100 protein-coding genes (1 of these 100 cut by a window edge) are annotated in these 115,343 nt (G+C 70.0%); 70 read left to right on the top strand and 30 right to left on the bottom strand.

The genetic code is table 11. The features are described from left to right. Positions 1–207 precede the first annotated feature (207 nt). The gene (locus ASF40_RS17845) at positions 208–822 is read left to right on the top strand and encodes a hypothetical protein (RefSeq protein WP_056371423.1); all 615 of its coding nucleotides are present in this window, start codon (positions 208–210) and stop codon (positions 820–822) included. A gap of 1 nt (position 823) precedes the next feature. Here the strand turns inward: ASF40_RS17845 and ASF40_RS17840 are convergent, their stop codons facing one another. Next, a complete protein-coding gene (locus ASF40_RS17840) occupies positions 824–1,477 on the bottom strand; it encodes a hypothetical protein (protein WP_235560273.1) in 654 nt (217 codons plus the stop codon). 113 nt (positions 1,478–1,590) lie between these two features. On the opposite strand from ASF40_RS17840, the gene ASF40_RS17835 reads away from it, so the two are divergent. The 49 genes from ASF40_RS17835 (at position 1,591) to rplQ (ending at position 62,660) form a co-directional block, all read left to right on the top strand. After that, a complete protein-coding gene (locus tag ASF40_RS17835) occupies positions 1,591–2,559 on the top strand; it encodes a hypothetical protein (protein WP_056371419.1) in 969 nt (322 codons plus the stop codon). A gap of 40 nt (positions 2,560–2,599) precedes the next feature. Beyond that, positions 2,600–3,172, top strand: coding sequence for a hypothetical protein (locus ASF40_RS17830; RefSeq protein WP_056371417.1), 573 nt, complete (start codon positions 2,600–2,602; stop codon positions 3,170–3,172). Between the two features lie 263 nt (positions 3,173–3,435). Beyond that, on the top strand, positions 3,436–4,104 hold the full coding sequence (locus ASF40_RS17825; protein ID WP_056371415.1) for a hypothetical protein: 669 nt from the start codon (positions 3,436–3,438) through the stop codon (positions 4,102–4,104). 174 nt (positions 4,105–4,278) lie between these two features. Then, positions 4,279–5,418, top strand: a complete 1,140-nt coding sequence (locus ASF40_RS17820; protein ID WP_056371640.1) for a serine/threonine-protein kinase — start codon at positions 4,279–4,281, stop codon at positions 5,416–5,418. Next, positions 5,418–11,387, top strand: a complete 5,970-nt coding sequence (locus ASF40_RS17815; RefSeq protein ID WP_056371414.1) for an Ig-like domain-containing protein — start codon at positions 5,418–5,420, stop codon at positions 11,385–11,387. Before ASF40_RS17820 ends, ASF40_RS17815 begins: the two co-directional genes overlap by 1 nt. Before the next feature lie 55 nt (positions 11,388–11,442). Next, complete coding sequence (locus ASF40_RS17810; protein WP_056371411.1) at positions 11,443–12,408, top strand: AAA family ATPase; 966 nt, start codon at positions 11,443–11,445, stop codon at positions 12,406–12,408. Next, a complete protein-coding gene (locus ASF40_RS17805; RefSeq protein ID WP_056371409.1) occupies positions 12,405–13,814 on the top strand; it encodes a DUF58 domain-containing protein in 1,410 nt (469 codons plus the stop codon). Before ASF40_RS17810 ends, ASF40_RS17805 begins: the two co-directional genes overlap by 4 nt. Then, complete coding sequence (locus ASF40_RS17800; RefSeq protein ID WP_235560272.1) at positions 13,811–16,372, top strand: transglutaminase-like domain-containing protein; 2,562 nt, start codon at positions 13,811–13,813, stop codon at positions 16,370–16,372. The genes ASF40_RS17805 and ASF40_RS17800 overlap by 4 nt, the downstream gene beginning before the upstream one ends. After that, positions 16,369–17,946: a DUF5684 domain-containing protein gene (locus ASF40_RS17795; RefSeq protein WP_056371407.1), complete on the top strand. Its 1,578-nt coding sequence runs from the start codon at positions 16,369–16,371 to the stop codon at positions 17,944–17,946. The genes ASF40_RS17800 and ASF40_RS17795 overlap by 4 nt, the downstream gene beginning before the upstream one ends. Then, complete coding sequence (locus ASF40_RS17790; protein ID WP_056371406.1) at positions 17,943–18,524, top strand: hypothetical protein; 582 nt, start codon at positions 17,943–17,945, stop codon at positions 18,522–18,524. Before ASF40_RS17795 ends, ASF40_RS17790 begins: the two co-directional genes overlap by 4 nt. A 350-nt stretch (positions 18,525–18,874) precedes the next feature. Beyond that, entirely contained in the window at positions 18,875–19,243 is a 369-nt protein-coding gene (gene rpsL / locus ASF40_RS17785; protein ID WP_018171438.1) for a 30S ribosomal protein S12, read from the top strand. A 5-nt stretch (positions 19,244–19,248) separates the two neighbouring features. After that, a complete protein-coding gene (gene rpsG / locus ASF40_RS17780; protein WP_056117669.1) occupies positions 19,249–19,719 on the top strand; it encodes a 30S ribosomal protein S7 in 471 nt (156 codons plus the stop codon). Between the two features lie 94 nt (positions 19,720–19,813). Further along, positions 19,814–21,928 carry an elongation factor G gene (gene fusA, locus ASF40_RS17775; protein WP_056371404.1) on the top strand — a complete coding sequence of 705 codons (2,115 nt, stop codon included), beginning with the start codon at positions 19,814–19,816 and terminating at the stop codon, positions 21,926–21,928. 158 nt (positions 21,929–22,086) lie between these two features. After that, positions 22,087–23,280, top strand: a complete 1,194-nt coding sequence (gene tuf / locus ASF40_RS17770; RefSeq protein ID WP_056371402.1) for an elongation factor Tu — start codon at positions 22,087–22,089, stop codon at positions 23,278–23,280. A 178-nt stretch (positions 23,281–23,458) separates the two neighbouring features. Beyond that, a complete protein-coding gene (locus ASF40_RS17765) occupies positions 23,459–23,677 on the top strand; it encodes an Rv0909 family putative TA system antitoxin (protein ID WP_056371400.1) in 219 nt (72 codons plus the stop codon). A gap of 331 nt (positions 23,678–24,008) precedes the next feature. Continuing rightward, positions 24,009–33,725 (top strand): LPXTG cell wall anchor domain-containing protein, encoded by a 9,717-nt coding sequence (locus ASF40_RS17760; protein ID WP_056371398.1) that lies wholly within the window; start codon positions 24,009–24,011, stop codon positions 33,723–33,725. Positions 33,726–34,170: 445 nt separating this feature from the next. Next, positions 34,171–40,776 (top strand): LPXTG cell wall anchor domain-containing protein, encoded by a 6,606-nt coding sequence (locus ASF40_RS17755; protein ID WP_157549768.1) that lies wholly within the window; start codon positions 34,171–34,173, stop codon positions 40,774–40,776. A 551-nt stretch (positions 40,777–41,327) separates the two neighbouring features. Further along, entirely contained in the window at positions 41,328–43,271 is a 1,944-nt protein-coding gene (locus tag ASF40_RS17750; protein WP_157549766.1) for a hypothetical protein, read from the top strand. A gap of 478 nt (positions 43,272–43,749) precedes the next feature. Then, positions 43,750–44,058 carry a 30S ribosomal protein S10 gene (rpsJ, locus tag ASF40_RS17745; protein ID WP_018171443.1) on the top strand — a complete coding sequence of 103 codons (309 nt, stop codon included), beginning with the start codon at positions 43,750–43,752 and terminating at the stop codon, positions 44,056–44,058. A gap of 8 nt (positions 44,059–44,066) precedes the next feature. Continuing rightward, complete coding sequence (gene rplC, locus ASF40_RS17740; protein WP_045301481.1) at positions 44,067–44,726, top strand: 50S ribosomal protein L3; 660 nt, start codon at positions 44,067–44,069, stop codon at positions 44,724–44,726. A gap of 4 nt (positions 44,727–44,730) precedes the next feature. After that, the gene (rplD, locus tag ASF40_RS17735) at positions 44,731–45,393 is read left to right on the top strand and encodes a 50S ribosomal protein L4 (RefSeq protein ID WP_056371392.1); all 663 of its coding nucleotides are present in this window, start codon (positions 44,731–44,733) and stop codon (positions 45,391–45,393) included. Beyond that, positions 45,390–45,689 (top strand): 50S ribosomal protein L23, encoded by a 300-nt coding sequence (gene rplW, locus ASF40_RS17730; RefSeq protein WP_045301485.1) that lies wholly within the window; start codon positions 45,390–45,392, stop codon positions 45,687–45,689. The genes rplD and rplW overlap by 4 nt, the downstream gene beginning before the upstream one ends. A gap of 24 nt (positions 45,690–45,713) precedes the next feature. Continuing rightward, positions 45,714–46,553, top strand: coding sequence for a 50S ribosomal protein L2 (gene rplB / locus ASF40_RS17725; RefSeq protein WP_045301487.1), 840 nt, complete (start codon positions 45,714–45,716; stop codon positions 46,551–46,553). Positions 46,554–46,565: 12 nt separating this feature from the next. Continuing rightward, a complete protein-coding gene (rpsS, locus tag ASF40_RS17720) occupies positions 46,566–46,847 on the top strand; it encodes a 30S ribosomal protein S19 (RefSeq protein ID WP_045275479.1) in 282 nt (93 codons plus the stop codon). Between the two features lie 22 nt (positions 46,848–46,869). After that, the gene (rplV, locus tag ASF40_RS17715) at positions 46,870–47,268 is read left to right on the top strand and encodes a 50S ribosomal protein L22 (RefSeq protein WP_045301488.1); all 399 of its coding nucleotides are present in this window, start codon (positions 46,870–46,872) and stop codon (positions 47,266–47,268) included. Then, positions 47,268–48,050, top strand: a complete 783-nt coding sequence (rpsC, locus tag ASF40_RS17710; RefSeq protein ID WP_045301490.1) for a 30S ribosomal protein S3 — start codon at positions 47,268–47,270, stop codon at positions 48,048–48,050. Before rplV ends, rpsC begins: the two co-directional genes overlap by 1 nt. Beyond that, complete coding sequence (gene rplP / locus ASF40_RS17705) at positions 48,050–48,469, top strand: 50S ribosomal protein L16 (RefSeq protein ID WP_018171451.1); 420 nt, start codon at positions 48,050–48,052, stop codon at positions 48,467–48,469. The genes rpsC and rplP overlap by 1 nt, the downstream gene beginning before the upstream one ends. Further along, entirely contained in the window at positions 48,469–48,783 is a 315-nt protein-coding gene (gene rpmC / locus ASF40_RS17700) for a 50S ribosomal protein L29 (protein WP_045301493.1), read from the top strand. The genes rplP and rpmC overlap by 1 nt, the downstream gene beginning before the upstream one ends. Continuing rightward, positions 48,783–49,097, top strand: coding sequence for a 30S ribosomal protein S17 (gene rpsQ, locus ASF40_RS17695; RefSeq protein WP_056371390.1), 315 nt, complete (start codon positions 48,783–48,785; stop codon positions 49,095–49,097). The genes rpmC and rpsQ overlap by 1 nt, the downstream gene beginning before the upstream one ends. Continuing rightward, a complete protein-coding gene (rplN, locus tag ASF40_RS17690; protein WP_056371389.1) occupies positions 49,094–49,462 on the top strand; it encodes a 50S ribosomal protein L14 in 369 nt (122 codons plus the stop codon). Before rpsQ ends, rplN begins: the two co-directional genes overlap by 4 nt. Positions 49,463–49,466: 4 nt before the next feature. After that, on the top strand, positions 49,467–49,826 hold the full coding sequence (rplX, locus tag ASF40_RS17685) for a 50S ribosomal protein L24 (protein WP_056371387.1): 360 nt from the start codon (positions 49,467–49,469) through the stop codon (positions 49,824–49,826). A gap of 2 nt (positions 49,827–49,828) precedes the next feature. After that, positions 49,829–50,419, top strand: coding sequence for a 50S ribosomal protein L5 (gene rplE / locus ASF40_RS17680; protein WP_056371384.1), 591 nt, complete (start codon positions 49,829–49,831; stop codon positions 50,417–50,419). Between the two features lie 137 nt (positions 50,420–50,556). Then, positions 50,557–50,955, top strand: a complete 399-nt coding sequence (gene rpsH, locus ASF40_RS17675) for a 30S ribosomal protein S8 (RefSeq protein WP_045301501.1) — start codon at positions 50,557–50,559, stop codon at positions 50,953–50,955. Positions 50,956–50,961: 6 nt separating this feature from the next. Next, complete coding sequence (gene rplF, locus ASF40_RS17670) at positions 50,962–51,498, top strand: 50S ribosomal protein L6 (protein WP_056371383.1); 537 nt, start codon at positions 50,962–50,964, stop codon at positions 51,496–51,498. Between the two features lie 2 nt (positions 51,499–51,500). After that, on the top strand, positions 51,501–51,860 hold the full coding sequence (gene rplR / locus ASF40_RS17665) for a 50S ribosomal protein L18 (RefSeq protein ID WP_056371381.1): 360 nt from the start codon (positions 51,501–51,503) through the stop codon (positions 51,858–51,860). After that, positions 51,857–52,549: a 30S ribosomal protein S5 gene (gene rpsE / locus ASF40_RS17660; protein WP_056371379.1), complete on the top strand. Its 693-nt coding sequence runs from the start codon at positions 51,857–51,859 to the stop codon at positions 52,547–52,549. Before rplR ends, rpsE begins: the two co-directional genes overlap by 4 nt. Beyond that, positions 52,549–52,734, top strand: a complete 186-nt coding sequence (rpmD, locus tag ASF40_RS17655) for a 50S ribosomal protein L30 (protein WP_018171461.1) — start codon at positions 52,549–52,551, stop codon at positions 52,732–52,734. The genes rpsE and rpmD overlap by 1 nt, the downstream gene beginning before the upstream one ends. After that, a complete protein-coding gene (rplO, locus tag ASF40_RS17650; RefSeq protein ID WP_082497159.1) occupies positions 52,734–53,363 on the top strand; it encodes a 50S ribosomal protein L15 in 630 nt (209 codons plus the stop codon). Before rpmD ends, rplO begins: the two co-directional genes overlap by 1 nt. Before the next feature lie 98 nt (positions 53,364–53,461). Continuing rightward, positions 53,462–54,784, top strand: a complete 1,323-nt coding sequence (secY, locus tag ASF40_RS17645) for a preprotein translocase subunit SecY (protein ID WP_056371373.1) — start codon at positions 53,462–53,464, stop codon at positions 54,782–54,784. Beyond that, entirely contained in the window at positions 54,781–55,374 is a 594-nt protein-coding gene (locus tag ASF40_RS17640) for an adenylate kinase (protein ID WP_056371371.1), read from the top strand. Before secY ends, ASF40_RS17640 begins: the two co-directional genes overlap by 4 nt. 4 nt (positions 55,375–55,378) lie before the next feature. Beyond that, the gene (gene map / locus ASF40_RS17635; RefSeq protein WP_082497158.1) at positions 55,379–56,236 is read left to right on the top strand and encodes a type I methionyl aminopeptidase; all 858 of its coding nucleotides are present in this window, start codon (positions 55,379–55,381) and stop codon (positions 56,234–56,236) included. Positions 56,237–56,246: 10 nt separating this feature from the next. After that, a complete protein-coding gene (locus ASF40_RS17630) occupies positions 56,247–56,945 on the top strand; it encodes a DsbA family protein (RefSeq protein WP_056371368.1) in 699 nt (232 codons plus the stop codon). 159 nt (positions 56,946–57,104) lie between these two features. Beyond that, positions 57,105–59,369: a choice-of-anchor A family protein gene (locus ASF40_RS17625; RefSeq protein WP_056371365.1), complete on the top strand. Its 2,265-nt coding sequence runs from the start codon at positions 57,105–57,107 to the stop codon at positions 59,367–59,369. 150 nt (positions 59,370–59,519) lie between these two features. Next, positions 59,520–59,741, top strand: a complete 222-nt coding sequence (gene infA, locus ASF40_RS17620; RefSeq protein ID WP_018171468.1) for a translation initiation factor IF-1 — start codon at positions 59,520–59,522, stop codon at positions 59,739–59,741. A gap of 64 nt (positions 59,742–59,805) precedes the next feature. Continuing rightward, on the top strand, positions 59,806–59,922 hold the full coding sequence (rpmJ, locus tag ASF40_RS17615) for a 50S ribosomal protein L36 (RefSeq protein WP_005050492.1): 117 nt from the start codon (positions 59,806–59,808) through the stop codon (positions 59,920–59,922). A 161-nt stretch (positions 59,923–60,083) separates the two neighbouring features. Next, complete coding sequence (gene rpsM, locus ASF40_RS17610; RefSeq protein WP_056371363.1) at positions 60,084–60,458, top strand: 30S ribosomal protein S13; 375 nt, start codon at positions 60,084–60,086, stop codon at positions 60,456–60,458. A gap of 34 nt (positions 60,459–60,492) precedes the next feature. Further along, positions 60,493–60,891, top strand: a complete 399-nt coding sequence (rpsK, locus tag ASF40_RS17605) for a 30S ribosomal protein S11 (protein ID WP_018171470.1) — start codon at positions 60,493–60,495, stop codon at positions 60,889–60,891. A 166-nt stretch (positions 60,892–61,057) separates the two neighbouring features. Next, positions 61,058–62,047, top strand: coding sequence for a DNA-directed RNA polymerase subunit alpha (locus ASF40_RS17600; RefSeq protein WP_056371361.1), 990 nt, complete (start codon positions 61,058–61,060; stop codon positions 62,045–62,047). A gap of 64 nt (positions 62,048–62,111) precedes the next feature. Continuing rightward, positions 62,112–62,660 carry a 50S ribosomal protein L17 gene (gene rplQ / locus ASF40_RS17595; protein ID WP_056371359.1) on the top strand — a complete coding sequence of 183 codons (549 nt, stop codon included), beginning with the start codon at positions 62,112–62,114 and terminating at the stop codon, positions 62,658–62,660. A 133-nt stretch (positions 62,661–62,793) separates the two neighbouring features. On the opposite strand, the gene ASF40_RS17590 is transcribed toward rplQ, so the two are convergent. Next, complete coding sequence (locus tag ASF40_RS17590) at positions 62,794–64,698, bottom strand: acyltransferase family protein (RefSeq protein WP_056371357.1); 1,905 nt, start codon at positions 64,696–64,698, stop codon at positions 62,794–62,796. A 196-nt stretch (positions 64,699–64,894) separates the two neighbouring features. On the opposite strand from ASF40_RS17590, the gene ASF40_RS17585 reads away from it, so the two are divergent. From ASF40_RS17585 to ASF40_RS17570, 4 genes are read left to right on the top strand one after another with little or no spacing between them, the layout of a single operon-like run. After that, a complete protein-coding gene (locus ASF40_RS17585) occupies positions 64,895–67,075 on the top strand; it encodes an adenylate/guanylate cyclase domain-containing protein (RefSeq protein ID WP_056371355.1) in 2,181 nt (726 codons plus the stop codon). Positions 67,076–67,082: 7 nt separating this feature from the next. Next, the gene (locus tag ASF40_RS17580; protein WP_056371352.1) at positions 67,083–68,516 is read left to right on the top strand and encodes a mechanosensitive ion channel domain-containing protein; all 1,434 of its coding nucleotides are present in this window, start codon (positions 67,083–67,085) and stop codon (positions 68,514–68,516) included. Positions 68,517–68,540: 24 nt separating this feature from the next. Next, positions 68,541–69,401, top strand: a complete 861-nt coding sequence (truA, locus tag ASF40_RS17575) for a tRNA pseudouridine(38-40) synthase TruA (RefSeq protein ID WP_056371350.1) — start codon at positions 68,541–68,543, stop codon at positions 69,399–69,401. Between the two features lie 51 nt (positions 69,402–69,452). Further along, positions 69,453–70,049: a hypothetical protein gene (locus ASF40_RS17570; protein ID WP_056371348.1), complete on the top strand. Its 597-nt coding sequence runs from the start codon at positions 69,453–69,455 to the stop codon at positions 70,047–70,049. On the opposite strand, the gene ASF40_RS17565 is transcribed toward ASF40_RS17570, so the two are convergent. Further along, on the bottom strand, positions 70,027–71,202 hold the full coding sequence (locus ASF40_RS17565; protein ID WP_056371346.1) for a hypothetical protein: 1,176 nt from the start codon (positions 71,200–71,202) through the stop codon (positions 70,027–70,029). The two genes, ASF40_RS17570 and ASF40_RS17565, sit on opposite strands and share 23 nt — an antisense overlap. Beyond that, positions 71,199–72,881 carry a sensor histidine kinase gene (locus ASF40_RS17560; RefSeq protein WP_056371344.1) on the bottom strand — a complete coding sequence of 561 codons (1,683 nt, stop codon included), beginning with the start codon at positions 72,879–72,881 and terminating at the stop codon, positions 71,199–71,201. The genes ASF40_RS17565 and ASF40_RS17560 overlap by 4 nt, the downstream gene beginning before the upstream one ends. Positions 72,882–73,069: 188 nt before the next feature. On the opposite strand from ASF40_RS17560, the gene ASF40_RS17555 reads away from it, so the two are divergent. Next, entirely contained in the window at positions 73,070–74,545 is a 1,476-nt protein-coding gene (locus ASF40_RS17555) for a glycosyltransferase family 2 protein (protein WP_056371342.1), read from the top strand. Positions 74,546–74,729: 184 nt separating this feature from the next. Here ASF40_RS17555 and ASF40_RS17550 read toward each other — a convergent pair whose 3' ends face one another. From ASF40_RS17550 to ASF40_RS17540, 3 genes are all read right to left on the bottom strand, one after another. Next, positions 74,730–75,635, bottom strand: coding sequence for a response regulator transcription factor (locus ASF40_RS17550; protein ID WP_056371340.1), 906 nt, complete (start codon positions 75,633–75,635; stop codon positions 74,730–74,732). Positions 75,636–75,758: 123 nt separating this feature from the next. Next, the gene (locus tag ASF40_RS17545) at positions 75,759–76,757 is read right to left on the bottom strand and encodes a glycoside hydrolase family 6 protein (protein WP_056371339.1); all 999 of its coding nucleotides are present in this window, start codon (positions 76,755–76,757) and stop codon (positions 75,759–75,761) included. A 52-nt stretch (positions 76,758–76,809) separates the two neighbouring features. Continuing rightward, positions 76,810–77,253 (bottom strand): hypothetical protein, encoded by a 444-nt coding sequence (locus ASF40_RS17540; protein ID WP_056371336.1) that lies wholly within the window; start codon positions 77,251–77,253, stop codon positions 76,810–76,812. A 148-nt stretch (positions 77,254–77,401) separates the two neighbouring features. Between ASF40_RS17540 and ASF40_RS17535 the strand changes: the two genes are divergently transcribed. Further along, positions 77,402–78,136 carry an endonuclease/exonuclease/phosphatase family protein gene (locus ASF40_RS17535; RefSeq protein WP_056371632.1) on the top strand — a complete coding sequence of 245 codons (735 nt, stop codon included), beginning with the start codon at positions 77,402–77,404 and terminating at the stop codon, positions 78,134–78,136. On the opposite strand, the gene ASF40_RS17530 is transcribed toward ASF40_RS17535, so the two are convergent. The 4 genes from ASF40_RS17530 to ASF40_RS17515 are packed head-to-tail and all read right to left on the bottom strand — an operon-like array spanning position 78,133 to position 82,816. Continuing rightward, positions 78,133–78,972, bottom strand: a complete 840-nt coding sequence (locus ASF40_RS17530; RefSeq protein ID WP_056371334.1) for a hypothetical protein — start codon at positions 78,970–78,972, stop codon at positions 78,133–78,135. The genes ASF40_RS17535 and ASF40_RS17530 overlap by 4 nt on opposite strands. 52 nt (positions 78,973–79,024) lie before the next feature. After that, on the bottom strand, positions 79,025–79,591 hold the full coding sequence (locus ASF40_RS17525; RefSeq protein WP_082497155.1) for an LPXTG cell wall anchor domain-containing protein: 567 nt from the start codon (positions 79,589–79,591) through the stop codon (positions 79,025–79,027). Positions 79,592–79,601: 10 nt separating this feature from the next. Continuing rightward, entirely contained in the window at positions 79,602–81,392 is a 1,791-nt protein-coding gene (locus tag ASF40_RS17520; protein ID WP_056371332.1) for a DUF4012 domain-containing protein, read from the bottom strand. A 41-nt stretch (positions 81,393–81,433) separates the two neighbouring features. Then, positions 81,434–82,816, bottom strand: coding sequence for a polysaccharide biosynthesis tyrosine autokinase (locus tag ASF40_RS17515; RefSeq protein ID WP_056371330.1), 1,383 nt, complete (start codon positions 82,814–82,816; stop codon positions 81,434–81,436). Between the two features lie 34 nt (positions 82,817–82,850). On the opposite strand from ASF40_RS17515, the gene ASF40_RS17510 reads away from it, so the two are divergent. Next, positions 82,851–84,221: a PqqD family peptide modification chaperone gene (locus tag ASF40_RS17510; RefSeq protein ID WP_056371328.1), complete on the top strand. Its 1,371-nt coding sequence runs from the start codon at positions 82,851–82,853 to the stop codon at positions 84,219–84,221. A gap of 25 nt (positions 84,222–84,246) precedes the next feature. Here the strand turns inward: ASF40_RS17510 and ASF40_RS17505 are convergent, their stop codons facing one another. Continuing rightward, the gene (locus ASF40_RS17505) at positions 84,247–85,185 is read right to left on the bottom strand and encodes a hypothetical protein (RefSeq protein WP_056371326.1); all 939 of its coding nucleotides are present in this window, start codon (positions 85,183–85,185) and stop codon (positions 84,247–84,249) included. A 119-nt stretch (positions 85,186–85,304) separates the two neighbouring features. Continuing rightward, positions 85,305–85,799, bottom strand: a complete 495-nt coding sequence (locus ASF40_RS21195; RefSeq protein WP_157549762.1) for a hypothetical protein — start codon at positions 85,797–85,799, stop codon at positions 85,305–85,307. 371 nt (positions 85,800–86,170) lie between these two features. Here ASF40_RS21195 and ASF40_RS17500 point away from each other — a divergent pair, with 371 nt between their 5' ends. Further along, positions 86,171–86,323 carry a hypothetical protein gene (locus tag ASF40_RS17500; protein WP_157549760.1) on the top strand — a complete coding sequence of 51 codons (153 nt, stop codon included), beginning with the start codon at positions 86,171–86,173 and terminating at the stop codon, positions 86,321–86,323. On the opposite strand, the gene ASF40_RS17495 is transcribed toward ASF40_RS17500, so the two are convergent. Together ASF40_RS17495 and ASF40_RS17490 are read right to left on the bottom strand one after the other, a co-directional pair. Beyond that, positions 86,313–87,254 (bottom strand): nucleotidyltransferase family protein, encoded by a 942-nt coding sequence (locus ASF40_RS17495; protein ID WP_056371321.1) that lies wholly within the window; start codon positions 87,252–87,254, stop codon positions 86,313–86,315. The genes ASF40_RS17500 and ASF40_RS17495 overlap by 11 nt on opposite strands. A gap of 21 nt (positions 87,255–87,275) precedes the next feature. Continuing rightward, a complete protein-coding gene (locus ASF40_RS17490) occupies positions 87,276–88,670 on the bottom strand; it encodes an HNH endonuclease (RefSeq protein ID WP_082497153.1) in 1,395 nt (464 codons plus the stop codon). Between the two features lie 450 nt (positions 88,671–89,120). Between ASF40_RS17490 and ASF40_RS17485 the strand changes: the two genes are divergently transcribed. The 3 genes from ASF40_RS17485 to ASF40_RS17470 all read left to right on the top strand — a co-directional run bounded on the left by ASF40_RS17485 (position 89,121) and on the right by ASF40_RS17470 (position 91,564). Further along, positions 89,121–89,471, top strand: coding sequence for a VanZ family protein (locus ASF40_RS17485; RefSeq protein ID WP_056371318.1), 351 nt, complete (start codon positions 89,121–89,123; stop codon positions 89,469–89,471). Between the two features lie 423 nt (positions 89,472–89,894). Continuing rightward, positions 89,895–90,758, top strand: coding sequence for a hypothetical protein (locus tag ASF40_RS17475; protein ID WP_056371314.1), 864 nt, complete (start codon positions 89,895–89,897; stop codon positions 90,756–90,758). Then, positions 90,755–91,564, top strand: a complete 810-nt coding sequence (locus ASF40_RS17470; protein WP_056371313.1) for a caspase family protein — start codon at positions 90,755–90,757, stop codon at positions 91,562–91,564. Before ASF40_RS17475 ends, ASF40_RS17470 begins: the two co-directional genes overlap by 4 nt. Before the next feature lie 80 nt (positions 91,565–91,644). Here ASF40_RS17470 and ASF40_RS17465 read toward each other — a convergent pair whose 3' ends face one another. From ASF40_RS17465 to ASF40_RS17455, 3 genes are all read right to left on the bottom strand, one after another. Next, on the bottom strand, positions 91,645–92,037 hold the full coding sequence (locus ASF40_RS17465) for a hypothetical protein (RefSeq protein ID WP_056371310.1): 393 nt from the start codon (positions 92,035–92,037) through the stop codon (positions 91,645–91,647). Then, entirely contained in the window at positions 92,034–92,657 is a 624-nt protein-coding gene (locus ASF40_RS17460; protein ID WP_056371308.1) for a nucleotidyltransferase family protein, read from the bottom strand. The genes ASF40_RS17465 and ASF40_RS17460 overlap by 4 nt, the downstream gene beginning before the upstream one ends. 87 nt (positions 92,658–92,744) lie before the next feature. Next, on the bottom strand, positions 92,745–93,107 hold the full coding sequence (locus ASF40_RS17455; protein WP_056371306.1) for a hypothetical protein: 363 nt from the start codon (positions 93,105–93,107) through the stop codon (positions 92,745–92,747). 86 nt (positions 93,108–93,193) lie between these two features. Here ASF40_RS17455 and ASF40_RS17450 point away from each other — a divergent pair, with 86 nt between their 5' ends. After that, positions 93,194–93,469, top strand: a complete 276-nt coding sequence (locus ASF40_RS17450; protein WP_056371304.1) for a hypothetical protein — start codon at positions 93,194–93,196, stop codon at positions 93,467–93,469. A gap of 3 nt (positions 93,470–93,472) precedes the next feature. Here ASF40_RS17450 and ASF40_RS17445 read toward each other — a convergent pair whose 3' ends face one another. From ASF40_RS17445 to ASF40_RS17420, 6 genes are read right to left on the bottom strand one after another with little or no spacing between them, the layout of a single operon-like run. Next, positions 93,473–94,783, bottom strand: a complete 1,311-nt coding sequence (locus ASF40_RS17445) for a UDP-glucose dehydrogenase family protein (protein ID WP_056371302.1) — start codon at positions 94,781–94,783, stop codon at positions 93,473–93,475. A 23-nt stretch (positions 94,784–94,806) separates the two neighbouring features. Continuing rightward, positions 94,807–95,502, bottom strand: a complete 696-nt coding sequence (locus tag ASF40_RS17440) for a 4'-phosphopantetheinyl transferase family protein (RefSeq protein WP_056371300.1) — start codon at positions 95,500–95,502, stop codon at positions 94,807–94,809. After that, positions 95,489–95,743: an acyl carrier protein gene (locus tag ASF40_RS17435; RefSeq protein ID WP_056371298.1), complete on the bottom strand. Its 255-nt coding sequence runs from the start codon at positions 95,741–95,743 to the stop codon at positions 95,489–95,491. The genes ASF40_RS17440 and ASF40_RS17435 overlap by 14 nt, the downstream gene beginning before the upstream one ends. An 18-nt stretch (positions 95,744–95,761) precedes the next feature. Continuing rightward, positions 95,762–96,817, bottom strand: a complete 1,056-nt coding sequence (locus ASF40_RS17430; RefSeq protein ID WP_157549756.1) for an acyl-CoA dehydrogenase family protein — start codon at positions 96,815–96,817, stop codon at positions 95,762–95,764. After that, positions 96,814–98,556 carry an acyl-CoA dehydrogenase family protein gene (locus ASF40_RS17425; protein WP_056371295.1) on the bottom strand — a complete coding sequence of 581 codons (1,743 nt, stop codon included), beginning with the start codon at positions 98,554–98,556 and terminating at the stop codon, positions 96,814–96,816. The genes ASF40_RS17430 and ASF40_RS17425 overlap by 4 nt, the downstream gene beginning before the upstream one ends. Then, positions 98,553–100,334, bottom strand: coding sequence for a fatty acyl-AMP ligase (locus ASF40_RS17420; protein ID WP_082497150.1), 1,782 nt, complete (start codon positions 100,332–100,334; stop codon positions 98,553–98,555). Before ASF40_RS17420 ends, ASF40_RS17425 begins: the two co-directional genes overlap by 4 nt. Positions 100,335–100,541: 207 nt before the next feature. Between ASF40_RS17420 and ASF40_RS17415 the strand changes: the two genes are divergently transcribed. From ASF40_RS17415 to ASF40_RS17400, 4 genes are all read left to right on the top strand, one after another. Then, on the top strand, positions 100,542–101,114 hold the full coding sequence (locus tag ASF40_RS17415) for an acyltransferase (RefSeq protein WP_157549754.1): 573 nt from the start codon (positions 100,542–100,544) through the stop codon (positions 101,112–101,114). After that, positions 101,111–102,307, top strand: a complete 1,197-nt coding sequence (locus ASF40_RS17410; protein ID WP_056371288.1) for a glycosyltransferase — start codon at positions 101,111–101,113, stop codon at positions 102,305–102,307. Before ASF40_RS17415 ends, ASF40_RS17410 begins: the two co-directional genes overlap by 4 nt. Before the next feature lie 180 nt (positions 102,308–102,487). After that, a complete protein-coding gene (locus ASF40_RS17405) occupies positions 102,488–104,011 on the top strand; it encodes a sugar transferase (RefSeq protein WP_162239873.1) in 1,524 nt (507 codons plus the stop codon). 26 nt (positions 104,012–104,037) lie between these two features. After that, positions 104,038–105,213 carry a glycosyltransferase gene (locus ASF40_RS17400; RefSeq protein WP_056371284.1) on the top strand — a complete coding sequence of 392 codons (1,176 nt, stop codon included), beginning with the start codon at positions 104,038–104,040 and terminating at the stop codon, positions 105,211–105,213. 124 nt (positions 105,214–105,337) lie between these two features. Here ASF40_RS17400 and ASF40_RS17395 read toward each other — a convergent pair whose 3' ends face one another. From ASF40_RS17395 to ASF40_RS17370, 6 genes are read right to left on the bottom strand one after another with little or no spacing between them, the layout of a single operon-like run. Further along, positions 105,338–106,309 (bottom strand): glycosyltransferase family 2 protein, encoded by a 972-nt coding sequence (locus ASF40_RS17395; RefSeq protein WP_056371281.1) that lies wholly within the window; start codon positions 106,307–106,309, stop codon positions 105,338–105,340. Positions 106,310–106,344: 35 nt separating this feature from the next. Beyond that, positions 106,345–107,289 (bottom strand): glycosyltransferase, encoded by a 945-nt coding sequence (locus ASF40_RS17390; protein ID WP_056371279.1) that lies wholly within the window; start codon positions 107,287–107,289, stop codon positions 106,345–106,347. Further along, entirely contained in the window at positions 107,286–108,149 is an 864-nt protein-coding gene (locus ASF40_RS17385; protein WP_056371277.1) for an SGNH/GDSL hydrolase family protein, read from the bottom strand. The genes ASF40_RS17390 and ASF40_RS17385 overlap by 4 nt, the downstream gene beginning before the upstream one ends. Continuing rightward, positions 108,146–108,991, bottom strand: a complete 846-nt coding sequence (locus ASF40_RS17380) for a glycosyltransferase family 2 protein (protein WP_056371276.1) — start codon at positions 108,989–108,991, stop codon at positions 108,146–108,148. Before ASF40_RS17380 ends, ASF40_RS17385 begins: the two co-directional genes overlap by 4 nt. 8 nt (positions 108,992–108,999) lie before the next feature. After that, on the bottom strand, positions 109,000–110,574 hold the full coding sequence (locus ASF40_RS17375) for an O-antigen ligase family protein (RefSeq protein ID WP_056371273.1): 1,575 nt from the start codon (positions 110,572–110,574) through the stop codon (positions 109,000–109,002). Positions 110,575–110,604: 30 nt separating this feature from the next. Next, positions 110,605–111,501 carry a hypothetical protein gene (locus ASF40_RS17370; protein ID WP_056371271.1) on the bottom strand — a complete coding sequence of 299 codons (897 nt, stop codon included), beginning with the start codon at positions 111,499–111,501 and terminating at the stop codon, positions 110,605–110,607. Between the two features lie 205 nt (positions 111,502–111,706). Here ASF40_RS17370 and ASF40_RS17365 point away from each other — a divergent pair, with 205 nt between their 5' ends. The 4 genes in view from ASF40_RS17365 to ASF40_RS17350 are tightly spaced (each overlapping or abutting the next) and all read left to right on the top strand, a layout consistent with a single transcriptional unit that may run on beyond the window. Then, entirely contained in the window at positions 111,707–112,975 is a 1,269-nt protein-coding gene (locus tag ASF40_RS17365) for a glycosyltransferase family 4 protein (protein WP_082497146.1), read from the top strand. Beyond that, entirely contained in the window at positions 112,962–113,888 is a 927-nt protein-coding gene (locus ASF40_RS17360; RefSeq protein WP_056371268.1) for a glycosyltransferase family 2 protein, read from the top strand. The genes ASF40_RS17365 and ASF40_RS17360 overlap by 14 nt, the downstream gene beginning before the upstream one ends. After that, on the top strand, positions 113,885–115,231 hold the full coding sequence (locus ASF40_RS17355; protein ID WP_056371266.1) for a wax ester/triacylglycerol synthase domain-containing protein: 1,347 nt from the start codon (positions 113,885–113,887) through the stop codon (positions 115,229–115,231). The genes ASF40_RS17360 and ASF40_RS17355 overlap by 4 nt, the downstream gene beginning before the upstream one ends. Beyond that, a protein-coding gene (locus ASF40_RS17350; protein ID WP_056371264.1) for an acyltransferase crosses the window boundary here: on the top strand, positions 115,228–115,343 show its 5' portion. Its footprint extends 460 nt past the window's final position; the window shows 116 of its 576 coding nt (coding positions 1–116); its start codon is at positions 115,228–115,230; its stop codon lies off the right edge, out of view. The genes ASF40_RS17355 and ASF40_RS17350 overlap by 4 nt, the downstream gene beginning before the upstream one ends.

The raw sequence follows: 115,343 nt of genomic DNA, 5'->3' as shown, positions 1-115,343 counted from the left end.
TCGCTGTGCCGAAACACGGGTCCGTCATCCGGCACGCCGGGCTGCAGCATCCGTTCCCGGCGTGCCGTCGTCACCGACCCGTGTTTCGGCGGCATGAACGTGCGGGGGGACGGATGCCTCGCCCCGCGGCATCCTCGCAGGCCCCGCGCGCGCCGCGGCGCAGCATCCGTCTCTCCGGCTTACCGTGGAGACGGAGGTGGGGGCCCCATGGCGAGGACCGGCGGACGCAACTCGTGGATCGCCGTGCCCGCGGGGATCCTGTGCGCCGCGGTCGTCGCCTCGCTCGTGTGGCTGGCGCTGCCGATGGTCCCGGTGGCCGTCGCGTGGGTCGGCGACACGCTGCGCAGTGCCACTGCGCCGCGGCCCGAGGCGACGCCCGCGCAGACGCCCGCCCAGACCGCGGCGGACGGCGGCGCGATCGACTGCCGCACGCTGTACTCCGACGATCTCTGGAACGAGCTCACCTGGCGGGAGGGATCGCTGCTCAACCAGTCGATGGCGGCTCCCGCGACGACGGCGACGGCGTTCGCCGACGCCGCCGCACCCGACGTGCTGGTGACGTGCACCTGGCGGTTCGACGCGGGCGGGATCGTCACCACGCTGTCGAAGGTCGACGCGGACGCCGCCACGATCGCCGAGGCCGCGCTGGCGGGCGACGGGTTCTCCTGCCGGACGGCGGACGGCGCCACCGTCTGCGATCGCACACGGGGCGCGGTGCGCGAGGAGCACACCCTCCGTGACGGACTGTGGCTCGTGAGCGTCGAGACGACGTGGCACCCCGAGGACTACGGCCCGCGGCTCGACCGCACGGTCTGGGGCTGACTCAGCCGAAGATGCTCGCGACGAGGGCCGCCGTGTAACCGGCGGGCGCGAGGTTCGAGTACTGCGTGTCGATGAGGATGTCGTCGCGCCAGAACAGCGTGCGCCCGTCGGTCACCGGGTACGTCTCGTTCGGCCAGGTCTTCTCGCAGCGCGTGCCGCCATCGGGGGTGTAGCAGGTGTAGCCCTCGTCGGTGACGAGCTTGTTGAGCATGTCGAGCGCCGGCCCGCGCGACATGTACGAGATCTTGGTGACCAGCCCGGTCGTGTCGGCGGCGGGGTCGCGCCACACGCACACCAGGCCGCCGTCGGCCTGCGGTCCCGATGCGCCGAAGGCGGGGTCGTTGAGCGGCACGCCCTCGAGTTGAGCGAGCACGTCGGCGGTCAGGATCGCGCGGCAGTCGTCGGGGATCTCCGCGCGCGCAGTCGGTGACGGCGTCGGCGTCGGCGTCGCCGATCCGGACGCCGACGTGGACGGTGTCGGCGTGAAGGTGAGTCCGCCCCCCGACGGCGCGTCGGGTGCGCACGCCGTCAAGGCGGCGAGTGCGAAGAGAATGGTCCCCGCGACCACTCCACGCCGCGCCGGCGCGCGTCGCGGAGCCTCAGGTGGCGGGGGCCCAGCCGTAGCCGCGGTGACCTGGAACGCCCGTGGTGCCATTGGCTCAGGGTAGTGGGCGGGCGCGGATTCCTCCGGCACGCCTCCGTCGTGTGCGCGGAACCGCGGGCTACTCTGCCTCTGCGGGGATGATCCCTGCGTGAGGAGTGCCTGCGATGAGTGACCCCAAGTCGTCCTACGGCGAGCCCGTCGACGAGCCCAACGGCGTCGACGACGTCGTCGGCCGTGCGAACGAAGGTCTCGCCGACGCAGAGGCCGCCAAGCGCGACGCGGTCGGCAGCGAGACTCCCGCCCCAGAGACCCCCGCCGACGAGGCGCCTGGCGCCTCCGACGCCCCCTCGACCGCCGCCGAGGCGCCCTCGACCGCCGCCGACGCGCCGGCCGCCGCCGAGCCCGACCCGTGGGAATCGCCGGAGGCGGCCTCGTTGGACTACACCTCGTCCGCGACGCCCGCTCCCGCCGCCGACGACTCGCCCACCGTCGTGGTCCCGCCGGTCGTGACCCCCAGCGAGCCCGTCGTCGCCGAACCCGCGGTCGTCGCCGCGGCCGCGGCCCCGCAGCCGATCTTCGTGCAGGCGCCCGAGGCTCCGCGTCCGCGGGGCAACCGCGCAGCCGCCGGAGCCATCGGCCTGCTCGCCGCCGTCGCGTTCGCCGTGCTCTACCTCGCAGTGTGGCTCGGCGTCGACGCGATCAAGGGCGACGTCACCGGCGCGAACGTCGGCACGACCGCCCTCGAGGCTCTGGCGACCTGGTCGCTCTGGGTGCCGGTCGTGGTGTTCTTCCTCGGGTTCTGGCTGCTCGGCGCCATCATCAACCGCGGCCGCTGGGGCCACTGGGTGGTCTTCGGCATTCTCGTGGGCGTCGCCGCGTACGCCGGACACGTCCTGGGCGCGCTGTTCCAGGCCCCGTTCTGGAACCTCACCGCCAGCGAGGGCGCCAAGCTCGTCGAGGGCGAGCTGCTGACGCCGCTCGCGATCGCGGCGTTCATCATCGGCCGCGAGCTCACGATCTGGTTCGGTGCGTGGGCCGCCGCGCGGGCGAAGCGCGTCACCGAGCTCAACATCGAGGCGCAGCGCGAGTACGAGCGCACGCTCGAGGCCGGCCCGCAGCTCGTCCGCGCGTAGGCACCGTCCGCGGCCGTGCCCGCCGACGTAGGCTGGCGGCATGGCCGCTGACGGTTCGGACGGGCCGTCGCAGGGACCCGTGCGACCGCCTGTCGCCCTGGCCTTCGCGACGATGGGCTTCGTCGCGCTCCTCATCTTCGGACTCGGCATGACCAGTCTGGCGATGGGGGAGGACGTCATCGCGAGCCCCGGGCTCGGACAGGCTCCCGGGATCACCGGCGTCGTGTGCGCGACACTCGCGTTCGCCGGCGGCCTGTGGGCCGCGATCGCACGCGCCTCGAGCCGGACGGATGCTGCGGCCCCGACGGGCGGCGCCGCACCGGCTGCCGCGGGCCCGGGGTCGATCGCCGGCGCCGGGGCGAGGCATCCGTCGTACTGGGGTGCCGCGTGGACGACCGCCGCGACCTTCCTCGCGTACCTCGGGGGAGTGTGGTTCGGCGCCGTGTTCACCGGCGCCGATCTCGGCGTCGCGACGGCGGTCGTGGGCCGCCTCGCGACCACGTGGTTCGGGTTCGTCGTCGCCTCGGCGGCGTTCGTGTCGTCGTGGGCGGGCATCGCGCTCGTGCGCACCCGTGCCCGCCGCCCGAGATGGCCGTGGGAGGACGACGAGTGATCCGGCGGCCGACGGCGCCGCGAACACCCTTCATCGCAGCATCCGATTCCGGGAAGTCCGGACTTCGCCGGACTCAGTGCTCCCCCTCACGCGATGTCCGGACTTCGCAGGTTCGCGGCGTCGGCCGGGCAACGGCGCGGTCCGGACTTCGCAGGTCTTCGCGCGGCGCGCGCTGTGAGGTCCGGACCTCACAGGAGAGGGAACAGGGCAGGCGACCGCGGAAATCCGCGCGGGCGCCGGGGCCGGGCACTAGCGTGGAACGCGTGGAGCGGTCGCTCGAGACCCAGGTCAGCCAGGCGGTGGACGCCTGGCTCGCGTGGGTGCCCCGCTGGGAGCCCGCGACGCACCACGGGCGGACCGCCCCCTGCCGCCGCTGCTTCGGGTCGCCCGTTCTCTCGGCTGCGGGCCTCGGCGCCGACGTGCCGCACGGCGTGCAGCACGGGCTGTCGACCCGCATCAAGACGATCGTCGACCGCTCGGTCGCCGAGTACACGGCGCTGAACCTGCCGATGCTGCAGGCCGAGCTCGATCAGCAGGCCGCCCGCAACCGCGCGCGCACCTACCGCCCCGGCGAAGGACTCGATCCCGAGTTCGAGGGCCTTCCGATGGACCCCGATCCGGTGCCCGGCGCCCCGTTCCTGTTCACGATCGCAGGGCTCGCCGAGGAGGCCGACGCGCATGTGCCGGCGCTCCCCCCGCTGAGCGAGGAGGCGAAGGCGGCGCTGCGCCAGGAGGTCGGGCTCGCCGACGACTACGCGAACATGGTCGGCCGCGAGGTGTGCACGGTCCTGCTGCACCATCGCCTGCGCATCCAGGCCGCAGTGACCGAGTACGTCGAACCCCAGATCGAGGCGATGCTCGCCGATCTCACGAAGTCGCTCGACGCACCGTTCGACCCCCACGACCCCGGCGAGGCTCCGCGGCTAGACTGACGCCGGCCCCGTCTCTGCGGCACGGTCCGGTACCGGCCCGCCGCACGCGCTCCACTGTCCACATCCCTGCTCGCCATGCGGGTTCTCGGGAGGCGGGTTTTGTTAGCATGACCGGGTTTGTTGTCGCTCTGGCGACATGGGTGTGACGGTGGCGGACTGCGGGGAGGTGTGCTGGTGGCTGCACGGCTTCCTTCGGCGCCTCCGATCCTTCCCGGGCTCGCCTACATCCGCCCGCTGGGCTCCGGCGGCTTCGCGGACGTCTTCCTCTACGAGCAGGACATGCCCCGCCGCAACGTCGCGGTGAAGGTCATGCCGAGCGACGTGCGCGACCCGGAGCTACGGCGCATGTTCAACGCTGAGGCCGACGTGCTCGCGCACCTGTCGGCCCATCCCTCGATCGTGACGGTCTACCAGGCGAGCATCTCGGCCGACGGCCGCCCGTACATCGTCATGGAGTACTGCCCGGGCTCGCTCGCGCAGCGGTACCGGGTCGAGCGCGTCCCCGTCGACGAGGTCCTCGCCATCGGCGTGCGCATGGCCAGCGCGCTCGAGTCCGCGCACCGCGCCGGGCTCATCCACCGCGACGTCAAGCCGAGCAACATCCTCATCACCACCTTCGGCACCCCCGTGCTCGCCGACTTCGGCATCTCGGCCTCGCTGCAGCGCAAGAGCGGCGGCGAGGTGCTCGCGATGTCGATCCCGTGGAGCGCTCCCGAGGTCGTCGCCGAACAGACGAGCGGCACCGTGACGAGCGAGGTGTGGAGCCTGGGCGCCACGGTCTACTCGCTCCTCGCGGGCCACAGCCCCTTCGAGCGCCGCGAGCGCGGGCAGAACACCAAGGAGCTGCTGCGCAAGCGGATCGCGCGCGCCACCTACGTCGAGATCACGCGGGCCGACGTCCCGGCGTCGCTGCAGGCCGTGCTGGCGACCGCGATGAGCCGCGATCCCGGTCGCCGGTACGACTCGGCCCGGGCGTTCGGCGAGGCGCTGCGCGAGGTGCAGTCAGGGCTCGGCCTCTCGCCGACACCGCTCGAGATCCCCGATGCGGAGTGGTCCCCGGCATCCGCCCCCGTCGATTTCGGGGATTCGGCGCTGCGCGGACCCGCGCGCTCGCACGTGGAGCGCGACCTCACCCGCAAGACGCGCGCCGGCACGGGCGTCGCGCAGCTCGCCCGCGACGAGGACACCGAGATCTCGGCTCCCGCCCGTCGGCGCGGTCGCGCCGCGCTGCCCTGGGCCATCGGCATCGGAGCGGGGATCGTCGCCGGCGCCGGCGCGGTCGTCGTGGCGCTGATGGCCGCGGGGGTGCTCTGATGCGACGCGGCACCATCGCCGGCATCGTCGCCGCCGGCGCGGTGGTGGCCACCGTCATCGGCATCAGCATCGTGTGGCCGGGGCTCGACGCGCAGGAGACCCCCGACGTCGACACCGCGGTCTGGGCGCTGCAGACGGGCGACGGCCGCCGCTACGCCCGGGTGAACACCTCGGTCGGCGAGCTCGACACCGTGCGCAGCATCAGCAACCCCGACCAGGTGGTGCAGACGGGGGATGCCGCGTACCTCTTCAGCGACAGCTACTCGACGCTCACGCGCATCGACGCCGCGATGCCCGCGGACCTCGACGAGGAGGCGCTGCAGTCCTCGCAGAAGACCCCGTCCGGCACGACCGAGGTCGTGACCGCCGGAGACTGGGTCGCCTACCTCACCGACTCGGGCGCCGTCTTCGCGGGCCGCCTTTCGAGCGGCACCTCGTCGCAGCTCGACCCGTTCGGCGCGGACGACGAGGACGCCCCGCAGTACACCGCCGAGGCGATCGCCGTCGACGAGCGCGGCATGCTGTTCGCGTACTCGGGCGCCGACGGTTCGGTGCTGCGCTACGACATCGGCGAGAGCCAGGTGCGCGCGCGCGACGCGTTCGACCAGAACGGCATCGACACGCCGGCCATCACGGCGGCGGGCGACACGTGGGCGGTGGTCGACACCGAGGACGGCGAGGTGTGGCTTCGCGGGCAGGATGCCGCGGCGCAGGCGCCGACGACGGGTGCGGTGGTCGTCGGCGCACCGGACGCGCAGGGCACCGCCGTCTATCTCGCCGACGAGACCGGGCTGGTGCGGGTGCCGGCCGACGGGTCGGCCATCCAGACCCCGGTCGGAGACGGTGCAGGAACGGTGCTCGGCACACCCGCGCAGCCGGTCGCGCACGGGGGCGAGACCTACGCGGCATGGCTCGGCCAGGGCGATGCGGGCGGTCTGCTGTGGCGCTCGAGCGGCGCCACCGCGCCGCTCGACTACGGTGACGAGACGATGGGCGACCAGCAGCGCCCCGTGTTCGTCTCGAGCGACTCTGCGGTCATCCTCAACGACACCCGCTCGGGGTGGGCCTGGTCGGTGCCCGACGGCGCGCTGATCCCGTCGAGCCAGGACTGGAGCCTCGACGACCGCACCGACCCCGACGCCGTTCCCAGCGAGGAGCAGCTGCAGGTCGTGCTCGATCCCAAGCCGCCGATCGCCGAGCCCGACGCGTTCGGCGTGCGGGCGGGCGCCCTCGCCTCGCTGCCGGTGCTCATGAACGACCACGACCCGAACGAGGACGTCCTCACGATCGACCCGGCGTCGATCACCGGGCTCGACCCCGCGTTCGGAACCGTGTCGGTGACCGACGACGACCAGCGCCTCGCCCTCCGGGTGCAGCCCGGCGCGACGGGATCGGCGACCTTCTCGTACGCGGTCACCGACGGCACCACCGAGAACGGCCTGAAGTCCGGCCCGACGTCGGTCACGGTGACGGTGGCGGACGCCGCCGCCGACTCGGCGCCGCAGTGGTGCGGCGTCGAGCGATGCCTCGTCGAATGGCCCGAACCCGAGGTCGCCCGGGGCGGCACGGTGACCGTGCCCGTGCTGCCGGGGTGGGTCGACCCGGAGGGCGACCCCCTGCTGCTCCTGTCGGTCGAGAACAAGAGCGGCGTCGGCAGCGTCGCGGCGACGCCCGGCGGCGACGTCGTCTATCAGCACGACGACGCCGGCGACGGCGGAGAGCAGCTCGTCGAGCTGGAGGTGACGGTCGCCGACACCCAGGGCGGCACGACCGTGAAGCCGCTCATGATCACGGTGTCGCCGCAGCCTCAGCTCGCGGCGCAGTCGTTCGCCGTGACCGACACGGTCGCCTCCGGGATCACCGTCGACGTCGCCGAGCACGTCACGGGCACCGCGGGCACCCTGTCGCTGGAATCGGTGCGGGTGCTCGACGATGCCGCGGCCACCGCGACGGCGGTCAGCGGCTCGACCTCGTTCGACTTCGCGGCGAAGAGTCCTGGCACGTTCCGCGTCGACTTCACGGTGACCGACGGCGTGAGCGAGGCGAGCGCCACGGCCCGCATCACCCTGCTGCCCGCCGACGCGCCGGCCCAGCTGGCCACGTCGCCGGTGGTCGCGTTCGTGCACCCTCAGCAGGACGCGACCCTCGAGATCTTCGACGCCGTCTCGAACCCGACACGTCGCGTGCTGCTGTTGAGCGACGTCGTCGCGCGGGCGGACGACGGCGCCACGCTGTCGGTCGACGGCGTCGGCCAGAACCACCTCCGCGTGTCGGGGACCACGGCCGACGGCGCCGCCGGACGACTCGGCACCGTCTCGTACGTGGTGAGCGACGGCACCGAGGACGCGGGCGCGAGCGTCGAGGGCGAGGCGACGGTGTACCTGCTGCCACCCGCGCCGGAGCTCGCGCCGATCGCCGTCGACGATGCCGTGGTGGTGCGCGCCGGCGCCCAGATCGACATCCCGGTGACGGGCAACGACATCTCCCCCGCCGGCGGCAGGCCGACTCTGAACCCCGCCTCGGTGAGCTCGTCGTCGGAGGGCGCGCTCGCGTTCGCGTCGGGCGACCTGCTGCGCTACCTCGCTCCCGACGAGCCCGGTCAGTACGCGATCGAGTACTCCGTGTTCACGACGGGCGCTCCGGCGCTCGCCGACACCGCGACGGTGCGGGTGACGGTGATCGACGCGGAGGCGAACCGCGCCCCCACCGCCGACACGCTCGAGGGTCGCGTGCTCAGCGGCCAGTCGACCATCCTCGAGTTCGACGACTTCGGCGCCGACCCCGACGGCGACGTCGTGACCCTCGACCGGATCGTCGAGCAGCCCGCCCGGGGCGCGGCCACGATCACGGCCGACGGCGGATCGATCATGTACACGAGCGTGCCCGGCGACAGCGGCCAGGTGTCGTTCCGCTACCGCGTCGTCGACGCGTTCGGTGCGACCGCCGACGGGACCGTGCGCATCGGCGTGCTCGACAGCCAGGCCAACCCGAGCCCGGTCACGTTCACCGACTACGTGCAGGTGCAGGCAGGTGCGGGCAACACGATCCGCGTCAGCCCGCTCTCCAACGACGTCGACCCGACCTTGGGCGAGCTGCGGGTCACCGACATCCGTCCCGACGTGCCGGCGACGCTCGTGGACGGCAGCGACAACCCCGAGTTCGCACGGCTGAACGAACAGATCGTGGGCGCGGACGACACCACGGTCCGGATCGCGGCGGGGGACGAGCCCGCGACGATGTCGTTCCTCTACGACGTCGAGTCCTCCTCGGGCAACACGGGACGCGGGCTCATCGTGGTGCGCGTGGTACGCGAGAACGTCCCCGACTTCCCGGTCGTCGCCGACACCAACCTCACCGTCGAGACCCGTGAGGACTTCCCCCGGGGAGTCGACGTGCTCGGCGGCAAGGTCACCTGGTCGGGCGGCGACGTCGACGACCTCGAGCTGTCGCTGTGGGGCGATCCCGACGGCGTCTCGGTGCGGGGCTCGCAGCTGCGGGGCGAGCTCCCCGAGACCACGCGGCTGATCCCGTTCGCGGTCACCGGTGAGGGCACCGCCGGCGAGGTGACGTCGTACGGCTTCCTCCGCGTGCCGGGCGAGAACGACCTGGCGCTGACGCTGCGCGCGAACGCCGCCCCGCCCGAGGTCACCGAGCTCGAGTCCACCACCTTCGACATGGCGGACCTCGTCGCGCGCCCCCGGGGCGCGGTGGTCGAGCTCGGAGAGGACGTGCGGGCATCGGGCGCTCGTCCCGAGGCCTCCTGCACCGTCGAGTCGGGCACCGTCGTGCGCTACGACGCGGGTTCGGGCGCACCCTGGGTCGACGCCTGCCAGGTCCCCGTGCGCCTGAGCGGCCAGGAGGACTGGACCTACCTGTCGGTGCCGATCGTGGTGCACCCCCGAGACCCGCAGCCCGAGCTCCGGCCGGCATCCATCACGGTCGGGCCCGGCGAGAGCGCGACCTTCGACCTGCAGAACATGACCACGTGGCAGCTGCGCCCGGACTGGGACGGGATCGTCTACGCGACCGAGCACGCCGGCACCGCGTTCGAGGTCACGCAGGAGGGCTCCATCGTGACCGTGACCGGGGCGGACCGCGCCGTCCCGGGCTCCGAGGAGGCCGTGCTCGTCTCCGTCACGAGCCACCCCTCGGTGGCCCCCGCGCGGCTCATCCTCCGCGTCGGCGCCGCGCCGTCGACGCTTCCGCAGGGCGGCTCGGTCGTGCAGCAGTGCTCGCAGGCCGGAGGGTCGTCGTGCACGATCCCGGTGATCGGCGCGGGCGGCGAGGTCAACCCGCTGCCCCGCACTCCGCTCGAGGTCGTCGGCGTGCGTCCGACGGGCGCGTGCGCCGGGGTGGGCTTCCAGGTGGCGTCGGCGACGTCGATCACGGCGACGTGGACGACGGATGCCCCGGGGGCGACGTGCACCGCCACGTTCTCGGTGCGCGACGCCCAGGGCCGCGTGACGAACGCCGAGCGCGACGGCCGTGTGCTCCTCGACCTGCTCGGATTCCCGAAGACACCCGCGAGCATCACCCAGACGGCATATGCCGACGGGACGGTGACGATGAGGATCGATCCGGGCGAGGCCCGGCTGGCGTACCCCGCGCTCACCGGCTTCGTCATCCGCTCCGGCGGGCAGGAGGTGGCGCGGTGCGCCGCGGACGGCGTGTGCCCCGCGGTCGCCGCCCCGAACGGCGAGCAGCGCACCTACGACGCCTGGGCCGTCAACGCCGTCGGTGAGTCGAAGGCGGCCGTGCGCACCGTCGCATGGGCGTACGACGCGCCGCTCGCGCCGACCAGCGTGATCGCCGCCCCTGTCCCCACCGGTGACGGCACGGGCGGCATCGTGTCGCTGGTCATCGACGGGATCGAGGCCGGCGAGACCGGCAGCCTCGAGATCGCGAGCCCTGCCGGCGAGACGGTGCGGGTGCCGGTGAGCCGCAACCAGACCCGCGTCGAGGTGCCGTGGTTCCGGGTGGGCAGCAATACCGGCACGATCGTGACCATCACCCCCTACTCGCGGTTCGACCTGCCGCCCGGGCTCGGCGGCAGCGCGTCGGGTGGCGCGGCGACGGTGCAGACCAACGGCATCGGCAGCCCGCTGTCGCCGCAGCTGACGCTCAGCTCGGTGTCGAACGGCGACGGCACCGCGACGGTGACCGCGCGCGCCTCCGCGCAGCGCAACGGCGACGGCTCGGCACTGCGCTACGGCATCGTGCAGGACGGCCAGCGCTGCACGGTGACCGAGGACGGCGCGATGGCGACCTTCCCCGGCCTCACGGACGGCGAGGAGTACACGTTCCGCGCGTGCGTCGAGTCGTGGGACGGCGGCGCGTCGTTCGGCCGCGCCGAGATCACCCAGAGCGTGCGCGCCTTCCAGTCCGGCAGGGCGCCGCAGGGCTGGACCTTCGTGGTCGACGGCACGCCGAGCGTCCAGTCGCAGCGCGCCGACTGGGTGATCCGCCAGAACCCGACCTCGACCGAGCGGCTCCCCAACCGCAATCACGCCGAGTTCCAGGGCTGGGGCCCCGGTAGCACGGTGTTCGGCCAGGATCCCGGCATCCAGGTGCGCTACGTGCACGACTTCTGGGGCACGGCCACCGCGTGGTCGACGGTGACGCCGCGCGCGGGCAGCGCCCCGTACCAGGTTCAGGCCAACTGGACCGTCACCTCGTGCGTGGGGGGAAGCCCGCTCACGTACCGCGGTCAGTCGTCGAACGCCCCGAACGGCTCATCGGCGGCGTTCACGTTCGGCAATGCCGGCCTGCGGTACTACGACAAGCAGGACCGCCTCCTGACGCACAACGCCGGCACGTGGGACGTGCCGCAGGGCGCGGTCCGTGTCGAGGGCATCTCGGTGTCGGTGAACTGGGACGCCCAGGGCTGGGGCCTGGCCCCCGCGAGCACCGAGTTCTCGGCGATCTGCCAGCCCGGCAACGGCGACCCGGGACCGCCGCCCACGCCCTGAGCGGCAGATTCCGCTCTCCCCACGATCTTCCCCACACGACGAAGGACGACACCACATGACGATCACGCAGGAGCAGGCCGACTGGTTCGCGCAGACGTTCGGGCAGATCGCCGACAACGTCGAGCGCGCCGTCCTCGGCAAGCGCCATGTCGTCGAGCTCGTGCTCACCGCGATGCTCAGCGACGGGCACGTGCTCCTCGAGGACGTGCCGGGGACCGGCAAGACGTCGCTGGCGCGGGCGATGGCGCAGTCGGTGCAGGGCACGAACACGCGCATCCAGTTCACGCCGGACCTGCTGCCGAGCGACATCACGGGGCTCAGCGTCTACGACCAGAAGGAGGGCGTGTTCGAGTTCCACGCCGGCCCGATCTTCGCGAACATCGTGCTCGCCGACGAGATCAACCGCGCGAGTCCGAAGACGCAGTCCGCCCTCCTCGAGGTCATGGAGGAGGGGCGCGTCACGATCGACGGCGTCTCGCGGGAGGCGGGCGTGCCGTTCCTCGTGCTCGCGACGCAGAACCCCGTCGAGCAGGCGGGCACCTACCGCCTGCCCGAGGCGCAGCTCGACCGCTTCATGATGCGCACGTCGCTCGGCTACCCCGACCATGCGGCGACCGTCCGCATCCTCGACGGGGCGGCAGTCGCGACCGCCGAGCTCACGCCGATCATCACGCCGCAGGCGCTCGTCGGCATGGCCGACCTCGCCGCCGCTGTGTACGTCGACGCGCTCGTGCTCGACTACATCGCCCGCCTGGTCGACAGCACGCGCACGGCCGACGAGGTGCGCCTGGGCGTCAGCATCCGTGGCGCGCTCGCCCTGGCGCGCGCCGTCCGCACGCGGGCCGCGTCGCAGGGCCGCACCTACGCGACCCCCGACGACGTCAAGACGCTCGCGGTGCCCGTGCTGTCGCACCGCCTGATCCTGCACCCCGAAGCCGAGTTCGACGGCGTCACCCCCGAGACCGTGGTCGGGCAGGTGCTGCTCGATGTGGCACCGCCCTCGAGGCGCGAAGCGGTATGACGAGCCCCGAGCGCCGCGGCGGCGCCACCGGGACGGTGGAGCCGCGCATCACGCGCACCGTCCAGTCCACCGGCACGACCGGCCGCACGCACGTGACCGCCACGGCCACGAGCGTCGGCGAGTCGCGCCGCGGACGCGCCTTCGTGCGCGCCGCCGTGTGGTGGACCGGCGTGTGGCGGGCGGCGGGCTCGGGTATCACGACCGCGGCCGAGTGGGCCGCTCAGACCGTCCGGCCGGCAGGAGCCCTGGTGGCCCTTGCGGCGACCGTGGGACTCGTGCTCGGGGTCGTCTTCGGCTGGGTGGAGTTCATGGTCGCGGGCGCGGCATCCGTCGTGCTCATCCTCGCCGCCGTGCCGTTCCTGTTCGGCGCCCGCGCGTACGACGTCGACCTGTCGCTGACGCACGAGCGGATCGTCGCAGGCGAGGGCGTCACCGGCCGTATCGACGTGCGCAACGACGGCCACCGCACGGCGTTGCCGGGCCGCATCGACATCCCGGTCGGGGCCGGCCTCGTCGAGTTCGGCGTGCCGCTGCTGCGACCTGGGAACGCCGTCGAGCAGCCGCTCGACATCCCCGGCCTCCCGCGCGGCATCGTCAGGGTCGGTCCGGCGACCACGGTGCGCAGCGACCCGATCGGGATGCTGCGCCGCGAGCACTCGTTCCCCGACGTGCACGACCTGTACGTCCACCCCCGCACGACCGCGCTCCCGTCCACGAGCGCGGGGCTCATCCGCGACCTCGAGGGCGCGCCGACGCGCCGTCTGGTCGACGCCGACATGTCGTTCCACGCCATCCGCGAGTACGCTCCCGGCGACTCGCGCCGCCAGATCCACTGGCGGTCGACGGCGAAGACCGGGCGGCTGATGGTGCGTCAGTACGAAGAGTCGCGGCGCTCGCGCATGGCGGTGGTCCTCGCGGTCGCCGCAGCCGAGTACGCGGATGCCGACGAATTCGAGCTGGCCGTGTCGTGCGCGGCGTCGCTGGGCCTGCGCGCCGTCCACGACGCACGCGACGTGCAGATCGTGACCGGCTCCGAGATCCCGCGGGTGGTGCGCGGGCGCCTGCGCGCGATCCGCCACATCCCCGCCGCGGCGCCGCGCCCCATGCTGGACGGCTTCAGCGGCGTCGAGCTGCTCGAGAGCACGATGCCCGTCGGCGAGGTGTGCCGCCTGGCAGCGGAGTCGGGCGAACGGCTGTCGATCGCGTTCGTCGTGGTCGGCTCGCGCGTGCCGCTGACGAGGCTGCAGCAGGCGGCCCTCGCGTTCCCGGCCGACACCGCGGTCGTCGGCCTCATCTGCGACGAGCGCGCGCACCCGCGCATGCAGCCGCTGTCGGGCATGACGGTGCTCACCGTCGGGACTCTCGAAGACCTCTCGGGCCTGCTGCTGCGGGGAGCGACATCGTGAGCGGGCCGATCCCCGTGATGGAGCGGATGGATGCCGCGCCCCGCGGCGCGGCCGACGCCATCGGCGTGCGCGCGCCCCGGCTCGTCGCCCGCGTGTGGGCCGGCGCCGGGTTCGCGGCGGTGATCGCCGTCGTCGCGGCCGTCGCCGCGTGGCCGATCTACCGCTCGGGCACCTTCGCGCTCCTCGTGATGGTCGGCACCCTGGCCGGCGTCGGGATCGCCGCCGTCGCGTGGTGGCGCCGCTGGAGCGGCTGGACCGCGGCCGGTGCGCTGGCGCTCGCGGTGCTGATCCTCGGCGTGCCTCTCGCGGTGCCCTCGCGCCTGGGCACGCCCGACGACCTCGTGCGGGGCCTCGGCGAGCTGGCGAGCGGCCTGGTGCTCGGCTGGAAGGACCTCGTCACCGTCGAGCTGCCGGTGGGCTCGTACCGCAACCTGCTCGTCCCGGCGCTGGTCGTGTTCCTCATCGGAACCTGCACGGTCCTGCTGCTCGCCTGGCGGGAGGATCGCGCGGCCTACGCCGCGGTTCCGGTGGCGCTCGGGATGGTGACCTTCGGGCTCTTCTTCGGCCGTACGACCGTGAGCTCCCCGCTCGAGGTCGGTCCCGTGTTCCTCTACGCGCCCGTCGAGACCGCGGTCGGCGTCACGGCCCTTGTGGCGAGTCTGCTGTGGCTGGCGTGGCGCACCCACGACGAGCGCGTCCGCGCACTGCAGCGGGCCGCGGCATCCAGCGGCGTCCGCATCTCGCGCCGCCCCTCCGCGGCCGACCGTCGTCGCACCGCGCTCGGCGCCGGCATGGTCGCGGTCGCGCTCGTGGTCGCGGTGGCGGTCGTGCCGTTCGCCGCGCGCGGCGCGGAGCGCGAGGTGCTGCGCTCGGCCGTCGGGCCCGACATCGACCTGTCGGCCGAGGTCAGTCCGCTCTCGCAGTACCGCGCGCTGTTCGCCGACGCCCGCGCCGACGACGTGCTGTTCACGGTCGAGCCGGTGGTGACCGACGGCGTCGTCGGGGCGCTTCCCCAGCGCGTGCGCCTCGCGACCCTCGACGCCTACGACGGCGAGATCTTCCGGTCGGGCGGCGAGGGCGCCGTCGACGCCGGCAGGTTCGTGCGCGTGCCGTCGGCCCTCGACGCCGGCGAGGGCACCGAGGTCGCGGCGCGGATCGAGATCGACGCGTGGGACGGGATCTGGATGCCGACCGCCGGCCGGCTCGAGGCGGTGGCGTTCGACGGCGACCGCTCCGCCTCGCTGGCGGACCGGTTCTATTACAACGCCTCGGCCTCGGCCGGGGTCCAGACCGCCGGGGGAGGATTCGAGTCCGGCGACGCGTTCGTCGTGCGCGGCGTCGAGCCCGAGGCTCCGGAGCTCAGCGAGCTCGACGCGCCGGGGAACCCGGGCGGCGTGGCCGCCCCCGACAGCCTCCGGACGTGGATGGACGAGCACGCGGTCGGGTCGGCCGGCTCGGCCCTCGCGGGCCTGGTCGCGCTGCTGCGCGAGCGCGGCTACCTCAGCCACGGCCTCGACGAGGGGGCGCAGGAGCCGGCCTGGGCGGCGGCCCTGCCCGACTACGCGTTCCAGCCCAGCGCCTCGGGCCACTCGCTCGCCCGCGTCGACACGATGTTCGCGCGCCTGCTCGAGCGTGAGACGGATCAGAGGGCCGTGGCATCCGGCAACTACGTCGCGGCGATCGGGGACGACGAGCAGTTCGCCGTCGCGGCGGCGCTGATGGCCCGCGAACTCGGATTCCCGTCGCGGGTGGTGCTGGGAGCGCGCCTGTCCGCGGCCGAGCCCGATCTCGCGACGTGCGACGAGGGAGCCTGCCGCGCGCATGACCTCACGGCGTGGACCGAGGTGCAGTCGGCGGCGGGCGAGTGGGTCGCGGTCGACGTGACCCCGCAGCATGCGCAGTCGCCGAGCCTCGACACGACCGAGCAGCGCGACCCCGAGAACGTCACCGAGGTGCGCCCCGATTCGGTCGAGGAGGTCGTGCCGCCGGACCCCACGCAGGAGGACTCCGCCGCCGATCGCCCGGCCGACGACGACACCGGCGCCGACCTGGCGTGGCTCTGGCCGATGCTGCGGATCGGCGGCATCGTGCTCCTGGTGCTCGTGCTCGCGCTCGGGCCCTTCCTCATCGTGATCGGCACGAAGGCCGCCCGCCGCCGCTCCCGCCGGCGCACCGGCACACCGGCGACCCGCATCGCGGGCGGCTGGGACGAGTACGTCGACGCGGCGCTCGACAGCGGGCGCGCGGCATCCCGGACCGCCACCCGCAGCGAGCTCGCCGCAGCGTTCGCGACGCCCGCGGGTGCCGCGCTCGCGCGAGACGCCGACCGCGCCGTGTTCTCGCACGCGGACCACTCCGCCGACGCCGCGCGGCGCTACTGGGAGGCCGTCGACGCGGAGCGACGCGCCCTGCGCCGCGAACGCGGGTTCTGGCGCGGAGCGCTCGCGACCGTATCGTTGAGATCGTTGTTCCGTCCGATGGCGCCCGAACCGGGCGGCCGCACGCGATTCGCCGAGAGGGGGAGACGACGGGCCGAGCCCGTGCGTCCCACGCCATGAACGCCACAGATGCCACCGCAGCCGTCTTCGGCACGCTGATCAGCCTGCTGCTGTTCGCGGGTCTCTACGTCTGGACCGCGCTCGCACTGTCGGCGGTGTTCCGCAAGTCCGGCGTCGAGGCCTGGAAGGCATGGGTGCCGGTCCTCAACACCATCGTGCTCCTGCAGCTCGCGGGACTCTCGCCGTGGCTGGTCGTCCTCGCGTTCGTCCCGTTCGTGGGCATCGCGTTCCTGGTGGTCTGGGCGATCGCGCTGTACCGCGTCAACGTCGCCTTCGGCTTCGGTGCCGGCATGACCGTCCTCGGCTTCCTGCTGCTCCCGGTCTGGGCGTCGATCGTCGGCTGGGGGAGTGCGCGCTGGGTCGGACGCGAAACGGATGCTGCGACCATCCGCGCGCCCTTCGGCGCCGGCGTGCGGCGCAGTTCGGGCGAGACGGCGACGCTTCCTCCGCTGCCGCCGTTCCCGGCTCCCGGTGCACCGACCCAGGCAGGCGCGCATCCGCCTGCGCCGACGGCCGTCCCGCCGGTGCCGACGAGCGCCGGCGCAGGGTTCGCGCCCCCGTCCGCGTACGCTCCGCAGGCACCTGCGGCCGCGGCGCCCGCCCCTGAGCCTGCCCCCGCATCCACCCCGGCCGCCGCGGCGCCCGTGGCGCCTCAGGAGTCCGCCGCGGCCGACGTCACGCCGCCGGCCGCGGGGTGGACGCCCCCGCCGTTGCCGGGCCGCCCCGTTTCCGCCGCGCCCGCCGAGGCGGGTGGCAACGGCACCGGCGACGCGGACCCGTGGCAGGGCTTCGCGCTCGACGGGATCGACCTGAGCGCCGAGGTCACCGGCGCCGTGCCCGGCGCTCCGGCGCCCATCTCCGCCGTGCCCGCCACGCCGCTCGCATCCCTCCCGACCGCCGCCGCGACTCCCGCGGCCGCCGGGCCCGCCCGCACCGGCGCCGAGTCGTTCACGCCGCCCGACGCCGCGACCACCGGCGAGGAGGGCATCACCCGGCCGCCCGTCACCCGCGTGCCGGCGGCCCCCTCGGCGGGCGACGAGCGCGAGCCGTGGGCTCCCGCGCGCTCGCCGATGAGCGAGGCCGACGCCTTCCCCGAGACCTCCGGACCGGTGTCGGCGATCTACGGCGCGCCCGACGTCGGCTCACCGCGATCGGCGCGATCGTCGGTGTCGGCGTTCCACAGCAAGCCCGAGATCCCGGATGAGCAGGACATCCTCGAAGAGACGATCATCGCCCGCCGCAAGCGCACCGACTGGGCGCTCGTGCCGCCGACCGGCGAGCCCGTCGCGCTCTCGTCGGAGATCGTCATCCTGGGCCGCCGGCCCGCCGCCGACCCGGACCACCCGAGCGCGCAGCTCGTCTCGATCCAGGACGGCACGGTGTCGAAGACGCACGCGCGCCTCCGGCTGCGCGACGACAAGTGGTACGTGACGGACCTCGACTCCACCAACGGCGTGCTGTTCGCCACCGTGATGGGCACCGAGGTCGAGGCCCCTCCGGGTGAGGAGGTCGAGGCCGGCGACCGGTTCCTGCTGGGCGACGCCGAGGTCCGGCTGCGCCGGAGCGACGGGTGATCGACCCCGACGACGAGCGCACCGCCCTCTCCCGACGCAGGACCGCGGCGCCCGCGCCGGAGGACCACGACGCGTTCGACGAGCGGACGCTGCCGTCGCGGCGCTCCTCGACCGAGATCGACGCCGTCGACGACACCGTGATCTCGGAGAGGTCGGCGGTCGCCTCCGACTCCGAGATTCCCACGCAGGCGGCAACCGAGTCGGCGCCGGCCGGCCCGCGACAGACCGCCCACCCGCCCTCACCCGAGCCCGGCGATCCCTCCGCCGGCGCACGGCGCGCCGCATCCCCGCAGCCGGTCGCCCCGGAGCCCGCCGGGGAGACTCGGGCGGCGCCCGGCCGGGTTGCGGCTCCGCCCGCATCGGCAGCGGACGCCTACCGCGCCCGTGCCGTCCCTCCCGTCACCGCGGTGCGTGCGGAGCCGGCTCGCCGCACGCCGCAGCATCACGTGGACACGGCTGCTGCCGATGCGATCCGCAGGCGTCGCCGACGCCGGCGGATGATCGCTGTCGTGGCCGCGGCATCCGTCCTCGTCATCGTCGCCGCGCTGGCACTCGTCGTCCTCCTGACGAGCGGCTGACCCAGACGCCCGGAGGCGATCTCGGCCGTGCTGCGGCGTGTCGTCGACCGGTTGGGGCTGCAACGTGCTTCCGCGTTTGCCCGACCCCCGAAACCCACGTATCATAGAGCGGGTGTGCGCTCACGCGCGCCGTCGACCGTGCCTCGGTACGGGAACCGGTGCGAGCGCCGCATCTCAGGGAACGGCCTGCGAACAGGCCACCCCCACGGCATACCCACCAACGAAAAGCGTGTCAGTCATTCTGGCGCGTCGGTGGGTCCGCGTGAGCCCGCAGCGTCACGAATCGCAAGATCCGGATGCCGCGGGGGAGACCACGACGCTGTCACCGTGCAGCACAACAAGGAGAGAACGTGCCAACCATTCAGCAGTTGGTTCGCAAGGGTCGCTCGCCCAAGGTCTCGAAGACCAAGGCGCCGGCGCTCAAGGCGAACCCGCAGCAGGCGGGTGTCTGCACCCGTGTGTACACCACCACCCCGAAGAAGCCGAACTCGGCGATGCGCAAGGTCGCCCGTGTCAAGCTGCGCAACGGCACCGAGGTCACCGCGTACATCCCCGGCGAGGGCCACAACCTGCAGGAGCACTCGCTCGTGCTCGTCCGCGGCGGTCGTGTGAAGGACCTCCCCGGTGTCCGCTACAAGATCGTCCGCGGTGCGCTCGACACCCAGGCAGTCAAGAACCGTAAGCAGGCTCGCAGCCGCTACGGCGCGAAGAAGGGCTGAGAAAGATGCCTCGTAAGGGACCCGCCCCGAAGCGCCCCGTCGTCAACGACCCGGTCTACGGCGCTCCGATCGTCAGCCAGCTCGTCAACAAGATCCTCGTCGACGGCAAGAAGTCGCTCGCCGAGTCGATCGTGTACACCGCCCTCAAGGGTGTCGAGGCGAAGAACGGCCAGGACGCCGTCGCCACGCTCAAGAAGGCGCTCGACAACGTGCGCCCCACCCTCGAGGTCAAGAGCCGCCGCGTCGGTGGCTCGACCTACCAGGTGCCGGTCGAGGTCAAGCCTCACCGCGCCAACACGCTCGCCCTGCGCTGGCTCGTGAGCTACGCCAAGGGTCGTCGTGAGAAGACGATGACCGAGCGCCTCCAGAACGAGATCCTGGACGCCTCGAACGGCCTCGGTGCCGCGGTCAAGCGCCGCGAAGACACCCACAAGATGGCCGAGTCGAACCGCGCCTTCGCGCACTACCGCTGGTAAGCCGCTTCGACAGGCTCAGAGACCGGTTCGCCGGTCCCTGAGCCTGTCGAAGGGCCGCCCGCCCAGAACCACCTTCAACAGCTAAGGACACCCCGTGGCACAAGAAGTGCTCACCGACCTCAACAAGGTCCGCAACATCGGCATCATGGCGCACATCGATGCCGGCAAGACGACGACGACCGAGCGCATCCTGTTCTACACGGGCGTCAACCACAAGATCGGCGAGACGCACGACGGCGCTGCCACCACCGACTGGATGGAGCAGGAGCAGGAGCGCGGCATCACGATCACGTCGGCCGCCGTCACGTGCTTCTGGAACAAGAACCAGATCAACATCATCGACACGCCCGGCCACGTCGACTTCACGGTCGAGGTCGAGCGGTCGCTGCGCGTCCTCGACGGCGCGGTCGCCGTCTTCGACGGCAAGGAGGGCGTCGAGCCCCAGTCCGAGACCGTCTGGCGTCAGGCGGACAAGTACGACGTGCCCCGCATCTGCTTCGTCAACAAGATGGACAAGCTGGGCGCCGACTTCTACTTCACGGTCGACACCATCGTCAACCGCCTGAAGGCCAAGCCGCTCGTGCTCCAGCTGCCCATCGGCTCGGAGAGCGACTTCGTGGGCGTCATCGACCTCGTCGAGATGCGTGCACTGGTGTGGCCCGGCGACGCCAAGGGCGACGTGACCATGGGCGCCAAGTACGAGATCCAGGAGATCCCGGCCGACCTCGCCGACAAGGCCGCGGAGTACCGCGAGATCCTTCTCGAGACGGTCGCCGAGTCCGACGAGGAGCTTCTCGAGAAGCACTTCGGCGGCGAGGAGCTCACGGTCGCCGAGATCAAGGCCGCGATCCGCAAGCTCACCATCGCCTCGGAGCTCTACCCCGTGCTCTGCGGCTCGGCGTTCAAGAACCGCGGCGTGCAGCCGATGCTCGACGCCGTCGTGGACTACCTGCCGTCGCCCCTCGACGTCCCCGCCATCGAGGCGAAGGACCCGAAGGACGAAGAGGTCATCATCGAGCGTCACGCCGACCGCGACGAGCCGTTCGCGGCGCTCGCGTTCAAGATCGTCACGCACCCCTTCTTCGGTCGCCTCACCTACATCCGCGTCTACTCGGGTCACCTCGACTCGGGTGCCCAGGTCGTCAACGCGACCAAGGGCAAGAAGGAGCGCATCGGGAAGATCTTCCAGATGCACGCCAACAAGGAGATGCCGGTCGACTCGGTCACCGCCGGTCACATCTACGCGGTCATCGGCCTGAAGGACACCACCACCGGTGACACCCTGTCCGACAGCGCCAACCAGGTCGTCCTCGAGTCGATGACGTTCCCGGAGCCGGTCATCGAGGTCGCCATCGAGCCGAAGACCAAGGCCGACCAGGAGAAGCTGGGTCTCGCGATCCAGAAGCTCGCCGAAGAGGACCCGACGTTCCGCGTCGAGCAGAACGCCGAGACCGGCCAGACGGTCATCAAGGGCATGGGCGAGCTTCACCTCGACATCCTCGTGGACCGCATGAAGCGCGAGTTCAAGGTCGAGGCCAACGTCGGAAAGCCCCAGGTCGCGTACCGCGAGACGATCAAGAAGACCGTCGAGCGTCACGACTACACGCACAAGAAGCAGACCGGTGGTTCGGGTCAGTTCGCGAAGATCCAGTTCGCGCTCGAGCCCCTCGAGGTCACGGCCGACAAGACGTACGAGTTCGAGAACAAGGTCACCGGTGGCCGCATCCCGCGCGAGTACATCGAGCCGACCAACCAGGGCTTCCAGGACGCCATGAACGTCGGCGTGCTCGCCGGCTACCCCATGGTGGGCGTGAAGGCCATCCTCATGGACGGCGCGTCGCACGACGTCGACTCGTCCGAGATGGCGTTCAAGATCGCGGGCTCCATGGGCTTCAAGGAGGCCGTCCGCAAGGCGAACCCCGTCATCCTCGAGCCGCTCATGGCGGTCGAGGTGCGTACTCCTGAGGAGTACATGGGCGACGTCATCGGCGACCTGAACTCGCGTCGTGGCCAGATCCAGTCGATGGAGGACGCCCAGGGGGTCAAGGTCGTCCGCGCGCTGGTCCCGCTGTCCGAGATGTTCGGATACATCGGCGACCTGCGCTCGAAGACCTCGGGCCGTGCCGTGTACTCGATGGAGTTCGACAGCTACGCCGAGGTTCCTCGCAACGTGGCCGACGAGATCGTCCAGAAGGTCAAGGGCGAGTAACCCTTTTCCGTCGGGATGCCTCGGTGACGCGGCATCCCGACGGCACAACTTCACACAGAATCAACAGAACCGTCTCTACTAAGGTGGAGATATCCCCGTAGACGACCGGCGCACACCAGCGCCCGGAACCTCTACACGAACGTCCTGAGGAGGACCCAGTGGCTAAGGCCAAGTTCGAGCGCACCAAGCCGCACGTGAACATCGGAACGATCGGTCACGTCGACCACGGCAAGACCACGCTCACCGCCGCAATCTCGAAGGTGCTCGCCGACACGTACCCGTCGGCCACCAACGTGCAGCGCGACTTCGCGTCGATCGACTCGGCTCCCGAGGAGCGTCAGCGCGGCATCACGATCAACATCTCGCACGTCGAGTACGAGACCCCGAAGCGTCACTACGCCCACGTCGACGCCCCGGGTCACGCCGACTACATCAAGAACATGATCACCGGTGCCGCTCAGATGGACGGCGCGATCCTCGTGGTCGCCGCCACCGACGGCCCGATGGCTCAGACGCGTGAGCACGTGCTGCTCGCCAAGCAGGTCGGCGTGCCCTACCTGCTCGTCGCGCTGAACAAGTCGGACATGGTCGACGACGAGGAGATCCTGGAGCTCGTCGAGCTCGAGGTTCGCGAGCTCCTCTCGTCGCAGGACTTCGACGGTGACAACGCTCCGGTCGTCCGCGTCTCGGGCCTCAAGGCTCTCGAGGGCGACGCCGAGTGGACCGCGAAGATCCTCGAGCTCATGGAGGCGGTCGACGAGTCGATCCCCGACCCGGTGCGTGACAAGGACAAGCCGTTCCTCATGCCCATCGAGGACGTCTTCACCATCACCGGCCGTGGCACGGTCGTCACGGGCCGCGCCGAGCGTGGCACGCTGGCCATCAACTCCGAGGTCGAGATCGTGGGTCTGCGCCCGACGCAGAAGACGATCGTCACCGGTATCGAGATGTTCCACAAGCAGCTCGACGAGGCCTGGGCCGGCGAGAACTGCGGTCTGCTCCTGCGCGGCACCAAGCGTGACGACGTCGAGCGCGGCCAGGTCGTCGTGAAGCCCGGTTCGGTCACCCCGCACACCAACTTCGAGGGCACGGCGTACATCCTGTCCAAGGAGGAGGGCGGCCGTCACAACCCGTTCTTCACGAACTACCGTCCGCAGTTCTACTTCCGCACCACCGACGTCACCGGCGTCATCACGCTGCCCGAGGGCACCGAGATGGTCATGCCCGGCGACACCACCGACATGACGGTCGAGCTGATCCAGCCGATCGCCATGGAGGAGGGCCTCGGCTACGCCATCCGTGAGGGTGGCCGCACCGTCGGCGCCGGCACGGTCACGAAGATCCTCAAGTAAGGTTCTTCGGCGCAACTGCTGCGAGAAGCCCCCGGGAGTGATCCCGGGGGCTTCTCCGCGTCTGCGGGGCGTCTGAGATGCGCACGCGACTGACCGTGCGCAAAGGGGTTCCGCCGCAGCATCCGTCCCGACAGGATGGGTCTGGGCGCCTCGCCGGGGGGTGCGCGAAGGAGCGAGCATGGGCGGTTTCGACGACCTCGTCAACCAGGGCAAGGGCCTGTACGAGCAGAACAAGGACAAGATCGGCGAGTTCCTCAAGTCCGAACAGGCCGAGGACATCAGCGACAAGGTGCTCGACGGCGCCTCAGGTCTCGCCAAGAAGGTCGTGCCGGAGGAGCACCACGACACGGTCGACGACGTCCGCGGGAACGTCGACGGAGCAGTCGGCAACCAGTAGCGGAATCATCGAGAAGCGGCCCGGGGAGACCCGGGCCGCTTCGTGTTTCCTGGGGTGATCGTGATCGGCGCGTGAAGATTGAGACTTGACGTCCCGCCCGAAGCGCCGATAGCTTGACCGTGGGCTACGTGCGTCCGGTGCGACTGGGGAGTTAACACCGGATGGGAACGCACACTTGGGGAGTCCGACCGGGAAATTCGGGGTCCCCTTGAGCTGACATCAGCGAGAAGGGGAAACCTTGATGTCTGGGCACTGGGGAATTGACGGTTCGGCACGCTCGGGAGTGCGGCGGAGGCTTCGGGAGGCGCGTGAGCGCGACCGCAAGCTGACGATGAGGCACCGGTGGTACGCCGGTGGAATCGCGACGCTGCTGTCGGGCGCGCTGATCTTCACGGGGGTCACTCCGGCGATCGCGGAGGTCGTTCCGACGCCCACGCCGTCGACCGAAGCGACGACTCCTCCGGAGGAATCGACTCCTCCTGCCGAGGAGACGCCGGCTGAGCCGGCACCGTCCGACCCGGCGCCCGCCCCGGCCGAACCCGCGCCCGCGGAGCCCGCTCCGGCGCCGTCGGAGGAGTCGACCGATCCGCCCGCGGATGAGACGCAGAGCGACGAGTCGAAGACCGACCAGTCGCAGTCGCGCGTGGCGCCGTCGACCGAGGACGCCGGCGTCGGCGTTCTCTCGGTGCCTGAGCCGGGTGCCGGCCAGGCCGTGATCACGGTGAAGGTCGGATCCGACCGCACCGGGATCACCGGCGTGACGAACCTCATGGGCGTCGTGCTGCTGCTCAACACGGGCGTGAACTCGCCGAGCGGGACCCGTCCCGACGGCGTCGCCGGCACGGCTGACGGATGGGCCAAGTGCACCTCCGACGCCGACGGCGACTGTTCGTTCGTCGTGCCCAACACGGGCAACAACGGCGCGAACCGCGACGCCCGCTACTGGGTCGTCCAATCGAGCGTCCCGTCCGGCTACTACATGAACCCCGTGCTTCGCGTCGGTGGGGCGAGTGGCGCCGGTTCGCAGTTGGCCTACCAGTTCCGCACCGGCTCGCTGCTGCGCGCGGGCAACACCTACTCGTCGCAGAACGCGAACGACTTCATGCTGGCTTCCGGCGACGCGGACAACGCATCGGGCGGCATCTGGCAGCAGTCGCGCAACAACCCCACGCTCGCCCCGGCGTGTGGTCTGGACGTCGCGCTGATCCTCGACATCTCGGGCTCGGTCGGCGACGCGCTCCCGAACCTCAAGCAGGCTGCCAACACCTTCGTCGACGCGCTGCAGGGAACGCCCTCGCGCATGTCACTGTTCTCGTTCTCATGGCAGACGCCGGGCGCCGGCGCGTCGCAGAACTACCCCGACCTCGTGTCGGTCTCGACCGCCGGCCAGGGGACGACCTTCAAGAACCGGTACTCGGGCTGGACGTCGTCCGGCGGCACCAACTGGGACCGCGGTCTCGGCATCGCGGCCTCGTCGAACACCGGCGCGAACAAGTTCGATGTCGCGGTGATCATCACCGACGGCAACCCGACCACCTACAACCAGCCCTACCAGGGCAGCGGCAGCGACAACCGTTTCCGTGAGACCGAGAACGGCGTCTTCTCTGCCAACGCGCTCAAGGCCGCAGGCACCCGCGTCCTTGCGTTCGGCGTCGGCGCCGGTGCGACGGGCGCGAACAACGCGCTGAACATCCGCGCCATCTCCGGCCCGACCGCGTACACCGGCAGCAACGGCGCCGTCGCGGACTACTACCAGACGGCCGATTACAGCGCCGTCGGCGCGGCGCTCCGCAACCTCGCGCTCGGCAACTGCCAGGGCAACCTCACGGTCACCAAGCAGATCGTTCCGAACACCGCTCCGGCGGGCTCGATCGCGGGCGCCACTCCCGCGGGCGCCGGCTGGCAGTTCGCCGGTGTCTCGAACACCGCGGGTGTGACCACGCCCACGGCGAACCGCACCACGACCGCCGACGGCACCGGCACCGTGACCTACCCGCTGAACTTCGGCGGTGGGATCACGCAGGGCAACATCACGGTCACAGAGACGCAGCAGACCGGCTTCACGCTCACGCAGGTGAACGGGGCGAACGCCGTCTGCAAGAACCTCAACACGAACGCAGCCGTGGCGGTGACCAACCAGGGCGCGCTGGGCTTCGCTGTGAACGTGCCCAGCACGGAGGCTGTCAACTGCATCGTCTACAACCGGGCACCGAGCCCCGAGGCCGACATCACGGTCACAAAGAAGTGGGTCGTCAACGGCACCGCGTACGCCAACGGCGCGCAGCCGGGCGGACTCACCTCGCAGCTGAGCCTCACGGGTCCCGGCAACGCCACCGCCACGCCCCAGGGATGGGGAGTCACCCGCGGCGGCTACACGCAGGGCAACTCGACGACCCTCACCGAGACGGTCGGACTGATCGACCCGCAGCTGTGCACCAATGACGCCCGCGTGACCGAGGTCAACGGCGCGTCGATGAACACCGCGTTGGGCTCGGGCTACCAGGTCGCGCTGAGCCAGGAGCACAACACTGCGACGATCACCAACAACGTGACCTGCCGCAGCACTCTGACCCTCGTCAAGCAGGTGCAGGGCGGCAACGCTCAGGCGTCGTCGTGGACCCTCAACGCGCAGAGCACCGACGTCCCCGCGCCGATCGCCTTCGCGCCCGGCACCACCGGCGTCAAGCACGACGTCACGCCGGACGCCCGCTACCAGCTGTTCGAGACGAACGGCAGCCCGCTGTACGCGCAGACCGACAACCGCACGAACCTGCAGTCGAACCCGCTCTCGAGCGGCTCGGCCACCTGTATCCAGGTCGACGGCAACGGCAACCCGGTGCAGGGAAGCGGCTACTCGGACGGCATCAACGGCGGTGTCAACGTGCCGCTCGGCTACAACGTGCGATGCACGCTGGTGAACCAGACCGCTTCGCTGACGCTGCTCAAGCACGTCGTCAACGACAACGGCGGTTCGGCGGAGGCCGACGACTGGAAGCTGACCGGAACGCCGGCGATCCTCGCCGGGCTGTCAGCGACCACGGTGGACGGTTCTGAGACGCCGGTCGCCGAAAGCACCTTCCAGGTGCGCCCGCGTCACACCTACACGCTGACCGAGTCGAGCGTGGCGGGCTACCAGTTCCAGAAGCTGCAGCAGCTGGTGAACGGGTCGTGGGTCGATGTCGTGGCCAGCGCCGACCCGAACGGGTACCCGCGCCAGAACGGCCAGGGCAACTGGATGGTCCAGGTCGCCGGCCTCGACACGCCGGTGTACCGCTTCGTCAACGACGACGTGGCGCCGAAGCTGACCCTCGTCAAGGAGGTCGTCAACAACAACGGCGGCACCGCGGCCAACACCGCATGGACACTCGAGGCGAACACCCCCGGTGGCCCGAGCCTCAGCGGCGTGACGGGCACTCCGGCGGTCTCGAACCAGAACGTCAAGGCCGGCGTCGTCTACACGCTCTCGGAGTCGGTGATCGCCGGCTACGACTGGACGACGCTCTCCTGCACGGGCTACGCGAACACCACCAAGGACAGCCCGACGCTGACCCTCAAGCCGGGCGACAACGTCACATGTACCTTCACCAACGACGACAAGCCGGGCAAGCTCACGCTCGTCAAGGTCGTCGATGACAGCAACGGCGGCTCCGCGGTCCCGAGCGACTGGAACCAGAAGCTCACGGCCAAGCGTGGCCAGGACGCGACCCTGACGTTCAACCACAACGAGACGAAGGATGTCCCGGCGGGCGTCTACACGCTCAACGAGATCAACCAGATCACCGGCTACGAGTGGACGAACCTCGTCTGCTCGACCGGCGGCACCTCGCTGCAGGACAAGACGGTGACGGTCGCCAACGGCGCGAACGTGACCTGTACCTTCACCAACCGCGCGATCAAGCCGACGCTGAACCTCGTCAAGATCGTCGACAACAAGAACGGCGCCGGCTCTGCCATGCCCGACCAGTGGACGCTCACGGCGGCCGCCCAGGGGCAGACCTCGGTGACGGGGCAGGGAACGGCATCCGGAGCGGTCATGCCCGGAGCGGAATATACCCTCTCCGAGAGCCAGAACGTCTCCGGCTACACCGCCGGCGACTGGAGCTGCTACATCACGGGCAGCGACCCGCGGGTGGCGTTCCCGGTCGACGACGACGTCGTGGTTCCGGTGGTCGGCAAGAACGTGACGTGTGAGATCACGAACACCGCGATCCCGGCCGAAGGCGGCATCGTCAAGAAGGTGCGCGCCGGCTCGCCGCAGCAGATCGCTGCCGGCCCAGACGCGGGCAAGTGGCAGATCGTGTACGACATCACGGTGACCAACCAGTCGCGCACGTCGACGCTCTTCTATTCGCTCACCGACGCGCTGCAGCTGGGTGCGGGCATCACCGCCTCGTCCGCCGCCTGGACCGGCCCGAACGGGACCAGTGGCCCGTTCACGCTGCCGGCCGGGACCGCGACTCTCGCGACCAACGCGTCGCTCGCACCGCAGACGAACGTGAACCAGCCGCTGGCGACCCACGTCTACACGGTGACGGTGATCGCCGATGTCGCGCCGAGCGCGGCAGGCGCGACCTCCTCGGTCTGCACTTCGACCGAGCCGAAGCGCGCGTTCCTCAACACCGCGACGCTGACGGTCGACGGCAAGCCGACGACGGTGCAGGACTGCGCCCAGCCGGTGTTCCCGACGATCGTCAAGGTGGGGACGAACCCGGCATCGCAGAACCCGGATGCCTCGTGGAACATCCAGTACACGGTCACGGTCGGCAACCCCAGCGCCACCACGGCGCTGCAGGCCACGCTGAGCGACGCGTTCCCCGCGGCTCCGGCCGGCTGGACGCTCGACCCGAACAGCTGGACGGTGACCGCGGTCGGCAGCGCGCCGGCTCCCGCGGCGTCGCCCTACGCACCCGGGTCGGCGACGATCTGGGCCGGCACGCTGCCCGCGAACACGAGCTACGCGTACACCGTGACGGGCAAGCTCGTGCCCTCGACGTCGGCGACCTCGATCGGCGACTGCGCGGCTGAAGCGGGCCTCAAGAACAAGGCGACCGTCACCTCAGGCCAGGTGGTGAAGGATGCCACGGGCTGTGTGTCGATCGTGCTCCCGCCGGTGACGGTCGTGAAGTCGAACGCAGGCGTCGTGACGCAGATCTCGCTCACCCAGTGGGAGATCCTGTACGACGTCACCGTGCAGAACTCGAGCCAGACGACGGCGACGGTCTACACCCTGACCGACACCCCGCAGCCGGGCGCGGGCTGGACTGCCGACCCCTCCAGCGGATGGGTTCCGACGGCTGACCAGCCGCCCGTGCCGGCACCGAACACGCCGATCGCGGCAGGCGCATCGCACACGTTCAAGTACCGCATGGTCGTGAACCGCAACGCGCAGGTCGAGAACCCCTCGCTGACGTGCGACCTCTCGAACGGCGGCGGCTTCTTCAACCGGGCGACGGTGACGTTCCCGGGCGGGACCGCGACCGACACCGGCTGCGCGACTCCGGGAACCCCGACCATCGTGAAGACCGGCAAGCCGGCGACCGCGAACGAGGACGGCACCTGGACGATTTCGTACGAGGTCGCGGTGTCGAACGCCAGCGGGAAGACGCTGTACTACTCGCTGACCGACACGCCGCCGGCCGCGCCGGCGGGCACTGCGCTCTCGAACTGGAAGGTGACGGGGCCGAACGCCTCGGCCGCATGGCCGACGCCGAACGTCATCGCGGCGCAGTCGATCGCGAATGGTGCGACGCACACGTTCACGATCACGGCGACGGTCACCATCACGGGAACGCTCAGCCCGGTGGCGAATGCCTGCGGTGAGGGCACCGCGACAGGTGTCGCGATCGTCAACACGGCGACGGTGACCAACGGCGTCAGCACCACGAACGACGACGGCTGCACCTCGGTCAACCCGCGGCCTGTCCAGATCGAGAAGTCGGACGGCGTCGTCTCGCAGGGTGTCGACGGCATCTGGGCGATCGAGTACGAGGTGACGGTGTCGAACCCGAACCCCCTCCCGAGCGTCTACACGCTGACCGACGCGCCGCAGTTCGACGCAACGAGCTTCGAGATCCTCACGCAGGGCTGGGAAGGCTCGCCGGACACCACCGACGTGCCGATCGCAGCGAATGCGACGGGAGCGGACGCCCACGTGTACACCTACGTGGTCACGGCCAAGTCGAAGATCGATCCGGTTCCGCCCTCGGGCCTGCGCTGCACCGAGAACGGCGGTGGCTTCTTCAACGTGGCGACCGTCACGTTCCCGGGAGGCAGCGACAGTGACAGCGGTTGCGCGATCCCGGCGAAGCCGACGGTGCAGAAGACCGCGCGCGAGTCGGTCCAGAACACCGAGACCGGTAAGTGGACGCTCAGCTACGAGGTGTCGGTGACCAACGGCACCGGTGTCGACCTCTGGTACTCGATCACCGACACTCCTGACGTCCTGCCTGCGGGCGTGAGCGGCGGAGAGTGGGCGGCGACCGGGCCGGTGGCCACCGGCGGCGGTTCGGGAACGCTGAACCCGGCGTGGGATGGCGACGGAGTCGTGCAGTTCGCGACGGGACTGATCCCGACCGGTGCCACGCACACCTACACGGTGTCGCGCACGGTATCGGTCGCGGCATCCGTCGAAGACTCCGCCCTCGACTGCGAGAACGAAGGCGGCGGCATCTGGAACTCGTCGACCGTGACCAACGGCGTCGGCGGGAACACCAGTGAGGACTGCGCCCAGATCGACCGTCCGACGGTCGACATCGCCAAGACGGTGACCGGCACGAAGCAGCTCGAGGACGGAACGTGGGAGATCACATACGACGTCGTCGTCACGAACTCCTCGACCACGCTGGCGGCCGTGTACAGCCTCGACGACACCCTCGAGTTCGGTGGTGACATCGAGATCGTGGATGCCTCGTGGACCGGTCCCACCGGACTCGGCGACTTCGCCGGGCCGGCCTGGAGCGCCACCCTGGCGACCGACCAGGTGCTTGCGCCGAAGGTCGACGCGGCCGGTGTCGACACCTACACGGTGACGGCGCACGCGAACATCGACGCGGAAGCGTGGGACGGCGACACCCTCGTCTGCAAGGACGACGAGGGCCCGTCGGCCGGCGGCTTCCTCAATGTGGCGACCGTCACGGTGAACGGCGAGGCGATCCCCGCCGACGACTGCTCCGAGCCGAAGCTGCCCACGTTCCAGAAGATCGGGGTCTCGGCCGCACAGGACGAGGACGACGCCTCGAGGTGGCTCGTGACATACGAACTCCGGGTCACCGGCAGCGGTTATGACACGTTCTACTCGCTGTCCGACACGCCGGCGTTCGCTCCGGGGATCGACGTGATCTCGGGTGTGGCGCAGCGGACCGACACCGACCCGGTGGGTACTCCCATCCCGGTGACGGCCGGCACGGACTTCGTGACCGACGAGCCGCTCGGCGCGACGGACGAGCCCCACGTGTACACGATCGCGTGGCTCGTCGACATCTCCGACACGTTCGACCCCGATCTCGCAGCCTGCGAGGGCGAGGGCACCGGATTCTTCAACACCGCGGTGCTGTCGATCGGTGAGATCGAGATCCCCGGGGAGGACTGCATCCCGGTCGAGGAGCGCGTCTACCCGGTGCCGACGAAGACCGTGACGTCGACGACCCAGGACCCCGAGACGGGTGACTGGACCATCGTCTACGAGATCGACGTCACGCTGGCCGGTGAAGGTCCGCAGAACCCGAAGGGCTTGTCGGCCGAGTACGACCTCACCGACACCCTCGAATTCGGCGGCGACATCAACATCGGCAGCGCCGAGTGGGAGTTCGACGGCACGTCGCACGACTTCGCGGGACCCGATTCGACCGAGACGCTCGCGAACGACCGGACGATCGACGCGGGTGAGACCCACACCTACACGGTGACGGTCGTGGCCTCGGTGACAAAGGAGGCGATCGACGGTCGCACCGACTGCATCAGCGGGGAGGGCCCGGAGGCCGGCGGCTTCCTCAACACCGCGCTGCTGACGTCGGGTGGCTCCGAGACGCCGGTGGACGCCTGCTCCGAGCCGGTCTTCCCGACGATCGAGAAGCACGGCGGCCAGACGACCGACAACGGTGACGGGACGTGGGACATCGAGTACATCGTCACGGTGAGCTACCCGGTGTCCGACTCCGACCCGCTGCCCGAATCGGTGGCCTATGACCTGACGGACGCCCCGGCGCTGCCGGCGGGTGTCGAGCTCGACGGTGACTGGCACGCCGAGGCGTGGACCGGCGTCACCCCCGACCCGACCAACCCGACGTGGAACGGCTCAGGCACGTGGACGGTCGTGGACGACGGCGAGCTCACTCCCGAGAACAAGGTGCACACTTACCGGGTGTTCGCGACGGTCGAGGTCGCGGAGCCGCCGGCGGGCGCGCCGCAGGCGTGCCGCGACACCGAGTCCAGCGGCATCCTGATCCCGAACGTCGGGACGGTCACGTCGGGCGAGTACGTCAAGTCCGACGACGGCTGCCAGGTCGTGCACTACGACGACGTCAAGATCGAGAAGACCGCCTCGAACCTGCCCGAGGAGGGCAGTGTCGAGCCGGGTGACATCTTCACCTACGAGCTCACGGTGACGAACCTGGGCACGCGAGTCGCGAAGAACGTCGTCGTGACGGACCCGATCCCGGATCGTCTCGAAGTCACCGGCATCGAGCTGCCTGCGGGCTGGGTCAACGACAACTCGCCCAACCTGGTCGATGAGAACGGTGAGCTCAGTGTGAGCACTCCGACTCTCGCGGTCGGCGCATCGGCGACGATCAAGGTGAACGTCACGTTCACCGAGGTCGAGGGGGATGTGATCGACGTCGGCACCGGCGAGCCGCCGGCAACGCCGGCGGCGATCGAGGAGTTCGTCAACACGGCGTGTGTCGAGGCCGACATCGACGCTGTCGAGTCGAACAACTGCGACACGAACGAGATCCCGGTCCGCGACATCTCCGTGATCGTCTACACCAAGTGCGTGGGCGACGCCCCGTTCCTCGGGTGGTCGGTCTCGAAGTCGCAGACGCTGCTCGCCGAACCGATCGACTTCTTCTGGGAGCCGGTCAACCCCGACGTCAAGCCGACCACGACGCCTGCGAACGTCACTCTCTCCCAGCCGGGCGGGACCCTGACGTGGGCTGACGAGATCTCGTGGCCCGGTGCGGCATTCACGCCGTCCGGCATCTCGATCGACTACCCCGGATGGCGCGCCATCGAGGTGACCGACATCGTGCCGGGCTCGAACCCCACGCAGTACTACCTGCCGGGAACGAGCAACGTCATGACGCCGGCGCAGCAGGCCGAGTTCATCTTCAACGGCCTGATCCTCGACCCGAGCGAGCTCGACTTCGCCTGGCGCGGCAACACCGAGGTCACGCTCTCGGTCAACCCGAGCGAGACGTTCTCGACCTCGTACCCACCGGCGACGCCCGAGTGCTTCGTCGCACGCCACACCGAGGTGCAGATCGAGAAGACGGCGAGCGTCGAGAAGACCGAGCCGGGCAAGTCGTTCAGCTACACGCTCGACGTGGCGAACGTGAGTGACGACGCCGCGGCGGAGGGTGTGGTCGTGACCGACCAGATCCCGGCCGACATCAAGATCACCGAGGTGAACTGGACCGGCAAGGGCGACGCCGACGCGTTCCCGAACTGGCAGTCCTGCGAGGTGACGGGTCAGAACGGCTCCGGCTACGGCGGCACGCTCACGTGCGTGCTGTTCGGACCCCTGCAGCCGATCAACTCCGACAACGGCGGTACATCGGTCGCTCCGCGGATCACGCTCTCGGCGACGGTGAACCCGGCGTCGAAGGCGAACACGATCAACAACATCGCGGTGGTGGATTACCACACGTTCGGTGACCCGGATGACCCGGGCCGCGATTCGGACGACGCCACCGTGCTGCTGTCGTCGCTGCCGGCGACGGGTGGAAGCCCGATGCTGCCGATCATCCTGCTCGGCCTGGTCGTGATGCTCACGGGCGCTGCCGTGGTCGCGGTCTCGCGCCGCCGACGCGGAGAGGTCAAGCCGACGCTGTGATCCCTGGAGAGGGCGGGCATCCCCCAAGGGCCCGTCCTCTCCAGCCGCCCGGCATCCGTTTTCAACGCGTTACTTGACGCGCACGGATGCCGGGCATACCTTTGCCAGCGGGAACACGTTTCGGCTCGTGTTTGGGGAGATAGCCGAACCTCGGGGATTTGGGATCCCTGGGTTCTGGGGTTCATCAACTCACAGCGAGTCGTGACGTGCTGGGAGGGGCCTCTACTTGGGGCACCCTGTGTCGTTTCGACCAAGGGTGAAGTTGATGTTCAGTCGTACTTTCGTGCGCGCCTCGAAGTCTGAGGGTCCGCGCCGCCGCATGCGTCAGGAGCGGACTGAGGAGCGTCGAATCGCGCTCCAGAACCGCTGGTACGTGGGGGGACTCGCCGCGATCGTGGCGAGTTCTCTTGTGTTCTCGGGGATGTCCCCGGCATCGGCGGAGGAGGTGACCACCCCCGACCCCGCCGCCACCACAGAGGCGACGACGACAGACACGACATCGACGGATGCTGCGCCCCCGCCGCCTGCGGAGGAACCGGCCGCGGAGGAGCCCGCGGTCGAAGAGCCGGCTGCGCCGGCCGACCCGCCTGCTGCGGCTCCCGAGACGACGGCGCCCGAGGCGACCGCGCCAGAGGCGACCGCGCCAGAGGGCGACGCGACCGCCCCGCTCTCGCTCATGGCGGCACCTCAGCAGCAGATCGGCGCACTGGCAGTCGCGTGCAACCTGAACGGCACGTTCGAGATCGACGCCAACTACGCACCGGGCACATGCGGTGGGAACGACTGGACGAACGTCAACCACGACGAAGCGACCCAGGGCGGCACCTACCAGACGTCGAACAAGGACGACTCAGATCCTGCCAACTGGACGTCCTCCGGCTCCACGCCGCCGAAGGGCGACTTCGCACGGGTCTACTCCTACGCTGAGTCCGTCGGCGGCAACTACTACCTCGACTTCGCCTGGGAGCGGAGCCAGGAGGAAGGCACCGGCGGTTACCTCATCGAGGTGACGAACGCCGGTGCATCGACGGCTCCCGACGGCACCCCACGACCCAACCGCACCAACGGCGGAGTGCTCTTCGTCATCACCACCCAGGGCGGCGGTGCGCCGATCCTCTACGAGACGTGTACCTACACTTCCGTGGCCACCTACCCGGGCACGTGTATCGCGTACGACGGAAGCGGCTTCATCAGCACGGTGAATGACGCGGCCATCGTGAATCCGCACGGTGAGACCGTCCCGGCGGGCAGCTTCTTCGAGATCGGCATCAACGTCACCGATCTCACCAACGGCGGCGTCAAGCCGGGCTGCCCGGCTCCGTCTGCGGCGACTGCTTACATGCGCAGTTTCACCGGCAACATCGACTCCGACTCGAAGAACCTGAAGGGGTACATCGAGCCGCTCACCGTCGCCCCGCCGTCGACCTGCGTCCCGCTCACCGCGACCAAGACGGCGACGCCGTCGTTCGTGCGCGACTACAACTGGGAGATCGACAAGTCCGTCGACCAGAACAGCGCCAAGGTGCGGCCGGGCGAGAACGCCGAGTTCGACTACACCGTCAAGGTCACGCCCTCGGCGCCCATCGATTCCGGCTTCACCGTCACCGGCACCATCCACGTGACGAACACCAACCCGGTCGACGTGCCGATCACCGGTGTGACGGACGCGATCCCCGGGGCGACGTGTTCGATCGTCGGATCCCAGACGCCCACCGTTCCCAAGAACGGCGGTTCGGTCGACATCGCTTACACATGCTCGCTGCCTTCGGGCTCGGCGGGGACGAACAAGGCGACCGTGACGTGGGGGAGCACCGCGATCCCGGCCGGCTCGGCCGAGGCGACTGCCGGCTTCACGTTCGCGGGGCTTGCGCCTTCGACGACGACGGATGCCTCGGTGACGGTGTCCGACACGGCTGCCGAGTTCGGCGGCACCAAGACGGTGACCAAGCTCGACGGCCCCACCACCTTCACGTATTCCCGCCAGTTGGGGTCCGATGTCGGTGCGGGTCAGTGCAAGAGCTACGACAACACGGCGTCGATCGCGGCCACGTCCAACCAGCCGAAGCTGTCCGACAGCGTCTCGGTGAGCGTGTGCGCGGGCGAGGACCTCACGATCACCAAGAACGTCGTGCTGGATCTGACGCGAACGTACGCGTGGGACATCGACAAGAGCGTCGACAAGACGGTGCGCACCGTCGATGCCGAGGGCAACGCGACGTTCGACTACACCGTCAAGGTCACGCCCGGCGCTGCGACCGACTCGGACTGGGCGATGAGCGGTGAGATCACCGTCGCCAACCCGAACGCATGGGACGTGAAGGCGACGGTGACCGACCTGCCGTCGTTCCCCGACGTGAGCTGCACTGTCACAGGAGGCGTGGACGCGACGGTTCCCGCCGACTCGTCGAAGGTGTTCCCGTACACGTGCACCTTCTCGGGCACGGGCCCGTTCTTCAGCGGAACGAACAAGGCGAAGGTGACGTGGAACGCCGCGGAGGCGTACAGCGCGCACTCCAGCGCCGAGTACACCGCGCAGATCACCGAGCTGTCGTGGGACAAGACACTCGTCAACGAGACGATCACGGTGATCGATGACAAGACGAACCCGGCCAACCCGGTGACGCTCGGCACGGTCACGTGGAATGCCAACGGCACGCCGACGCTGTTCACGTACTCGATCACGATCCCGGGCACCCCGGGCAAGTGCGTCGACTACACCAACAAGGCGTGGATCAAGGAGACCGGCCAGAACGACAAGGTGACGGTCACGGTGTGCGACTACGCGGACCTCACCGTCACGAAGACGGCGAACCCGACGTTCAAGCGGGCCTACGCGTTCGACATCGACAAGAAGGCCGCAGCGACCCACCTCGTCGTCGACCCGCAGACGGGCAAGGCGACGGCGCACTACACGGTGACCGTCACCGACGGCGCAGCGGTCGACAGCGACTTCAAGGTCTCCGGCGCGATCACCGTCACCAACCCGAACGCGGTGGATGTTCCGCTCGAGTCGCTGACCGACAAGATCGGCGGCGTCACCTGCACCCTGAACCTTCCGGCGGAGCTCGAGGTGCCGGCGAACGATTCGATCATCGTCCAGTACTCGTGCGCCCTCCCCGGTTCGACCGCGGCCACCGAGGGCACCAACGTGGCGAGCGTCACGTGGGACGAGGAGGAGCTGCTCGGCACGAGCGGGGCGGCGTCCGGCTCGAAGGCGTTCTCCTTCGCGAACGCGGTCATCACCGACGTGAACGCGAAGACGATCACCGTGCTCGACGACAAGACCGACCCCGATGCCGACCCGGTGGAGCTGGGCCAGCACACGTGGACGGCCAAGGGCGCGAAGGAGGAGTTCACGTACTCGCTCGAGCTCCAGGGCACCCCTGGCGCCTGCGTGGAGTACACGAACACCGCGTGGATCGAGCAGACCGGGCAGTCCGACGATGAGACCGTCGAGCTGTGCGCGTTCCAGGATCTGACCGTCAGCAAGACCGCGGTGGGCTCCTTCGACCGCGACTACGACTGGAGCATCACGAAGGTCGTCGACCACGATTCGGCGACGATCCTGCCAGGCACTTCCGAGATCGTCGAGTACAAGGTCACCGTCACTCCGACGGCAGCCCAGGACTCCAACTTCAAGGTCGCGGGCAGTATCTCGGTGCAGAACCCGAACAACGCCGATGTCACGATCACGCTGGCGGACGTCCTCCCGGGCGGACACTGCGTGGTCACCGGTATCGGCGACCTGACGGTCGAAGCCGGCACGACGAGCGTGTATCCGTACACGTGCTCGCTGCCTGCGGCCACCGCGTCGACGTCGGTGACCAACAAGGCGGACATCACGTGGAACGCGAACCTGCTCCCGGGCACTTCGGGGGCGGCGAGCGGGACTGCCGTCGTCAACTTCGCCCAGGTGACGCCCGCGACGACGGATGCTACGGCCACGGTGTCCGACACCGCGAACGAGTTCGGTCAGCCCGTGGTGCTGAACGCCGCCGACGGCGCGAAGGAGTTCACCTACGAGCGTGAGCTGTCGACGCCGGACGGCGTGTGCACCACGTACCCGAACACCGCCAAGGTGGTCCCGTCGCATGAGTCACCGCACTCGGCGTCGCAGTCGGTCGAGGTGTGCGCCCCGACGATCGTGAAGGTCGCCGAGTCGGCCATTCAGTCGGATGACGACCCCGACCTGTGGGATGTCAGCTACCTGATCACGGTCAACCTGGCCGGCGGTGACCACGAGTACGACCTCGGTGACGACCCGGCGTTCGCTCCGGGCGTCGAGATCCTCTCGGGCTCGGCGCAGCGGATCGAGCCGGAGCCGGCGGGCCCCGTGATCAACGGCATCCCCTCGGACGGCACGCCGTTCGTCACCGGTGTCGCCATCGGCGACCAGGGCAACACTGAGCACGTCTACCGCGTGGTCTGGCACGTCCGGATCGCGTCGCAGATCCCTGCCGAGGACCGTGCGTGCAACGGAGAGGACACCGGGTTCTTCAACACCGGCATCCTCACGGTGGACGAACTGGTCCAGGACAGCACGGCCTGCATCCCGATCGTCGAGAAGGTCTACCCGGTGGTCCGCAAGACCGTCACCGGCCTCTCGCGGGATGCCGAGACCAAGCAGTGGGAGATCGTCTACAAGCTCGAGGTGGAACTGGCAGGAAAGGACAACGGCAACCCTGCGGAGCTGAAGTCGAAGTACAACCTGTCCGACACGCTCCAGTACGGCGTGATCGACATCGTGGACGCCTCGTGGAGTGGTGAGGGCACGACCGACGAGCCGTTCGACGAGAATGCCGGTGTCTGGTCGGCGGACATCGCCTCCAACAAGGTCATCAACGCCGGTGCGATCCACACGTACACGGTGACGGTGCACGCGACACTCGAGGCGAGCGATTTCCAGTCGCGGACCGTGGGCTGCACCGTGGTCGGCCAGAACCGGGGACTCGGCTTCTTCAACTCGGCCGAGCTGTCGTTCAGCGAAGACGTCGCGCCGCAGGTGGTCGAGGCCTGCACGCCTCCGGTCTACCCGACGGTGACCAAGACCGCCAGCGGAACGGTGCGGGATCCGGAGACGGGCCTGCAGCGGGTGTCGTACCTGGTCAAGGTCACGTCTCCGGCACCGGTCGAAGGCAACCCTGTGACCAACGTGCTGTACTCGCTCACTGAGAAGCCGGATGCGCTTCCCGATCACGTCGAGCTCGTCGGCACCTGGCACGCCGAGCCCGTGGGCCCGGACACGCCGAGTGTCACCCAGGCGACGTGGGACGGCACCGGTCAGTGGCTGCTCAAGGGCGTGGGCGTGTTCTCCGCTGAAGATCGATCTGCGGGCAAGCTCGAGCACGTCTACCGGATCTGGGCGGACCTGCGGGTGACCGGGGACCCGGTCGCCGAGCTCCAGCCGTGCACGCCCGGCGACACGGAGGGGATCCCGATCTGGAACGCGGTGTCGCTCACGTTCGCCGAGCAGGTGTCGGGCGATGTGCGGGCCTGCAACGAGGTCAACTACGACGACGTGTCGATCGTGAAGACCTCCCAGGGCGTCCCGACACCCGAGGGCAGCGAGACGCCCTCGGTGGAGCCGGGCACGCAGTTCGACTACGTGCTGACGGTGAAGAACAACGGCACGCGCGCAGCGACCAATGTGGTCGTGACCGACCCCATTCCGGCACGACTCCAGGTGACGAACGTCGTGCTGCCGGCCGGGTGGATCAACGTCAACGCCCCGGCGCTGGTGGGTGCGAACAACACCCTCAAGGCCAGCGTCCCGTCACTAGGTGTCGGGCAGACGGCGGTGATCACGGTCACGGTGAAGCTGACGCCCACTCCGGTGGGACCGGTCGTGCCGGGTGACGGCACCCAGCAGCCGGCAGTACCGCTCGAGAACCTCGTGAACACCGCGTGCGTCGCGGCGACTCTCGATCAGGTTCCTGAGAACAACTGCTCGACGGTCGAGATCCCGGTTCGCGAGATCACGGCGGTCGTCTACACCAAGTGCGTGGCGGATGCCCCGTTCCTCGGCTGGACGATCCGCAAGTCGGCCACACTGCTCGGCAGCGAGATCGACTTCCTGTGGACTCCTGACGAGGGTGGCGATACGACCGTCCCGCCGGACGTCGCGATCACTCAGCCGGGTGGCACGGCGACGTGGAGCGACGAGATCGAGTGGCCGGGTGCCGAGTTCACGCCGTCGGGTGTGAGCATCGACTACCCGGGATGGCGCCCGATCCGAGCCAGTGACATCGTGCCCGGCTCGAGCCCGACGCAGTACTACTACCCGGGCACGACCGACATCATCGCTCCCGAGGACGTGAACGACTACGTCTTCAACGGCCTGATCCTCGACGACAGTGAGCTTGATTACACCTGGCGCCTGGGATCGACGGTGACCTTCACGGTGAACCCCGAACTGGCCTTCGCAGTCGAGTATCCGGAAGCGACTCCCGGCTGCGCGGTGGCCCGCCACTCGAACGTGCAGATCGAGAAGACGGCCAGCGTCGAGAAGACCGACCCGGGAGCCTCGTTCACGTACAGCATCGCCGTGCAGAACGTGAGCGACGACTCGGCCGCGGAAGCGGTCGTGGTCACCGACGCCATCCCTGCCGACATCAAGATCACGAACGTGACCTGGACCGGCAAGGGCGACGACACGGTGTTCCCGAACTGGCAGTCCTGCGAGGTGACCGGCCAGAACGGCTCGGGCTACGGCGGAACACTGACCTGTGTGCTCTTCGGACCACTGCAGCCGCAGGGTGCGAACGAGGGCGCGTCGGCTGCTCCGACCATCACCCTGGCCGCGACGGTGAACCCAGGGTCGAAGGCCAGCTCGATCACGAACGTGGCGGTGGTGGATTACCACACCTTCGGAAACCCGGATGACAAGGGTCGAGACTCGGACGACGCCATCGTCCTGCTCTCGGCGCTGCCGGCGACCGGTGGCGAGCTGCCGCCGCTCCTGGTGCTCCTCGGCCTGCTCGCTCTGCTCGGAGGCACGACGATGCTGATCGTCACCCGCCGCCGGCGCGGAGAGGTCAAGGCCACCATCTGACCGACCGTGTGAGAGAGCGGGACCGCCCCAAGGCCCGCTCTCTCACCCGACTCCGGCCCGCCTCTTCGTGCCGGACGAACGAGCCCCTCGCACCCCAAAGGCGAGGGGCTCGTTCGTGCGTCCACACAAGAGAGAGGACGGATGCCTCGGCCGCAGCGTCCCTTCGCGCGTCGATTTCGCTCATCGGGGCGTGCCGCGATAGCCTGCACACGGGCGGTCATCCGCCTGTCCCGCGGCCTTCGGGAAGGCCGCGGAAACCGGATCCCCCTCGGCCCGAACCGGGTGAGGGTCTGACGCTCGTTCCCCCGACGGGTGAATGGTGCGCCCCCGCGCATCGAAGGAACGCGGTACCCCCGTACCGCGGAAGTACCGACGTGCCCCCGCACGTCGCTGGGATGTACGGCGCGCTTCGGCGCGTCGCTGGGAAGTACGGCGCGCTCCGGCGTGCCGCTGGGATGAACGGCGCGCTTCGGCGTGCCGCTGGGACGGCGCCTCGGCGCCGAATAGGGGAGGACGCTGTGCCTGCATTGCTCAAGCGAACATGGAAAGCATTGGCTGGGGCGCTGGTCGCTGCCGCACTCGTGGTGGCGCCTCTGGTGACCGCCGGCGCGACGGCGACCGAGCCGGTGCTCAAGGGCGAGGTCGGAAAGCTGGAGCCGTGGAGCTCCGAGACGAACCACACGGACTACTGGGCCAAGCTTTACGCCGACCACGGCGCGGTGTGCTACTCGGCCAAGGGGAGCACGAGCCACGGGAAGATCACCGACGGCGGCAAGACCGTCACACTGAACGCCTACGGCAAGGACTGGTACGGCGATCACTGGGAGCTGCTCGTCATCAAGGGCGGATCCGACTACAACAACGTGATCGTGCACCCGAAGGCGGGGGTCGCGTACGCGTCGCCGCCCAACAAGAACAACCAGGCGGACGTGTCTCACTGGATCGTCTGCAAGGGCAAGACGCCCGACACCCCGCAGCCTGAGGCGCCGTCGCAGGATCTCACTTGCACCGCGATCGTCGTCGACTACCACCGGGCGCTGAAGAACGGCGACCACATCAACATCAGCTACGCGAAGGACAAGCAGGTCAACGCCTACGTGGACCAGAACATCCAGGGTGGCTGGAACACGCTGGGCCTGCGTTTCTCCGACGGATCGACGCGGCCACTCACTAAGGCCGAGGTGAAGTCGGGTGTCATCAACTGGAAGTACTCGGCGCTGATCCCGACCGACGCGTACACGATCTCCTTCGTCCAGACGAACGAGACGGACACGTGGCCCGACCTTGAGTGCGGCGAAGAGGACGCGCCCCCGGCGGTCGTGACCCCCTCGCTGTCGTACACCGCGCCGACGTGCGCGGCCGATGGCTCGGTCACCCCGAGCGACGACGCGAACTGGACCTCCACGAAGAACGAGGACGGCTCGACGACCTGGACCGCTGCCCCCAAGGACCGCACTGTCTTCACCGAGGGCGCTCAGATCACGTGGAAGGTGCCGAGTCTGACGAAGCTCTCACCCACCAGCGAGGATTGCCGACCGGGTCAGCCTGACCCGGTGAAGACGATCACCCCGGCGTCGACCTACGACTGCACCAGCACCTCGGTCAGCACGACCACCACCACGACGATCACCCCCTTCGCCTGGAACGGCGAGAAGTGGGTGCTCGGCACGCCCGAGACCACGGCCAAGGACGAGAAGCGCCCGATGACGGCGGCGGAGAAGAAGGAATGCCCTCTGCCCGTCGAGGACCCGAAGCACTCCGAGTGGAAGGACGGCGAGTGGGTGTGCGGAGACACGACCGTCACGCAGACGCGCGAGAAGACCACGACGACCTACGCCTACAACGACGAGGGGACCGCGGTGCCCACCGTCACCAAGACGGAGGAGACCCAGACCCGTGACCTCACCAGCGAGGAGATCGGCGAGGCCTGCGACCTGGTTCCCGGTGAGATCGAGTCGGTGTGTGTCGGCGATGTTCCGTTCCTCGGCTACGAGGTTTCGTTGCCCGAGGGCTTCGAGACCGTGGACGGCAACCCCGTCACCATCACCTTCGTGAATCCGACCGAGGGCGGCGAGAACTTCGTGGCCGACAACCAGCCTCTCAGTGGCACGCTGCTGTGGCCCGGTGCCTCGAACGTCGCGCCGAAGATGTGGCCCGGCTGGGAGCTCGTGAACGGTGAGTACGTCAAGACGGACGGCAACTACGACTGGACCCGCAAGGGTGTGACGGTGCGCTTCGAGGTGAACCCGTCGTACTCGACCGAGGTCTTCTACCCGGAGGCCTCTGCGGTCTGCGCGAACCCGCCCGTCGGCGGTGGCGACGACCCGTCGACCCCGACCACCGGCACGCCGGCGTCGACCGACCCCGAGGCCCTCGCGGTCACGGGTGGCGGCATCAGCCCGATGTTCGCGGTCGCGGGTGGTGCCGTGCTCCTCGCCGGCATCGCGACGGTCGCCTTCGCGGCCTACCGCCGCCGCCAGGCGAGCGCGGAGTGACGCCTCAATAGATAGGCAGAGAGGGCGGTCGCGCACAGCGCGACCGCCCTCTCGCATAGGGGTGCAGCATCCATCCTGCGAACCCTCCTGAGAAACGGCCGAGCATACCCGCGTCGCGACACGCCCGAGTTTGCGACACGCCCGGGCTGCACGTAGACTAGTGAGGTTCCACATTCCGACGCCCCTCTTGGCGTGCGTCGGATCACTGCCAGGGCAGTGCATAGGCAGCGCAGACGCGCAGGGTCCTAGGCCGCGGGCAGCAGAACCACCACATCACGAATCCACCTCGGGCGGAGCTTTGCTTCGCGCGCGGGGGAGGACGGATGCCGGGACGCGGCGCTTCGGCGCGGCACCCGGATTGACAGCAGAACAGCGGTGCAGCACGCACTGCGTAAGCGGTGCAGAAGTGCCATGGCGCTTTGCGCCACGTGCGTCCAATGCCACAGGGGTATGACGCGAGAAAGAGAGTGAGCAGACAATGGCGGGACAGAAGATCCGCATTCGCCTGAAGTCGTACGACCACGAGGTCATCGACTCGTCGGCGCGCAAGATCGTCGACACCGTGACCCGTGCGGGCGCGACGGTCGTGGGCCCCGTGCCCCTTCCGACGGAGAAGAACGTGATCGCCGTGATCCGTTCTCCCCACAAGTACAAGGACAGCCGCGAGCACTTCGAGATGCGCACCCACAAGCGTCTGATCGACATCATCGATCCGACGCCCAAGGCTGTCGACTCGCTCATGCGTCTCGACCTCCCGGCCGATGTCAACATCGAGATCAAGCTCTGAGGTTCGACATGGCTGACATCAACAACAAGGTTTCCAAGGGCCTGCTGGGCACGAAGCTCGGCATGACCCAGGTCTGGGATGAGAACGGCAAGCTCGTTCCCGTCACCGTCATCGAGATCGCCCCGAACGTGGTCACCCAGGTTCGCACCCCCGAGAAGGACGGCTACAAGGCCGTGCAGATCGGCTACGGGCAGATCGACCCCCGCAAGGTGAACCAGCCCCTCACGGCCCACTTCGAGGCCGCGGGTGTCACCCCGCGCCGTCACCTCACCGAGATCCGCACCGCGGACGCCGCTGACTACTCACTCGGTCAGGAGCTCACGGTGGACGGCACGTTCGAGGCCGGCCAGCTGGTCGACGTCGTCGGCACCAGCAAGGGCAAGGGCACCGCGGGTGTCATGAAGCGTCACAACTTCAAGGGTGTCTCCGCTTCGCACGGTGCGCACCGCAACCACCGCAAGCCCGGCTCGATCGGCGCCTCGTCGACCCCGAGCCGCGTCTTCAAGGGCATGCGCATGGCCGGCCGTATGGGTGGCGAGCGCGTGACCGTTCTCAACCTCAAGGTGCACGCCATCGACGCCGAGAAGGGTCTGCTGCTCGTCAAGGGCGCCGTCCCCGGTGCTCGCGGCCGCATCGTCTACGTCCGCAACGCAGTGAAGGGTGCCTGATCTCATGGCTGACTCGACTCTCGCGCTCGACGTCGTGAAGGCAGACGGCAAGAAGGCTGGCTCCGTCCAGCTGCCCGCCGATCTCTTCGACGTCAAGACGAACATCCCGCTCATCCACCAGGTCGTCGTCGCGCAGCTCGCGGCGGCTCGCCAGGGCACCCACTCGACCAAGCGTCGCGGTGAGGTCTCGGGCGCCGGCCGCAAGCCCTTCAAGCAGAAGGGCACGGGTAACGCCCGTCAGGGCTCGATCCGCGCGCCGCACATGACCGGTGGTGGCATCGTCCACGGCCCGAAGCCGCGCGACTACTCGCAGCGCACCCCCAAGAAGATGATCGCGGCCGCCCTGCTGGGCGCGCTCAGCGACCGTGCTCGCGGCGAGCGTCTCCACGTCGTGGAGTCGTTCGGCATCGAGGGTGCTCCGTCGACCAAGGCCGCTGCTGCGGTCCTGGCCGGTCTCGGCGCCACCAAGAACGTGCTCGTGGTCGTGGACCGCTCGGACGACATCAGCGTCCTCAGCGTCCGCAACATCGCGTTCGCCCACGTGCTGCCGGCTGACCAGCTCAACGCCTACGACGTGCTCGTCTCGGACGACATCGTCTTCACCAAGGCCGCCTACGACGCGTTCGTCGCGTCGAAGAGCGCCGTCACCGAGGAGGCCTCGGCATGACCGCCGTCAACAAGGACCCGCGCGACATCATCCTGAAGCCGGTCGTTTCGGAGAAGAGCTACGGGCTCATCGACGAGGGCAAGTACACCTTCCTCGTCGACCCCCGTGCCTCGAAGACCGAGATCAAGCTCGCCATCGAGAAGATCTTCGGCGTCAAGGTCGCAGCGGTCAACACGCTCAACCGCACGGGCAAGGCCCGTCGCACCCGCTTCGGCACGGGCAAGCGCAAGGACACCAAGCGCGCCATCGTGACCCTGAAGTCGGGCACCATCGACATCTTCACGGCAGTCGGCTGACGGTCGGGATAGAGGACTAGAGATATGGCTATTCGCAAGTACAAGCCCACGACCCCGGGTCGCCGCGGCTCGTCGGTGGCCGACTTCGCCGAGATCACCCGATCGACGCCTGAGAAGTCGCTCCTCCGCCCGCTCAGCAAGACCGGTGGCCGCAACAACCAGGGCCGCATCACCACGCGTCACATCGGTGGTGGCCACAAGCGTCAGTACCGCGTCATCGACTTCCGTCGTAACGACAAGGACGGCATCAACGCCAAGGTCGCTCACATCGAGTACGACCCCAACCGCACCGCGCGCATCGCGCTGCTGCACTACTTCGACGGCGAGAAGCGCTACATCATCGCGCCGAACAAGCTGTCGCAGGGCGACATCGTCGAGTCGGGTCCGTCGGCCGACATCAAGCCGGGCAACAACCTGCCGCTGAAGAACATCCCCACCGGTACCGTGATCCACGCGATCGAGCTCCGCCCCGGCGGCGGCGCGAAGCTGGCCCGCTCGGCCGGTGCGTCGGTTCGCCTCGTGGCGAAGGACGGCCCCTACGCCCAGCTGCGTCTGCCCTCGGGCGAGATCCGCAACGTCGACGCGCGCTGCCGCGCGACCGTCGGCGAGGTGGGCAACGCCGAGCAGTCGAACATCAACTGGGGCAAGGCCGGCCGTAACCGCTGGAAGGGCATCCGCCCGACCGTCCGCGGTGTCGCCATGAACCCGGTCGACCACCCGCACGGTGGTGGTGAGGGTAAGACCTCCGGTGGTCGTCACCCGGTTTCGCCGTGGGGTCAGGCCGAAGGCCGCACCCGTCACGCGAACAAGGAAAGCGACAAGTACATCGTCCGTCGTCGCAACGCCGGCAAGAAGCGGAAGTAGGAGTAGAGGAAGATGCCTCGCAGCCTTAAGAAGGGCCCCTTCGTCGACGAGCACCTGCTTCGCAAGGTCGTCGTCCAGAACGAAGCCGGCACCAAGAACGTCATCAAGACCTGGTCGCGCCGTTCGATGATCATCCCGGCCATGCTGGGTCACACCATCGCCGTGCACGACGGACGCAAGCACATCCCCGTGTTCGTGTCCGAGACCATGGTCGGCCACAAGCTGGGCGAGTTCGCGCCCACCCGCACCTTCCGCGGCCACGTGAAGGACGACAAGAAGGGCCGCCGCCGCTGACGCGGGGGCAGAGGAGAGAGAAATGGTGGAGTCCATCGCACGCGTGCGACACATCCGCGTGACCCCTCAGAAGGCTCGTCGTGTCGTTGCGCTCATCAAGGGCAAGCAGGCTGAGGAGGCCCTGGCCATCCTCAAGTTCGCACCGCAGGGTGCGAGCGAGCCGATCTACAAGCTCGTCGCCGCCGCGATCGCGAACGCTCGCGTCAAGGCGGACAAGGACGGCGAGTACCTGGACGAGCAGGACCTGTACGTGAAGAACGCGTACGTCGATGAGGGCACGACGCTCAAGCGTTTCCAGCCCCGCGCGCAGGGTCGTGCCTTCCAGATCAAGAAGCGCACCAGCCACATCACCGTCGTGCTCTCGACCCCCGAGGTCGCGGAGACGGCACCGGCTGCCAAGAGCAAGAAGGCGAGCAAGTAATGGGACAGAAAGTCCACCCGTACGGCTTCCGCCTCGGCATCACGACCGACCACGTGTCGCGTTGGTTCTCGGACTCGACGAAGCCCGGCCAGCGTTACGCCGACTACGTCGCCGAGGACATCCGCATCCGCAAGCTCCTGCAGACCCAGCTCGACCGGGCCGGCGTGAGCAACATCGAGATCGAGCGCACCCGTGACCGCGTTCGCGTCGACATCCACACCGCCCGTCCGGGCATCGTGATCGGTCGCCGCGGCGCCGAGGCCGAGCGCATCCGCGCCGACCTCGAGAAGCTCACCGGCAAGCAGATCCAGCTGAACATCCTCGAGGTCAAGAACCCCGAGGCCGACGCTCAGCTCGTCGCGCAGGGCATCGCCGAGCAGCTCACCGCTCGCGTGGCGTTCCGTCGCGCGATGCGCAAGGGCCTGCAGGGCGCTCAGCGCGCCGGCGCCAAGGGCGTCCGCATCCAGGTCTCCGGCCGCCTCGGCGGCGCCGAGATGAGCCGCTCGGAGTTCTACCGCGAGGGTCGTGTGCCGCTGCACACGCTGCGCGCGAACATCGACTACGGCTTCTACGAGGCGAAGACCACCTTCGGCCGCATCGGCGTGAAGGTCTGGATCTACAAGGGCGACCTCACCAACAAGGAGCTCGCTCGCGAGCAGGCCAACGCGCCCAAGTCGGACCGTCGTCGTGACGACCGCCGTGGCGGCCCGCGTGGCGACCGCGGCGAGCGTGGCGGCGACCGCCGCAACGAGGCCCCCGTGGCAGAAGGAGCGTCGGCGTAATGCTCATCCCCCGCAAGGTCAAGTACCGCAAGCAGCACCACCCCGGCCGCTCGGGCCAGGCCACCGGTGGCACGAAGGTGTCGTTCGGTGAGTTCGGCATCCAGGCCCTCACGCCCGCTTACGTGACGAACCGTCAGATCGAGTCCGCTCGTATCGCGATGACCCGTCACATCAAGCGTGGCGGCAAGGTGTGGATCAACATCTACCCCGACCGTCCGCTCACCAAGAAGCCGGCCGAAACCCGCATGGGTTCCGGTAAGGGTTCGCCCGAGTGGTGGGTCGCAAACGTCAAGCCGGGTCGCGTCCTCTTCGAGGTCGCCGGCGTCAACGAGGAACTCGCTCGTGAGGCCCTGACCCGTGCCATCCACAAGCTGCCTCTCAAGGCACGCATCATCAAGCGCGAGGAGGGCGACGCGTAATGGCGATCGGCACCAAGACGCTCGCTCCGAGCGAGCTCGACACGTTCGAAGACCAGCGCCTCGTCGAGGAGCTGCGCAAGGCCAAGGAAGAGCTGTTCAACCTGCGCTTCCAGTCGGCGACCGGCCAGCTCGAGAGCCACGGCCGCATCCGCGCGGTCAAGCGCGACATCGCGCGGCTCTACACCGTGATCCGTGAGCGCGAGCTCGGCATCCGTGCCACGCCCGCGCCGCTGGAGACCGCGACGAAGGCGAAGAAGACGAAGGCCAAGAAGGCGGATGCCGCTGACGAGGCCGCGAAGGAAGAGGCCGAGTGATGGCTGACAAGAAGCAGGCCGCTGAGGTCGAGCACGGCGAGCACGACGTTCGCGACGCCGACGCCCGTGGCTACCGCAAGGCCCGCCGTGGCTACGTCGTCAGCGACAAGATGGACAAGACCATCGTCGTCGAGGTCGAGGACCGCGTGAAGCACCCGCTCTACGGCAAGGTCATCCGCCGCACCTCCAAGGTGAAGGCGCACGACGAGACGAACTCCGCCGGCATCGGCGACCTCGTCCTCATCAACGAGACCCGCCCGCTCAGCGCCACCAAGCGCTGGCGTCTGGTCGAGATCCTGGAGAAGGCCAAGTGATTCAGAACGAGTCCCGCCTCAAGGTCGCCGACAACACGGGCGCCAAGGAGCTGCTCACCATCCGCGTTCTCGGTGGCTCGAACCGCCGTTACGCGGGTCTCGGTGACATCATCGTGGCCACCGTCAAGGACGCGATCCCGGGCGGCAACGTCAAGAAGGGCGACGTCGTCAAGGCCGTCGTCGTTCGCACCAAGAAGGAGACCCGTCGTCCCGACGGGTCGTACATCAAGTTCGACGAGAACGCCGCCGTCATCCTGAAGAACGACGGGGAGCCCCGCGGCACCCGCATCTTCGGACCGGTCGGTCGTGAGCTTCGTGACAAGAAGTTCATGAAGATCGTCTCGCTCGCACCGGAGGTGATCTGACCACATGGCCAAGATCAAGAAGGGTGACCTGGTTCAGGTCATCACGGGCAAGAAGCAGGACAAGGGCGGCGACCGCGGCAAGCAGGGCAAGGTCCTCGAGATCCTCGCCGAGCAGAACCGCGTCATCGTCGAGGGCGTGAACTACGTCACGAAGCACAACCGTGTCGGTCAGTCGCAGCGCGGCACCAAGACGGGCGGCATCGAGACGATGGAAGCCCCCATCCACATCTCCAACGTCCAGGTCGTCGACCCCTCGACCAAGAAGCCGACCCGCGTCGGCCACCGTGTCGAGGAGCAGACCAAGGACGGCGTGAAGCGCACCGTCCGCGTGCGCTACGCGAAGAAGTCAGGCAAGGACCTCTGAACATGAGCAGCACCACTGCCGTGGAGGCTGGCAAGATCCAGCCCCGCCTGAAGCAGAAGTACAACGGCGAGATCAAGAAGGCTCTGCAGGACGAGTTCGGCTACGCCAACGTCATGCAGATCCCCGGCCTGGTCAAGGTCGTCGTGAACACCGGTGTCGGCGAGGCAGCTCGCGACAGCAAGGTGATCGATGGTGCGGTCGACGACCTCACCAAGATCACCGGTCAGAAGCCGGTCGTGACCAAGGCCCGCAAGTCCATCGCGCAGTTCAAGCTGCGTGAGGGTCAGGCCATCGGCGCGCACGTCACCCTCCGTGGCGACCGCGCGTGGGAGTTCATCGACCGCCTCGTCAACCTGGCGCTGCCCCGCATCCGTGACTTCCGCGGCCTGTCGGGCGCCCAGTTCGACGGTCACGGCAACTACACCTTCGGTCTCCAGGAGCAGTCCGTGTTCCACGAGATCAACCAGGACAAGATCGACCGCGTCCGCGGCTTCGACATCACCATCGTGACGACGGCGAAGACGGACGCCGAGGGCCGCGCACTCCTGCGCGCCCTGGGCTTCCCGTTCAAGTCGGACGACGCGCAGGCGTAATTCCTGAATCGGATGCCTCGACCCGGGCGCGTGCGCGCGGGTCGAGGCATCCGGATCCCATAACTGAACATGGCAATCATGGAAGGTCGTCCGGCGTGTAACGCCTGCCGATACCTCGTGAACAAAGGAATCAAGAAATGACAATGACAGACCCGGTCGCAGACATGCTGACCCGTCTGCGCAACGCGAACTCGGCGCACCACGACTCCGTGTCGCTGCCGAGCTCCAAGCTCAAGACCCACATCGCCGAGATCCTCAAGCAGGAGGGCTACATCTCCGCGTGGGAGGTCAGCGACGCCCGCGTCGGCTCGACCCTCACCCTGACGCTCAAGTACGGCCCGAACCGCGAGCGGTCGATCGCCGGCATCAAGCGCGTCTCGAAGCCCGGCCTGCGCGTGTACGCGAAGTCGACCGAGATCCCCCGCGTCCTCGGCGGCCTCGGCGTCGCGATCCTGTCCACCTCCTCCGGTCTTCTCACGGACCGTCAGGCAGAGCAGAAGGGCGTGGGTGGGGAAGTCCTCGCCTACGTGTGGTGATCTGACATGTCGAGAATCGGTCGTCTTCCGATCGACATCCCCGCCGGCGTGACCGTTTCGGTCGATGGCCAGGATGTCGCCGTCAAGGGCCCCAAGGGCGAGCTCCTGCTCACCGTGGCCCGTCCCATCGAAGTCAAGGTCGAAGAGGCACAGGTCGTCGTGACCCGTCCCGACGACGAGCGCGCCTCGCGTTCGCTGCACGGCCTGACCCGCACGCTCATCAACAACAACATCATCGGTGTCACCCAGGGCTACACCAAGGGTCTCGAGGTCGTCGGCACGGGTTACCGTGTCGCGCAGAAGGGCAGCTCGATCGAGTTCGCCCTCGGCTTCTCGCACCCGGTGCTGGTCGACCCGCCCGCCGGCATCACCCTGACCGTCGAGGGCAACAACAAGGTCACCGTGAGCGGCATCGACAAGCAGGCGGTCGGCGAGGTCGCCGCCAACATCCGCAAGATCCGCAAGCCCGAGCCGTACAAGGGCAAGGGTGTGCGGTATGCCGGCGAGGTCGTTCGTCGCAAGGCCGGAAAGAGTGGTAAGTAACCATGGCTGTCAAGACAAAGACCCAGGCGCGTTCGCGCCGTCATGCCCGCCTCCGCAAGAAGGTCGTCGGCACCGAGCTGCGTCCGCGCCTCGTCGTCACCCGTTCGGCCCGCCACGTCTTCGTGCAGGTCGTGGACGACAGCAAGGGCCACACCGTGGCATCGGCCTCGACGCTCGAGACCGGTCTGCGCACGTTCGACGGTGACAAGACCGCCAAGGCCCGCAAGGTCGGCGAACTCGTCGCCGAGCGCGCGAAGGCCGCCGGCGTCTCGGACGTCGTGTTCGACCGTGGCGGCAACCGCTACGCCGGCCGTGTCGCGGCGATCGCCGACGGCGCCCGCGAGGGAGGTCTGAACCTGTGAGTGACAACAAGGAGAACATCGTGACCGAGCAGGCTGCTGCCGAGGCTCCGGCCGACGCCGCCGCGACGGCTCCCGCCGAGCGCGAGCGCGAGCCGCGCCGCGGTGGGCGCGAGCGCAACCAGACCCGCGGTGACCGCGGTGGTCGCGATCGCAACGAGAGCCAGTTCCTCGAGCGCGTCGTCACCATCAACCGCGTGTCGAAGGTCGTCAAGGGTGGTCGTCGCTTCAGCTTCACCGCGCTCGTCGTCGTCGGCGACGGCAACGGTGTGGTGGGCGTCGGCTACGGCAAGGCCCGCGAGGTGCCGCTGGCGATCTCGAAGGGTGTCGAAGAGGCCAAGCGCAACTTCTTCCGCGTGCCGCGTGTCGGCTCGACCATCCCGCACCCCGTGCAGGGTGAGGCCGCTGCCGGTGTGGTGCTGCTGCGCCCCGCCGCCGCCGGTACCGGTGTCATCGCCGGTGGCCCGGTGCGTGCCGTCCTCGAGTGCGCCGGTATCCACGACGTGCTGTCGAAGTCGCTCGGCTCGTCGAACACGATCAACATCGTCCACGCGACGGTGGAGGCCCTGAAGCAGCTCGAGGAGCCCCGTGCGGTCGCCGCGCGTCGCGGTCTCGACTTCGACCAGGTCGCCCCCGCCCGTCTCGTCCGTGCCGAGGCTGAGGCCGCGGCCGCTGCGAAGGCAGGTGTCTGATGGCTGCGCGCCTGAAGGTTACGCAGGTCAAGTCCAAGGTGAGCGAGAAGCAGAACCAGCGTGACACGCTGCGTTCGCTCGGTCTGAAGCGGATCGGCGACTCGGTCGTCCGCCCCGACGACGCGCAGACGCGCGGCTACGTCCGGACCGTCGCACACCTCGTGAAGGTTGAGGAGATCGACTGATGGCTGAGAAGAACGACGCCGTCGAGGCCGAGAAGGCCCCGAAGAAGGCTGCTGCTCCCAAGGCTGCCGCCGAGAAGAAGGCCCCCGCGAAGGCGTCCGCCGCCAAGGCGGACAAGGCTGAGAAGGCCCCCGCGAAGAAGGCTGCGCCGGCGAAGAAGGCTGCTCCCAAGAAGGATGCTCCGGCTTCGCGCCCGGGCGTGCTCAAGGTGCACCACCTTCGTCCGGTCCCCGGCTCCAACACCGCGAAGACCCGTGTCGGTCGCGGTGAGGGCTCGAAGGGCAAGACGGCGGGTCGCGGTACCAAGGGTACGAAGGCCCGCTACCAGGTCAAGGTCGGCTTCGAGGGTGGGCAGATGCCGCTGCACATGCGCACCCCGAAGCTCCGCGGCTTCAAGAACCCGTTCCGCGTCGAGTACCAGGTCGTGAACCTGGACAAGCTCGCGGAGCTGTACCCCGCTGGTGGCGACGTCACCATCGGCGACCTGGTCGCCAAGGGTGCAGTGCGCAAGAACGAGAAGGTCAAGGTGCTCGGCACCGGCGACATCTCGGTGAAGCTCAACGTGTCGGTCGACAAGGTCTCGGCTTCGGCCGAGCAGAAGATCGTCGCCGCGGGCGGCGCCGTCAAGTAATACGCACACAGTGGGGGCCGGAGCTTGCTCCGGCCCCCACTGGGTTACCCTGGACGTCGGTACGTCTGCGTGCCGACGCCCCCTCTGGAGGAATCCTCTTGTTCAGCGCCATCGCGCGGATCTTCCGCACACCCGACCTTCGGCGGAAGATCGCATTCACCCTGGCGATCATCGCCCTGTACCGCTTCGGCGCGCACGTTCCTGCGCCGTTCGTCGACTTCCCGAACGTGCAGTCGTGTCTGCGGCAGTCCGCCGGCACCGAGGGCCTCCTTTCGCTGGTGAACCTCTTCTCCGGCGGCGCCCTCCTCCAGCTGTCGATCTTCGCCCTCGGCGTCATGCCGTACATCACGGCGACGATCATCGTGCAGCTGCTGCGCGTCGTCATCCCGCACTTCGAGACCCTCTACAAGGAGGGCCAGGCGGGCCAGGCCAGGCTGACGCAGTACACGCGCTACCTCACGATCGCGCTCGCACTGCTCCAGTCGACCACGCTCGTCACCGTCGCCCGCAGCGGCCAGCTCTTCGGGACCACCGGTGTTCCCGAGTGCGAGAACCTCCTCACGAACGACGTGTGGTGGGCTCAGCTGCTCATGATCATCACGATGACCGCCGGCACCGGCCTCATCATGTGGTTCGCCGAGCTCGTCACCGAGCGCGGCATCGGCAACGGCATGTCGCTGCTGATCTTCACCTCGATCGCCGCAGCGTTCCCTGCCTCGATGTGGGCGATCTGGCAGTCCAAGGGCTTCGAGGTCTTCCTGCTCGTCCTGGCCGTCGGCATCGTCGTCGTCGCGCTCGTCGTCTTCGTCGAGCAGTCGCAGCGCCGCATCCCGGTCCAGTACGCCAAGCGCATGGTCGGACGCCGCACATACGGCGGCACGAACACGTACATCCCGATCAAGGTCAACATGGCCGGCGTCGTGCCCGTCATCTTCGCCTCATCGCTGCTGTACATCCCGGCGCTCATCGCGCAGTTCAACCAGCCGCAGGCGGGCGAAGAGGTTCCGGCCTGGGTCGCCTGGATCCAGCTGTACCTCGTGCGCGGCGACCACCCGCTGTACATGGCGCTGTACTTCCTCCTCATCGTCGGTTTCACCTACTTCTACGTCGCGATCACGTTCAACCCGGTCGAGGTCGCCGACAACATGAAGAAGTACGGCGGCTTCATCCCCGGCATCCGTGCCGGACGGCCCACGGCGGAGTACCTGGACTACGTGCTCACGCGCATCACCCTCCCGGGCTCGATCTACCTCGGTCTGATCGCGCTCCTGCCACTCATCGCCCTCGCGACGGTCGGCGCCAACCAGAACTTCCCGTTCGGCGGCGCCTCGATCCTGATCATCGTCGGCGTGGGTCTCGAGACGGTGAAGCAGATCGACGCGCAGCTGCAGCAGCGCCACTACGAAGGGCTCCTCCGATGACGCGACTTCTGATCGTCGGCCCGCAGGGTTCGGGCAAGGGCACGCAGGGCATCCGCATCGCCGAGGCGTTCGGCGTCCCGGCCATCTCGACGGGCGACGTGTTCCGCGCCGCCGTCGCCGATGGCTCGGACCTCGGCAGCCAGGTCAAGGCCATCATCGAGGCGGGCGACCTGGTCCCCGACGAGCTGACCAGCGCCGTGGTGCGTGAGCGTCTCTCGCAGGGCGACGCCGAAGGCGGCTTCCTGCTCGACGGCTACCCCCGAAACGTGGCCCAGGTCATGCACCTCGACGAGTTCCTCGAAGGACGCGACGAGGAGCTGGACGCCGTGATCCTGCTCGATGTGCCGCGTGAGGAGAGCATCTCGCGCATCGCGGGCCGTGCTGCCGAGCAGGGACGCAGCGATGACACCGAGGAGGTCATCGCGAACCGCCTGGCGATCTACGAACGCGAGACGGCGCCCATCCTCGGCGTGTACGAGACGCGCGACCTCGTCGTGCCGGTCGACGGTGTGGGCACCCTCGACGAGATCACCGAGCGGATCGTCTCCGCCCTCGAGGCGCGCGGGCTCGTCCGCGTCCCCGTCGCCTGATCCCGTGTCGCTCCGCCGTTCGATCTACAAGTCGCCCGCCCAGCTGCGGGCGATGGTGGAGCCCGGGCTCATCACGGCCGCCGCGCTCGACGCCGCCCGCAGCCTGATCGCCCCCGGCGTGACGACGGCGGAGCTGGATGCCGCGGCATCCGCTCTCATCACCGGCCGAGGCGCGAAGTCCAACTTCCAGATGGTGCGCGGGTACCGCCACACCATCTGCGCCTCGGTCAACGAGGAGGTCGTCCACGGCATCCCCGGCGACCGGGTGCTCGCGCCCGGCGACATCCTGTCCGTGGACGCCGGCGCCGAGTACAAGGGCTGGAACGGGGACTCCGCGTTCACGTTCGTCCTCCCGGACGACAGCCGCCCCGACGTCGTCGCGGCGCGGCAGCAGCTTTCGGACGTGACCGAGGGGTCGCTGTGGGCCGGCATCGCCGCGCTCGCGACCGCGAAGCACATCGGCGAGGTCGGCACGGCTATCGAGGAGTACATCGAAGCCAACTCGCCGCGCTCTTCGGACGGGTCTGCCGGCACGTACGGCATTCTGCGCGAGTACGTCGGCCACGGCATCGGTCGCAAGATGCACGAGTCGCCCTCGGTGTTCAACTACCGCGTCGCCGACCCCGGCCCCGAGGTGCGGCCCGGACTGGTGCTCGCCATCGAGCCCATGGTCGTGATCGGCGACCAGGCCACGTTCGTCGAGGACGACGGATGGACGGTCTCCACGATCGACGGCACCGCCGGCTCCCACTGGGAGCACAGCGTCGCCGTTCACGAAGACGGAATCTGGGTGCTCACCGCACCCGACGGCGGCGCCGCGGGCCTTGCGCCCTTCGGCGTGACCCCGCGCGAGATCGCCTAGGAGGCTCCACATGGCACAGACGTCCCGCAAGACCAACTGGTTCGCGATCTGGGTGACCCTGGGCGTCGTGGTGGCGCTCGTGCTCGTCACCGTGCTCGTGGTCACCCTGAACAATGCGGCGACGCCCAAGCCGCTGCCGACTGAGGTGAACACGCCGTCGGCGTCGAACATCGACAGCGAGACCGGCGCGATCGTCGTCGGCACGGGCGAGGACACCCTCGGCACCTACGTCGACTTCATGTGCCCCGTCTGCAACCAGTTCGAGCAGGTCTACGGCGCCGAGATCCAGAGCATGGTCGACGACGGCAGCATGACTCTCGAGATCCACCCGATCTCGATCCTCGACGGCCAGTCGAGCGGCACCCAGTACTCGACCCGCGCCGCGAACGCCGCCTACTGCGTCGCCGTCGCCGACGCCGACGCGTCGCTGCCGTTCCTGCAGTCCATGTTCGAGAACCAGCCCTCCGAAGGCTCGAAGGGTCTCACGAACAACGAGATCCTCGACATCGCCTCGGGCGTCGGCGTCACGGGCATCGACTCGTGCGTCAATGACGGCACCTACGCCGGCTTCGTCACCGCGATGACGCCCGAGACTCCGATCCAGCCGGGCTCCTCCGGTATCGGCACCCCGACCATCACGGTCAACGGCCAGGTCATCGCGAACTCGGCGCTGCCGCCCGCCGGCTCGCTCGCGACGCTGTTCGAATAGAAGCTCTCCGGGGGACGGATGCTGCAGCTGCAGCATCCGTCCCCATTGACGTCCGCCGACCCAGGCTCACCACGAGGTCGCATCGATCCGCCGAAGAGTCCTCGCGATGTCGACCCCGGGCCAATAGAGTCGCACTCACGGGGAGTGGGAGAAGAGCGGATGCTGCACACAGGTGTGCGTCGGATCGGGACGGTGGTCGCCATCGGCGCGCTGGCCGGTGCCGGGGTGGTCGCGGTCGCACCGCTCGCGGACCCGCCGGCGGCTGTCGCCGCCGTGGGGGAGTGCCCGCCCGGCACGATCCCGGGACCGGGCAACACGAACCCGATCTGGACAGACAACAACGTCGCGATCTACGCGGGGCAGGACTTCCGCGCCGAGGCCGGCGCGGCGGAGGCCGAAGGCTTGGTGGTGGTGCAGGGCGACGCCGACTTCACGAAGTCGCCCGGCGGCACCTTCAACGTCGGCTGGGTCGGGGTGGGTTCGGGTGTCGTGCCCAGCCCCGGCGAGACCATGCTCGCGGTCGGGGGCGACGTGTCGGTCGGTGCCGGCACCGTGCTCGACGTCGGCGCGAACGCACGCAACGCCGCGAACGAGCTCGTCGGCGGCAACGTCGACGTCGGCGGCATCACGACTCCCGACTACGAGACCGATGGCTCGCGCTACCGGCTCAACAACGGCACGCTCACGCAGGACCTGGGCGCGGATGCGACGGCGAACTGGTCGACGTGGGGCACAGAGATCACCACGATGTCGGCCGAGTACGCGGCGCTCGCTGCGACCGGGACGGTGACCGCGGCGTTCACCGTGATCGACTTCGTCGGTGACGGGGCGGCCGCCCAGCAGGTATTCACGGTCACGTCGGCCGCCCTCGCCGCCAATCCCGAGATCCACTTCACCGGGATTCCCGACGGGGCGTCCGTCGTGATCAACGTGACAGGCTCCGGCGCCGCGAGCTGGGCGCCCTACTACTTCAGCGACAACGGCGTCCGTGTCGACGCCCCGACCTCCGCGGACTTCGGGACCGTGGCGCAGCGCACTCTGTGGAACTTCGTCTCCGCGGCCTCGCTGCACGTCGCCGGGCCGTCGCAGGTGCTCGGCTCCATCCTGCTGCCCGCGGCCGATCCTGCCGACGACCAGCCGGCGATGCGCGTGACCGCGAGCACCAACGGCCGCCTCTACACGAACGGCACGATCGTCATGGACGGCGTGGGCAACGAGCACCACAACTATCCGTGGATCGACCCGCCGTTCGACTGCATCCCCGAGCCGATCGTTCCGCTGGTGACGGGATCGGTCACGATCGCCAAGGAGATCTCGGCGGAGGATGCCGCCCTCCTTCCCGAAGGCGTGCTGTTCTACGGCACGGTCGTGTGCCAGCTGCCTGAGGACGGCGGCAAGTTCGTGACGGAGTGGTACGTCGCACCCGGCGAGTCCGAAGTGGTGGACGGGCTGCCGGTCGGCGCGTCCTGTGTCATCCACGAGTCGATCGGCGTGGGCTCGCGCGCGGTCGCGCCGTTGGTTCTCGTCGGTCCGGTGCTCGCTCCCACCTACTTCCTGTGGCAGACGCCGGTCTGGGATCCGTCGCCTCCGCAGTTCGTCGTGCCGGCTTCGGACGATCCCGTCCAGTTCACCTTCACCGTCACCAATGCGCTCGTGCGCGGGGCGTTCACGATCGAGAAGTCGGTGGAGGGCGAGGGCGCACCGGATGCGACGTTCACTGGCACCTGGTCGTGCACGCTCGCAGGCGAGGCGATCGGCGACGGCGAGTGGTTGCTGCAGGCGGGGCAGACGACGGAGCCGATCGAAGCGCTTGTCGGCGCGACATGCACCGTCGCCGAGATCGCGCCCAGCGATCCCGACGGCGGCAGCTGGTCGGCCCCGGTCATCGATCCGCCATCCGTGACCATCACCGCAGCGTCCGCCCAGGAGCCGCTGACGTTCGTGGTCACCAACACGTTCGTCCCCGACCCGGTACTCGGCGGGTTCGACATCGTCAAAGTCGTCGACGATCCGGACGGCGTCGGCTTCGACGATTCCTTCGGCGGCACCTGGTCGTGCACGGCGGAGGGCAGCGAGGCCGCCGGCGGCTCGTGGACCGCTACGACGACGGAGCCCTTCGCGGTCGACGACATCGCCGTGGGAGCGACCTGCAGCGTGACGGAGGACGCGCCCGCGGACCCGGAGGACGGCACATGGGGCGACGTCGAGATCGCACCGGCGAGCTTCGTCGTCGAAGACGCCGAGACCCGGGTCATCGTGACCGTGACCAACACGCTCACCGCCGACGCGCTCGCGACCGGCGGCGGCGCGCTGCCGGCCACCGGCACCACGGTGCCGTGGTGGGCCATCGCGGTGGGCGGGGCGCTGCTCATCGGAGGAGCCGCGGTCGTGCTCATCACCGTGGTGCGCCGCCGGCGTTCCTGAGTGCGAGCCGTGACGGCACCGCGGTCATTTGCCGAGGCATCCACTATCACGTATGCTTGATCTTTGGTGCGTTGCGCCTGTATTGGCGTGTCGCCGCACCGAATCCCATCCACCGCAGATCGACCGGTCTGCACAAGTGTTAGCGAGCGTATGGCGAAGAAAGACGGTGTCATCGAGATCGAGGGCGTCGTGTCCGAGGCGCTGCCCAACGCGATGTTCCGCGTTGAGCTCAGCAACGGCCACAAGGTCCTCGCGACGATCTCCGGCAAGATGCGGCAGAACTACATCCGCATCATTCCCGAGGACCGTGTCGTCGTGGAGCTGTCGCCCTACGACCTCACCCGCGGGCGCATCGTCTACCGCTACCGCTAGACCGGTCGAGAAGTAACACCCCAGGCTCCGGCCTGCCCGGTGAAGACAGCGAAGAGAAGAAGTCATGAAGGTCAACCCCTCCGTCAAGCCCATCTGCGACCACTGCAAGGTCATCCGTCGCCACGGTCGCGTCATGGTGATCTGCAAGAGCAACCCGCGTCACAAGCAGCGCCAGGGCTGACATCAGGTCTGGACGGATGCTGCGGGCCGCAGCATCCGTCACCCCACAACTGAATACGACTACAGGCAGCGTCAGAACCCGCATCGAGCGGGGGACACCTCGGGCTGGGGGCCCGGGCACCGATGCTGCTCCACACCTCCACCAACTCTCAGGAGAATCGCATGGCACGTCTTGCCGGCGTTGACATCCCGCGCGACAAGCGCGTGGTGATCGCCCTCACGTACATCTACGGCGTCGGCCGTACCCGCTCGAACGAGATCCTCGCCGCGACGGAGATCGACGAGAACATCCGCGTCAAGGACCTCAGCGACGACCAGCTCGTCGCGCTCCGCGACTACATCGAAGGCAACTACAAGGTCGAGGGTGACCTCCGTCGTGAGGTTGCCGCCGACATCCGCCGCAAGGTCGAGATCGGTTCCTACGAGGGCCTGCGCCACCGCCGCGGCCTCCCGGTGCGCGGTCAGCGCACGAAGACGAACGCCCGTACCCGCAAGGGCCCGAAGCGCACCGTCGCCGGCAAGAAGAAGGCGCGCTAAGGCGCGGCCCCCAGGGTTTAGGAGAGCAAGAGCAATGGCACAGGCCAAGTCCGCCGCGCGCAAGCCGCGCCGCAAGGAGAAGAAGAACATCGCGCTGGGCCAGGCCCACATCAAGTCGACGTTCAACAACACGATCGTCTCGATCACCGACCCGTCGGGCGCTGTCATCAGCTGGGCGTCGTCGGGTGGCGTGGGCTTCAAGGGCTCGCGCAAGTCGACGCCGTACGCCGCCGGCATGGCCGCGGAGTCCGCTGCCCGCCAGGCGCAGGAGCACGGCGTCAAGAAGGTCGACGTCTTCGTGAAGGGCCCGGGTTCGGGCCGCGAGACCGCGATCCGCTCGCTGACCGCCGCCGGTCTCGAGGTCGGCTCGATCCAGGACGTGACGCCGCAGGCCCACAACGGCTGCCGTCCGCCCAAGCGCCGCCGCGTCTGACATCCCGTAAGCCGGGGCACCGTTCGTCGGTGCCCCGGCTCCGGCACGTTTCCCACGGATGCCGCGACCGCTCGCCCGCGCGTCGGCCGCAGCATCCCGAGCAAAACTCAACACCTCACCCACCGCACGTGTCATATAGCGGGCACGTGATCGAAAGGAACACATAGTGCTCATCGCACAGCGTCCCACTCTGACCGAGGAGAAGATCGGGGAGTTCCGCAGCCGTTTCGTCATCGAGCCGCTGGAGCCCGGCTTCGGTTACACGATCGGCAACGCGCTGCGTCGCAGCCTCCTGTCGTCCATCCCCGGCGCAGCCGTGACGTCGATCCGTATCGACGGCGTCCTCCACGAGTTCAGCACCATTCCCGGTGTCAAGGAGGATGTCACCGAGATCATCCTCAACATCAAGCAGCTGGTCGTCTCCAGCGAGCGCGACGAGCCCATCACCGCGTACCTGCGCAAGACCGGCGCCGGTGAGGTCACCGCCGCCGACATCTCGGCGCCGGCCGGTGTCGAGGTGCACAACCCCGAGCTCGTCATCGCGACGCTGAACGACACCGCCAAGTTCGAGCTCGAGCTCACCATCGAGCGCGGCCGCGGCTACGTCTCGGCGACCCAGAACCGCAACGAGTACGCCGAGGCCGGTCAGATCCCGATCGACTCGATCTACTCGCCGGTCCTCAAGGTCTCGTACCGCGTCGACGCGACGCGTGCCGGTGAGCGCACCGACTTCGACAAGCTCGTGCTGGACGTCGAGACCAAGTCCTCGATCGCCCCGCGCGACGCCGTCGCTTCGGCCGGCCGCACCCTGACGGAGCTCTTCGGCCTGGCCCGCGAGCTCAACGTCGAGGCCGAGGGCATCGAGATCGGCCCCGCGCCGGTCGAGACCGTCCTCTCGAACGAGCTGTCGATGCCCATCGAGGACCTCGACCTGTCGGTGCGTTCGTACAACTGCCTCAAGCGTGAGGGCATCAACACCGTGTCGGAGCTCGTCGCCCTCTCGGAGACGCAGCTCATGAACATCCGCAACTTCGGTCAGAAGTCGGTCGACGAGGTGCGCGACAAGCTCATCTCGCTCGGCCTGTCGCTGAAGGACTCGGTCCCCGGGTTCGACGGCGCGCACTTCTACGGCGGCTACGACGACGAGACCGTGTGATCGGATGCCGGGACTCCCGGCATCCCGTATCCCCTGACCGAATTTCATCCTGGAGTAACTGAGAATGCCCAAGCCCACCAAGGGTCCCCGCCTCGGAGGCGGCCCCGCCCACGAGCGCCTGCTGCTTGCGAACCTGGCCGCCGCGCTGTTCACCCACAAGTCGATCAAGACGACCGAGACCAAGGCCAAGCGCCTGCGTCCGCTCGCCGAGCGTCTCATCACGTTCGCGAAGCGCGGCGACCTGCACGCGCGTCGTCGCGTGCTGTCGGTCATCGGTGACAAGGAAGTCGTGCACGTCCTGTTCACCGAGATCGCTCCGCTGGTCGCGGACCGTGAGGGCGGCTACACCCGCATCACGAAGGTCGGCAACCGCAAGGGCGACAACGCGCCCATGGCCGTCATCGAGCTCGTCCTCGAGCCCGTGACGAAGAAGCCGTCGGCCAAGAAGGCCGCCGCCGCCAAGGCTGCTCCGGCCGAGGAGGCTCCCGCCGAGGAGACCCCCGCCACGGACGAGGCCGCCGAGGCTGGCGCCGAGTCGCAGGACGAGGGCGCTGCCGCTGAGGCTGCCGCCGAGGAGGCCGTCGAGGCCCCCGCCGAGGAGAAGTCCGAGTAATTCGGATCCCGCCGGGCGCAGCAGCCCGGCACCCCTTGCACCGCGAGGCCCGTCACCCCCTGGGTGACGGGCCTCGCTGCGTCTGCCCGTCGTGTGCCGGGGTGGAGGGGGCGCCGGCTCAGGGGACGCCGGTTCAGGGGGTGAGGTCGGCGCTGAAGATCTCGGCGAGGCGGTCGGCGCGGTCCGCGGCGTCGGCGCGGCGCTCGTCGGCGAGCTCGTCGACGGCGGCCGCGACGGTGTCGGCGAAGATACGCCCGCCGGCGGCTCCGGGGTGGATCCTGTCGCCGGCGAGGAGATCCTCGTGGGGCGCGATGGCTCCGGACCAGTCGGCGACGATGACGTTGCGGTGGTCCTCGGCGAACGCGGCGAGCTCGGCGTTGACCCCGGGGATCCAGTCGCGCGGCGCGTACGCGTTCACGAGAACGAGGTTGCGCTTCGGTCCCACGGTGTCGGCGAGCTGCTCCAGCGTCGAGGGGTCGACCGCCCCGTTCGTGCCCAGGGCGACGACGACGTACGGCCGCAGCCGGCCGGTGGCGTCGAGGTCGTCGACGATCTCGGGTCCGGCCCACATGGAGCGCGAGACCTCGGCGTCGACGTCGATGCCCGGCAGGCGCTCCACGAGCCCGCCGGCCGACGCCAGCATGACGGAGTCGCCGACGGCGCTGATCTGGTCGCCCGGGATGTCAGCGGGGGCGGTGGCAGCATCCGTTGCCGAGGGGGTGGGGGCGATCGGCGCGGGAGCCTCGCGCAGCGCCTTCTCGAGGGCGGCGCGGCCGGCCGCGACGGCGGCTTCGGCGCTGGTCTCGTCGGGCGAGACCGCGATGGCGGTGCCCGCGCCGGCGAGCACGAGCGCGCCGCTGAGCGCGACGCCGACGGCGCGAAGCCGTGCGCCGGGACCGCCCCGCAGGCGTGTCGCGAGCAGCCGCACCGAGGCGCGGAATCCGTGCCGGCGCACGGGCGTCTCGACGAAGCGGAACGACACGGCGGATGCTGCGGCCGTCGCCCCGAGGACTCCCAGGCCGATCCAGGCGGGCGCCGTCGCGACGGTCGCGTCGGGTGCGAACGCCGCCACCGCGAGTACGAGCAGCGGCCAGTGCCACAGGTAGATGCCGTAGGAGCGGTCGCCGATCCAGCGCATCGGCCGCACGTCGATCGCGCGTCCGAACCAGGAGCCGGGCCACACGCCCGCGACGATCGCGACGGCGCTGAGCAGGCTCGCGGCGAGGAGGGCGCCGGGGAACGTCAGGATGGAGGAGCTCTGCGGCAGCATCGCGAGCGCGACCAAGCCGACGAGGGCGAGCACGCCGGCCGCGCCGGTCACGTCCCGCGCCACGCGCGACTCGGCCCACTGCAGGCCAGCCAGTGGCGCCAGCAGGAACGCGAGGCCGACGCCGAGCAGCAGGCCGAACGCGTGCGTGTCGGTGCCGAAGTAGGCGCGCGTGACGTCGCCGCCGCCCGAGACCACGACGCCCATCCAGGCGGCCGAGGCGGCCGCCAGCACGAAGGCGGCCGCGGTGCGCGCCCACGGGCGCGGCAGCAGCAGGAACAGCGGGAAGATCAGCGGCCAGAGCACGTAGAACTGCTCCTCGACCGCGAGCGACCAGAAGTTGCGGAACAGTTCGGGCGTCGCCGCGGCGAAGTACCCGCCGCCGCCCGCGACCGAGACCCAGTTGTAGCTGAAGGTCGCCGCGCCCAGCACCTGGTCGTCGAGGTCGACGAGAACGTCGCCGCCCACGATCCAGGCGAGAGCCGAGCAGACCACGACCACCACCGCGAGGGCGGGCAGCAGCCTCCGCGCGCGCCGCTGCCAGAACCGGCCGAGGGCGACGCGTCCGGTTGAGAGCTGCTCCCGCAGCAGCAGGCTCGTGATGAGGAATCCGCTGATCACGAAGAAGACGTCCACTCCGACGAACCCGCCCGGCAGCACCGCCGGCGGGAACAGATGGTAGACGACCACGAGCAGGACGGCGATCGCGCGCATGCCGTCCAGCCCGGCGAAGCGGGCGGGCGGGGCGGGGGAGGGCGCAGTCGACGTCATGGGTTCTCACGAACGAAGGAGGGGGAAACGGCAATCATACGCGGCGCGTCTGGGCGTATCACGGCGCGCGGTGGCCGCTCTATGCCAGAAGCAGGCCGAGCGCTACTCTTGGCCCCAACCTCGGCGCGCCGAGGTGTTGGGGATGCTTCCAGCGCCGCTGCACGTGATCGAACGGCGGCGTACGAGGGGAGAGAGCGTGTCCGGACCGGAGACGCCCGTGGCGACACCCGCGCACTGGGTGGGCACGCCACGGGTCCGTGCGCGTGCGGGTCTGTCGATCTACTCGATCCTGCTCATCATGCTGCTGTCGGTGAGCGTGCTGTCGAGCATCGTCGTCGGCATCATCGGATACGTCAACGGCACCGAGGCGCTGCGCGCGATCGCGTATGAGAAGCTCGTCGAGATCCGCGAGAACCGCGCGCGCGAGGTGTCGCAGCTGTTCCGCTCCATCGAGAACTCGGTGCGGCTGTCGGCGCTCAACGACACCAGCAAGGCTGCGGTGCGCGCCTTCACCGAGGGCTTCGCGGAGTTGAACGCGCAGGAGGCGGATGCCGCAGCATCCGCCGCCGTCAGCACCTACTATCGCGACGCATTCGCCGCCGACCTCGAGGACGCGACCGGCGAGGACGTCGACGGCTCGGCGTTCGCCCCGCGCGGGGCGGCCCAGACGTACCTGCAGAACCACTACGTGATCCCGTACGACAGCTGGGAGGACGCGATCGTCGCCGACGACGCGGGCGACGGCAGCGCGTGGTCTGCGGCGCACGCGAAGTACCACGACTACTACCGCACGATGACCGAGCTGCAGGAGTACGAGGACGTGCTCATGCTCGACACCGAGGGCAACGTCGTCTACACCGCGTACAAGGGCGTCGACCTCGGGACGAACCTGTTCGACGGACCGTACCGGCTGTCGAACCTCGCCGTCGCGTACCGCGAGGCGATGGACCGCAACATCGTCGGCGACGTCGTGCTCGCCGATTTCGCGTCGTACGGGCCGAGTCTCGGCGCGCCGGCCGGCTGGGCCGTGGTGCCGATCGCCGACGACGGCGAGGTGCTCGGCGCGCTCGCGATCGAGCTGCCGATCGAGCGCATCGACGACGTCATGACCGTCGCCGGCGAGTGGGAGCTCAACGGCCTCGGCGCGACGGGCGAGACGTACCTCGTGGGCTCCGACGGCACGATGCGATCCGTCTCGCGCGCGCTGCTCGACGACGCGGCGACGTACGAGACGGATGCTGTGGCCGCGGGTCTTGCGCCGGCTGCGGCGGCGCTCGCCGTGAACAACGGCAACACGCTGCTCAACCAGGCGATCGCGGGCACCGCCGTGACCCGCGCTCTGGCCGGCGATTCGGGCACGCTGCTCGAGAGCGACTACCTCGGCCGTGCCAGCCTCACGGCCTACGCGCCGCTCGAGGTCGACGGTCTGGACTGGGTGATCGTCGCGCAGGAGACCGAGCAGGAGGCGATGGTCCCCGTCGAGGACTTCACGCGCAATCTCATCCTCTCGACGGCGGCGATGATCATCTTCGTCTGCGTGCTGTCGCTGGTGCTCGCGCAGGTGTTCGTGCGGCCTCTGCGCCGCCTCAAGACGGCGGCCCAGCGCATCGCCGCGGGCGACGAGGGCGTGCAGGTCGACGCCGGTTCGAGCGACGAGCTCGCCGACGTCGCGAACGCCTTCAACGACATGAGCCGCAGTCTGCAGGTGAAGTCGCACCTCATCGCCCAGCAGGAGAAGGCCAACGAAGACCTCATCCTCTCGTTCATGCCCGAGGGCATGGCCAGTCGCTACAAGCTCGGCGACGACGCGATCACGCAGGACAGCGACGACGTCACGGTGGTCTTCGCCGACATCGTGGGCTTCGAGGCACTCGCGCTGTCGATGTCGTCCGACGACGCGGTCGCGCGTCTCAACGACCTCATCCGGGCGTTCGACGAGGCGGCTGAGCGGCACGGCGTCGAACGCGTGCGCACCACACGGCAGAGCTACCTCGCCAGCTGCGGGCTCGCCACGCCACGGGTCGACAACGCGCGCCGTGCGGTCGAGTTCGCCCTCGAGCTCGACACGATCCTCGAGCGGTACTCGACGCAGCAGGGCGTGTCGCTGACGCTGCGAGCGGGGCTCGACTCCGGCAAGGTGACGAGCGGCCTCATCGGTCGTGCGCGGGTCGTGTACGACATGTGGGGCGATGCCGTGAACCTCGCGTTCCGCGTGCAGGGCGACTCCGACGAACCCGGCATCTACATCACCCAGCGCGTCGCCGAGCGCCTGCCCGACTCGATCGCGACCCTGCCTGCGGGCGAGATCGAGACGCAGTCGGGCGGCCAGCGCGTGTGGAAGGTGCAGGCCCCGAGCGTCGTCGTGGCCGAGGGGTGAGGCATCCGTGGCCGATATCGTCTCGCAGCCGTGGTTCTGGCCCGCCGTCGTCGTCTCGGTGGGGCTCCCGCTCGCGCTCATCGGGCTGACGGAGTTCCACAACGCGCTCGCCCGGCGCGGAAGCCGCGCGGCGCCGATCGTGCTGATGGTGCGCAACTACCTCGTGCCGGTCGCCGGCATCCTGGTGCTGCTCAGCCAGCCGGGTGCGTGGGAGGGATCGGGCACCTGGCCGAAGGTCGTGTGGACGATCTTCGGGCTGCTCGTGATCGTCGTCACGATCAACGCCGTCAACCACCTCGTGTTCCACCGCGCCGAGAAGGGGTCGTGGCGCGACCGCTTCCCCACGATCTTCAGCGACCTCATCCGGTTCGTCTTCATCATCCTCGGCATCGCGGCGGTGTTCTGGTGGGTGTGGGACGCCGACGTCGCCGGCGTGTTCGCCGCGCTCGGCATCACCTCGATCGTGGTCGGCCTCGCGCTGCAGAACGCCGTGGGGTCGATCGTCTCGGGCCTCTTCCTCGTATTCGAGGCGCCGTTCGAGCTCGGCGACTGGATCGAGACCGGCGGAACGCGCGGGCAGATCGTCGAGGTGAACTGGCGCGCCGTGCACCTCGAGACCGGCAACGGCACGGTGATCATCCCCACGGCGGAACTCGCCGGCGGCTCGTTCGTGAACCTCTCGCGCAACCCGGAGCCGTACGCCGCGACCATCGAGGTCGAGTTCGGCACCGATGACCCGCCCGGGCGCGTGCGCGAGCTGCTCGTGGCGGTGGCGCGCGACATCCCGCTGCTGTCGCCCGATCTCGAACCGTCGGCGGTGACCCTGGGCGGCTCGCGGTACGAGGTGTCGATCCCGCTTCGGACGCCCGGCGACCGCGCGGACGCCCTCGATGCGTTCGCGACCCGTGTCTGGTACGCCGCGCGCCGCGGCGACCTGCACCTGGACGGCGACCTCACCGACGACTGGCGCACGTCGGCGCGACTTCAGGATGCCCTGCGGCAGATCGCGCCGTCGCTGAGCCTCGCGCCCGGTGAGGCCGAGGCGCTCGCCGCTCACGCGCGCCTCGAGCGGTACTGCGCGGGGGAGTCCCTGCTGCGGCCCGGCATCGTGCCCGTGGAGACCCGCTTCATCCTCGCCGGCACGGTCGTGCTCGGCATCCCGACCGAGGACGAGGGGTTCGTGCAGGTGGGGATTCTGGCCGAAGGCGACGCCGTCGGCCTCACCGCGCTCTCGCGCACGCCGACCATCTCGCGAGCACTCGCCACGAGCGAGGTCGATGTCGTGGTCGTACCGGTCGCCGCGCTCGACGACATCGTCCGTGCGCATCCTGTGGTCGCGCGCGAGATCGTCCGCGAGAGCGAGAACCGGCTCCGCCAGGCCGGCGCGGCGCTCGCCGCGGTCGGCGAGACGCTGCCCCGGGGCCGCTTCGTCGTCGGGTGAGGGCGCCTCGGTAGGCTGGAGTCCGTGCGGATCCGCCTCGACATCGCCTACGACGGCACGCACTTCCGCGGGTGGGCGCGTCAGCCCGGGCTTCGCACGGTGCAGGAGACGCTCGAGTCGTCCCTCGCACGCGTCGTCGGCGGCGATCCGCGGCTCGTGGTCGCCGGCCGCACCGATGCGGGCGTGCATGCCACCGGCCAGGCCGCGCACGTCGACCTCGACGAGGCGCAGCAGCAGCGCATGCTCACCAGGCACGCGCGTCCGGCCGCCGGCGTCCCCACGGCCGAGGACCGCGCAGCCGCCCTCGCCGCCCGCATGACGGGCGTGGTGGGCGCGTACTCCGACGTCGCGGTCACGGGCTCGCGCATCGCGCCCGAGGGCTTCGATGCGCGGTTCTCGGCGGTCTGGCGCCGCTACGAGTACCGCATCGGCGACACCGTGACCGGCTACGACCCGCTCGAGCGCCATCGCACCACCTCGGTGCGGGCCTCCCTCGATGCGGAGGCGATGGATGCTGCCGCTCGCGCCCTCATCGGACTCCACGACTTCGCCGCCTACTGCAAGCCGCGCGAAGAGGCGACGACGATCCGCACGCTGCTCGAGTTCGACTGGCACCGCGACGACGCCGGCGTGCTCGTCGCGAACGTCAAGGCCGACGCGTTCTGCCACAGTATGGTGCGCGCCCTCGTCGGTGCGTGCGTCGCCGTGGGTGAGGGCCGTCTCGACGTCGACGACGTCGTCGACATCCGCGACGCGCAGGAGCGTGTGCCCGAGGTCAAGGTGCTCGCGGCACGCGGGCTCACGCTCACCGAGGTGGGCTACCCGGCCGACGATCTGCTCGCACAGCGGGCAGAGCAGACGCGCGCGCGGCGCGACCGCGAGTGACACCGCCCCGCTAGACTGACCGGACGTTTTCCGGCGCGACTCGGGGGTTTTATGCGCAGGTGGAACCGGTTCGCCGGTGTCGTGACGATCTCGCTCGTGGGCATGGCGGCGCTCGCCGGCTGCGGGCCCGCGCCGTGGGAGGAGGGCGCCGGCGGGAGTACGCCGACCCCCACGTCGAGCGCCGTCCCGACCCCCGTGCCCAACGACCTGTCGGGCGGTGCCACCGAGCGCCAGCTCACCGCCGGCGCCGTCGCGGCGACGATCGACTACTGGTCGACGCTGTCGATGGACAAGTGGACGGCAGAGGCGGTCAAGCCCGTCAGCATCTCGCTGATCACGACCGTCACGCCGAACGACGGCCAGAAGGTGTACCTGCAGCGCGCGACCATGACGGCGATCCCCTCCACGCCGACGGGCGCGCTCGACGCCCTACAGCCGCAGGTCGACGCCGCGACGGTGAGTCCCGGCTACCTCGTGCTGGACCCGTACAGCTACTCGCAGACGTTCAACGTCGGCCCGGTGCCGGCCGAGGCGACCTCCGTGACGTTGCAGTTCAGCTACGACTTCCTGGTGCAGACGACGCCGACCTCGAGCGAGTACGCCAAGCAGACGGCGACCGACACGCTCACGGTAGCTCTGACTGACTGATCAGGCGGTTGACGATGGTGGCGCCGACGCGCTCCCATCGGTCGCCGCCCTTGCCGCTCGCGACCCGTGCGGCCTCGCGGCCGGTGTACACGAGGGTGTCGAGGTCGTACCCGAGCACCGAGACCGGCGCCCAGCCGGCGCTCGCCGTGGGCCGGATGGGGAGCGCGCCGTGCACGTCGAGCAGTGTCACGCGCTCGAGGGTCGCGCGCAGCAGATCGCGCACCACCGCATCGGGGCGGGGCACGAGCACCACGACGGCGCCCGCCGAGGGCGATCCGACGTCGGATTCGGCCGGGAAGGCGGCGCGCACCTCGTCCTCGAGTCGCTCGGACAGGGTCGCGAACGCGGCGGCGCCCGCGGTCTGGCGGATGTCGGCGGCGTCGTCGAGCCCGAGATAGACGACCGACCACGGCTCCGAGGTCTTCTGCGCCCGCGCGAGGCGGTCGCCGGCGGTCCGCTCGAACTGCTGCCACGCCGTCGAGACGGCCGCGGTGCGGCCGAGCCCGCTGTCGCGGGCCGTGGTGCCGACCACCGCGACCAGAGCGCAGGCCACGTACACCAGCATCCCGACCGACGAGATCAGCCGCACGAGCTCGAAGTCGTCGCCGCCCGATGGGGGGTAGACGAGGCCCGCGATCAAGGTGCCGACGCCGGTGACGAAGAACGCGATCGACACGATCACGAGCGGCAGCAGCAGGCGGTCGTGGCGCCGCGATGAGGCGCGCGCCCAATCGAGCACGAAGAGGCCCGCGAACACGGAGGCCGCGAAGAAGATGGTGCGGTACGCGACGGTGAACCACGCCAGGTCGTCGACGATCGCCAGCGAGAACGCCGACACCGCGGCCATGGCCGCTCCCGCCCAGATGTGCGGACGCAGCCCCCACGCCGCGCGGAAGCCCGACCACAGGAATGCCGGTGCTCCCATCAGTGCGCCGAGCGACGCGCGACGGAGCTGCTCGATGCCGGCGACGTCGCCCGCGACGACGCCGTAGGTGGCGAGCATCGCGAGGGTGAAGGCGATGCTCCAGTAGAGCGTCGGGAGTCCGGGCCGCACGAGGAACGCGATGCCGATGGTGAGCATCGTCGCCAGGGTGGTGATCACCGCCTGGGCGATGCCGAGGTCCACGCCTGCTCCGGCGATGAGGTCGGTCATGCTCGCCCTTCTGTGTCGCGCCGGGCGTCCGGCCGCGCGGCCGCATCCCCGGCCAGCTCGCCCGCCAAGGGCAGGCGGATCGTGATGGTGGTGCCCGCGCCCGGCACGCTGTCGATCGACAGGGTGCCCCCGTGCGCGAGCACGATGTCGTTGCTGATGCCGAGTCCGAGTCCGGTGCCGCCGGACTTCTTCTTGGCCTCCTCGGTGCGGAAGTACGGCGTCAGGATGTTCGGGAGGTCGTCCGCGGCGATGCCGATGCCGGTGTCGGCGACCGACAGCACGACGTGGTGGTCCTCGACGGCCCCGGTGATGCGCACGCGGCCGTCGCGCGGCGTGTACTTGATCGCGTTGCTCACGACGTTGTCGACGACCTGCCGCAGCCGGAACCCGTCCGCCGTGATCGGAAGGGCCTCGTCGGCGCGCACGTCGATCGAGATGTCGCCCGAGACCGCGGTCGGGCGGAACGAGGCGACCGATTCGAGCAGGATCTGGCGCAGGTCGATGTCGTCGACCTCGTCGCGGGCGGTGAAGCCGCGCTTCGAGGTCGTGCCCAGGCTCTGAATCATCGTCAGCATGCGGTCGCTCGCCGCCACGATCGACTCGAACCGCTCGCGGGTGCGCGGGGTCAGGTCGTCGAGTTCGAGGGCGAGTTCCGCATTGCCGATCATCACGGTGAGGGGGTGCTTCAGCTCGTGCGACGCCATGGCGGTGAACCGCTCCCGCTCGCGCTGCGCGTAGGTGAGGGCCGTCACGTCATGCACGAGGAGAAGGATGCTGGATCCCTCGTCTCCGCCGGCGGCGAGGCGCTTGGCGGTCACCGAGAGCGCACGCCACTCGCCTTCCGCGGTGAACAGCCAGACCGAGGCATCCGTGAAGGTGTCTCCGCGTGCAGCGCGTGCGAAGGGTCGCTCGGAGAACGGCACGGGCATGCCGCGCCGCCCGGTGTACTCGACGGAGCGGGCGGGCAGCGTCGGGTCGAGCGGGTCGAGCCCGTACAGGCGTGAGTAGGCGTCGTTGACGGCGAGCACGGACCCGTCCTCGGAGATGCGCGCGATGCCGGTGTCGACGCCGTTGAGGATCTCGCCGGTGCGGCGCTCCTGATCGGCGCGGCGCGTGTAGGTCGCGGTGAGACGGCCCGCCTGACGTCGCAGCAGGTGTCGCAGCGCGCGGGTCCGGCGGAGGGCGAGATGGGCGGTGATGCCGATGAAGGTCAGCGACAGCAGGACGACGAACACCCGCAGCGCCGCGAGATTGCTGGATGCGATCGCGGAGTCGACGAGAAGGATGAGCCCGATCATCGCGAGCATCGCGGCGAGGGCGGTCGTGCGGAAATGCATCGCGACCCACATCACCGGGAACGCCCAGAGGTAGCCCAGGCGCAGCTCGGTCCCGCTCGACATCAGGCCGATGGCGATCGCGTCCGCGAACGGCACCGCGAGTACGGCCCAGGGGGGCAGGCGCGACCACGGCAGGGACAGGGTCGCCAGCGTGAGGATGACCACGAGGAGCGTGCCGAGCAGGAAATTCCAGCGGCCGAACATCTCGGGCTGCAGCACCATCACGAGGATCGCGGTGATGAGCACGGACGCTGCGAGCACGAGCTGCGTGAGCCAGATCGACCGGGTGCGGCCGTCGGGCGCGCCCACGACGAAGGTCGATCGTGCAGCCCCGGTAGCCATAGGCCGATTCTATTGACCCGGCCACCTGGCATTTCGGCGCCGGGCCGACAGTCGGCAAACGCTCTCTTGCGGATGCCTTGCGCAAACCTTGCGGTTGCGTTCGCGGTCTCTCGGAGGGGCCTTGCGGTCGGTGGGAGAAGCTCTTCATGTGCCGGAGACACCGGCCGAGGATCCGAAAGGCGACGAACGTGACCGAGATCGTCCCCCTCACCCGCAGCCAGCGCACGCACCGCGCGGAGCCGGCAGCTGCACTCGAGGATGTCACGACCGTTCACGGATTCGCCGACGACTTCGAGGCCGTTCTCGACGACACCTCGGTGCACCGCTCGACCATCGGCTGCGTCATCCCGGCGTACAACGAGGAGGAGTCGATCGCCCAGGTGATCGAGTCGCTGCTCGGGCAGACCCGCGTGCCGGACGTGATCCACGTCGTCGTCAACAACACGTCCGACGCGACCGTCAAGCTCGCGTCGCGGTACGCCGGCCCGCACGAGGTCGTCACCGAGCTCGGCGAGCAGTTCACCGAGGTGTTCGTCCACGACATCGGCAAGAACCCCGACAAGAAGGTCGGCGCGCTCAACTACGGCTACACGCTGGTCGAGGGCTACGACTACCTGCTCGGTGTCGACGGCGACACGGTCGCGGATGCGAAGGCGGTCGAATACCTCGAGGCCGAGGCGACCAGCGACACCCGCATCGGCGGCATCTCGGCGATCTACTCGATCGACGACAAGCCGATCAAGGGCGCTCTCGCGAAGTTCCTCACGACCGGCCAGCGCTCGCAGTTCGCGGCGTTCAACCTGCACAACCTGCTCCGCGGCCGCAACATGGCGGTTCTCGGCGGCCAGTTCTCGATCTTCTCGACGCACGCCCTGCGCGACGTGATGAAGGAGAACCACCAGTCGACGCCGTGGGTCAAGGACTCCGAGGTCGAGGACTCGCTCCTCTCGCTGCAGATCAAGAGCGCCGGCTACCTCACCAAGATCAGCCCGTTCGCCCGCGCCGACGTCGGCGGCATGACGACCCTCCGCGCGCTCGACGCGCAGCAGGTCAAGTGGACCTACGGCGCCATCGAGCTCATGTGGCCGGGTCAGCGCGGCGACACCAAGGGGCAGCCGTTCCACCCGAACCTGCGCGTCCGCTGGCTCGAGCACTTCGACATGCTCATGAACATGTTCGTGCGCATCGCATTCGTCACGCTGCTCGCGGCGTCGCTGTCGATCGGCGCGTTCGTCTTCTCGTACTGGTGGCTCATCCCGCCGGTGGTCGCCATCGCGCTCAACACCCGCATGGCGCTCACGATGCACAACCGCAACGCGCGCGATGTGCTCTTCGGCCTCACGCTGGTGCCCGCCGAGATCTACATGTGGATCCGCTGCAGCCACTTCGTGCGGTCATGGACGCGATTCCTGTCGCGCAAGAAGGTCGACAACTGGGCGATGCAGGCCAAGGCGGAGCGCGGCGGCGGCTTCGGCCACTGGACGCCGCTCATCCTCGCGGTCGGGGTCATCGTCGCGATGGTCGCGATCTGGATGATGCTGCCCGTGATGGTGCAGTCCACGGTCCTCTGGATCGGCTGGCCGATCGTCGGCGTCGTCACGGTGCTGCAGACGCTGTCCATGTTCTTCAAGCTCATCCGTCGTCAGCACGGATACAAGGTCTGACCCGAACCCGAATCGGGTCGGAACTGGGGAAAGCGCCGAGGCTGGGGAGCACGGCGCGGGGGAGGAGGTGAGGGGCCCGTCTTGGGGAGAGGCGGGCACCCTCACCGACATCGCACGGCGGAGGCATCCGCTCTGTCTGGGGCAGAGGGGATGCCTCCGCCGCTGTCGGTTCGCCGCGCGGGTGTCAGCTCTCCGAGGTCAGCCGGTATCCGACGCCGCGCACGGTCTCGATGTAGCGCGGGTTGGCGGCGCTCTCGCCGAGCTTGCGCCGCAGGTTCGTCATATGCGCTTCGACCGCACGCTTGTCGGCGTCGCCGACGAAGTAGCTCGTCACGTACGACTCGCCGCGCAGCACCAGCGTCAGATCGGCCTTGCTGCGCACGCGCCGCTTCGACTCGAGCAGCGTCGCGAGCAGGTCGAACTCGGTCCGCGTGAGGTCGAGCTCCTCACCGCCGATGAGCACGATGCGGTTCTCGGGGTGCAGCCGCAGGTCGCGGTGCGTCAGCCATTCGCCGTCCGTGTCGACGACGGCGGGGACGGATGCTTCGCCCGCAGGCACGATCACGGTCGAGGGCGTTGCGAGGTCGCGGTCCTCGATCGCGGGCGCGGTCGGCACCGCGGTGGTGTTCGGCCGCATGCCGGGGAACGACGGACCGACGCTCCCCTGCGAGGGCGCGGCGGGCGCGGTGACGGCGCGCTCGGCGTCGGTGGTCCGGCGCCGCATGAGCGCCTCGACGCGGGCGCGGAGCTCGCGCGGCCGGAAGGGCTTGAGGAGGTAGTCGTCAGCGCCGGCGCCGAGCCCGGCGATCACATCGGCCTCATCGTTCATGCCGGTGAGCATGATGATGTACGTGTCGGACTGGGCCCGGATGCGCTTGGCCGCTTCGATGCCGTCGATGCCGGGCATGTTGACGTCGATGGTCGTCAGCACCGGCTGGTAGGTGAGCACTGCCCGCACGCCGTCGATGCCGTTGCCGACCGAGACCGTCGAGAACCCGGAGGACTCCAGGACCTCCGCCAGGACGTGGCGGATCTCCTTGTCGTCCTCGATGATGACTGCTGTCTTCAGCTCGTCAGAAGGGGTGCTCATGCGTGCGTACTCTCTGGGACGGTGGAACCGGACATGCGCCGATTGCCGACCCCAGCCGCGGCCCCCGACGCATGCGCAAAGTACTCCCGATGCTACACAACCCCGGGAAGGCCTGGTCGGAGCTCAATCCGTGACGACGTCCCGGGTGAGCTCGACGGCGGCCTCCGGCCACCACTGTCCGGCCGCCGGGCCGCCGTTGCAGTCGCCGTCGCTCTCACCCGGCGGTTTGACCCAGAGGTTCGTGTCGACGACGTCGTCGCCGATCGTGCCGCCGGGTTCTCCGACGAGACGCCCGGGCGGGTTGCACCACTCGCCGTTCGAGCCCGCGCCGTTGCGGCCGGTGTCGATGATCGCGTGCAGGTCATCGAGGCGGCTCGCGACGTCGTGGGCGTAGTCCACCTCGTCGTCGGTCGCCTCGAAGTTCGACACGTTGGTGACGAAGCCACGGATGCTTCGGCCACCGTCGCCGCGGGACGCGCGGTCGACGCGGTCGATGAGGTCGGCCATCTCCGCCGGGGCCAGCCAGTTCGAGTGTCCGCCGTCGACGTAGATCCAGGTGCTCTCGGCGGCGAGCGCCTCGACCGCGGCGCTCAGCTGCTCGACACGCTCGTCGACGTTTCCGCACTCGGGCGCGAGGGCGAGGCTGTCGGGCTCGAGGATCACGATCGGCGACGTGTCGGCCGCCTCGCGCAGGGCGTCGCCGATCGCGCGCGTCCACTCGAGGTACGCGTCGCCCTCGAGGCCGCCGGCGGAGTGCCCGCCGCAGTCGCGCTCGGGCAGGCCGTAGACGACGACAGCGACGCGCGCGGACTGGTCGCGCGCCTCCGCGGCGAGGCCCGCGATGCGCTCGCCCACGACGTCGACGGGGTCGCCCTCCGGCGTGAGCCAGACGGCAGTGGGCTGTTCGCTCAGATACCTCGCCGCGGCCTGCTCGGGGCTGCCGTCGGCGGCACGGGTCGCCGCATCCGTCGCCTTCGAGAGGTCGGAGGCGACGATCTTCGTGCCGCGCGCGGGCGGCTCGGGCGACTGCCCGCGCAGGAGGACGACGGCCGCGACGGCGGCGACCACCGCGATGACGCCCGTGATCGCCAGGATCGTGATGGTCCGTCGCGACGTGGGCACGAAGGCGAGCCTACGAGAACTCCGCCGCGGCGACGTGCCGCGGCGTGTCGCCTCAGGCCGTGCGCGGGCGGGGGCTCCGTACGCGCGCGGCGGATGCGGTGCGTCCGGTCGCGAGTGCGCCACGGCGGGCGGTGCCGCCGCGCTTCGACCCGACGAGCTGCAGCAGAGCGGCCGCCAGCGGGCTCGCCGACGTCGCCTCGGCCTCGAAAGCACTCGCGACGACGGATGCTGCGCGCTCGAACTCCTGCGCCTTCAGGACGGCCGCGCGGCGCTCGGCGACGACGCGGTCGGCGGCGGCGTACTCGGCCCGGAGGCGCTCGCGCTCGGACTCGTCGAGCCCGGGTCGCCGCGCGGTGCGCTCGAGGGCCTCGGCGGCGCGGGAGCGCAGCGCGATGCTGCGGTGCAGCTCGCTTTCGGCGGTCTCACGGGCGAGGCGGCTCGCATCGAGGGCGTCGGCGAGCTCGGCGCGGACGGTCTTCGGGGATGCAGCGGTCATGGGGTCCTCCAGGATCGGGGTACGGGTTCACGCTCGGATGCCGTGAACCGGCACACCACTCAAGAGCCGCAGCATCCGGTTTTCGTACATACGAGCTTCCTGTCAAGGCCATCCGCTCGCCACGTCGGCGGAATAGGCTGTGGTCGTCATGAAGGTCATCTCGTACAACCTGCGCAAGCACCGGGCGGCGGGGGAGCTCGCCCACCTGGTGGAGCGCCATGGCGCCGACGTGCTGTGCCTCCAGGAAGCAGACACGTCCGACATCCCCGAAGAGATCTCGGGGCTGCGGCTCGCGGACTCCACGCAGCGCAATCGCCTCGGGCTCGCCGTGTACTACCGCGAGAACACCTACCGCGCCGTCGAGGTGCGGGCGCTGGCGCTGAAGAAGTCGCTGCACGACCGCGTGCTCAAGCCCGCCGAAGAGCGACTGCTCGGCGTCCGGCTGCACGACATCGACGAGAACACCGACCTCATCGTGGCCTCGTTCCACGCCGCGCCGCTCACGGCGCTCAACTCGCTGCGCCGCCACCAGATCCGCACCGCGCTCGGCGAGCTGCAGCAGCTCGGCGAGGGACTGCCGGCGCTCATGGTCGGCGACTACAACTACCCGGTGTTCAAGGAGCGGCTGGGCCAGCACATCCGCGAGCAGGGGTACGAGCTGAACCTGTCGGACTCGCGCACGTACACGCGCTACCGCTTCTTTCGCGGCCACTACGACTTCGCGACCTCGATCGGCTTCGAGATCGACCGCGTGCGGACGCTGCCGCAGGGCCTCAGCGACCACCTGCCGATCCTCGTGACCGCGCATCCCGCTGCCGGGGTGCGCCGCGTGGTCGAGATCGCCGATCCCGAGACGGCCGCGGCGGGCAGCGGCGCCGCTTAGAGCAGCGACGGGTCGGGGTCGCTCCACTTCTCGATCCCCTGCACCACCCAGAACGCGAAGAACAGCGCGAGCGCGATCGCTTCGACGATGAGGACGATGGGGATGCCGGAGCCGCTTGCCTGCGGCAGCAGCACGACGTACGCCACGAGCACCAGCACGAGCCCCACGGCGATCACGGTGTACAGCACACGGAACACCGGGGCCGGAGGCGGACCCAGCCGGGGGAACGCGCTGCGCACGGCGACCGCCGCGAACAGGGCGAAGAAGGCCGTCGTCGCGATGAAGTGCGCGTTCTGCAGGAACGCGTCTCGCGCGAATGCCCAGGTGAGCCCCGTGACGGCGAGCACGACGGCCGCGATCAAGAGCGACGGCCACACCGCCGCGAGCGAGACCTGGCCGAGCGCGCCGAGCAGCAGCGCGACGAGGAGCAGCAGCATCCCGAGCACGAGGTAGACGACGACGCCGTTCGCGACGTCCGCCTCGTACGCGGGCGGGAAGCACCGCAGGGTGCACGGGACGTCGACGCCGGGCACGGCGCCGGCGGCGAGAGTCGTCGGCACCAGGGCGATGAGCGGCGCGAACAGTGCGGCCGCATCGAGGAGGGCTCGCTCGGCACCCCGCCCCGACAGGGCGAACAGCGCGAGCGAGACGGCGATCAGCGCGCCGACGAACACGTCGCGTGCGGGGGTGTAGAAGTAGTCGCTGATGGACGTCAGCCAGCCGAACGTCGTCGCCGCCTGGGCGATGGCGACGAAGATCGCGATGACGGTGCCGGCCAGCCCGATCCGCAGGTAACGGTAGGTCCGCTCGAGCGACGTGGACGCAGCGGAGGCCATGGCGATCACGATAGCGGTCGGCCCCGACGACGGCGCCGACCGGACTCGCGGGTCAGTGCGAGTCGCGCGAGCGGCGCACCGCGGCGACCACCGCGAGGGCGGCCCCGGCGAGCAGGAGCGCGCCGCCGCCGATCCACAGGCCCAGGGTCTGGCCCTGGTCGAGGCCCGTCGCGGGGAGGCCGTCGGCGCCGGTGATGGTGACGGCGGCCGTGCCGCCGGCGGAGGTCGATGACACCGCGGCGATGTTGTACGTGCCCGTCGCGTTCGAGGGGAGGGTGATGTCGACGGCCGCGAGGGAGCCGTCGGCCTCCGATGAGGCATTGCCGCTCGCGGTGGTGATCGCGAACTTCACCATGCCGATGCGCGAAGCGGCGCCGTTCTCACCGGTGACGGTGATCGTGATGGCCTCGTCGGCCGAGAACGTCTCGGCGGCGCACTCGAACGAGATGGTGCCGCCTGCCTGTGCCGTCGGCGTCGTGGTGCACGAGCCCGAGGGCGGATAGATCGTCGAGGCGTTCGCGGCGGCGGGTACCGCGAGGACCGCTCCGAGGGCGAGCATCGCAGCGAAGGTGGCTCGGGGGAGGAGCCGGGGCGTGGTCGATCGAGTGATGTGGGGCATCGAGAGCAGTCTACGAACCGCCGCACACCGCGGCAACTGCGGCGGGCGGGGTGAGCGTCGGGGTCGTCACGGCCTCGAGCGTCGCCGCGACGGGCGCACTCGTCCGTGCGGTGAGCGTCGCTGTTGCCGATCCGCCCGGCGGGAGGTCGATCGCGAAGCTCACGACGCGGCGGCCCTCGTGTATGCCGCCGCCGAATCCGGTGCCGTCCGACATGGTCGCGTCGACCAGTTCGAAGCCCTCGGGCAGGTACAGGTAGCCGATGGTGCGGGTGATGCCCGCCGGCACGCCGAAGGCGCTGTCGCCGGTGATGTAGGCGGGCAGGGAGGCGGCATCCGCCGGCGCCGTGTTGCCGATCGTGACCCTGAGCACGGCGTCGCCCGTCGCGGTTCCCGTGGCGTCGAGCGTGCAGCTGGACCACTCCAGCGCCGTCGTCGCGTTCTGGTAGAAGTCCATCTTCGAGCCGGTGCCGTCGTTGACGTAGACGCCGAAGCGCGCGGCCTCGTCGTCCGAGACCGGCAGGCCACCGGCGAGGGTGGTGCCCTCGAGCACGCTCTGCTCGTTCTCGTGCGTGCTCCACAGCAGCAGGCGGTCCTCGTCGCCCGCGCGGGTGAGTGCGCCGACGAGCGAGGCCGGGTCGACGTCGCCCCCGGAGAGCTTCTCGAACACGGCGGCCGCCGCCATGGCGAAGAAGGCGTCCTGGTCGGCAGGGCGCGTGTACCGCGAGTAGACGTCGTTCAGCAGCAGCTGCACGGCGTTGTCGGGCGCGAGCACGTCCCCGGTGGGGAGGGTGATCGGACCGGTCGCCTCGAGCAGGTACGAGAGCGCGACCGGGTCGAGGGCGATCACGCCGTCGACCTGCTGCCCACCGTGCTGTCGTGCCCACATCTCGCGGGCGAGAGCACCGCTGATCGCGAAGTCGGGCAGCTGTGTGACGTTCTGGATCCAGCGGCCGGGGCGCTCGCCGTAGATCGCCGTGATCTCGTCACCGAGGGGCAGGACGGCGTCGTCGTAGCGGGGGTAGTCGCTCGAGGACTCCTGCGCGGCGAGGCTGATCGCACCGCCCTCGGTGTGGATCAGTGCCATCGCGCCGGGGATGCCGCCCAGCGACCGCCATTCGGCGTTGTTCTGGAACAGCACGAGGTAGTCGCGGGGGGCGTCCGCGCCGAGCATCGAGGGGATGAGCTGCGTCGCCCGGGCGAGGGCGTCGGTGGCCGTTCCCGCTTCGACGAGGAGCGCGTCGACCTCGTCCACGGCCGCGCGCACGGGCGCGATGAGCGCGGTGCGATCGATGGACGAGACGGATGCTGCCGCCGCCCCGACTCCATCGCTCGCGGTCTGCGCGGCGCCGCTGATCTGCTGCAGGGGTGCGAGGTCGAGCTGTCCGTCCTGCGGTTTCAGGGCGTCGACCTGGAACGAGGCGGCGACCTCGGAGAGGGGACGCAGCGCCGTGCTCGTGACGCCGTCGAGCGACTCTGCCACCGTCGCGACCGCGGCCAGCTGCGGGCCGACCCAGGGAAGGCCCTCGGCCAGGTTCCACACCGGGTCGGAGGTCATCGCGTGCGCGGCGCCGGTGTCGGCGGCGAGGGATGCGATCGCGTCACTCGCGGTCGCCGGGTCGGCGAGGTTCTCCCGCACCGCGGCCGCGGTCTGCTGGGCGTCGCGGAGATGGCCGTAGGCGAGGGCTCCGCGCACCCCGATCCACACGGTGGCGACCACGGCGAGGATGAGCAGACCGCCCAGGACGGCGGCGAAGACGACGCCCCCGCGGCGCACGGAGCGGGGCAGGGGAGAGTCGGTCACCGCTCCACCCTACGGGGCCGGTCCGAGCAGCCGCTGCGAGCTCAGCGGGTGTCCGCCCCGGCATAGTCGCCCTGGTACTGGTAGCCGTAGTAGCCGCCGTTCTTGCGGGGCACGCGGTTCAGAACGACGCCGAGCACACGGGCGTTGGCCTTGCCGAGGTTCGCGAGCGCCTTGTGCAGCATGTCGTACGTCGTCTTGCCGGCGCTGACCACGATGAGCGCTCCGTCCGCGGCTGTCGTGAGGACCGCAGCATCCGTCACCGGAAGGAGAGGCGGCGAATCGATGATGACGAGGGCGTGCTCGGTGAGGCTGTGCACGAGCGCCTGCATGCGGTTCGAGCCGAGCACTTCGCTGGGGTTCGGCGGGACGCGGCCGGCGGTGATGACGGCGAGGTTGCGGCTCGCGCCGACGTTGTGCACGACGTCGTTGAGCTCGGCGCGTCCGGCGAGCACGTCGGTGAGGCCGGCGCCGTCGGGCAGGCCGAACACCGTCGAGACCATCGGGCGGCGCAGGTCTGCGTCGAGCAGCACGACGTGGCGGCCGGCGGCCGCGAGGCTCACGGCGAGGTTCGCGGCCATCGTCGACTTGCCGTCGCCGGGCAAGGGGCTCGTGACGACGATCGCGCGGGGCGGGTTGTCGACGTCCATGAACTGCAGGTTCGTGCGCAGCTCGCGCATCGCCTCCGCGAGCGGGGCCGAGGAGGAGTGCTGGCTCTCGAAGTCGGCGAGGCCGCGCTCGACGCTGAGGCCCTTGTCGACGGGAAGGGTTCCGACGACGGGAACGCCGGTCTCGCGTTCGATGTCGCGCGGATCGCGCAGGCGCCGGTCGAGCACGTGGCGCACGACCGCGTAGCCGATGCCGAGTGCGAGTCCGACGAGTGCGCCGAGGGCGAGCGCGAGGCGCACGTTCGGCGACGAGGGAGCCGTGGGCAGGCGTGCGGAGTCGCCCGTGACGAGCGTGACGGCGGCAGTGCCGGTCTCGTCGGTGCCCTCGACGTTGTTGATCTGCTCGACCATGCATCCGAGCCACGACTCGGCAAGGTCGCGGGCCTCTTCGGGGCTCGATGCGCTCGCAGTGACGCGCACGATGACGGTGTCGAGGGGGTTCGAGACGTCGACGCGGGTGACCAGGGATTCGGGCGTCGTGTTCAGGCCGAGCTCGTCGATCGCACACTCGGCGACGGCACGCCACGATCCGAGCTCGACGTACGAAGTGACCTTGCTGCGAGCGAGCTGGTCGCCGACGAGGGATGAGCCGGTGTCGGAGCCGGCGTTGGTCGCCGTGACGATCCCGCTGGCGTTCGCCGTGTAGACCTTGGGCTGCAGGGCGGTCCATCCCCACGCCACGGCCACGCCCAGGAGGGTGAGGATCACGATGGCGAGCCAATGCGCTCGCAAGATGCGCAGGTAATCCCGCAGCTCCATGGGCCCCCTCCCAGTCCCCCGTACACTACCGCGTGTGACCGGCAACCTCGTGATCGCTGCCCTCGGGGTGCGGGTGGGTCTCGTCTGCGACGGCCTGGATGCGGATGCACGGACTGCTGTCGACGAGGCATGGACGGATGCTGCGACCACCGGTGCCGCCGACATCGAGGTGGTCGCAGACACGGGTGGCAGCATCCGTTCTCTGCTGTCGTCGCTGTCTCAGCGCGTGACGCTCGCGGCGATCGAGGCCCAGCGCGGACGGCTCTGGATGCTGCACGCCGCCGGCATCGCCCTGCCTGACGGCCGGGTGGTCGCGCTCGTGGGGCCGAGTGGGCGCGGCAAGACGACGGCGTCGCGGGTACTCGGCGAGGCGTACGGATACGTCTCGGACGAGACGGTGGCGGTCGATTCTTCGGGTCGCGTGCACCCGTACCGCAAGCCGTTGTCGATCATCGAGCCGGGCGAGTCCGAGAAGGCGCAACGCTCGCCGTCGGTGCTGGGTCTGGGCCGGCTGCCGGATGGTGAACTGCAGCTCGCCGGCATCGTCGTGCTCGACCGGCGCGATGGCGTCTCAGGTGCGGTCGTTTCGGACGTCGACCTCGGCGATGCGCTCGAGGAGCTGGTCGCTCAGTCGAGCTATCTCACGAACCTGCCTGCACCGCTGCGCACGATCGGCGCGCATGTCGCGTCGGTCGGCGGCGTGCGTCGGGTTTCCTACACGGATGCTGCGGCCCTCGTCTCGGTGCTCCCCGAGCTGGCCGTGGAGTCACCGTCGCGACCGCGGGTGTCGAAGCCGTTGTCTCTGGGCGGTTCGGCTGTTGTCGGTTCGTCCCCGGATCGGGTGTTTCGTCGCGTCGCGCCGCTGGACGAATTGCCGCTCGCCGATCCCGATCGTCTCGCCCTCTTCCATGTGGATGCCGCCCACGCCGGCACGGTGCGGGTGCTGGCGGGCATTGCTCCCGCGCTGTGGCGCGCCGCCGATGGCGTCGGTCTCGAGGCGTTGGTGGATGCCGCGATCTCTGCCTACGGCGCTCCTGGGGATAAGGACGCCACCGTCGCCGTCGAAGCCGCCGTCGATGAGCTGGTTGCGGCCGACGTCCTGAAGGTCTCGTCGCCGGCGAAGGCTTCGGACCCGGCGTTGTGGCGCATCCACGACGACGTCGCCTGGACGGGTGAATCCTCGCGCGTGGTGGTGCTGGCGCTGGCGAATCCCGCGGCTTCGCCGCTGGCCCTCGAGGGTTCTGCGGCGCTGATCTGGATCGCCCTCACCGCCGGTCCGGGCCATTCCGACGACATCGTCGCGCGTGTCGCTGAGTCGGCGGACGTCCATGCCGATGCGATCCGTCCTGACGTCGAGTCCTTCCTCGGAACGCTTCGCGATCAGGACCTTGTGTTCAACGGCTGAGGGAGGCAGTCACCCCACCGTGCGGTCAGAAGCTTCCCCTGCGGGTTGCGGGAGCGTACACGACGCCATTGAACAGAAACTCGATGGTGAAGTCGTGAACGTCCGAGGTGTTCTGTTCATGGAAGGTCGGGAAGGTGACCGAAGACGTCGACGACGGCAGGGTGTCTGACGTCGTAATGAGGTAGACGACGTTGGCGATCGTCACACTGCTGGGCGACCAGTTCTGCTTGGCGAGGAATTTGTCCTGGCTGTGGGTTCGCTTCACCGTCATCCTTGCCGTGATTGCCGCATTCGATGCTGTGGCAACGGTGACCGTGACCTCCTTACCGCCCGCCCCCGCGCCAGGCGGAACGTCTGGCGCGCCAGAGATGACAGCGTTGCTCGTTGCGGTTGCGACCTGTGCGGCAACGACACCCTGCACCGTCGTGCTGGCGACGGTACCGCCGGTGACCGTCGCGCTGGTGACCGCCCGCCACGAGCGGCCAATCGTGGCCGAGAACTCGGTGAGTCCCGGCAGCGTGAAGTCGAGCGTGCGCTGCGCGTCAGGTGTGAGCCCTGTCGGGTACGAGAAGGTGTAGACGTAGTTCGCGCCCGATGCAATCGGTGCGGCCGATGTCCAACCTGCGGACAGATTGGTGGGTGCCGCGTTCTGCAGGGAGGCCGAATTGATGGTCAGCGTGACGGTGACGCCGGTTGCGTTCGTGGCCGGCCCGTCGCTCTGGACGAGCTGAATGGCGATGGAGCCAGCTGCTCCGGTGAACTTGGCGCCGTCGTTGGTGTAGTGCACATCCGACGCGGTGACATCGAGGCTTTGCACCGGAGTCGTGGACGGAGACGAAGCTGCGGCGGGAGCCGCCGTCGCGAGCACGACAACGGGCGCAGCCCACACGCCGATCTTCAGGAGCTTCCGGCGGTCGAGGCCGTTGTTGTCGGATTCGAGAGCGCGCGCGAGCGTGTCGGTCACTGTGTTCCCCCAGAGAACAGTCGTGGCTGACGGGCGTTCGGGCTCCCACAGCCGTGAACAGAACGGGCGACCCCTCGCCCGCCGTGCGGTCACCCCAGGCAACCGACGTGATCCTCACCCTATCGGAACGCCCGATGCTCCTCGTTAGCAAGAAGTAAACGCCTTAGACATCCGCATGCGATCCCGGGGCGCCGACGGGTGCTGCTATGGAGGTCCGACGATGGCCCCGGGCTCGAACCCGGTCGCCGTGTCCCGAGGATTTGCCCATTGATCGAGACCGAAGCTGCGGTGGGCGGCGCCGTGAACGGAATCCAGAGATTAGGTGCAGTCCAGTCGTCGGATGGGGGTGCAACGGGGTACTGCAGCGTCGCGGAGCCAGCTAACAATGCGAGGGCGTTCCAGCCGCCGAGTTCCTGCGTTGTTGGCGTGCCCAACACGCCATCTGCCGAGGCGATCGTGACCTGAATGAGGTTGTTGGCCTGCCACTCTCCACCCTCGTACTTCACGAAAACGTTGCCGCCGACGCCACCCGGAAAAAACGAGAAGGCGCCGGTGATCACAGGATTGACGGCGGATGCCGCCGCGGCCGGCGCAGCGGTGGCGAGCACCAGCACGGGCGCAGCCCACGCACCAGTCCTGAGCAGTGTCCGCCTATCGAGGGTCCGGAATCCCCTGGAGTCTTTCGTGTCGTCGAGCATCGCGATCCCCCCGGATCTGCGCGGATGCACGGCGAATCGCCAGGACAGCCAGCGCCGTTGTCGTGTCCTCGCCGACCGGCGCGTTGCTCCCGGGCGACATGCTGTCCGGTTCGACGCTAGCGAGATCGAGCGCTCGATGGAACGGTTCAATCCTGGGAGTTCGCGCAAGCTTCACCTGCGGCCTGCGGCAATTCGTTACACGCGCGTCCTCGCCCGGCAACCGGGCGGGCGTACCGTCGGGCCCAGACGATGGCGTTGTGTATCGGAACGACGAGTGGGGGCTCGACATGGCACAACCACGACGGCGCCGGCGGCGGCGCTACGAGATCGGGCAGGAGCCGTGGCTGCTTCGCGAATACGGCGGGGCGCCGATGTGGCTCATCTGTGTCGCAGCCCTATTCCTCGTGGCGGTCACCGCGATGTGGTTCGTCATGGGGTGAGCCGGCGGCGGTGGGTCCACACGGCCTGCACTCCCGCAGGGGCGGAACGGATGCCGCGTCCCCAACGTGCGAGCCGCGCACGCGTCCGCCCGCGAAGGGTGTCGACCGTCTCGGGTCGGGCAACCAGCAGGTCAGGCCTGGTGGGCCAGACCGCGCGCCACAGGATGCGCGGGCGCTGAGTCCACCGCGCGCGCCGGAGCGCCAGCATCCAGAAATACGAGCCGTGCGAGCCGGCGGTCACGCGCTCGCGCCAGTCGCGCAGGTCCGGCGACGCCAGCTCGATCGCCGACGGCTCGACGACGACCCCGAGCCGAGGCAGCACCGTCTCGAGCGTCGCCACGCAGCCGGTCTCGCGGGCGAGTGTACCGAGATCGGCGCGCTCCTCGTCGGTGAAGGGTGTGTGCACCAGTTGCTCGAGCTCGTCGAGGTGGCGGGGCTGGATCGTCGCACCCCGCAGCGAGTGCAGGCCGAGCACGAGCGCGCCGGCGACCTTGTCGAGCGCGAGGCAGTCGCGGTGCGCGAGCTGCAACGTCCACCGGTGCCGCCAGAGCGCCTCGAACACGTCGGCGGGGTCGGCGAGGAACCCCGGAAAGAAGTTGTGCACATCCAGATCGCACGGCCACCCGTCGTGCAGAAACGTCACGGAGTGCAAGGTGGTGAGCTCGCTGATCAGCCCGCCGGGCCGTTTCGTCCACCCGGACTCCGCGATCGCCTCGCACAGCTCCTCGAATCGCGACGGCTCGACGAGCAGGTCGACGTCGGCCGACACCCGCTCCTCGCGGAGGCCGTGGAGGTGCAGCGCGGGCCCCTTGATGAGCACGGCACGGATGCCTCGCCTCTCGGCAAGTGCGCACACCCAGGCGGCAGCGAGCTCGTCGGCCTCGTCGAGGCGCAGCAGAACCGTCGCATCGGTCGAGACATCGGTGGGCACGGGCCCACGATAACGGGGGTTTCAGGCGGCGAAGTCGTAGCGGGCGCGCCCGCCGAGGCGTGGAGTGCGCGCGGGGTCGACGTAGGCGGGTGGGATGAGCCACACCTTGGCTTTTCGACCGGTGCCTTCGACCTGTATGTCCCACCCGTTGTCGTGTATGCGGTGGTGACACGATTCGCAGAGCAGTACGCCGTTGTCGAGGTCTGTCGGGCCGGCGTCTCGCGCCCACCAGCGGATGTGATGCACCTTCGTGAACTGGGGCGGAAGCCCGCACCCGCCGCACCCGCCGTCGCGCTCGCCGAGGGCGAGTTTCTGGGACCTGGAGTAGAGCCGCCGTTCGCGACCCCAGTCGAGGATCTCGCTGTCGCCGCCGAGCACGACGGGGATCACCGAGGCGCTGGACGCGAGCTTGCGGGCCGCGGAGGCCGAGATCGGAGCGTCGATGCCGTCGATCTCGGCGGTGCCGGTGCCCTCGCGAAGGGTCTCGAGGTCCATGCGCACGACCACCGTCACCCCGTTCAGGGGGAGGTCCTTCTCGTCACAGCCGAGGACGTGCTCGCAGATGCTCACGAGCGCGTCGGCCTGCATCTGCGGGATCGTGCGGCGCTCAGCATCCGTCGTCTCATCGAGCAGGGGCGTCGCAGGCACATCGGGCGCCGATGCGGCGCGGGCGTTCTCGGCGTCGCGCTGGGCGCGGAGCTTCGCAGTGACCATGCCTTCGAGCGCGGTCACGACCGGCGCGCCGCTCACGGGGTCGAACTTGCCATTGATGACGATCATGCCGGAGCGATCGCGGCGGATGGTCAGCGCCGTCTCGGCCGCCAGGTCCGCTTCGCGGGGCTCGACACCGTCGGGGTCGAGCCAGGCCTCGGCGCGGAGGATGAGCTTCGACAGGGCGTCGAGGGGGAGCCCGGCGGCCTGCGACACGAGGAGCTTCTCGGCCTGATCGACCTTCTCAGCGCCGGCGCGGATCGCGACGCGGTCGAGCATGGCGATGATCGCCGACGCCGCCTGCGCTCCGATGCCGCCGTCGCTCAGCCCTTGTCCGACGTGCGGATGCCGGGCCGGCGCCTTGTCGCCGGAGAGCAGCATGCGCGGAGTCGTGGCCTCGCCGACCTTCACGAGCCGGGCGGCGTCGCCGGTGGTGGTGCCCAACGTCGCCGCGATGAACTGCGTGGGATTGCGGAAGCCCTGGATCTTCGCGAGGCTCTCGGGCCCGAGCTCGGGTCGCGACTGCCGCTGGATCTCGGACGCCACCAGCGCTTGAACGCTCTCGGCGAGACGTTTGCCGCGCCCGATCTGCTCGTTGAGAGCGATCAGCTCGGCCGGCGCGAGCGACGCGATGTCGCGCTCGTCGGGCAGGATTCCCCGCGCAACGTCGATCGCCTCGGCGAGGGACGACAGTGCGCTGGTCATGGATTCAGCGTACCGGAGGCGGGCGTGAGTGTCAAAGCTTTGTTCGAATGAATCCGCCCGATCCGTCTGCTCGCTCCGCCCGGAGAAGGCTGTCTGAAGTCGGCTGGGTTCCGTCAACCCGTGACTTGCTGACGAGAGAATCGCTAACTTCGTTGCGTCGCAGTGATCGAGTACCCGGTGCGGACGCCCCTCGAGCATCGATGACTTCGAACTGAAACTGCTCATGAGCATAGAACATATGTTCCCCTCATGTCCTCGCACTCTCGCTCCCACGCGGTGCCGAGTAGAATCGCCGCACTGCGCGGCAGTGTCGCGGCGCCCGATTGAGGGGAGCCCGCCATCACCGACGCACCCACGGTCGCGCCCGCGCAGCCCTCCACCGCGGCCGTCGCCACCCTCCACCTGCGTCGCGCGCAGGGGCGAGGCATCCGTCTGCTCATCATCTATGGCGTGCTGCTCGCGCTCATCGCGTTCTGGCCGACACCCGTGGATCGCGGAGCGTCGGGCCTGCTCGAGGCGATCACACGGGCGATTCCGTGGCTGACGTACGCGGTCATCGAGACCACGGCGAACGTCGCGCTGTTCGTGCCGTTCGGGGTGCTGCTGGCGCTCGTGCTTCCGCTGCACCGCGGGCTCGTCGTGCCGATCGCCCTCGCCACCACGCTCGTCATCGAGTCGGGGCAGGCGCTGCTCCTCTCCGAGCGCACGCCGAGCCTGCGCGACATCGTCGCCAACGTGCTGGGCGCCGCCATCGGCCTCGCGGTCGTGCACCTGATGGAGCGGCGCAGGATTCCGGATTGACGGATGCTGCGCCCTTCAGTGCGTCCGCAGGGAATGCCCCCATCCGGCGCTCTTGTGCGGCGGTATTCGTAGCGCTAGCATCCGGGCATCGATAGCCGGGGGGACGGCGATCGGTTCAGGTCCAGCGCGGAGGCGCGGCTGTTCGTCGTGCCACTTCGACCGGGGGGCGAGACCATGGACGACGCTCAGAAGAACGAGCCTGCAGCACACGGCGACGATGCGGATGCTGCGGCAGCAGCTCCTCCAGCGCTCGCAGGTGCGCAGGTGGCGGATGCGGCTGAGGGGGAGAAGCAGCCTGCGCCAGCCATACCTGACCCTGCGCCAGCCATACCTGACCCTGCGCCAGCCAAACCTGAGCCCGCACCGGCGCCCGCACCCGCACCGGCGCCGGTACCAGCACCGGCCCCCGCACCCCCGAAGCCGGTGCTGACCCTCGCCGCGGTCGTCGCGCCGAAGCAGCCGGTGACAGCGCCGACGCCGCTCACGGCCGTGCCGCCGGGCGCGCCCGTGAGGTTCACCGTGACGTCGGCAGTGGCGATTTCCGCTCCATCGCTGAGGTCCGGCAACGTGCCGATCGCCGCGACGTTCGCCAACTCGGCCCGCTCCGCCACGGCCACCGAATGGAGCGCGAACGTCGTGTTCACGGCGGAGCCGGACGGCGACGTCCGAGCCTCCGTCGGCGAGGGCGCTGACGAGGCCGTGTCGGCGCCGATGCGGGTCACCCTCACCAGCGGTCCTGTCACCGGGCAGCCTCCCGGCGGCGGCGGTGGAGACGTCGTCGGCCCTGCCGAGGTCGCGGTGGGCGAGTACGACGCCGACTTCGCGCGCCGCACGGGCGCGGTGTTCCGGGGGCTCGCCTTCCTGTTCGCGGGTCTCGCCGCCTGGATGCTCCTGTGGATCCTGCCGATGGGCGGCCTCGACGACACCGAGACCGACCTCACAGAGCGGGTCATCGCGGCGGCGAGCACTGTCGCCCTCGCCGCGGGGGTCATCGCGATCCTCGCGGGAGTCTGGATGGCACTGCTCGAGGCGAGGGGCCGACAGCGCGCTCGCGTTGCCATCGCCGCAGGCGGCTCGAGGGGCGCCGGAGGCCTGGGAATGAGCATCGCCGACGTCGAGAAGCTCGCGGCGGCGCTGAGCAAGGTCCGCGGAACGATCGCCGCCTTCGTCATCGGCGTGCTGCTGATCGTGCTCTCGCTGACGGCGCTCACCGTCGGTCAGGCCATCCCTGATCCGGCTCCGACGACTCAGACCGACGACGGGCAGTCGACAGGTGATGACGAATGAGCGAGGTGCACGCGGTGCTGATCGGGGTGGCTCAGCCGGCGCCCGTGCGCTGGTCCGAGGGTGACGGAAGGTTCGTCACCGCCACGCAGCCCTACCAAGAACACGATTTCCTCTTCGCTGCGCTGGACGGTGTCGGCAGCGACCTCACCTCGTACACGATGATGATCATCGACGCGGCCCCCGACGCGGTGATCGCGAGGCTCGAGACGCCCGAAGACACGACGCTGGCGGCAGCCACCGCCGAGCTCGAGAAGCACGTGCGTCGCGAGGATCCTTGCACCTGCTCGTCACTGGTGATCGTTCTCGTGGGTCACGGTTTCCAGGTCCAGACGTGGGACCCCGCTGAGCCTGACCGCATGGACGAGCTTTTCGCGCTGTCCGACCTGCCCCTCATCGATGACTGGTGGGTGCCTTTCTGGCGGGAGGCTCGACGCGACCTCACCGCGACGATCGTGGTCGACTCCTGCCACTCCGAGACGATCGTGCGCGGCCTCTTCGTGCCCGATCCGGTCATCGTGCGAGAGCTGGTGAACGATGGGCCGCGTCGCGTCATCATCTCCGCCTCGATGGACGCCCAGCTCGCGTATGAGCATTCGATGGCGGGCCAGACCCAGGGCGTCCTCACCCGTGGGCTGGAGCTGGCGTGGGCCTTGCCCGATAACCGGGCGAGCTACGAAACCTGGTTCGCATCCGCGTCTTCGATCGTGAATCGGACGATCCTGCAGACCGCCGTCATGCGCATCATCGATCCCGAGCAGACCGTCCAGCTCGTCCCGCCGTTCACGACCGGAGCGCCGACCGCTTAGGTCGGGCAGAGCTTTCGCTCCTCCGCGAGCGACCGTCCGGCCCCGCCCCGATCACGAGCCCAGCGACGGTGTGCCGTGACCTACAGCGCGCGCGCCGCCAGCACCAGCTTCTCGGCGGCGCTGCGCGCGGTGGTGACGCGCTGTGCCGACATGGGGCTCGCGCCGTAGCCGGCGGCGGACTTCATGCCCACCAGGCGGGCGAGCGACGAGGCCAGCGATGCATCGGCCTTCTCCAGCAGAGTGATCGCCTCGGCGTGGTTGGCGGAGCTCGAGGATTCGCCGAGCCTTGCGCAGCAGATCGCGTCGGCCGCCGCGATGCCCGCGTGGACATAGAGCGTGACGATGCTGTTGGGGCTGGCTTCGCCGAGCTCGCGAAGGTCTTCGGCGTCCTGCCAGAAGCCTTCGGCCTGCGCGAGTCGTCCTGCCCGATCGGCGGCCGTGCAGTCCTTCGTGCGCTGGTTCTTGGGCGTCATCGGCGTCCTTTTCTCCTGAGGGTCTTGCGCAACCAGTCGGCGTCGTCGCCGAACGCGATGCCCTCGGCGGCGATGGTGGTCAGCAGCGGCTGGGTTGCAGCATCCGTCACCTCCTCGACGGCGAGGTCGACGATCCTGGTGTCGTTGCCGGTCCATGCCGTGGCGGCCTTCGTGAGGCGTGCCAGGTTGGCGCCCCACTCGTCGAGCGACGCGTCGTCGCGGCGGACGAGCAGGATGTCGAGGTCGCTGTCGGGGCGCATCTCGCCGCGGGCGGCGGAGCCGTAGAGGCTTGCGAACACGGGCGGCTCGTGCCAGGCGGCGACATGCTCGCGCAGTCGCGTCAGCAGCGCCTGCTTGAGCCCGGCGATCTGACGGACGGCGGATGCTGCGAGGTGATCGTCGTTGAGCGCGTAGGCGTTCGAGCGGCCGATGCCGTGGCTGACCACGATTCCCTGCGCGACGAGCCTCGCGAGAGAGGAACGGATGCCGACGACCGACCGTTCCGGGATCAGCTGGTGCAGCCGCGGAACGCTGAACTCGGCGTCGCTGGACGCGAGGACACGTAGCACGTCGCCGTCGACGCTCGTCGTCACGACGGTGAAGGGGCGTTGGATCTCCACGGAAGGAATTGTATCCCTGGAGACACTTTTCTGTCTCTAGGGAAGCAATTCCGTCTCTTCGGGGCTGCGTTCTCGAGCCCGGCCGCGTCAGCTGCCGAAGTACTCCCGCGCGGAGCGGGTGTAGAGCAGGATCAGACCGATGATCGACAGGATGCTGCCGCTGATGGCCGACCAGAGGCTCTCGCCGTTGAACATCCCGAGCACCTCGAGCACGATGTTGGCGATGAACACGATCGTCGCGATCGTGCGGGCGGTGTGGTTGCCGCGCCAGAGCCCGACGCCGACGGCGAGTGTGACGATGCCGATGATGAGGCTGATCCACCCGACGATCGCGGGCCACGTGATGAAGAGCCCGGCGATGATGACGAAGATCGAGCCGATGATCTGCAGGAAGCCCGAGATCCAGGCGATGATGGCGACGAGGGTGACGCCGAGCGGGCGCTGAGTCATGTCGTGTCCTCCGTGGCGAGACAGAAGTCGGCTGCGTGGGTCCACCGTATCGGTCCCCAGGGTGTTCGGCTCGTAGGATCGGATCCATGCTCGTCGGCCGCATCCGTCCTGTCGAAACCCGAACCGTCGATGTCGAGGGCGCCTCGCTCGAGGCCCTGAGTGCCGCCGTCACGGCGCAGCTGTCAGCGGGGTGGGTCGTGACCGACGTCCCGGCCGCGATGCCGAAGGGCTCGCAGCTGCTCACATCGACCGCGACGATGGCGCGCCGCGACGGCGTCGAACAGATCGAGGCGGACGACATGGCCGCGCTCGAGGCGAAGGTTCCTGAGGGCTGGCAGCTCCTCAGCGTCCACGAGCTCTGACGTCTACGGGCGTCCCATGCCGTAGTAGGTCCAGCCCGCGGCACGCCAGGCGGCGGCGTCCCAGCCGTTGCGTCCGTCGATGGCGACGCGGCCGCGGGCGAGGGACGCAGCGTGTTCGGGGGTCAGTTCGCGGCGGTACTCGTCCCACTCGGTGACCATGATGATGGCGTCGGCTTCGCGGAGGGCTTCGTCGCGGTCTTCGACGTAGTTCAGCTGCGGGTGCAGGCGCTGCGCGTTCTCGATCGCGGCGGGGTCGGTGACGGTGACCCAGGCGCCGAGGCCGTGCAGGCGCACGGCGACGTCGAGCGCGGGGGAGTCGCGGATGTCGTCGCTATAGGGCTTGAAGGCCGCGCCGAGCACTGTGACGTTCTTCTTGAACACGGATCCGCCGAGCGCGTCGACGACGAGGTCGACGGCGCGGTCGCGGCGGCGCAGGTTGATGGCGTCGACCTCGCGGAGGAACGCGACGGACTCGCCGCGGCCGAGTTCCTCGGCGCGGGCGGAGAACGCGCGGATGTCCTTGGGCAGGCAGCCGCCGCCGAAGCCGATGCCGGCGCCGAGGAAGCGGCGGCCGATGCGGGCGTCGTGTCCGATGGCGTCGGCGAGCTGGGTGACGTCGGCGCCGGTGACTTCGGCGATCTCGGCCATGGCGTTGATGAACGAGATCTTGGTGGCGAGGAACGCGTTGGCGGCGACCTTGACCAGTTCGGCGGTCGCGAGGTCGGTGACGATGAAGGGCGTGTTCTTCGCGACGGCGGGGTGGTACACCTCGCGCAGCACATCGGATGCCGCGTCACCGGCGTCGCCGGCGGGCACACCCACGACGAGCCGGTCGGGGTCGATGGTGTCCTTGACGGCGAACCCTTCACGGAGGAACTCGGGGTTCCACACCAGGGTGGCACCGGTGGCCTCGACGCGGGGCGTGAGGTCGGCGGCGGTGCCGACCGGGACGGTGGATTTGCCGGCGACGATGTCACCGGGTGACAGGTAGGGCAGCAGGCCGTCGACGGCCGCGTTCACGTAGGTGAGGTCGGCGGCGTAGCCGTCTTTCTGCTGCGGGGTGCCGACGCCCACGAAGTGCACCTTCGCGCCCTGCGCCTGGGCCATGTCGGTGGTGAACCTCAGGCGCCCGGAGGCGATGCCCTCGGTGAGGATCTCCTGCAGCCCGGGCTCGAAGAACGGCGCCTCGCCGCGGGAGAGCGAGGCGACCTTGCGTTCGTCGACGTCGATGCCGACGACGTCGTGGCCGATGGACGCCATCGCGGCAGCGTGGACGGCGCCGAGGTACCCGCAGCCGATGACAGACAGACGCATGAGTGTGCCCTTCCGGGATGGGATCAGATCGCCCGAACGGACGAGAGAGATGAGGAAGGGGCGGCGTCGACCCAGCTGACAGCGATCTTCGCATGAGTGCGGCCTGATGCGGGAGTCAGCACACCGCGAACGGCGTCACTGTGACGCAGCTCCGCGGCGCCGAGCTGTCGGAAATCCAGCGCGAGTCCCGCGCCGACGGCTTTGGCGTACGACTCCTTCACCGTCCACAGCTGGGTGAGCCAGGCCCGTCGATCGGCCGGTGGCAGGCTGTCGGCGCGGCGCCGTTCCACGAGCGTGCAGAGGCGCCGGGCGAGCGCCGGCTGGTCGAACACGGGCGCGACGAGCTCGACGTCCACGCCGATGCGCCCGTGCTCGACGACGCCGACCACCAGCAGGTCGCCGGCGTGGGCGATGCTCACGTCCAGCGGCGAAGCGGCGAGCCGCGGCTTCGTGCCGCGAAGGGTCGCCTCGAAGCCTCGCCACGGGCGCCGCAGCCGCACGGTGACGATGTCGCGCACCCACCGCCGCGCCGTCAGGTACGACGCGAGACGTGATCCGTCGAGCGAGCCGAGTGCGGCAGCATCCGTCCCGAGAAGCTCCGCGGCATCCTCGGCGTCGAAGCCGGGATCGGGCGGCGGGATGCGGCCCGTCACGACGTGCACGCCCCGCGCGGACACGAGCGTCCGTCGCGCGTCGCCGCCGGTCTCACTCCTCGGCACGCTGCAGGATCCCCTCGGCGAGCTCCCGGATCGTGGGGTGGTCCCACACGATGGTCGGGTCGACCTCGAGCTGGAACTCGTCCTCGATGTCGCCGCAGAGCGTGAGGGCGTAGACGGAGTCGAGGCCCAGCTCGGCGAGCGGCGTGTCGACGGTGAAGTCGTCGGCCTGGATCTTGCCGTAGGCGACGACGCGTCCGACGAGCCACTGCTCGATCTCGGTGGCGGTCAGCTGAACAGGCATGTGTCGTCCTTTCGGTTTTCAGGTCAGCGGCACGGTCGCGCGGGCGGGACCGATGGCCATCTCCTCGCCGCTCGCGGCGCGGGCTTCGGCGTGCGCGACGAGGCGCGCCACGAGGTCGACGGCAAGCGGCGGCTGTCGCCGCACAACCCGCCCACGGATACGTCGCAGACACGCCTCCATCGCGAGCGGGTCGCCGGCGATGGCCTCCGAACCGCGCGCCTGCATCCATCCCGCCACCACGGCGGCAGCCGCGGTGAGGAGCGAGACCCGATGGGCAAGTTCGAGCGCTGCGTGCGCGTCCGCCGGTTCTCCCGCCTCGGCCGCGGTCTCTGCCGCGGCGGCCGCGAGCGCGACGTGCACCTCGACGGCGCCCGGGGCATCAGCGGCGATCGCCGCCATGACCTCGGGACGCAGCAGAGAGGCCGGGGCCGCAGCATCCGCATCCGAGCACCATCGACTCACCCCTTCGAGTGCCGCCGGAAGCGGATCGGCGAGGTCGGGCACGAGCACGGAGAGAGCCGAGAGGTCGCGCACGTGCTGCTCGATGATCTCGAACGGCGAGATGCGCGCGTAGAACGTCGAGCCGGCGAGCACCGACACCTGCTGGGCCGCGTCGGCGAGAAGCAGGCACGAGAGATGGGCGCTCACGGCAACGGCGATGGATGCTGCAGGGGCATGTGCATCGGCGAGGCACACGGCCGCGCTGCTCAGCGCGTCGGCGGTGAGGGCATCGGCGAGCGCCGCGGCAAGGAGGCTTCGTGCATGCGGGATGTCGAGCACAGTCCCGCCGTAGAGGTGGCGGGCGTGCGCGTACCGCACGGACTCGCGCAGCGCGGCGTCGATCGCGCCGAGGGCGGCGGCGGGCACCGCGGCGCGGACGAGGGTGGCCGGGGCGGTGGCATCTGCGGCCGCGGCCCCGAACCGGTAGCCGCGGAGGGCGCTCGTCACGACCTGGCCGCCCTCGTGCATCCCGACGCCGACCCGCCCGATGAGCGGCTCGAGGGCGTCGAGCCCGGTCGAGACATCGCGCCCGAACGCAGGTCGCGCCCGCTCCACGCTCTCTGCGATGCTCACGATCGCTCCGTCCACGAACCGAGCAGCGTCACGATGCCGCCGGCGTCGTGCGCCCGAACTGCGGCGTCCAGCAGCGCATCGGCGACCGGGGCCTGGACCGGATCCGCACCAAGGCGGTTGGCCACCCTCTGCAGCACGGCCGCGAGCCACGCGTCGCTTTCGCCGAGCGGCCCGGGGATCGCTCTGGACCGCGCCAGGTGGACGGCCAGAGCGCACGCGCAGCCGAAGACCAGCGCGAAGCGTTCCGCGAGGTGGAAGGCGAGAGGATCGGGCTGGGACGGCCGGGGCAGGCCCCCGGCCTCGGCGAGCAGCGCGGCGTACTCGTCGCCCACCAGTCGCGCCGCCGTGACGGCGGCGGGCGACGTGCGGCCGTCGTCGATGGCGTCGACGAGCGCCGGCAGCGCCCGGAGGAGGCGCGAGCCGTGCCGCGTGACGAGGCGCAGCGACGTCGTGTCGATCGCCTCGTGGCGCGCGTCCGCGTGCAGCGGCGCCAGCACCTCGTCCAGAGCCGGAGCCGCCGCCGGCCGCAGCTGGTTGGGCAGCTCGTTGACGATCATGTTGAGGTTGACCACGGAGTTGCCGTCGAAGATGCCGACGACGCGGCTGTCGCGCGCGGCCTTCTGGAACGCCCCGAAGACGGACGGATGCAGCACGCCCGCGTCCTCCGTGCCCACGACGAGAGCACGCGCTCCGAGCAGCCGGGTGAGGTCGCGGAACAGAAGGTCCGCGGTGTCGGGTCCGAGGAACTTCACCAGCGCGCTGACGAGCGCCATCTCGCCGGGGAACGCGTGGGCCGACCGCACGCCGACCAGCATCAGGCACTCGACCAGCAGCGCGTCGGCGACGGCGGTGCCGAGCACCCGCCGCGCCACCGGCGCGTCGAGGAGCCGTCCGCGCGCGCCGTCCGGCACGGCGGCGGCGTCCAGTGCGGTCTCCAGGGCACGATCGACGGCGCCCATGGACAGGCCGGTCGTGAACGGGCGGGTCAGCTGCAGGCTCTTCAGCACGATCTCGAGGCCGTGGCCCTCGGGGCCGACGACGGCGTCCGCGCCCACGACGGATCCCTCGAACCGGATGCCCGCGAGGTTCGCCCCGCGCAGCCCGTGCGACGTGACCTTCGGCTCGTATCCGATCGTCGCAGGGTCGGCCTCGTCTTTGTCGACGAGCACGAGCGACAGCGAGCGCGGCCCGGGTCGGTCGTCGGAACGGGCGAGCACCGTCATCGCGCGGCAGCGGACGGCGTTGTTGATCGGCCACTTCCCTCCGTCGACGCGGACTGAGCCGGCGCCGATCTGTGCGGTGGTCGCCGATCGAGAGAGGTCCGAGCCGCGGCCGCGCTCGGTGAGCCCCCACGACACGGGCCGGCCGGTCTCGACGAGGCGGGCCATGCGCGTGGCGATCCCGTCGTCGGCGACCCACGCGCAGATCGCCCCGAGGAATGTCTTGCCGTGCGCGGCGGCGACGGTGAAGTCGCGCCGGGCGAGCTGGCGGATCATGAGGAGCGGCACGAGGGCGTCGTCGAGCATGCCGCCGTGCGCCGCGGGGATGTACCACCGGTGCAGGCCGAACGCCGTGACGGCTGCGATCTCGTCTTCGGGGAAGGCGGACGACTCATCGAGCAGCACAGATCGCCGCGTCGAGATGACCGCGTCGTCGACGGCGGGATCGCCGAGGAACGCGTCGAACGCGCGCACCGGCGCGAGAACGCCCGCCTCGACTCCGGTCGCGACCGCGGTCACGCCGGCACCGCCTCGAACCCGTCGAGATGCACGAGCTGCAGACGCTGCTCGTGAAGGAGCCGGCGCGTGAGAGCGCGCTGCACCTTCCCGCTGGTGGTGCGCGGCAGCGTGCCCTTGCGGATGAGCGCCACCCCCAGCGCCGGCAACGTGAACTCGCCGCCGACACGCGCGCGCAGTGCCGCCGTGAGCGCGTCGAGCTCTTCGGCGGTCGTCGAGGGCTCCACCTCGGCGACGATGCCGACCTCCGGTGCCGCGCCCGGGCGTTCGAACGCCGCGCTGAGACATCCGGTTCCCAGCAGGGCGGCGGCGCTGTGCTCGAGGTCCTGCGGATAGATGTTGCGCCCGCGCACGATGATGAGGTCCTTGAGCCTGCCGGTGATGACGAGTTCGCCGTCGATCATCGCGCCGAGGTCGCCGGTGCGCAGGTACATCTCGTCGGGAGTGCCGGCCAGGGTCGCGCCGAAGTCCTCCGCGGTCTGCTCCGGCCGGCGCCAGTATCCCTGCGTCACGCTCGTGCCGCGCACCCAGATCTCGCCGATGCGTCCGTCCCGCAGCTCGGTCGCCGTGGCCGGGTCGACGATCGCGATGTCCATGCCCAATCCGGGCGCGCCGCACGGCACGAGCCGCGCACTGCGCTCGCCGTCGACGGCGGGTGCGATCTCGTCGCGCTCGAGCGCGTCGGCGCTCACGACGACCGCGCGCGGCGGCACCGCGTCGCGATGCGCGGTGACGAGGAGCGTCGTCTCGGCCATGCCGAACGCCGGCACGAACGCCTCGCCCCGGAACCCGGCCGGCGCGAACCGCGCCGTGAACGCGTCCAGGGTGTCGATCCGCACGGGCTCCGCGCCGGTGATGACGGTCTCGAGCGACGAGAGGTCGAGCTCGGCGAGCTGGTCGTCGGTCACCAGGCGGCTGCACAGCGCGAACGCGAAGTCCGGCCCGACGGTGTGCGTCGCCTTGTGCTCGCTGATCAGCCGCAGCCACAGCACCGGCCTGCGCAGGAACTGCGACGGCGACGTCATGTGCAGGCTCGCGCCGGCGAAGATCGGCTGCAGGATCTGACCGATCAGACCCATGTCGTGGTAGTGCGGCAGCCACCCGACGGCGACCGAGTCCGCCGTCATGCCGACGACACCGCCGATCGCGTGCTGGTTCGCGTACAGGTTGCCGTGCGACACCATGACGCCCTTGGGCAACCCGGTCGACCCCGACGTGTACTGCAGGATCGCCAGCGCCGACTCGTCGATGTCGGGGATGGTCCAGTCGTCCGGCGACGCCGACGACGGCCCGTCGACCGGGATCACCACCGCGTCCGCGATCGACGTCTCGCCCGCGAGGCCGAGCCCGTCGAGCGCGCCGGTCTCGGTGAACACGGCCTTGGCGCCCGCGTCCTGGAGGATCGCGAGCAGACGCTGGCGCACAGCATCCGCGTTCCGCATCGCCGTGATCGGCACCGGCGCGGCTGCGACTCCCGCATAGAGGCAGGCCAGCAGCGCCCTGACGAACGGCAGGCCCGGCTCGAAGGCGAGGATCGCGACGTCGCCCGGTGCCAGACCGGCGCGGGTCAGTTCCACGGCGCGCGCCCGGGCATCGGCGTCGAGCTGCGCGTACGTCGCCTCCGTGAAGTCGGTGGGCGAACGATGGAAACGGATGCCGCGTCCTTCGGCCGTCGTCGCCGTCAGGCGCAGCCGGCGCACGAACTCGCTCCCGCGGTCCTCTGCGCCGCCCTCCCTCGCGGGCGCTTCAGCCCCAGGCGCATGTACTTCGCTCTCGGTCATCACGGACTCCCCTCGGTCCTGACGCCGTCTGCGTCCCGCGAGTTCCGTCCCGATCTCCCCACAGCCTGCCCACGGACGGATCCAGCGGCGACACTGCGGCACCTTCGTCGTCAAGACTGGCCGACGCAAGCGACGCCGCTGTTACACGCTCGTTAACTCTCCGGCACCCGCCTGGCGGCGCCGATCGCGGCGGCTACTCTGAGCCGCGTGGGGCGGATCAATGGGTATGGGGTTCTGCTGGGGGCACAGCGGCTGCGGGATTCGGCATACAGCCGGCTGGTGGCCGGCGGTTTCCGGTCGTTCGGCGCGGGCTCGCGCATCCTGCTGCCCACGCGCATCGCGAACCCCGACCGCATCGCCGTCGGGGCGGGCGTCCTCATCGGCGCCGGCTCGTGGCTCATGGTCCCGTCCCGCGATGAGCCCGGGCCCGTGATCGAGCTCCACGACCGGGTGCGCATGCGCGGCGCGTCGATCTCGGCGGTGCAGAGCGTCGTCATCGAAGAGGCCGTCGGCATCGCCGCGGGGGTGTACATCTCCGATCACAGCCACGGCTTCGACCGCATCGACGTGCCGATCCGCGACCAGCCGCTGACCGAGCCCCGCCCGGTGCGGATCGGCCGCGGCGCGTGGCTCGGCCAGAACGTCGTCGTGATGCCCGGCGTCACGATCGGGGAGCAGGCGGTGATCGGGGCGAACGCGGTCGTGACACGCGACATCCCGCCGCGCACGGTCGCCGTCGGCGCGCCCGCGCGGGTGGTGAGAGAGCTGGTGCCCGGGTGACCGAGACGGAGTCGCGCATCGGCCGCACCGCGGTCGGAAGCACAGCCGAAGGCACCGACGACTTCGTCTTCACGTTCTCGTTCGAGACCTACGCCGACGCGGTGCGACGCGGCATGATGCGCCCGCCGGACCGGATCGTCTCGAGCCTCATGCGCAGCCCGAACGTCGGTCGCATGGTCGTCGCGAACCCGTTCCGCTGGCTGCCCCGGGTGACGATGTCGCCGGTGCTCGACCGCGACGCCCGGTTCCCGGCATCCGATCGGATCTGGCTGCACTCGCCCGCCCGCCGTCGCCGCGCCGACCGCCTCGACCCGCCGGATGTCGCCGCCGAGTACGCGGCGTACGACGCGTCGCTCTGGCGCGAGGTGCAGCGACGCGAGCTCGCCGATCCGGTGGCGCTCACCTGCAACCCGCTCGTCGCAGGCTTCTCGCCCTTCGACTGGGCGCGGCAGGTGACCTTCTTCGCGCGCGACGACTGGCTGAGCTCGCCGGGGCGCAGCGACTACTGGCCGGCCTTCCGCGAGGCGTACCGTCGCATCTCCGCGTCCGGCCGGGGCGTGGTCGCCGTGTCTGCGCAGATCCTCGAGCGGATCGAGCCCACCGGCCCCCACGAGGTCGTCGCGAACGGCGTCGAGCCCGCCGAGTGGCTGCAGGCGCCGCCGCCGGAGCCCGACTGGCTCGCTCGCGTGCCGCGATCGCGCGCCGTGTACGTCGGCACGCTCGACAGCCGGCTCGACGTCGAAGGCATCGCCGACTTCGCGCGGGTCCGGCCCGATGTGCACACGGTGCTGGTGGGACCGCTGCCCGACGCCTCGTACATCGCGCCGCTGCGCGCGCTCGCCAACGTGCACGTGCACGGCAGCGTCGGACGCGCCGAGCTGATCGCGACGCTGCGCAACTGCGACCTGGCGCTGGTGTCGCACCGGCGCACCGCGCTGACCGAGGCGATGAGCCCGCTGAAGCTCTACGAATACCTCGCGGCCGGGCTGCCGGTGCTGTCGATCGACCTGCCCCCGGTGCGGGACATCAGCGACCGCGTGTGGCTCACGCCCGCGGTGTCGGACTTCATCGACGTGGTGGACGCCGCACTTCAGGCGGGACCGGCGGACGAGGCCGCGCGGGTGGCCTTCGTCGAGGCCAACTCGTGGACCGCGCGCCACGAGCGGATCATCGCGCTCGCTCGCGGCGTCTGACGCCGGCGGTGTTTCGCGCGTGTCACACACGCCCGAAGCCTGTGTAAACAGGTGGTGACCTCGCTGGTGCCGCTCCCGGGCCCCGGCTAGCGTGGCCTTCGCGAGCGGGGATCGCATCGACGGGCACTGGGGCCGATGGCCCCTTTCTGCATGTCGGTTGCGTTCTTTGGGGGTGCGCCCGTGTCATCTGCTTTTCTCGATCTTCGTTCCACCGCCCGACCCGCGTCTGCGGTCGAGCTCTTCTCGACCGTGGCCGAGATCGCGCCGCAGCCGCGGCGGCTCGGCTGGCGAAGGCGCCTCGCGTGGGGCATGCTCGCGACGGATGCTGCGGCCATCGCCGTCGCCGTGTTCACCGCGCAGCTGCTGAGGTTCGGTGACCCGGTGCGGACCGCCGGGGGATGGACCGCCGACATCGCCTACGCGCTCACCAGCCTCGCGCTCGTGGTGGTGTGGCTCGTGGCGCTCGCCGCGACGCGCAGCAGGCTGCTGCGCAACATCGGCACGGGCATGGTCGAGTATCAGCGCGTGCTGCAGTCGACGCTGTTCACGTTCGGCGCCTTCGCGGTCGTCGCCTATCTGTTCCAGCTGCAGACCGCTCGGGGGTATCTGGCGATCGCTCTGCCCCTCGGCCTGGTGCTGCTGCTTCTCGCGCGCGGGCTGTGGCGCACGTACCTGCACGCGCTCCGGCGGGTGGGCCGGTGCATGACCGGCGCGATCGTGGTCGGCGGGCCCGAAGACGTGGTGAGGGTGCTGTCGCAGCTGCGCAGCCATTACCGCATCGGCTATCGCGCGATCGCCGTGAGCATGCCCGCCGACCCGGGTGCCGGCGCGCGGGCGGCCCAAGCCGGCGATCACGTGCTGCCGTTCGTGCCGCTGGACGACGTCGCCCGGGTGTCGAAGAGGCGCCGGGCGCGAGCGGTCATCGTGGCGGGGAGCCTGCCGGGAGGCAACGACGCGATCCGGCGGCTCGGGTGGGACCTCGAGAACTCGCAGGTCGAACTCATCCTCATGTCGCGGCTCACCGACGTGGCGGGCCCGCGCATCCACATGCGGCCCATCAACGGCCTGCCGATGGTGCACGTCGATCTGCCGCGCTACTCGGGCTACAGCCACGCGGTGAAGCGCCTGTTCGACGTGTCGATCGTCACCGTCGCCCTGCTGCTGCTGGCGCCGGTGTTCGCCGCGATCGCAATTGCGGTCCGACTCGACAGCCCCGGGCCGGTGATCTTCCGGCAGGAGCGCGTCGGTGCTCACGGCACGCGGTTCACGATGCTCAAGTTCCGCTCCATGGTCATCGACGCCGAGGCGCGACTGGCGCAGCTGCGCACCCTCGATGAGGGCAACGGCGTGCTGTTCAAGATGAAGGAAGACCCCCGCGTCACGCGCGCGGGCCGCTTCCTCCGCGCGTACTCCCTCGATGAGCTCCCGCAGCTGTGGAACGTGCTGCGCGGCGACATGAGCCTGGTCGGCCCGCGGCCGCCGCTGCCGAGCGAGGTGGAGCGATACGAGGGGCCGGTCAGTCGCCGGCTGCTCACGCGTCCGGGTATCACCGGCCTGTGGCAGGTCAACGGCCGCTCCAACCTCTCGTGGGAGGACAGCGTGCGGCTGGACCTCTACTACGTCGAGAACTGGTCGATCACGGGCGACATCGTCGTGCTCGCCAAGACCGTCAAAGCCGTCCTGCACAGCGACGGCGCGTACTGACACTCACCCGAGAGGTCGTATGACTCATGTCAGGTCTCATCGTCCAGGAATGGATCGAACGCTCCGGCGGCGCCGAACAGGTGCTCGACGCGTTCCGAACGGCCCTCCCCGACTCGCGCATGTTCGCCCTGTGGAGCGACGACGGCGAGCGGTTCCCCCGCAGCACCGTGCGCGAGTCGTGGATGGCCCGCACCCCGCTGCGCCACCACAAGGCGATGGGGCTTCCCCTCATGCCGGCGACGTGGCGCGCGGCGAAGGTCGGCGCGCGGCCCGACTGGGTGCTCACGAGCAGCTACGTGTTCGCCCACCACTGCGACTTCGGAACGCGCCGGGGCGGTGTTCCGAAGTTCTCGTACGTGCACTCGCCCGCGCGGTACCTGTGGGAGCCCGAGCTCGACGGGCGCGGCAGCTCTCCCGCGCTCGCCGCCGCCCGCAGCGTGCTCAAGCACGTGGACCGCGAGGCGGCCCGGCACGCCGGCGACCTCGCCGCCAACAGCGAGTTCGTGCGCCGGCGCATCCACCGCTCGTGGGGGCGCGACGCCCGGGTGATCCACCCGCCCGTGAAGGCGCACGAGATCATCTCGGGCGGCGACTGGGCCGAGGCGCTCACCGCCCAGGAGTCCGCGGTGCTCGAGGCGCTGCCCGAGCGCGGCTTCCTGATGGCGGCCTCGCGGCTCGTGCCCTACAAGCGCCACGACGCGGTGATCCGCATGGGCGACCGGCTCGGCGTGCCCGTGGTCGTCGCGGGCACCGGACCCGAGCGCGACCACCTGCAGGCGCTCGCCGAGTCGGCCTCGGTGCCCGTGCACATGCTGGGGTTCGTGTCGGATGCCCTCATGCGCGCGCTCTTCCAGCGGGCTCTCGCGTTCGTGTTCCCGCCGGTGGAGGACTTCGGCATCATCCCGGTCGAGGCGATGGCCGCGGGCTGTCCCGTGATCGTCAACCGCGTCGGAGGCGCCGCCGAGTCGGTGGTCGATGGCGTGACCGGCTTCACCGTCGACCCCGACGACCCGGTCGAGCTCGCCGCGGCCGTGGCCGGCCTCGACCGCATCGATCCCGCCGCCGCGCGCGCCCGCGCCGCCGAGTTCGACATCTCGCGCTTCACCGCGCAGGTGCGGACGTGGGTGCTGGGGGAGGACGGGGCGGATGCTGCGTCCCCGTCCGCGTCCGCGGGTGAGCAGTCGGTGCGCGTGTCGGCCTGACACAGGGGTGGGCGTCCACATCGCGTGCACAGCCGAGGAACCTTCCTCAACCGGTCGTTGAGCGAGCGAGGGACGAGCGAGTCGAAACGCGCCGGGCCCACGAGCAACCCTGGCCCGGGCAGTCCTACGCGGCGGCAGGCTCCGGCACCGGGCGGCCGAACAGCGCGGCCTCGGCGTGCGGGTAGCCGGAGCCCCAGTCGGCGCGGCGACGCCAGACGGTCGTCCACGGCCGGTGCGACCGCCGAGTCACGGCCTCGAGCCCGGCGCGCACGGCCACCCCCGCCTTGAGCAGGAGCACGCCGACGGCGGCCCGCCGCGGCGGCCAGGTCTTCGCGAGGTAGGTGACCTTGCCTGCCAGCACCATCGAGCCCTTCGACGAGCCCGCCGATGACCCGCCGACGGTGTGGATGATCGCCGCCGGGGGATACACGGCCCGCGCCATGCCCTGAGCGGCGGCCCGCATGCTGAACTCGGCGTCCTCGCCGTAGAGGAAGAAGTCCTCGTCCATGCCGCCCAGCTCGGCGAAGTCGGCTCGGCGGATGAGCAGCAGGCATCCGGTGATGATCGGCACCTCGCGGACGGTGTCACGCTGCCAGGCTCCCAGCGACTCCGGGTCGAACACCCGCGAACGGCGGAAGACTGTCGACAGCATCGTCGCGTACATCGTGAGCGACCACAGGGTCGGGGCGCCCCAACACGACGACGGCTCGAGCGTGAGGTCTCCGCGCAGCGTGCGCCCGCCGACGATGCGGTACTGCGGGTTCTCGCGCGCGAAGGCGATGAGCTTCGGGAGCGAGTGCTCGAGCATGACCGCGTCGGGATTGAGGAGCAGCACGAACTCGCCCCGCGCGAGCTCGACCCCGCGATTGACGGCGCGAGCGAACCCGAGGTTCTCACCGGCCTCGATCACGTCGATCCCGGGGTGGGCCGCGCGCAGCGCCTCGGCGCTGCCGTCGCGCGAGCCGTTGTCGACCACGACCACCTGCGCATCGACGCCGCCGAGGTGCTCGAGCACCGAGCCGACGCACGCGACGGTGTCGTCGCGCGTCTCGTAGTTGACGATGACGACGGTGACGTCGGGCGCAGGGGTCTTCACGGTCTGTCCTCCAGGGGCGGGGCGGGTGCCGGCGGTCAGAGCGGCACCGGCGCGAGGTCTGAGGACCGCACGGCGCGCCAGCGCCGCGCGGTGTCGAGCGTCGACGGACGGATCGACGAGGGCTCGCACACGATGGCGAGCCCGCGATCGCCGAGGAATCGCGCGAGATCCTGCTGGTGGGCGTCGACGTGCTCGCCGTGCTCGACCGAGCGTGGGGCGAGCACGGGGACTTTGCCCGCCGAGAGCGCGGCCAGCGCCGTGCCCGTGCCGGCATGTCCGATCACCACGTCGGCCTGCCGCAGCGCCTCGCTGAGCTCGCTCGAGGGCAGTGAGGCGACCGCGGGGATGGGCAGGTCCGACACGTCGGTCGCCCCGACCTGCCACAGCGTCTCGACGTCGCAGTCGAGGTCGTCGATCGCGGCGCGGGCTCCGTCGACGAGGCGCCGGTAGCCGAAGTCGCCGTTGCCGCCCACGGTGACCACGGCCCGGCGGATCGGCGGGGGGTCGTCGACGGGCTCGACGCGGAAGCCGTCGAACACCGACAGCGCGTACCGCCAGCGGGCGTTCACGGCGTGCGGGTACTGCACGTACCGGTCGACCCACGGCACGCGCTCCATCACCTTGCCCGTCGCAGAGATGCCGGTGACGCGGGTCGCGCTCTCGATGTACGTGAACGGCAGGCGCCGCGCCGACGCGGGCACGAGGGCCGACAGCGCGATCTGGGCGCCGGTGCTGATGACGCGGTCGATCCGGTGGTCCTTCATCGCCTGCAGGGCGATGCCCGTGTCGCGCATGACGCCCGGGTAGTCGCGCGGCGGCCGGGTGGGCACGTGGTACACGGTCTGCCCTTCGAGCAGCGACCGGCTCTGCGCGGTGTCGTCGGTCAGCCACACGACGTCGTCGCCGTCGGTGACCCGCGGAGCGAGCATCGTGAGCTGCGTGAGGTGGCCGCCGGAGATCGCGACGAGGAGCGTGGTCATGGTGCGGCCTCCACGAGGGTGTTCCAGGCGATCTCGGCGATCACCTGCTGGCCCGCCACAGACGGGTGGAAGTGGTCGATCGCGGAGATCTCGGCGGGGGAGAACTCGTAGTCGAAGACGGCGCCGCCGTCCGAGGTGCAGGCACTGTCGGCGGCGCACGCCTCGGCGATGACCGCGTTGAACTCGTCGGTGCGGGCGGCGACCGCGTCGCGCCGGGCGGTCGCGGCCGCATCGGTGGCGGCGGCGTCTCCCAGCAGGTTGCTGCAGGACGGGCTGCTGTCCCAGATCTGCCGCGTGCCCTCGTCGTCGCGGCCGACCTCCCACAGCCGGTAGAGGTCGGGGATCGACAGTGCCAGCACACGCGCCTCGGGGAGCCCCTCGTGCAGCGCGGCGAGCAGGGCGGTGTACGACGCGCGGAAGTCGTCGACGCTCGTCATGCCCTCGACGTCGGCGTCGCAGACGTCGTTGCCGCCGAGCAGAACCACCACGAGCTCGGGCTGTGCGGCGATCACCTCGTCGACGCGGGCGACGGCATCGGCGACGGTGCCGCCGTCCTTCGCGGCGTTGACGGTGTCGGGAACGGTGCCGCTCGCCGCGCCGATGCGCATCGCGATCGACCCGACGGCCGGGTCGTCGCCGGTCGCCCAGCTCGCGGCCGTGCACCGCCCAGGCTCGCCGCACGCGTTCACGCCGAGGGTCATCGAGTCGCCCAGCGCGCCGATCGTGGCGACGTCTGAGAGCGTGGGACTCGACTCGAGCTCGTCGAGGTCGACCGGCTCGGGTGCCGGCGCCGCCGCGCAGGCGGTCAGCACCGCCAGCAGCAGTGCGATCGCGGCGGTCGTGGTTGCTCGTCTTCTCATGCCATCACCCGGCTCGTGTCGTCGCGGTTCCAGGTCCGTGTGCGCGCCCGTGCGATGTCGCGGCGGGCGAGCACGTTCGGGAGCGTCCAGCTCACGCAGTACACGGCGAACGGCACCCACAGACGGGGTCGTGCCGCGACCCGCCTCGCCAGCCCGCCGCGGGTCGAGGTCGTGGGCCGGGCGGCGTCCTCGTGCTGCGCGCCGTCGGGGAGCTCCCGGTTGCCGCGCGCGATGCGCACGGAGCGGCGCAGGTGCGCGCGCATGTCGCGTGCCGAGTGCACGCTGAACGAGTGGTCGGCGAGTGTCGCTCGCTCGGCGGGCGCGAACAGCTGCTGCACGAACCTGTCGTCCGCGATGACGTCGGGCCACGCGTCGAACCGTGCGCGGCCGGCGGCCGTCATCGCGTACACGCCCGAGCCGATGTGGCCTCGGCGGCGATAGTCGCTGAGCTCCCAGATGCGGTAGTGCTGGCGCACGAGCCACGACGCCGACGACGTGTCGACGTGCAGCCGCGGCGAGGCGACCTCGACGCCGGACTCCTCGAGCGCGTCGGCGAGGGCCAGCAGCGCCTCGGGGTCGATCAGCACGTCGGCGTCGAGATAGACGCGCGGGAAGACGGATGCTGCGTCATCGCCGGCCTGCAGAGCCGCGATCTTCGACGCGCGCGGCGTCTCGACCACGCGCACACCGTCGTACGAGAGCGCCCGCGCGACGGTGTCGTCGGTGCAGCCGTTGGCCGCGACGATGATCTCGAACTCGTCCCGCCGCGGCGATGCGCGCAGCGCCCCCAGCACCCGGTCGATCACCGCGCCCTCGTTGTGCGCCGGGATGACGACGCTCAAGCGGCGGCTCATCGCACGACCTCGGGAGTCCACGCCGGCTTCGGCGCGGAGGCCCTGCGCGAGCCCTCCGTGTACACCCACGCGGCGACGGCGAGCAGCATCATGTGCACGAGGAACGACTGGAAGAAGCCGAACGCGTCGAAGAAGAAGAGCGCCGCGCTGTACCCGGCGATCGACACCGCGAGGGCGAAGGCGAGAAGGGCGTGCCGCGGTTCGGCCGCCCAGCGCAGTGCGTAGACGATGAGCATGACGACCGGCGCGAGCATGAACACGGCGTACCCGATGACCCCGAGGGCACCGGCCTCCATCAGGATGCCGAGCACCTGGTTGTCGAGGATGAACGAGTTCGCCTCGTCGCCCACGACGACACGGCTGCCGAAGCCCTGCCCGAAGAACGGGTACTGCCGCACTTCGACGAACGCGGGTTCCAGGTCGGCGAGGCGCCCGGCTCCCGCCATGCCCGCCGACGTGTACTGCGACGCGATCAGCGTGTCGACATCGAGGAACGACAGCAGCATGGACTCGACCTGTGCCGGCACCACGAACATCGCCAGCAGCAGCCCCGGCACCGCGAAGGCCAGCAGCAGCAGTGCGACCTTGGGTCGCAGCACCAGCGCGATCAGGAACATCACGCCCATGACGACGACCGCGGTGCGCGAGATGGCGGCGATGATGCCGCCGAACACGAGGAACGTGCCGATCCCGTAGGCGATGCGCCGGTTCCAGACGTTCCGGGGCCAGATCGCGTACTTGGCCAGGTAGATGAGGATCGGCAGGAACATGCACAGCATGACCGCGAGGGCGATCGGATGCTGCGCCGATCCGTACGCCCGGTTCACACCGGCCCGCGTGGCGTCGCCGCCGTCCTCGCGCAGCACCATCAGCGGGAGGAAGTTCGCGAGCATGAGGAACACGTTGGTGCGCGCCACCCGCTCGATGACGGCGAAGAAGGCCACGATCACGGCCATCCACGACAGCACCATGAGGAAGCCCATCACCATGCGCTCGCTGGTGAGCAGCTGGCGCACCGAGAAGAACACCGACAGCAGGACGCCGAGCTGGAAGAAGCCCGACAGGGCCGTCGTGGCGAGGCCCTCGTTCACGAGCCGCATGCCGTTCACGATGAACGACACCAGCAGGGTCGCGAGGAAGATGCCGATCGGCCACCCGAAGGCCACCGGCCGCCAGCGCCGCGACCTGTCGAACAGGAACGCGAGCCCGAGCGCGACGATCGCGACGAAGATCATGAAGCGGTACGCCTCGAGCGCGAACGGCAGCGGGATCGGGAGGGCGTAGCGGCGGGCCGGGATGAACATGATGGTCGCCGCGAGCAGGAACAGCAGCGCGGGCCACGTGAACAGGATGCGGCGCAGCAGCACGATGAGCGCGATGCCGAGGAGGGCCGCGCCCATCGCGATGGGCGGGAGCAGGATCACCCCCGCGATCACGATCGCGGCGAACAGGATCGCGATCCCGGCGACGGCGGCCCAGTGCGGCCGTGTTCCGTCGCCGGGTGCGACCTGGGCCTGTGGCGCGCCGGTGTCGTCGGCGGGTGTGACGGGCGGTGCGGTGCCGGTCGACATGTCGGTGCTCCGAAGAGGGGAGTCCGTCGCCTACGCGGTCTCGTCCTCGCGTGGGGTCCGGCCGGATCGGCGCGACGGCGGACCTGCGCCGACCAGCTCGCCGGCTTCGGCATCGAGGGCGATGTCGTCGGAGGTGTCCGCAGGAGTGAGGGGCGCAGTATCCGTTTCGCTCACCGGCTCTTCGGCCGCATCCGTCGCCGCGGTCTCGGCGCGAGCGGCCTTGCGCTTGGCCGAACGCGAGCGGAGGCCCGCGATGACGAACACCAGCACCACGAACGCGAGGAAGACGCCGACGAAGGTGACGACGACGGGGATCGCGGGGTTGGACGAGTCGCCCTCGACCGCAGGGCTCGCGCCGAGCGGCTCGAGCAGCACGCGCAGCTCGGGTGCGAGCTGCTGCGCGTCCTGCTGCGCGACCACGTAGGTCGTGAAGGCCGCGGCGGCGGCGCGCGAGATCTCCTCGGCGCGGTCCGCGGTCTCGGCCGTGCCGACGGCCTCGAGCACGGGCAGGTTGTAGCGGCCAGGGAAGCGCTCGTCGCCGGTGGGCTGTGTCGTGCGTCGCAGGGCCGAGATCGACTCGGTCTCGTCGTCGAGCGGGCCGATCTCGGCCTCGACGGCGTCCTGGATGATGTCGCTCGACAGGATGTACGCGTAGACGAGCGCGGTCGACGACATGTCGATGACCTGCGGGTCGGACGTGCCCTGTTCGATCGGGACGCCGGGCACCTGGGCCTGGTAGAGCCGGTCGGATTCGCTCGTGAGGAGCATGGTGGTCGCGGCCGACCAGGTCTGCTGAGCTCTCGAGACGACCTGGCCGTCGACGATCGCGAAGCCGGCGAAGAAGGCCGCCACCGCGGCGACGAGGGCGCCGAAAGCCAGCACCCACTTGTAGTTCCACAGCACTTGCAGGTACTTCGGAGTCTCCATCAGACACCTCTCTCCGTGTGCTTCCGGACGCAGACCGCCCGAAACCCCCAGCACGTCATCGGGCCGTCCGCGTCGCGCACCGGATCCCCGAACCGCAGGTGTCGCGACAAGACTTGCCCTGCAATAGTCGCCCCGGATTGTTAACGGCGCCCTGTGCCTTTGTTGCACGGGTGTAAAGACTGGGCGACATTCGACGGCCCGGGTTGTGCCGCTTCGAACGGCTCCCACAGAGTGGTCAGCGAGAGCCCGGCACGGCTCCTATGGAGGCGGGCCTCGTCCTGGGGGAGGTGGCGTTCTGGCAGTCCTGTACAGCTTCCCGTTCGCGCTCGGGTCGCGCGGCATCGGCTGGACGGCGTGGAATCAGGCGAACGAACTGGTCCGCGCCGGGGTCGACGTGCACATCGTCGCCGCCTCGATCGCGAAGCCGGTCGAGGGGGCGGCGTCTGTGCGCACCACCCTCACCGTGGCCGGCCGTCGCGTGCCGCATCGCCTGGTCGGGCGCACGCGCGCGATGCGCATCCACGACGCCGTTACCGCGGGCCTCGTCGGCCGGCTGCTCGACGGCGACGCCGACGACGTCGTGCACGCGTGGCCGCTCGCGTCGGCCCGGACGCTCCGGGCGGCGCGGCGGCGCGGCATCCCGGGACTGCGTGAAGTGCCCAACACCCACACCGAGCACGCGTACGAGGTCGTGACCCGAGAGTACGCGGCGCTCGGCCTCGAGCCGCGTGGCGGCGAGAGCCACACCGTCGACCCGCGCCGGCTCGCGATCGAAGACAGCGAGTACGCGGCCGCGGCGGGGCTGCTCGTGCCGAGCGAGGCCGTCGCCGGCACGTTCCTCGCGCGAGGGTTCGACGACGACCGGCTGCTGCGGCACCGCTACGGCTGCACGGTGACCGCGCCGCCCACGCGAGCCGGCGACGGGCCGTTCACCGCCGTGTTCCTCGGCCGGGGGTCGCCGCGCAAGGGGCTGCACACCGCGCTCGAGGCGTGGACGGCGTCGAAGGCCTCCGCGGAGGGCAGGTTCCTCGTCTACGGACTGCTCGACGAGGACTATGCCGCGCACCTGGCGCCGCTGCTCGCGCACCCGAGCGTCGAGGTGCGGGGCCTCACGCCCGAGCCGATGCGCGTGCTCGCGTCGGCCGACGTGATGCTGCTGCCGACGGTGGAAGAGGGCAGCGCCCTCGTGACCTACGAGGCGCAGGTCGCCGGGTGCGTCCCGCTCGTCTCTCTCGCCGCGGGTGCGGTGATCGACGAGGGCGTGACGGGCATGACGCACGAGGTCGGCGATGTCGAGGTGCTGACGGCGCAGCTCGACCTGCTCGTCGAGCGCCCCGAGGTGCTCGCCGGCATGTCGAGTGCCGCGATGGCTCGGGCCGATCAGCTGAGCTGGGCGGCCGCGACGCAGGCCACGCTCGCCGCATACCGAGAGGCCGCGCGTCTGCTGAGGGGATCGACGGATGCCGCGGCCTGAGGACGTGACCCTCGCGATCTGCACCCGCGAGAGGCCGGAGATGCTCGCCGCGGCGCTCGCCTCGTTCACCGCGGTGACCCCGCCGGGGGTGCAGATCCTCGTCGTCGACTCGGCGTCGACCACGCCGGCGACCTGGGAGGTCGCGGACGCGGCGGGCGTCGACTACGTGCGCAGCGACATCAAAGGGCTCTCGATCGCCCGCAACCTCGCGCTCGAGTCGAGCCGGCGCCCGATCGTGGTGTTCACCGACGATGACTGCGCTGCTGTCGAGGGCTGGATGGCGCCGATCCTCGAGGGATTCGACGATCCGACGGTCGGTGCGGTGACGGGACGGATGCTTGACCACACGCTCGTCGGCACGCAGCAGGCGCCACCCCCGCGGCGCTTCACCCGCACGATCGAGGGCATCGACGCCGGTCACGGCGCGATCATGGCGTTCCGGCGCGAGCGGATCGTCGCGCTCGGCGGATTCGACCCGGTGCTGGGGGCGGGCCGCCGCCTGGCGGGCGCGGAGGACCTCGACATGTTCTGCCGCGTGCTCGACGACGGCGCGCACATCGTCTACGACCCGTCGTGCGTCGTGCACCACGTGCACACGCGCGCCGACGATGCGTACACCGCCCTCCACCACGGCTACGGGCTCGGCCTCGGCGCGCTCACCGCGAAGTGGGTGCGGCTGCGGGCCGGGGTGGGGCTGCGCCTCTTCGCGGTGGTCGCGAAGCGCACGCTGTCGCGGGCGGTGCACAACCGGCGCGAGCACCGGCGGCGCGATGCCGACCTCGCGCTGTTCCGCGGAATCCTCGGCGGGTTCTTCACCGCCGTGCGCTTCGCGCTCGACGGGCGCGTCTTCGTCGACGACGATCCGCCGGCGCCGATCACGCTCGGCGTCGCGACGCACGGAGGAGAGCAATGAGTGCGCACCCCGAACTCGTCCGACGGGCGCAGCTGATCAGCTCGCTCGACGAGAAGTACGTGTCGAACGCGGTCACGTTCGCTGCGATGCACGCCGCCGGCACGATGATCGTCGACGGCGCACCGCTGCGCGGGCCCGACGGCGGGCTCGACCGCGCCGCGATCCGCAGCCGCGTCGAGCGGCTGAGCTGGTTCGCGCCGGCGATGCGCCAGCGGCTCGTGCCGACGCCGCTGCGTCTCACGACGCCGGCGTGGGTGCCGGTGACGAGCCTCGACCTCGACTACCACGTCCGGTTCCACGACGGGATCGAGCCCGACGACCCGACGCGCGTCGAGCGGTTCACGGGGCGCCTCAGCCCGACGATGGACCCGTCGCGGCCGCTGTGGGACTTCGAGTTCGTCGAGCTCGACTCCGGGCGGGTGGCGATCGTCATGCGCTACCACCATGTGGTCGGCGACGCGATGTACGGCCTGCGGATCGGCGACGTGATCGCCGGCACCGCGCCGACGCCCGAGCCGCCGGAGCCGGGTGACGCGCAGCGCGCCGAGCTCGGCATCCCGCCCCGCAGCGGACTCGAGGTGCTCGCCCTCGCGTTCGCGCAATGGCGCGAGCGCAACCCGGGTTTGCGGCGGGCGTGGCGGGCGTACTGGCGCAAGTCGTTCCGCATGCGGCTGCGGCGCTGGGGCGGGCGGCTGCTGCGCCCGGTCAAGAACGCGCGCATCGCACGCACCGGCCTCCTCGCCGACGTGCGGGAAGGGCGCAGCTCCGCGTACGAGGCGGTCGACCTGGCCGCCGCCACCCGTCGCGCGTACAAGCTCGGCGGTACGGTGAACGACCTCGTTACGGCCGCCACCCTCATCGCGATGGCGCGTCAGCGCCCCGACGCCGAGACGCTGTCGATCCTCGTGCCCATCTCGCGGCGCGGGGCCGGTGACGGCGGCGTGCGCAACGACATCAGCGTCGTGAAGGTGTCTGTCGCAGCATCCGCTCCGCTCGAAGAGGTCGTGCCGAGCGTGCGCGCGCAGGTGCAGGCGGCCGTGGACTCCGGCGGCTCGGTCGTCGAGGGCGCCGAGGATTGGGTCGGCTACGCCACCTCGGTGACCTGGGGCCGCGACGAGCGGTTCTTCGGCACCGCCCCCGTCGAGACCGTGACCGGGTGGCCGGCCGGCGATCCGCGCGACGAGGTGGCGTGCCTCGCCTGCTCCTATCGCCGCGAGCTCGTGGTCAGCGTGACGGCGCGCTCGACGGTCGACCTGCCGGCGCTCATGGCGGTCTACCGTGAGATGCTCGCGCCGGTGACGGTGACGGTGACGGTGGCGGATGCTGCGGGGGCGGCGCGATGAGCCGCCTCCGGGGTGCGCTCGGGTCGGTGCTCGACCCGCGCACGCTGCTGCATGCTCTGCGCCTGGCGCACTTCCACGGCTACTCGTTCGTTCGGCAGGTGCCGCTGATCCA

The sequence above is a fragment of the Microbacterium sp. Leaf288 genome (assembly GCF_001422925.1).
Taxonomy (GTDB): domain Bacteria; phylum Actinomycetota; class Actinomycetes; order Actinomycetales; family Microbacteriaceae; genus Microbacterium.
Note: the sequence above shows the minus strand (reverse complement) of the source record. Positions and strands in the feature narration are given on the sequence as shown.

What these genes read in the sequence shown, in the direction of transcription:
- rplW (WP_045301485.1), top strand. Translation starts at nt 45,390, where the DNA reads ATGACCGCCGTCAACAAGGACCCGCGCGACATCATCCTGAAGCCGGTC.
- ASF40_RS17805 (WP_056371409.1), top strand. Translation starts at nt 12,405, where the DNA reads ATGACGAGCCCCGAGCGCCGCGGCGGCGCCACCGGGACGGTGGAGCCG.
- ASF40_RS17570 (WP_056371348.1), top strand. Translation starts at nt 69,453, where the DNA reads ATGCGCAGGTGGAACCGGTTCGCCGGTGTCGTGACGATCTCGCTCGTG.
- ASF40_RS17515 (WP_056371330.1), bottom strand. Translation starts at nt 82,816, where the DNA reads ATGGAGCTGCGGGATTACCTGCGCATCTTGCGAGCGCATTGGCTCGCC.
- ASF40_RS17385 (WP_056371277.1), bottom strand. Translation starts at nt 108,149, where the DNA reads ATGAGAAGACGAGCAACCACGACCGCCGCGATCGCACTGCTGCTGGCG.
- ASF40_RS17760 (WP_056371398.1), top strand. Translation starts at nt 24,009, where the DNA reads ATGAGGCACCGGTGGTACGCCGGTGGAATCGCGACGCTGCTGTCGGGC.
- rplX (WP_056371387.1), top strand. Translation starts at nt 49,467, where the DNA reads ATGGCCAAGATCAAGAAGGGTGACCTGGTTCAGGTCATCACGGGCAAG.
- ASF40_RS17400 (WP_056371284.1), top strand. Translation starts at nt 104,038, where the DNA reads ATGTCAGGTCTCATCGTCCAGGAATGGATCGAACGCTCCGGCGGCGCC.
- ASF40_RS17500 (WP_157549760.1), top strand. Translation starts at nt 86,171, where the DNA reads ATGGCACAACCACGACGGCGCCGGCGGCGGCGCTACGAGATCGGGCAG.
- rpsQ (WP_056371390.1), top strand. Translation starts at nt 48,783, where the DNA reads ATGGCTGACAAGAAGCAGGCCGCTGAGGTCGAGCACGGCGAGCACGAC.
- ASF40_RS17840 (WP_235560273.1), bottom strand. Translation starts at nt 1,477, where the DNA reads ATGGCACCACGGGCGTTCCAGGTCACCGCGGCTACGGCTGGGCCCCCG.
- ASF40_RS17355 (WP_056371266.1), top strand. Translation starts at nt 113,885, where the DNA reads ATGAGTGCGCACCCCGAACTCGTCCGACGGGCGCAGCTGATCAGCTCG.
- ASF40_RS17420 (WP_082497150.1), bottom strand. Translation starts at nt 100,334, where the DNA reads ATGACCGAGAGCGAAGTACATGCGCCTGGGGCTGAAGCGCCCGCGAGG.
- ASF40_RS17530 (WP_056371334.1), bottom strand. Translation starts at nt 78,972, where the DNA reads ATGGCCTCCGCTGCGTCCACGTCGCTCGAGCGGACCTACCGTTACCTG.
- ASF40_RS17815 (WP_056371414.1), top strand. Translation starts at nt 5,418, where the DNA reads ATGCGACGCGGCACCATCGCCGGCATCGTCGCCGCCGGCGCGGTGGTG.
- ASF40_RS17525 (WP_082497155.1), bottom strand. Translation starts at nt 79,591, where the DNA reads ATGCCCCACATCACTCGATCGACCACGCCCCGGCTCCTCCCCCGAGCC.
- rplO (WP_082497159.1), top strand. Translation starts at nt 52,734, where the DNA reads ATGGCTGAGAAGAACGACGCCGTCGAGGCCGAGAAGGCCCCGAAGAAG.
- ASF40_RS17360 (WP_056371268.1), top strand. Translation starts at nt 112,962, where the DNA reads ATGCCGCGGCCTGAGGACGTGACCCTCGCGATCTGCACCCGCGAGAGG.
- ASF40_RS17455 (WP_056371306.1), bottom strand. Translation starts at nt 93,107, where the DNA reads ATGACTCAGCGCCCGCTCGGCGTCACCCTCGTCGCCATCATCGCCTGG.
- rplQ (WP_056371359.1), top strand. Translation starts at nt 62,112, where the DNA reads ATGCCCAAGCCCACCAAGGGTCCCCGCCTCGGAGGCGGCCCCGCCCAC.
- rplE (WP_056371384.1), top strand. Translation starts at nt 49,829, where the DNA reads ATGAGCAGCACCACTGCCGTGGAGGCTGGCAAGATCCAGCCCCGCCTG.
- rpsS (WP_045275479.1), top strand. Translation starts at nt 46,566, where the DNA reads ATGCCTCGCAGCCTTAAGAAGGGCCCCTTCGTCGACGAGCACCTGCTT.
- ASF40_RS17465 (WP_056371310.1), bottom strand. Translation starts at nt 92,037, where the DNA reads ATGACGCCCAAGAACCAGCGCACGAAGGACTGCACGGCCGCCGATCGG.
- rpmD (WP_018171461.1), top strand. Translation starts at nt 52,549, where the DNA reads ATGGCTGCGCGCCTGAAGGTTACGCAGGTCAAGTCCAAGGTGAGCGAG.
- ASF40_RS17625 (WP_056371365.1), top strand. Translation starts at nt 57,105, where the DNA reads ATGCTGCACACAGGTGTGCGTCGGATCGGGACGGTGGTCGCCATCGGC.
- rpmJ (WP_005050492.1), top strand. Translation starts at nt 59,806, where the DNA reads ATGAAGGTCAACCCCTCCGTCAAGCCCATCTGCGACCACTGCAAGGTC.
- ASF40_RS17390 (WP_056371279.1), bottom strand. Translation starts at nt 107,289, where the DNA reads ATGACCACGCTCCTCGTCGCGATCTCCGGCGGCCACCTCACGCAGCTC.
- ASF40_RS17550 (WP_056371340.1), bottom strand. Translation starts at nt 75,635, where the DNA reads ATGAGCACCCCTTCTGACGAGCTGAAGACAGCAGTCATCATCGAGGAC.
- ASF40_RS17795 (WP_056371407.1), top strand. Translation starts at nt 16,369, where the DNA reads ATGAACGCCACAGATGCCACCGCAGCCGTCTTCGGCACGCTGATCAGC.
- ASF40_RS17450 (WP_056371304.1), top strand. Translation starts at nt 93,194, where the DNA reads ATGCTCGTCGGCCGCATCCGTCCTGTCGAAACCCGAACCGTCGATGTC.
- ASF40_RS17435 (WP_056371298.1), bottom strand. Translation starts at nt 95,743, where the DNA reads ATGCCTGTTCAGCTGACCGCCACCGAGATCGAGCAGTGGCTCGTCGGA.
- rpsG (WP_056117669.1), top strand. Translation starts at nt 19,249, where the DNA reads ATGCCTCGTAAGGGACCCGCCCCGAAGCGCCCCGTCGTCAACGACCCG.
- rplD (WP_056371392.1), top strand. Translation starts at nt 44,731, where the DNA reads ATGGCTGACTCGACTCTCGCGCTCGACGTCGTGAAGGCAGACGGCAAG.
- rplC (WP_045301481.1), top strand. Translation starts at nt 44,067, where the DNA reads ATGGCTGACATCAACAACAAGGTTTCCAAGGGCCTGCTGGGCACGAAG.
- ASF40_RS17630 (WP_056371368.1), top strand. Translation starts at nt 56,247, where the DNA reads ATGGCACAGACGTCCCGCAAGACCAACTGGTTCGCGATCTGGGTGACC.
- rpsK (WP_018171470.1), top strand. Translation starts at nt 60,493, where the DNA reads ATGGCACAGGCCAAGTCCGCCGCGCGCAAGCCGCGCCGCAAGGAGAAG.
- rpsH (WP_045301501.1), top strand. Translation starts at nt 50,557, where the DNA reads ATGACAATGACAGACCCGGTCGCAGACATGCTGACCCGTCTGCGCAAC.
- ASF40_RS17370 (WP_056371271.1), bottom strand. Translation starts at nt 111,501, where the DNA reads ATGGAGACTCCGAAGTACCTGCAAGTGCTGTGGAACTACAAGTGGGTG.
- ASF40_RS17565 (WP_056371346.1), bottom strand. Translation starts at nt 71,202, where the DNA reads ATGACCGACCTCATCGCCGGAGCAGGCGTGGACCTCGGCATCGCCCAG.
- ASF40_RS17470 (WP_056371313.1), top strand. Translation starts at nt 90,755, where the DNA reads ATGAGCGAGGTGCACGCGGTGCTGATCGGGGTGGCTCAGCCGGCGCCC.
- rpsJ (WP_018171443.1), top strand. Translation starts at nt 43,750, where the DNA reads ATGGCGGGACAGAAGATCCGCATTCGCCTGAAGTCGTACGACCACGAG.
- ASF40_RS17560 (WP_056371344.1), bottom strand. Translation starts at nt 72,881, where the DNA reads ATGGCTACCGGGGCTGCACGATCGACCTTCGTCGTGGGCGCGCCCGAC.
- rplR (WP_056371381.1), top strand. Translation starts at nt 51,501, where the DNA reads ATGGCTGTCAAGACAAAGACCCAGGCGCGTTCGCGCCGTCATGCCCGC.
- ASF40_RS17540 (WP_056371336.1), bottom strand. Translation starts at nt 77,253, where the DNA reads ATGACCGCTGCATCCCCGAAGACCGTCCGCGCCGAGCTCGCCGACGCC.
- ASF40_RS17845 (WP_056371423.1), top strand. Translation starts at nt 208, where the DNA reads ATGGCGAGGACCGGCGGACGCAACTCGTGGATCGCCGTGCCCGCGGGG.
- rpsM (WP_056371363.1), top strand. Translation starts at nt 60,084, where the DNA reads ATGGCACGTCTTGCCGGCGTTGACATCCCGCGCGACAAGCGCGTGGTG.
- ASF40_RS17490 (WP_082497153.1), bottom strand. Translation starts at nt 88,670, where the DNA reads ATGACCAGCGCACTGTCGTCCCTCGCCGAGGCGATCGACGTTGCGCGG.
- ASF40_RS17810 (WP_056371411.1), top strand. Translation starts at nt 11,443, where the DNA reads ATGACGATCACGCAGGAGCAGGCCGACTGGTTCGCGCAGACGTTCGGG.
- ASF40_RS17590 (WP_056371357.1), bottom strand. Translation starts at nt 64,698, where the DNA reads ATGACGTCGACTGCGCCCTCCCCCGCCCCGCCCGCCCGCTTCGCCGGG.
- infA (WP_018171468.1), top strand. Translation starts at nt 59,520, where the DNA reads ATGGCGAAGAAAGACGGTGTCATCGAGATCGAGGGCGTCGTGTCCGAG.
- ASF40_RS17375 (WP_056371273.1), bottom strand. Translation starts at nt 110,574, where the DNA reads ATGTCGACCGGCACCGCACCGCCCGTCACACCCGCCGACGACACCGGC.
- ASF40_RS17640 (WP_056371371.1), top strand. Translation starts at nt 54,781, where the DNA reads ATGACGCGACTTCTGATCGTCGGCCCGCAGGGTTCGGGCAAGGGCACG.
- rpmC (WP_045301493.1), top strand. Translation starts at nt 48,469, where the DNA reads ATGGCGATCGGCACCAAGACGCTCGCTCCGAGCGAGCTCGACACGTTC.
- ASF40_RS17830 (WP_056371417.1), top strand. Translation starts at nt 2,600, where the DNA reads ATGGCCGCTGACGGTTCGGACGGGCCGTCGCAGGGACCCGTGCGACCG.
- rpsC (WP_045301490.1), top strand. Translation starts at nt 47,268, where the DNA reads ATGGGACAGAAAGTCCACCCGTACGGCTTCCGCCTCGGCATCACGACC.
- rplV (WP_045301488.1), top strand. Translation starts at nt 46,870, where the DNA reads ATGGTGGAGTCCATCGCACGCGTGCGACACATCCGCGTGACCCCTCAG.
- rplB (WP_045301487.1), top strand. Translation starts at nt 45,714, where the DNA reads ATGGCTATTCGCAAGTACAAGCCCACGACCCCGGGTCGCCGCGGCTCG.
- rplF (WP_056371383.1), top strand. Translation starts at nt 50,962, where the DNA reads ATGTCGAGAATCGGTCGTCTTCCGATCGACATCCCCGCCGGCGTGACC.
- ASF40_RS17835 (WP_056371419.1), top strand. Translation starts at nt 1,591, where the DNA reads ATGAGTGACCCCAAGTCGTCCTACGGCGAGCCCGTCGACGAGCCCAAC.
- ASF40_RS17445 (WP_056371302.1), bottom strand. Translation starts at nt 94,783, where the DNA reads ATGCGTCTGTCTGTCATCGGCTGCGGGTACCTCGGCGCCGTCCACGCT.
- rplP (WP_018171451.1), top strand. Translation starts at nt 48,050, where the DNA reads ATGCTCATCCCCCGCAAGGTCAAGTACCGCAAGCAGCACCACCCCGGC.
- ASF40_RS17535 (WP_056371632.1), top strand. Translation starts at nt 77,402, where the DNA reads ATGAAGGTCATCTCGTACAACCTGCGCAAGCACCGGGCGGCGGGGGAG.
- ASF40_RS17765 (WP_056371400.1), top strand. Translation starts at nt 23,459, where the DNA reads ATGGGCGGTTTCGACGACCTCGTCAACCAGGGCAAGGGCCTGTACGAG.